Raw genomic sequence first — 115,343 nt, forward strand, 5'->3', positions numbered from 1 at the left:
AAATTCGACAAATGTTTGTTTGAGCTTACTGAAATCATGACCATAAGTAACCATATGATCGGCATCAATATTGGTCACTACTGCCAGAATAGGCTTTAAATAAAGGAAGGAAGCATCAGACTCATCTGCTTCTACTACGATAAATTCACCACTACCGAGTTTGGCATGACTGCCCGCTGCCTCGAGTTTGCCGCCAATCACGAAAGTCGGGTCAAGTCCTGCTTCTGCCAAAATACTTGCAATGAGGCTGGTGGTAGTCGTTTTACCATGGGTACCTGCGACAGCTATGCCTTGTCGCAAGCGTAATAATTCTGCCAGCATCATGGCACGGGGTACTACCGGAATACGACGTTCACGTGCGGCTGTAACCTCAGGATTGTCCTGTTTTACTGCAGTTGAAGTTACCACAACGTCAGCAGATGCCACATTCTCTTTCGCATGGCCGATATGAACTATGGCACCTAATTGCCGCAAACGCTCAGTTGTTAGATTCTTGCTTAGATCAGAGCCGCTTACCCGATAACCCTGGTTAATCATGACTTCAGCGATGCCACTCATCCCTGAACCGCCAATGCCGACAAAATGCACATGCCTAACCTTATGTTTCATCTGGCCCGCGCTCCTATTTCCAGACAGACATCTGCGACTATTCTGGTGGCATCCGGTTTCGCCAGACTGCGCGCGAGTGTTGCCATCTCCAGCAATCTTTCACGTGTAAATCCCTGGATCAAATCTGCCAGAACCTCTGGAGTCAATTGGTCTTGCGGCAATAACAGGGCGGCATTATGTTGGCTTAAGAACTGAGCATTAGCCGTTTGATGATCATCCACTGCAAAAGGGTAGGGAACAAGAATACTAGCCACACCCACCACCGCCAGCTCTGATATCGTCAGCGCACCAGCACGGCAGATGACTAGATCGCATTCCGCATAACTCGCAGCCATATCTTCGATAAACGATACCAGGTCGCCCTCTACCCCACATTCGGAATAATTTTTTTGCAATTCATTCAAATTATTTTTTCCTGCCTGGTGGGTGATCCAAGGGCGCTCATTTGCTGGAATCAGCTTTAATGCCTGGGGTATGGTGGTATTCAGTATGCGTGCCCCCAAACTGCCCCCGATCACTAATACCTTAAGCCTCCCACTCCGCTTAGCAAAACGTTGCTCAGGTACTGGCAAGCGCAAAATGTCATATCGCACTGGATTTCCAGTCACCTGTACTTTGTTGGTCGTCCCTTCTATGGCCGCAGGAAATCCCAGTAAAATTTTGTCAGCGATTTTTGCAAGAACCCGGTTCGTAAGGCCAGGAATTGCATTTTGCTCATGAATTAAGAGAGGTTTATTTAGTAATGAGGCCATGATACCGCCTGGAAAAGCGGGATAGCCGCCCATTCCCAATACCACATCGGGTTGAGTGCGGATAATTATTCTGGCGCTCTGCCAGAAAGCCAGCAGCAAGCGCCATGGCAACCATAACCAATCCAACGCTTTTTTCCCCCTCAAACCGGAGAATTCAATAAGCTCAGTGTGATAGCCATGCTTGGGTACTAATACCGCTTCCATCCCATTATATGTACCCAACCAGACGATATTCCAATCTAATGTTTTCATATGATCAGCCACTGCCAATCCAGGAAAAACATGACCGCCTGTTCCACCAGCCATAATCATGATTGTTCGTGCCACCTTCACATCACTAGAATAGTTATCAAAGTCATCACACGTTTAACCCTTTTATTTTCTGTCTATTTTCCCAATCTATCCGCAATAAGACAGCAAGTGCAATACAGGTAACAACGATACTACTTCCACCAAAACTCATAAGTGGTAGTGTCAATCCTTTGGTCGGCAACACACCCATATTTACCCCCATATTGATAAAAGCCTGGAACCCCAGCCAAACCCCGATTCCTTGTGCTACCAAGGCTGAGAAATAGTTTTCCAGGAGGGCTGCGGTACGGCCGATACTAAATGCGCGCACAAGTATACAAGTAAACATCGCCATCACTGTTGCCACACCTACAAACCCCAATTCTTCAGCAAGCACAGCAAACATAAAATCAGTATGTGCTTCCGGCAAGTAAAACAGTTTTTCTACACTTCCACCCAACCCCACTCCAAACCATTCACCTCGCCCAAATGCAATTAATGCATGGCTTAATTGATAACCCTTGCCATAAGGATCAGCCCATGGATCCAGAAAGCCATCAATACGGCTACTACGATAACTTACTGATATAATTAATAAACTTAAACAAGCAACGAGCAACCCCGTCACGCCAATAAATAGCTTAAGACTCATCCCCCCCATGAACATAATGGCAACCGCAATGCCAGTCACAACGACAAATGCGCCGTAATCAGGTTCGCGCAGTAACAAAAAACCTACTGCGGATATCAAAGCTACGATAGGTAAAACCCCCTTACGCCAGTTATCGAGGTAAGCTAATTTACGAACGACATAATCCGAAGCGTAGATCACCATTAAGAGCTTCATCAGCTCAGATGGTTGAAAATTGACTATTCCCAGAGAAATCCAGCGCTGACTGCCATTAATTTCACGACCAATTCCTGGAATCAATACCAGAATTAATAATATGGTTCCGACCAAAAATAGATAGGGACAATATTCCCGCCATGTGCGCATAGGAAATTGGAAAGCAAAAAATCCAATTACTAGACCTACGAACAAATAAATACTATGGCGTATCAAATAATAGTATGAGCCACTTTCACCATATTCCGACTCGGCGATTGCAATGGATGCAGAATAAACCATGACCAACCCAAGGCTTAACAATACGAGTGCAGACCAAATCAGATAGAAGTCAAAATCGGTTGTTATTTCTTGGCGATTAATAGTGGGCTGGTTAATCATGGATCAATGGCTCTCTTGATCAGAAAAAATAAACTTCTTTTCAATTTCTTTGACAGCAGCAATAAAAACTTCTGCCCGATGGATGTAATTTCTAAACATATCCAGACTGGCACAAGCTGGGGACAACATCACCACATCACCGGGCTGTGCCAATAAAAAACTTATCCGTACAGCCTCGTCCATCGTTGCTGCATAGTGAATTGAAAGCTGGCCATCACTGATCACTTCAGCGATCTTCTTGGCATCACGACCAAGCAATACCACTGCACGTGTACAGTTAGCTACAGCTTGCTTTAAAGGAAAAAAGTCTTGTCCCTTCCCATCTCCCCCTGCAATTAACACCACGTTTTTTTGCATTCCACTCAACGCTGCAATAGCGGATCCTACATTAGTGCTTTTGGAGTCATCATAAAAAGTAACATTATTGATCACCGCTATTTTTTGCATACGATGAGGCAATCCCTGAAACGCACGCAAAGTTTTCAACAAGGGCTCATAGGGCAATGTGACGGCACGACATAACGCTATCGCTGCCAGCGCATTGGCAATATTATGCCTGCCTGGAATCATCATCTCGCTCGCTTTTATTAGGTACATTCCTCCTTGAACCAGCCAAAGATCTGCACCACTTTGCAATAAACCAAAATCCATATTTGAGATGGGTTCATCCAGGCCAAAAGTCATTTGTTTTCTGTCAGGCAATGCCATAGCGCGCACCATTGCATCATCCCGATTTAGAATTTGGACACTTTTATTATCTCCGATAAAGATTCTTGCTTTGGCTACTGCATAGTCATGCATGCCAGCATAGCGATCGAAGTGATCTTCACTTAAATTAAGTACCGCTGCTGCATCAGCAGCAAGATTATGTGTTGTTTCCAGTTGAAAACTGGAAAGCTCCAGTACCCAATATTGCGGCAATTTACCCAAGTCCATGCGGCGCATGAGTGATTCCAATACTGCCGGACCAATGTTGCCTGCCACTTCAACATCCCATCCTGCATTTCTGACCATCTCACCTACCATCGTTGTGACAGTTGTCTTTCCATTCGAACCGGTAATGGCCAGAATTTTGGGCCTTGGTTGCTCAAGCTTTTCTAGTGCCCGGGCAAATAATTCAATATCTCCTACAACGGGGATGTCGCGCTTCACAGCTTGTTGTACGAGCGGCTCAGCTAATGGCACACCCGGGCTGATCGCAATGAGATCAACATCATCAAATACTTCTGCTCTGAACGGCCCACTGTATATTTTTCCAGCAGGAAGCAAATGTTCCAGCACTGCATGATTGGGAGGGGAAGTACGATTATCAGCAACACGCACCTCTGCACCTTGGCGTGCCAACCATTTCACCATCGATAGACCCGTTTCACCCATTCCCAAAACCAGCACTTTTTTATTATGCAGATTCATCGTAACTTTAATGTTGATAATCCCACTAACACTAGAATGATTGTCAGAATCCAGAATCTGACAACCACCTGATTTTCTTTCCATCCTTTCAATTCAAAATGATGATGAAGGGGCGCCATACGGAAGATACGCTTACCAAACAGCTTAAAGGATGTGACTTGTAACATCACAGACAAAGCTTCCATCACAAATACTCCGCCCATAATGACCAACACGATCTCCTGGCGGACAATCACGGTGATCACTCCTAATGCTGCACCCAGTGAAAGCGCACCTACATCGCCCATAAATACTTCTGCCGGATAAGTGTTAAACCATAGAAATGCCAAACCAGCACCCGCAAGCGCACCACAAAAAACCGCCAGTTCACCTGCATTAGGGATATAAGGAATACCCAGATATTTTGCGAAAACAACATGACCGGCTACATAAGCAAAAATCGCCAGCGCACCGCTAATCATAACTGTCGGCATAATGGCAAGACCATCTAATCCATCTGTCAAATTTACTGCATTACTTGTTCCCACGATAACGAGATAAGTCAACAACACAAAACCAGAGATACCCAATGGAATCACCACCTCTTTAAAGAATGGCACAATCATATTAATCTGTTCAGGAAGCTCAGCTATCGAGACGAGATACCATGCCACACAACACGCGATGACTGATTGCCAGAAAAACTTCACTGATGCAGACAGGCCTCTGGAATTACGATGGACTACTTTGCGATAATCATCTATCCAGCCAATGACGCCAAATCCCAAAGTTGTCAATAAAACGATCCAAATGTATTGATTAGTCAGATCCGCCCATAATAGCGTTGTAATAATAATCGAGACGAGTATCAGTGCTCCCCCCATTGTTGGCGTGCCCGCCTTAACAAGATGAGTTTGCGGACCATCATTGCGTACGGATTGGCCAATTTTATACGCCATCAACTTGCGGATCATGGTCGGGCCGACAATAAATGAAATCACCAGGGCGGTAAGTGCAGCCAACATCGTGCGTAAAGTAATATAACTAAACACATTAAATGCACGGATGTCCTGGGAAATCCATTGAGAGATGACTAATAGCATTTTTATCCTTAGAACACTACAAGTTGCTGATATTGCATTAAATAGTTATTGTCATTCATTTTTTATCCGGGAACGAGACAACATCAAGCCTCTAACCGTCTTATCACGCGTTCCATCTGCATAAAACGCGAGCCCTTTACCAGCATATTAACGTTGATGTCCAATAATTTCTCCGCTTCTACAAGCAAGGCCTCCATAGTTGGAAAGTGGCGAGCACCCCTACCAAATCCAACCGCAGCATGCTTGCTTAAACTGCCCAAAGTAAGCAACTGGTCTATCCCGAAATGATTCGCTTCCACACCAATCTGGTGATGAAAATCTGCTGCATTCGGACCTAGTTCTCCCATATCGCCAAGCACCAGCACTTTTTTTCCAGGTTCATTAGCGAGCACAGCGAGTGCCGCTTTCATTGACTCCGGATTAGCGTTATAGGTATCATCAATCAAGGTTGCTTGATGTAAGCCAAGTTTTTTTTGCAGGCGCCCTTGTACGCCACAAAATGCCTGCAATCCTGATACAATCGTATGTTTATCAATGCCAACAGCAACCGCCGTTGCTGCAGCTGCCAAGGCATTATAGATATTATGCTGGCCTGGCACTTGTAACCGTATCTCCTCGCTTCCTTCAGGAAGTTTAAGCATCCATCTATTTCCGGAAGAATCAGATTGGTAACAAGCTGTTACTTGTGCAGGGCTATTCAAACTGAAATCAATGATATGTCTACTTTTTACCAGGCTGCGCCATAATGAAGCGTGATCATCATCGGCATTGATGATGCCCACACCCTTATCACTCAAACCCTCAAAAATTTCACCTTTGGCCCGCGCAATAGCTTCTACCGAACCAAGTCCTTCAATATGAGCTGCACCGGCGTTTGTAATGACGGCTACAGTTGGATGAGTCAAACGGGTTAGATAAGCGATCTCCCCAGCGTGATTCATACCCATCTCGATTACGGCATAAGCATGCTGCTCGCGCAGCCTTAACAACATTTGTGGTACACCAATATCATTATTAAGATTACCGAAAGTTGCCAGTACTCTGTCTGAAGCTAAATCGTTTCCTTCGACATTCGCCATCACTGCTTTACGGAAAATGGAGGCAATCATTTCCTTGACCGTTGTCTTACCATTGCTTCCAGTAACTGCCACAAGTGGTAATGAAAAGCGTGTACGCCAATAAGCTGATAATTGCCCTAGACCTAATCGCGTGTCAGCAACTTCTAGCCAACCAAATTCCGGTAGAGATTGTCCAATATCCATCCTTCTCTCTACTAAGGCAGCAACGGCTCCTTGATCTCTTGCACTGGCAATAAATTGATGGCCATCGAATTGTTTGCCGGATAACGCGACAAATAGCTCGCCATGCTTGATAGTTCGACTATCTGTGCTTACACCTGTAAATAAAACATTCTTACCCCCCCACTTTGCGGATAGGGCATGCGCAGCTTCTTGTATCGACATCATCTCTGCGCCTGCACTTTCAGGTTAGCCAGATCATCTAGTACTTGCTGCGCAATTTCACGGTCATCAAATGGATTTTTTTGTCCATTAATTTCCTGATACGCTTCAGATCCTTTACCAGCGATCAGCACCACATCGCCTTTTCGCGCATTATGGATAGCCTGATAAATCGCTGATGTACGATCTTCTTCAATTGAGTAATTGTGACGCGAGATACCCGTTACTATCTGGTCTATGATGGCACGGGGATCTTCGCTACGGGGATTATCACTAGTAATGATGACTTCGTCGGCAAGTTTTGTAGTTATTTCACCGGCTAAAGGACGTTTTCCTCGATCCCGATCACCCCCGCAGCCAAATACACAGATCAATCTCGGCTTTCTTAAGCTAAATTTATTTCTTGCTTGACTGTTATAAACCGTTTCTCTCAATCCCCTCAACACCTTCTCCAAAGCGTCCGGAGTATGAGCATAATCAATGATAACCACAGGTTGCTCGCCGCCGCCAAATTTCTCCATTCTTCCTGCAATCGGTTTAACCTGTGATAATGCATGAGATGCCTTATGGAAATCGACCCCATTCGCAAGCATAGTAGCCAAGACCGCCAGCAAATTCGAGGCATTAAATCTGCTCGTGACATTAGCTTTCAAACTTTCCCGCTGTCCTTCAAATTCAACATCAAACTCCAGCCCATCGATATTTGCTTTAAGGTTACTTCCTCGCAATATCCTCAAGTTTTGCGAGTATCTCCCCATATTGTCTGGTTGATAGAATCCATATCCAATTACTTGCATATTTTTGTGTACAAGCTGGTGAGACAACTCCATGCCCAACACATCATCTAGATTTAAAACCGCGCACTTAAGTGTGGGCCAGAAAAATAATTTTGCTTTAGCGGCAGCATAGGCATCCATATCGCCATGATAGTCAAGATGATCACGCGATAAATTAGTCAACACTGCCACGGCAAATTCAGCGCCATTAACTCGCCCCTGTACCAGACCGTGAGATGAAACTTCCATTACCACACCTCCTGCCCCATTTTGCAAAATCTTTGCAAATTCTGCCTGAAGTGATACCGCATCCGGTGTGGTATTGACCGACTCATTTAGTGAATCTAAGAATCCATTCCCTAACGTACCAATAACCGCGATTTTTTCCCCCAAGGTTGTCATTGCCTGAGCATACCAATGACTACATGAAGTTTTACCATTAGTGCCCGTAATGCCTACAAGCCCTAATTCACGCGAGGGATATCCATAAACATGACTGGCAATCACACCAGCCTTGGCTTGCAATCCTGATACAGCACAATTCGGTATTTTCCAAAGGGGGTTCCATGTAAATTGATTCTTCTCCCAAATCACAGCATTGGCACCTACTGCAATAGCCTGAGGAATATCTTTGCGTGCATCATATCTTTCACCGGCATAAGCTAGAAAGGTATCGCCTGGCATCAACTTACGGCTATCTGCAGTCAAGCGCGTCACTGGTACTCCCAGTTGACTGAAAAGTCTGATGGCAAAATTTGCATCCGTTTTCCGTATGGCTCCTGGTGTCATCCTTCATTCTCCAACTTAATAGGTAAAGGAGAAGTGACAATATTGCCCAGCGCATCATGTGGCACACGTAATTGGCGCAAGGCACCCGACATCACTTGACTGAATAGAGGAGCTGCCACAGCCCCTCCGTAATATTGTCCTGCTGAAGGCTCATCAATCATCACAGCAACAACTAGACGAGGATTAGATACTGGCGCATAACCGACAAAAGTAGAAATATATCGGTTCTTTGCATAACCTTTCATACCACCTTCCAATGGCTTATGCGCTGTTCCAGTTTTGCCAGCAACTCGATAACCGTTGACTTTAGCTTGCAAGCCGGTACCGCCTGGCTGCACTACTGTCTCCAGCATCCTGCTCATGGCCAGTGCCGTTTCACGTGAAATCACTTGCTGACCAACAGGTGGGGCATCCCGTTTTAATAGCGATACAGGTTTGAGCTCTCCTCCTGCAGCAAAGAGCGTGTACGCACGTGCTAACTGCATTAAATTGACTGATATTCCATGGCCATAGGACATCGTAGCCTGCTCGATCGGTCGCCACTTATGGTAAGGACGCAACCTACCGTTTTCTTCTCCCGGAAAGTTTGCTCCCGTTGGCATACCAAAACCAGAGCGACTCAGCATTTCCCACAATGTTTTAGGGGGTAACATCAAAGCAATTTTTGCTGCCCCCACATTACTCGATTCTTGGATAACTTGAGATACAGAAATTGTTCCTTTATTACGGACGTCCCGTATCGTAGCGTTTCCTATTTTCAGCATACCCGGAGAGGTATGAAACAACGTATTGGGATTAATCTTGCCTATCTCCATCGCGACAGCGACAGCAAATGGCTTGAGTGTCGAGCCCGGTTCAAAAACATCAACTAACGCTCGATTACGTGTGGTTCCAGGCCGTATAGTTGATCGCTGGTTAGGGTTATAGGAGGGATAATTGGCTAATCCCAGCACTTCTCCTGTCGGTACATCCAACACAATCACACTACCCGCCTTAGCCTGATTAGCTTTAACTGCCCGCTTTAATTCTCGATGAGCAAGATATTGGATTTTACTATCAATCGATAACATCAAGTTTTGGCCAGGTTTGGGTGAGCGAATTTTTTCGACACTTTCTATGACACGCCCGATACGATCCTTGATAACGCGCCGGCTACCGTGCTCACCCGTAAGGATATCTTCCCATGCTAGTTCTACACCTTCTTGTCCCTTTCCATCTATATCAGCAAAACCAGTAATGTGGGCAGCCACATCCCCTGTTGGGTAATACCGGTAAAATTCCCGTTTAAGATACACACCGGCTATTTTTAGATTAGCTACACCAGATGCCATTTCCGGTGATAGTTGTCTTCTTAGATAGACAAATCTCTTATCCTGATCAAGAACTCGCTTGCGTAAATCTGTTATATCCATTTCGAGCAATTGAGCTAATGCCTGTAATTGCTCGGGTGTTGCGTTTACTTTTTGTGGATCAGCCCAAACAGATTTTACTGGGGCACTGATCGCCAGTATCTCACCATACCGATCTGTTATTTTTCCCCGTTGCGCATTCAATTCCACGATACGGCTATAGCGTGACTGTCCTTGTTGTTGGAGAAAATCCTTATTCAGTCCTTGCAGATAAATAGCGCGCCCTGCCAGTACGGCCAACCCCAACAGCAATAGCATTATCAGCAATCGTGAACGCCATAGAGGTAAAGCTAAAGACGAGGCAGGATCGCGTCTCATGATCAAGGAAACTCCTTATAGAGCCGGCTTGAGGCATGATCAGGCAAAATAACTTGAATATTTAAGGAGGCTGGTACAGTCATATCAAGCTTTCCTCTGGCAATTTTTTCAACATGTCCATGCATCGCCCATGTTCTCTGCTCAAGTAGCAGTTGATTCCATTCTATTGCCAATTGATCAGCCAGCTCCTGCTCTTTCTCTAACAATATAAAAAGTTTACGTGCCTCATGCTGTGAGGTAACGATGCCTAACCCACAAATAATAAGAATCACAGCCAAATAAATATTCAGTTTAGTCATATAATTACTCACTAATTATGATTCTTTCTGCCACACGCATGACCGCGCTTCTTGCGCGTGGATTAACCGCTATTTCCTGTGCGCCCGGCCGCGTTGCCTTTCCTACCAATCGTAACCGCTGTTTACTCAACGCCTTCACTTCTCTATCACGCAAAGGAAGTTTATGCGGCAGCCTATCTGAGCTTGCTTCCGTGCGCATAAAACGTTTTACTATGCGATCCTCAAGTGAATGAAAACTGATGGCGACCAATCGCCCACCAGGGTTTAATAAATCTACACATTGCGGCAAAGTTAACAACAATTCTTCAAGTTCTTGATTAAGGTATATCCGTATCGCCTGAAAAGTGCGTGTGGCAGGATGATGCTTACCTTCCCGCTGATACCCACGCGCGCGCACGACCGCTGCTACAATCTCGGCAAGTTGAATCGTGCTAGAAATAGGATGCCGTGCTCGTGCCATAACAATCGCTCTCGCAATCTGCTTAGCATTCCGTTCCTCACCATAGTTTCTAATTACTTCTTCTAACTGTGACTCCGTAACAGAATTAAGCCACTCTGCCGCTGTTTGCCCACAGCTAGTATCCATCCGCATGTCAAGCGGGCCTTCTAAGCGAAAGCTAAATCCACGTGTACTTTCATCCAGTTGAGACGAAGACACTCCGAGATCTAACAGCACGCCGTCTACGCGTTCTACTCTTAATGCGAGCAATTCATTTTGTATCTTGACGTAACTGCAGTGCCTTATACTGAATCGCTTATCATCAATCATTGCTGCCGCTTTGATCGCAGCCAAATCTTTATCAAATGCAATCAAACGTCCTTTTTTACCCAATCTGGATAAAATCAAACGACTATGTCCACCATACCCAAATGTACCATCTACATAAACCCCATCTGTTTTGATTGCTAACGCATCGATAGCTTCATTTAGCAGAACGGGTAAATGCACAACCATACCCCAGCATTACAATGAGAACCCTTCCAGCTCGGGGGGCATATTCCCATCTTTATATACAAGCGCCGCCTCAATTTCTTGATTCCACTTTTCAGCATCCCACAACTCAAATTTCTCACCCTGACCAACTAACACAATATCTTTGACCAAACTGGCAAACTGCCGTAAGGGCGCCACGACCAGTACCCGTCCCGCACTGTCCATTTCAACATCACATGCATTACCTACAATAAGACGTTGCAAGCTACGACTTTGTGGATTGAAACTAGAGAGACTATTCAGTTTTTTTTCTATGGGTTCCCAAGAAGGCTGGGGGTAAATCAGCAAGCATCTTGAAGGATCAGCAGTAATTACTAAATTTCCGGCACAGCTGGATAATAATTCTTCGCGGTACTTCGCAGGCACCGCAAACCTGCTCTTACTATCCAGGCAAAGTTGTGTAATCCCGCGAAACATGCCGCTCCTTTATTTTTTATTGGAAGCTCACGCTATATTCCAAATACCCTCCACTCTTCCCCACTTTTTACCACCCTTTGCCACTCTAATCAAAAAAATGAGGGTAGTCAAGCAGAAAAATATACACTTTTCACTTGTGTGACAAAGACTTAAAAGAAATAAGCAAGGCCTTAAAAATAAACAAAATTACTTTAATTTTGAGAATAAATTGCCGATAAATATCGATAAGCTATCGTGTAAAATGAATTTCCAATTGAGCAATTAACAAATAGTTTTTAGCGTAGTAATCCGCTAGAGGCGGCAAGGCGCGCAGAAGAAACAAGCGGCGTCAGAGCTTGAGGAGTAAAGTTGGAATGTCGCGCTGGAGAAGACCGACCCATCACTGGTGCTAATCCGCCCGTTTTTTAGCGTGGTCATGGGTCACGTCGGCGACATTGGTGAGTCCGTGGCAACGGACATCCCGTTTGAAAGAGTGAGTACAACGACGTGCCTGAACCAGCGCGACATTCCAATAGAGATAATGGAGGATGTCATGGCAAAGTTCAAGCAAAGTAAATTGGAGTTAATCCATCCGAATGCAGCGGGGATTGATATTGGCTCTGCGAGCCATTTTGTGGCGGTACCGCCGGATCGAGATAACAAGCCGGTAAGGGAATTCAAGAGTTTCACCGCAGACCTGAATGGTTTAGCGGACTGGTTAGAGGCTGTGAAATTGACACTGTGGCAATGGAATCGACGGGGGTATACTGGATTCCACTGCATGAACTTTTGGAGTCGCGCGGGCTGACTGTGTATCTAGTAAATGCGCGGCACGTTAGAAATGTTTCTGGCCGGAAGTCGGATGTACTGGACTGCCAATGGTTACAGCAACTGATGAGCTTTGGGTTGTTGTCTGGCGCATTCCGTCCGAAAGATGAGATATGTGCACTACGAGCCATATCTCGTCAACGCGATATGCTGATCCGTTATCAGGCGCGACATGTGCAACATATGCAAAAGGCTCTGGCGCAAATGAACATACAATTGGCGAACGTGATTTCGGATATTGTGGGCGAAACCGGTCAAAAGATCGTTCGTGCCATCATTACTGGTGAGAGAGATGGGCACATCCTGGCGAATCTCAAGAGCAATCGCATCCGGGCTGGCAAAGACGAGATTGAGAAATCGTTAATCGGGAATTGGCGGGAAGAACACCTGTTTGCACTCAAGCAAGCGATGTCACTCTATGACGCCTACAGCGAACGACTCACCGAATGTGACCGGCAGCTTGAAACCATGCTGGCGGCACTTCAGGTGCACAAGGTAGAGATCTGCCAGAAGAAGCGCCGCTCCAATGTCAAGAACGCTCCCAAATTTGATTTGCGTGCCCATCTGATTGGCATGTGTGGGGTTGATTTGACGCGAATTGACGGCATCGAAGTGACGACTGCGATGAAAGTCCTGAGTGAAGTGGGCGCTGACATGAGCAGGTTCAAGAGTGCGAAGCAGTTTGCCTCGTGGCTTGGGTTGTGTCCTGGAACAAAGATATCGGGCGGAAAAGTGCTATCGGGGGCAAGCAAGCGCACAGCGAACCGTGCGGCTCAGGCACTGCGCATGGCGGCAGTTTCATTGAAATCCAGCCAGTCTGCACTGGGTGCCTATTACAGAAGATTATGTGGCAGACTCGACAAGGCAAAGGCAATCACAGCGACAGCACACAAACTGGCGCGCTTGATCTACACGATGCTAACGAAAGGAACCGAGTACGTCGATAAAGGGCAGGAGTACTATGAGGAGCGATATCGTCAACGCGTGTTGCATCATCTGACTGTTCGCGCTCGGAAGCTGGGGTTTAATCTTACCCCTGTTCCTGAGGCTACTTAATATTTGCTGTAAAACCATTGTATTACATTTGTTTCTTGAAAGTGACAGAGCAAAAGAGTAAAGGATGATTTTACTTAAAGAAAAACAGCGAAATGCGCCTGTATTCTGGGAACAAGCGAGGAATGATTTAGCAAAACGAGATCCCGTCATGCAACGGCTCGTAAGCCAATTTAACGATTCCGCACTTTATTCGCGCGGAGATGCTTTTACTACACTGGTTCGTGCTATTATTGGCCAGCAAATATCGGTCAAAGCTGCAGCAAGTGTATGGCAAAAACTAGCGACTGTTTTATCGAATATTACACCTGAAAATTTGTATAGCATCGATACAGAGATATTACGAACATGTGGTCTATCTGGAAGAAAAATAAGTTATCTGCAAGATTTATCCGAGCGATTCATACAAGGTGGATACGACGAAATAGCTTGGCAAAAGATGAATGATGAGGCTCTGATTACTCACCTCATACAGATAAAGGGTATTGGTCGCTGGACCGCTGAAATGTTTCTGATCTTTTATATGCAGCGGCCAGATGTTCTCCCCTTAGCCGACATTGGATTGCAACGAGCTGTAAGCATTTACTATAATGGCAATCAACCAATAGAGAAAAATAGATTACAAACACTTGCCACAAACTGGCGGCCTTGGCGTTCGGTAGCCACCTGGTACCTATGGCGCAGTCTTGACCCTATACCCATCGATTATTAGGCAGATAATATCGCAAAAGACATAGACGTAAACATAAGGGCGCCTCTAAAAATTCAGAGTTCTAAACAAGACAAGGCGAGAACAAAAAATGTTGATTCAGCCTATCACTGATAGGTAAGGAGATATTTCTTGTGAATAACGTAGTATTATGACAGGATGGGGTAAGCAGGCAATCCGCGAAGCGGGCGCTCGCAAATATGAATTTTTAGAAGGGCTCTTAAATTCATCCTATATCATTCCAGCCTGATCCTTGGATCTACCAGAGTATAAGATATATCAGTCAATATCAGACCTACGATGTAGAGCAAAGACCCCAGAAACACCATAGCGCGAACTACGGCAAAATCCTGAGAATTGATTGCCTCAATAGTATAACTTCCCAATCCTGGTATACCAAAAAACGACTCAGTAATCAGACTGCCAAGAAACAATAATGGAATAACTACCACTGCACCCGTAAGAATTGGAATCAGAGCATTTTTGAGTACATGCCTGAATAATACAATACTTTCTGGCAAACCTTTGGCGCGTGCAGTCCGAACATACTCCTTATTCATTTCTTCCAGAAAAATTGTGCGATACCACCGTACATTCGCTCCAGCACTACTTATTACCCCGATGATAATGGGTAATAGCAAAAACCTGCCTGCATCTAGTTCACTACCATAACCAGAAATAGGCACTAAATGCCACAACTTACTTACAAGAAATTGGCCGCCAATAATATAAAACAAACTTGAAATCGACATGAGCGCCACACACATTACGACACCCCAGAAATCTATATAAGTCATGCGAAAAAAAACCATAACCAGCGCAAAAGTAATATGAGCTAGCAACCCCAATAAAAATATTGGCAGCGCAATTGCCAGACTCGGCAACATCCGTGATTTGATTTCATGCGCAATATCGCGCCCGTCATCAGCATGACCAAAATCAAATACAAACATTGCGATTGATTTCTCAAAGAATATGGTGCCAGTCAGTTTTGCTAGACCCTCAGCCTCGGGATTATACAGCAAGGGTTTATCATAACCGTGTTCTAGCTTCCACTTCATGATTGCCTCATCCGTCACATGCTTGACCCCTAGATGCATCCGTGCCATATCATCAGGCGTATTAACTACAAAAAACAAGGTGAAAGTGATGAGATTAACCCCCACTAAAATTGGGATTGCATAGAGAATGCGTCTAAAAATGTAATTAAGCATACAACTTAAGAATTATTCCAATTTATGCAACTGATTTCCCGAGTCCGACAGCTCGTTGTCTGCGGCGATAAGCAATTATTCCAGGAACAAGGAATAAGAGAAGCACAGCCACGCCCGCTCCAATTGGCCATATCACTGGCTCATTCCATTCACGCCGCTTTTGCTCCCGTGAAACAAAATCAATACGCGAATATTTAATGTTGTTGAAAGACAATTTATTGAGTTTCACATTTTGGTACCAGGAATGATACAAGGCATAATCTTTCGGATGATACCCCCACAACCAAGGCGCATCCTCACGCAAGATATCAACCATGCGAGCGATGATTTGCTCCCGCTTTGGACTATCCTCCATCTTTTCCATCTGCTCGAACAACCGGTTATACTCGGCATTATCATAATTAGCAGCATTATTTCCGCTATTACTGCCAACCTTACGCTGAGGACCGTACAATAAAAACAGAAAGTTTTCTGGATCAGGATAATCTGCATTCCAACCCCACTCAAAAATTTGAGCATTACCCTTGCGTATTTTGTCCTGAAAACGATTATAGTCAGTACTACGAACCACTAGCTGGACATTGATTTTTCTGAACTGCTTGCGCATCCAGTCAAGTAGCGATTTGTCATCGGCACTACGCGCTGTCACATCAAAGTACAATACAAGCGGCGTACCAATCTTATTATCTATTCCATTAGCATAGCCAGCTTCTGCCAACAACCTGTTTGCTTCTTCAATAGATCTGCGTTGCGCCTTTCCATCCTGCCATTTATAGACAATCGGATTAACTCCTTCCTTGCCTTCTCGATAGCCCGTAATTCCAGGGGGAATAGGGCTTTGCGCCGGAATACCTCGACCATTGGCAAATATCGAGATATATTCTTCATAATCCACTGCAATTGAAATGGCTTGCCGTAATTTACGGGCAGACTCCTTTTCTTGCTCAGTACGACCTCCCACAACCGGATCAAGCATATTGAATCCGATATAATAAGTAGAAGGTGCGACAGCTGTCTCCAATCGCATTCCTTGTGCTTCCATTGCTTCAGTAACTGTTGCCTCGCCTTGCCCAGTCACTTGTACAGCCTGATCAAAACTGTCAGAACTGATGCCTGAAGCATCATAATATCCCTGCAGAAATTTGTTCCAACGCGGAATACTCTCCTTTTCACGACTAAATATAATCCTGTCGATAAATGGAAGCGGTTTACCGGCATCCTTCAGTAATCCCTTTTCTATATCATCAGGCATACCTTCAGAAGGATAAAACTCCCCCTTAAAATTAGGGTTTCGTGCCAGAACCATGATGCGATTAGGATCATTCTCTGTAAGCATATAAGGCCCAGTCCCTATCGGGTACCAATCCAGGGTAATATTTTTTTTTATGAGCTCTGCTTGGGCGTAGAAGCGATCAGCTTCCCAAGGAATGGGTGAAAAAAATGGCATTGCCAACCAATACATGAATTGAGGATATTTACCTTTTATCTTGATACGAAAAGTGTAGTCATCCACCTTCTCAACGCCTGCTAACGGGAAATTGCGTAAATCCACGTACTCATCGTTAGGAGCGACACCAGCCTCCTTCCTCAATATATCGGCATATTCCCTCAAGCCAACGATATAATCAGCCATTAACCCAAATATGGGTGAATGCAATTTTGGATGCGCCAATCGCTTGATTTGATAAATATAATCTTCCGATAACAATTTCCTTGTATTCGTTTGAGTAAAATCAGCAAGCTTGAAAATTTTTTGTAACTCCTCTCGTGTCAGATCATGATAGAGAAACTCTCCCTGATCATTCCGAGCAAATGCTGGGTGAGGTTGATAAAAAATATCTTGCTTGAGAGAAAGCTCATACACGGAATAAGCAACATGATTGCTCTCATTATCTGCTGATAAAAGATTACCGGCCTCGTCAAAATATTGCACGGTCGGCATTTTGTCCACTGTCTGTGGGATAAGTGTAAATGGACGTTTCAAATAATGGTACTGCAAAGGAGGCTGATATATCTGAGCAGTAAATAATATTTCGTTAGAACTATATGACTGAACGGGATCAAGATGTTTGGGACGCTCAGCAAATGCATTGTAAAGAATATTTTTACCTGAATCATCGCTTGGATAGGGATTATTCCATATAGCCTCATTGCAGGCTGTTAGAAACAAAATCAAAATAATGAGTGAACTCATCCTGAGGAATTCTTTTGAAAAAACTAAGATCTGGAATGAGAGAAACATTCAAATTATCTCACTGTAAATGGAATTGATTTCAGCATAAATATAGAGATGGGTTAGTGTATTCATATTATTTATTCCATTTCTAAACCAAAACTGACTTTGTCGGCTTCTCCTTGTCGTATTAGTTATACTGTCTGCGGCTCGTCTTCGCGTCATTTTGATTTAGAAATGGAATGAGCTTATATTTCATGCTCTTTTGCATATGATAGTGTGGAGAATAAGATGAAGATAAAGAAAATTTACAATCAATTTCTTGCAGCAATCTTATTATCTTTGCACCACTCCTCTTTACCATTATCCTTAGGTTATAATTTCAGATTCAATCAGTAGAAGGACATATTATGGGATTTCTAGACAATAAACATATCCTCATCACCGGACTACTCAGTAATCGATCTATTGCTTATGGTATAGCCAAAGCCATGAAGCGTGAAGGCGCACAACTAGCCTTTACTTTCCAAGGAGAAGATATAAGAGATCGTGTTGCAAAACTGATTGGTGATTTTGACAGCCATTTATTGTTTCGTTGCGATGTCAGAAATGATGAAGAAATTAATCAATGTTTTACAGATTTGAATAAAGAGTGGGATGGGTTGGATGGTATTGTACACTCTATCGCATTTGCACCACGCGAAGCATTAGCGGGTGATTATCTTGAAAGCGTTAATCGCGAGGCATTCAATATTGCCCATGAAGTCAGCTCTTATAGCTTTGCAGCATTAGCAAAAGCTGGCTTGCCATTGATGGAGGGAAGAAATGCTGCACTTTTGACGCTCAGTTACCTGGGTGCTGTTCGCGTCATGCCCAGTTACAATGTAATGGGTCTCGCTAAAGCCAGTCTAGAGGCAAATGTACGTTTCATGGCTTCCAGTCTAGGCAAAAAAGGTATACGCGTAAATGCGATCTCGGCCGGACCAATTAAAACACTGGCTGCGGCCGGCATAAGCAATTTTGGCAAACTGCTTGGATATGCTGAGAAAGTCGCGCCATTACGAAGAAATGTAACCACCGAGGAAGTTGGCAATGTTGCTGCTTTTCTTTGTAGTGACTTAGCCAGTGGCATTACGGGCGAAATTACCTATGTTGATGCCGGTTTTAATACCATCGCTTTTGATCTTGATGAATAATAACCAGTCAAATTATCAATAGCTTTCTTCGCGGATTTTTACATCGTATCGCTGCCTGAGGCCAAGCTGATACGATGATAATTCTTCCTGAACAATCATTTGTTTTAGCTGATTACTAAAAACTTGGTATTGGTCTTTGTCCAAAGAAGCCGGTTCAATAATCCGATTGATACGGATCAGGCTAAAACTCCCTTCTGATCCTGTCACCCCGGTATAAGCGGGTAATTTATCACTTTCTGTCTGGGAGATAGCACGCAAAGTATCTAACTCCAATCCTTGGGGTTGCATATAGGATATCTCTTTAGTATCGCCCCATGAAACTGAAACGTTTTCGCCAGCCTGTAATTGAGCCAGCTTGTCCCTGCCTTCTTGCTCAGCCAGTTCAGCGGCGAGCTGTTTCTTAACGCGATCAATGACTTCATCTCTGACCACATCTAATGATTGAATGGCCGCTGATTTGTGCTCCAATACCCTGGCAGAAACAAAAGTATCAGGCATGACTTCTATCGCTTCTGTATTGTGTTTCTCGTTAATAGCATCATCTGAAAAAATTGCCTGCAGCAGTTTTTCGTTAGTGACGATAGCGGGCTCCTTCGATTTTTTATCAATCCACTCACTTTGCTGTATTGCTAAACCGAGTCTTTCTGCGGCTGGTTGCAAACTATCACTTTGCTCGTACACTATATTACTGAAATCTTCTACAATTTCACCAAAATGGCTTGCAGCCTTCTGACGTTTCAGAGTTTGTTCAATCTTGTCTCTTACCTCTTCCAAAGGCGCTGTTTGTGCCGGTTTTATTTCAGACAGTTTAATGATATGAAAACCAAAAGTCGTTTCAACGGGGCCACGAATTTCATTCGGCTGCATTTGAAATAGCTGATCTTCAAATTCCTTAATTAATATGCCCCGTCCTAAGAACCCTAAATCACCTCCTACTTTTGCCGAGCCTTGATCTTCCGAATGCTCGCTCGCCAGTTCAGCAAATTTCTCTGGTTCAGCTTTTAACTGCGCCAGCAAATTCTCCGCTTTCTCACGTGCTGCAGCCTTCTCATCGTCAGAAGCTGTTGCAGGAGCAGCAATTAAAATATGACTGGCTTGTCGCTGTTCTTCTTGACCGAACTCACTTTGATGTTCATCAAAATATTTTTTGATTTCATCTGCCGCAACTTCTTCTTGCTGAGCCAGTTCTTCTAAAGATAACACCACATATTCAATGCGCACACGCTCGGGCAGAAGAAAATCTGCTTGATGATTCTCATAGTAAGACTGTATTGCCGCCTCATCCGGGTTAATCTGCGATATGAAATGTTGCGGTTCAATTTTAACTTGATTTATTTCACGCTTCACTTCGCTTAAATGAGCCACATTCCGGGTTACAGTATCTGGAATCACGGTGCTTTTGGCAACTGCCTCCAATACTTGCTGCTGCATAATCTCAGCGACCATTCGTGACTCAAACATTGCCGGGGTCATTTGCTGACGGCGTAATAGCTCTTCATAACGCTGATATGAAAATTTTTGATCTTCGTGGAAAGCTGAAATATTCTGAATCTCGCGTGCCAATTGTGAATCCAAAACAGTTAAACCGACATTAACCGCTTCGTGCTGTAGCAATTTTTTTTGAATCAGATTTTCTAAAACTGCCAAGCGCATCTGAGGATTATCAAGCAGAGTGCTGTCAAATTTATCCCCTAACATATTACGCATGGTCTCATGTTGATTCCTAAGCGCTTGTTCAAATTCTCTTCGCGTGATTTCTTCACCGTCCACAACTGCGACATAGCTCTCTTTACCATCCGTACGATACGACTCCACGCCCCAAAACATAAACGGCAAAATAGCTAATAACAGGATAACCTGAACAATCGTCTTTTTTCGATGAACAAAATCAAACACAGTTAAAATCCAGTGAAGTAAAAAATGGGAAGAAAGTCTGCATTAATACGCTATTTAATGCTCGCTCTTAATAATGAGTTGGCGGAGTGGACGGGACTCGAACCCGCGACCCCCGGCGTGACAGGCCGGTATTCTAACCAACTGAACTACCACTCCTAACATAAAACAATCTAATTCTTGCTCGCTGATTGGTGGGTGCTGACGGGATCGAACCGCCGACATTCGCCTTGTAAGGGCGACGCTCTACCAGCTGAGCTAAGCACCCCACCTTGCGTAAGGAAGCGATTAGTTTACCGCATCTTTGAGCGCTTTACCAGCAGTGAATTTTGGCACTTTGACTTCTTTGATTTCTATGACTTCTCCAGTACGGGGATTGCGACCAGCACGTGCTGCTCTTTTTCCTACTCTAAAGGTTCCAAAACCAACCAAGGTGACGCTTTCATTATTTTTAAGCGCATCTTTAATCGCTGATAACGCGCCATTCAATGCGTCTCCTGCGCATGCTTTAGAAATTCCAGCAGAATCTGCAATGGCATCGATAAGATCAGATTTGTTCATTTAATTCCCCTTTTGCGTTATTGGGTTATGGATACTTAAATCACAAACAGAAAATCCTGCAGATGCCCTTATATCAAGCCATCTGCGCCTGGTCAAGTTATTGCTTTAAAATTTCTTTTCCTGGATACTTTTACCCAAAAATAGAGAGATAATTTTTTAAAGACAGAACAGAAGACCCAGAGGAGCTAAAACTGGTAAAATCACATTTAAAAATAACGATAATTCCGCCAGAATTTAAATTTTACTCAACGCTTGATAGGAATATCATAAGCGCTATCTATCAAACTCGGTTTTCGGCTCACGCTCGAGGATTTTCTTAACTACTATTTCAGCAGGTACTTCCTCATAAATAATACTACATACCCCTTGTGTCACGGGCATCTCAATCTTAAAATGCCGACTCATTCGTTCCGCCTCTCGTGCAGTATGCACTCCTTCTGCGACATGTCCAATTTTTTGTAAAATATCAGGTAGCAATTGACCAGCCGCCAGCATCATTCCTACTTGGCGGTTACGCGACATATCGCCTGTACAAGTTAAAATCAGATCACCAATCCCAGCTAACCCCATAAATGTCTCTCTGCAGCCACCCAATGCCACACCCAGACGTGTAATTTCTGCTAAACCACGTGTTATCAATGCAGCTCGTGCATTATTGCCCAGCTTTAATCCATCAGAGATGCCAGTAGCTATCGCAATAACATTTTTTATTGCACCACCCGTTTCTACACCAATCACATCGTTACTTGAATAAATCCGTAAGCAAGCGGTGTGGATTGCTCTAATAATATCCCTAAAAAACTTATTGTCATCTGATGCCAAAGTTAGTGCAGTAGGTAATCCTTGCGCCACTTCTTGTGCGAAGCTGGGGCCTGATAAAATTCCACAGGGCGCTGTCTTAGAATAAACCTCGTGTACTATTTGATGGGGTAACAATGATGATTGCGTCTCAAACCCTTTACACCCAAGAATGATGGGTAATGTTTTATCTATTGCGCTAATTTTTTGCAATAACTCACGCAACCCAGAGACAGGAACAGCAATCAAAACAAACTCAGCATTTTTGATAGCCAGATTCAGCTCTGAGGTTAATTTCAAAGAATCAGGCAAAAATAAATCAGGCAGATAGCGTTGATTAACTCGTAGCGCCACAAGTTCAGCCAATTGATTCTGATCTCTCGTCCACAATGTGACTTGATGATTTGTAGAAAGATTGATGGCCAATGCTGTACCCCAAGCACCTGCTCCTAATATGGCAATTTTCATGAACCCCAGACCTGATTAGTTCTAATATAACCACTCTGGCCATTACGATGTCGGACTTTAACCCAGCCGGCAACGTCGGAGTTTAACCATTCTATGACCACATTTTTTTGAGCCTGAAAAAGTAGAGGTGAATGAACATCTGGCGATTGATATACACTGGCTAATGGAGCAGTCACAATAATAAAGCGCTTATCACTTAGAAATTTTCTCTCTATCCACGCAACTGCATCGCTACTATCGCTTACTTTTACCCATCCCTCCACTTTCGCTATCACTTTTAATGGCAAATGAATGCTGACCACATATAACTTTTCAGCATTCAGCGAAGGAGCGTCATACATTATGACTGCATTTTCTGAGACAGAAAAAAATTCTGCTTCTGCAGCCATACCCCAACACGAAAAAAAAAGCGAGAAAAACAGAAAGAAACTTTGGATTAAGTCTCTTCTTGGTAGCAAGTGAACCCCCTATTAATGGACGCTTTCTGTTTCAGATGTTTGTTGAGCTTTCTCTGTTTTTGATTCAGTCGGCTGCTTTTTCTGGTGATAAATGGCTTCAAAATTAACTGGATTAAGAATGACTGGAGGGAATCCTGCGCGCACCACCGTATCCGACACAGTTTCACGCAAATAAGGAAATAAAATATTGGGACATACGATCCCCAGCACAGGATCAATATCATTTCCAGGCACGTTACTTATCCGGAAGATTCCAGCCTGGTGAGCTTCAATCAGAAATACGGTTTTTTCCTTAATTCGCGAAGTAACAGTAATTGTCAGCATAACTTCATAGATATCTCCCTCGATACCTCCGCCTTGGGTACTTAACTGCATATTAATTTCAGGCACTTCCCGATCAAGAAAAATATGCGGGGCATTTGGAATTTCAAGAGAAAGATCCTTGACATAAATTTTCTCAATGGTAAATACAGGCTGTTGCTCACTCATGTTAAATCCCAATTAGAATAATTGATAATAAAGATTATTAAGCGACAATACATCACTAACAATCAGGTTGATAACAGTTTTATGACCTCACCTTGCTGATCAAGCCGCGCAAGATCATCATAACCCCCTATGTGGGTCTCCCCAATATAGATTTGGGGTACGGTTCGCCGCCCAGTTTTCTTGATCATTTCAGTACGTTGATCGGGGTGCAAATCCACTCTGATTTTATCTATTTCCTCCACACCTCTGGATCGCAACAACTTCTCCGCCATCGTGCAATAAGGACAAAAACCCGATACATACATGATCACTTTTGCCATATTCTTTTTTACCTATTTAGCGATCTTTTACTATTGGAAGATTTTCTCGGCGCCATGTATCAATACCACCGTTAAGATTGTAAACTTTCTTGAAGCCATTTTTACGTAAAACTGCACCCGCATGACCTGCACGCAAGCCAGGTTGGAATATCACAACAATAGGTTTATCCTGGAACTTCTCCAGTTCATGCCAGCGCTCCTTTATGTTCTCGACAGAAATATGCTTAGCATTTGGAGGATGACCTTCAGCATATTCACGATCATTCCTCACATCGAGTATTACCGCATTTTCGTAATTAATAAACCTGATTGCTTTCTGAACATCTATTTCTTTAGCAGAATTGCGTGAAAGCATTGGCCATAACAACATACCACCACTCATAACAGCAGCAATAATAAAAAAAACATTTTCCTGTAAAAAGGTTGATTCCATATAAGTAAATGCCTCTTCCAATTCTCTGAGTTTTATTAACCTTTTATTTTAGCAAAGTATTCACAAATCTCCATCTCTAGAAAACAAGAAAGAGACAATAATGAAAAAATAGCGTCATAGGTTATCATGTACAAACAGATAACCCACAGCGTGTCTTACACAATTCAGCTTGCAACATTTTATTAAAAAACTTAATTAAATTGAGCACTGCTTAAGCAGAAACGCACTTTTTTTATCGCCCAATTACAAAAAAACAACGAAGATCACTGCAATATGCTGCGTTCTTTGTCAAAATATAATAAAATTCTAATATCTTAACCACTTTTACAAACTTCGCTTTTATCAACTATTAGCTTCTTCTTTTGAAGGTCAACATGAAAAAACTCGTTCTCCTGCGGCATGGAGAAAGCACTTGGAATAAAGAAAATCGTTTTACTGGCTGGACAGACGTAGATTTAACACCAAAAGGACAGGAAGAAGCCAAATCTGCTGGTCAGCTTCTACGAGATAGTGGATTTACCTTTGATGTTGCTTATACCTCAGTGTTAAAGCGTGCCATTCGCACACTCTGGATCACGCTTGATCAAATGGATCAGATGTGGGTCCCAATTAATCTTAGCTGGCGACTGAATGAACGGCATTACGGCGCATTACAAGGATTGAATAAAGCAGAAACAGCTGCCCACTATGGCGAAAAACAAGTCTTGCTATGGCGACGTGGCTACGATATTCAACCTCCAGCCCTTACAATGGATGACAAGCGCTACCCGGGTTTTGATGTTCGCTATAGCAATATGTCCAAGCAGGATATTCCTCTGACTGAGAGCCTCCAAGATACCACCACTCGATTTTTACCCTACTGGATCCAAACGATTGCGCCACAAGTCAGCGCAGGACAACAGGCAATTATCGTAGCGCATGGTAATTCCCTGCGCGCACTCATTAAATATCTAGATAATATTTCAGATCAGGATATTCTTAACTATAACATTCCTACTGGCATTCCTCTGGTATATGAGCTCGACGATAATTTAAAACCTTTGCGCAATTACTATCTCGGCAACTTAGCTGAAATTGAAAAAGCCATGTCAGATGTAGCAAACCAGGCCAAAGCGAATGCTTAATCTGACCTATCTGCAAAAACGCGCGCCTATAAACCTTGTGCATGATATATCTGAAATAAATCATGTATTCCCGTGGAAATGATACACTGCGCAAAATCATAACGTTTTTTTTAGCTTTCTTTTTATTAGCTCTCATATGTGCTGGCCAGCTTTATGCCAATCCCCCAGCCAGTAAAGACTTAAAACAGTTAAAAAATCGTATTAAAGCGTTACAGAAAGAGCTGGCAAGCAAGGAAACATCTAAAACTGAAGCAGCAGATAGCTTACGCGAATCAGAACGCGCTATTAGCAAAATCAATCGAATATTAATCACACTTGCTCAACAATTGATCGACGCCAATATTAGTCTTGATCAATTATCGGAGCAATCTAAACAAATTCAAAGTAAAATTAAAATGCAGCAAGAGCAGCTTGGTAAGATGCTTTACTATCAATACATAAATGGGCAGCAAGATTACATGCAGTTACTGCTCAAACAGCAAGATCCCAATCAAATAGCTCGCAATCTTCATTATTATGGACACCTCAAGCGAGCACGCTCCGAAAATATCAATACCTTACGTGCCCAGCTTGAACAATTAGACCTGTTAACTCGCGAGAGCCACACAAAAAGAGAGGAAATTGTAAAAATTCAATCTGAGCAAACTAAAAAAAAACAGCAACTTGAACAAGAAAAGCTAAAGCGCGAAGAAATTCTTGCAAATCTTTCTGAAGAAATTATCCAGCAACAGCGAGAAATTACCAAGCTTAAAAGCGATGAGCAGCGACTGTCTAAGCTCGTAGAAGAAATCAATAGACTGCTTAGCCAAAAAAAACCTACACCCAAAAAGCCTGTCCCCCAAAAATCTCCCCCCCCTGCCACAGATAAATTTACTCAACCATCACATCATAACAACTTGCTTCCGGATTCTTCTGCAAGCGGGCGTTCATTTGAATTACTCAAAGGCCAACTGCGATTACCAGTACGAGGGGAACTTGTCAACCGTTTTGACAGTCCACGGCAGGAGGGAGGAATTAAATGGAAAGGATTATTTATTCGCTCTCAAAACGGTAATGAAGTAAAGGCAATAGCAAGCGGACAAGTTGTATTTGCCGATTGGTTGCGTGGATTTGGAAATCTTATGATTTTAGATCATGGCAACAATTATATGAGTCTTTATGGCTACAATGAAGCCATCTACAAACGTGTTGGCGATCGAGTTCGAAGTGGCGATACGATAGCGACTGTAGGAAACAGCGGTGGCCATCGTGAATCAGGTTTATACTTTGAATTGCGACACCAGGGTAAACCATTTGACCCATTAATTTGGATGATAATAGAATGAAATTTATGGTAAAAATAGTAAAGTTGATAGGCGCGGAGAATACGTGATGCATAATTTTATTAAAAAACTCAGTTTAATCCTCTCTGGAGTTGCTGCCGGAGTGATGATCAGTCTCAACTTTTCCGCTGTTGCTGATAAAGCACTCAAAGCGGAATTGCCTCCTCTCCCAATCGAAGAGTTACGAGCCTTTACCCAGGTGTTTGGTCGTATTAAAAGCGACTATGTTGAACCGGTTGATGATAAGAAACTTATTACTGAAGCCATCAACGGCATGCTGGTTGGCTTGGATCCACACTCCGCCTATTTGGATAGTGAAGAATATAAAGAATTGCAAATCGGCACACAAGGCGAATTTGGTGGACTCGGCATCCAAGTGACCATGGAAGATGGGTTGGTTAAAGTCATTTCACCTATTGAGGACACGCCAGCATTTCGGGCAGGTATCAAAACAGGCGATTTGATTATCAAACTGGATGATACCGCAGTAAAAGGCATGACCCTTAATGAGGCCATCAAGCTCATGCGAGGTAAACCTAACACTTCGATTACACTGACTATCGCTCGGGAAGGCGAAGGCGAGCCACTGGAATTTACATTAATGCGTGCTATTATCAAAATCGAAAGTGTCAAAGCCAAATTAGTTGAACCTGGCTATGGCTATTTGCGCGTCACGCAGTTCCAGGAACAGACAGGTGAAAATTTGGCCCAGGCAATTGAAAAGCTATTTAAGGAAAGTAAAACTCCGATGAAAGGGCTGGTACTTGATTTAAGAAACGACCCCGGCGGATTACTCAACAGTGCTGTAGCAGTGTCAGCAGCATTTCTTCCTGCTAATGCACTCATTGTCTATACAGAGGGGCGTACAAGTGATGCAAAAATGCGGCTCATGGCTAATCCTGAATATTATCTGCGTGGACCAGGTAAAGATTTTATAGCAGGATTACCATCGGAAATTAAGACAGTCCCCATGGTTACACTTGTCAACGGGGGCTCAGCTTCCGCCTCTGAAATTGTTGCAGGTGCGCTACAGGATCACAAGCGCTCCATCGTGATGGGCACCCAAACATTTGGCAAAGGCTCAGTGCAAACTATTCTTCCACTTGGCAACAATACTGCGATCAAGTTGACTACAGCCCGCTACTATACACCTAACGGCCAGTCCATTCAGGCTAAGGGCATCACACCGGATATCATCGATGAAACGGATGACGCCTCCCGGCAATTGCGTGAATCAGATCTTAGCCGGCATCTGCGTAGCAACAAAGTGGATGAAGTCTTAAAAATTGATGCTACAGACTCACAAAAAGCGAATGAATCGGATGATAAGCCTAAAAGCAAAAAATCCAGCTCCAAGAGAAAAACTCCTTTAGAGTTTGGTTCTAATGATGATTTGCTGCTTACCAAAGCGATTAAGCATCTGAAAGGAATGGATGCCGATGCAAAAAGAAAATCTACAAAAACAGCGAAAAAAAGTAGCTGATTTCTAAGTACTCAGTAATGCAATAGCTGAAAGATGAGGCGGAAGGATTGTGAATGACAGTCAGCTATTGCGTTATAGCCGCCATATTTTGCTGCCCCAAATTGATGTAAGGGGACAAGAAAAGCTAACGCAATCATGCATACTGATCGTTGGGGCGGGGGGACTCGGTTCCCCCGCTGCGCTTTATCTGGCTGCTAGTGGTATTGGCAAAATCATTATCTGTGATAAAGATAACGTCGACTTAACTAATTTGCAAAGGCAAATTATCCACAATACTGACGCGATTGGTGAACCTAAAACCGCTTCTGCTCGAAGAACGCTTAATCATATCAATCCAGAAGTCGAAATTATGACTTTGCAAGAACCGGCAACAGAAGAAATGCTGGTGCATCTGCTTTCTTCCGCTGATGCAGTAGTTGATGCCAGCGATAATTTTGCTACTCGTCATGCCATCAACCAGGCTTGTATTATTCAGAAAAAACCTCTGATCTCAGGGGCCGTTGTGCGCTTTGATGGACAGGTTTCTGTATTTGATCTGCGTTCTGCCGACAATCCCTGTTACCATTGTCTTTTTCCTCTTTCTGGCGAAGATAATGATCCCAATTGTGCGGTGATGGGAGTATTTGCACCTTTAGCCGGGATCATCGGCTGTACTCAAGCAGCGGAAACGATCAAAGTTTTGCTGGGCATTGGCGAAACACTCAACGGACGTTTACTTTTACTCGATGGGCTGACAATGAAATGGCGAACCATCAATTTAAAAAAAGATCCTGCCTGCGAAGCTTGTAGTTCCAGCTCAGCAAGGGCGAGCAACGACGGTGGATAAACTCTAGCTTACTGTGTATGCTACTATCTTACTCATCCATTAAGTTCGTTCATTAAGTTTCAAACTGCAGCGCTGCCAATCGTGCATAAAGCTCACTGGTCGCCATCAATTCTGCGTGCGTACCGAGTGCTTCTACACGCCCATGATTAAGTACTGCGATCCTATCCGCTGATTTGACTGTACTCAAGCGATGCGCAATCGCTATCGTAGTACGATGTGCCATCAACTGAGATAGCGCTTGCTTTACCCAATATTCGCTTTCTGCATCCAATGCACTGGTCGCTTCGTCCAACAATAAAATCGCTGCATTAGCTAAAATGGCGCGAGCAATCGCAATCCGCTGTTTCTGCCCACCTGACAATCCTAAACCTGCGTCACCCAGATGCGTTTGATAACCTCGCGGCAGATTAACGATAAACTCATGTGCGTAGGCTGCTTTGGCAGCTATTTCTACCTCTGCATCCGTTGCATCCTGGCGGGCATAACGAAGATTATCGCTGATGGTGCCATAAAATAAGATCGGGTTTTGTGACACTAATGCAAAACTTGCTCGTAACGCTGTTATTTCCAATCGCCGGATATCGATCCCTTCCAGCTTGATGCAACCAAATTGCGGATCATAAAAACGTAATAGCAAATCCAGCAAGGTCGATTTTCCAGCACCTGATGGCCCGACCAGCGCCAGCATCTCGCCGGGTTTAATAGTCAATGACAATTTATTGAGGGCAAGCACATCAGGACGCGAGGGATAAGCAAAACACAATTGCTCTATTTCGATATGACCCGATACGTTCAGCAAGGATTTGGGATGAGCAGGCGATACGATCTGGCTGGGAGCAGATAATAACTCAACAGTACGCTCAGCGGCACCTGCAGCACGTTGCAGTTCTCCCAAAACTTCCGAAATCGAACCCACCGCAGAACCTACGATAACACTGTAAAAAACAAATGCTGCCAATTCACCTCCACTAATCTGCCCTGCAATCACATCCATACCTCCCACCCAAAGAACCAGACCCACTGCGCCAAACACCAGGATAATCACCGCGGTGATTAACCATGCGCGTTGAATGGTTCGTTGCTTGGCTATGGCAAAAGCATCCTCCACATGCCGATGAAAATTGATCTTATCGATCTCCTGATGGTTGTAAGCTTGCACAGTCTTTATCTGCCCCAGTATCTCGCCGATATAAGCACCTACTGCTGCTACTTTGTCCTGGCTCTGACGGGACAGACGCCGTACCCTGTGCCCAAACACCAGAATAGGCGCTACCACCAACGGCACGCTGACTAACACCAGTGCTGTCAACTTGGCATTAGTTATAAATAACCAGACCACCCCTCCCAGCAGCATTACCAGATTACGCAAAGCAACTGAAACAGATGAACCAACCACGGTTTGCAGTAACGTCATATCTGCAGTCAAGCGTGATTGAATTTCGAGACTGCGGTTATTTTCAAAAAAACCAGGGTGCAGATGGATTAAATGATCGAATACTTTGCAGCGGATATCCGCTACCACACGCTCGCCCAGCCAAGTCACCCAGTAAAAGCGCGTAAAGGTACCTAGCGCCAACGAGATAATCAGCAATATGAAAATAAGCATATACTGCGTCAGCAGCTCAACTGATTGGGTAGCCAGACCACGATCAATCATCAGGCGGATGCCCTGCCCGATGGAAAGCATGATCGTTGCAGTAAACAGCAGCGCCACGAGGCTGAAAGCGACCTGCTTTTTGTAGGGCGCAACAAACGCTACCACCATTCTGGCCTTCTGCCAGCGATCGTGGAACACACGCAATAAATTATTCATTTGAGGTAATCTGTAACAAAAATGTAGACCTACCGGTTTTGGATAACACAAATAAAATCGTTCTGACGAAAGCACTGAATCAATTTAATTTGTTGCATAACATATCAGCTATCAACTTTAGTAAGCTAATCATTATCCTGAATCATAGAACTATATGTTTCATTCCATACTCGCCATTTGCATCGGTGCATCGTTAGGCGCTCTCCTACGGTGGCTCCTTGGAAGCACGCTCAACGCGCTATTTCCAGCCATTCCGCCAGGAACGCTCATCGCCAATCTCATTGGCAGCTATTTGATAGGTATAGCAATTGCCCTATTTGCCAATCACCCTGAGCTTGCCCCCCAGTGGCGTTTATTTATTATTACTGGCTTCCTCGGTGGACTCACGACTTTCTCTACCTTCTCGGCAGAAATTATCACGCTCATTCAACAAGAACGACTATTTTTAGCAGCCGGTGCTATCAGTCTACATGTGATAGGATCATTGTTGATGACAATGCTCGGGTTAGCAACAATTTCGCTTTTCAGGAGCGCCTAAATTCAAGGAAGAAAGATTATGCATGGTTATCAATTGACTTTTTTTACCCAACAAGCCCGTCAACATGATGGCTTACCCTTGGGTGAATGGTTATTACAAGAATCGCGCAGACTCGGTATCAGAGGTGCCACATTAATGGCTGCAACCCAAGGTTACGGTCATGATGGCAAACTACATGCAGCACATTTTTTCGAGCTGAATGATCAGCCCATAGAAGTAATGATGGCGCTGAGTGAAGCTGACGCCAAACGCATATTTAACCGACTACACGAAGAAGGAATCAATATCTTCTTCATCAAAACACCCATAGAATATGGTATGAGCGAAGAACACTAAACAGCTCATTTTCACTCTGGTGTGACAACTCCACCTGGAAGTAAGTTATTGTGGAGGCATTTCATAATCTGCCGTAAGCAGTTCCAACAGATGTCCATTTGGATCACGGAAATAAACTCCACGCCCTCCATAATTATGATTAATCGTCATATTTTCTGCCTCAGTAGGACCACTGCCATATTTAAGCTTCTCTGCCTGCAAGCGCGCAAAGATTTCGTCAAACTCCTGCTCGGAAACTTTAAATGCATAATGGTGCGATTCAAATTTTTCCTTGTTATCAAAATCCAGGCATAGCGTATCGTTCACCCGCACCACAATAAAGTGGGAGAATTTACCCAAGTATTCAAAACCAAATAATCTGCAATAAAGCTCTGCGGACGCTTGCTTATCAAAGCACGGCACAATCGTATGATTAAGGGTAATGGTCATAATTCGCTCCTTTTGCAAGAGATTTAACCTGAAAATCTTCAAGAGTGGAATTTCTATTTTAGAATATCATCACTATGAATGAACAGTGAAAGAAGCCATTATCACTTGGACAGCAATATCCAATTATTGGTAATTTTTCCTCATAAATTAAAATTCCTGGGCACTAACAAGCGATCTGTAATTTCTTAACAAAAAATGACTACTTTAATTCCCAGCTACTCAATCTGCGTTTCGCGCATGACTGCCGGTGAAAGACGTTTCGCTCAACGCCTGGAAGCAAAACTGGAGGATGATTATTTATGTTGGCATGATGTACCTGTCGGTCAATCGCTGAGGCATCCGGATTTTAGATTGTGCTTGGTAGCACAGAGACTGTTTAGCAATACTGGACTCTGGCATTAACGCAGTACTTTTACAGCATTCCTCTATCTCTCATTGGTCACAAGTAGGAGATGGTAGCGAACGCCATCATTTGCCGCTCAAATCTGCAATCGCTTGTAAAACAACTGTTACTTCCTTAGGGGTATTCATGATGCCAAACGCAATTCGGGCATACGGCTTGGCGTACGGCGTTACGCTTGCAATAATATGTCGTTCAAGCAATTTGTCGACTACTGCTTCCGGTGTCATGCCAGCGACCTCAAAGCAGATAATGCCAGCGGCAAGCTGGTTATCGCGTGGCGTATGCAACGTCACACGCGGGATCTTCGCCAGCCCTTCCCTGCATAAGCTGTTGAGATCAGCAATGCGCGCAGCAATACGTGCACGGCTGATAGTCTTGTGAAATTGGAAGGCATCCGCCATCGCCCACTGATGTTCATAAGCAAAAAATTCACCAGGTGAAACCCAGTCCGCCCGGGTAGGGCCCTTCAGCACCTCACCCTTCAGCCATGCTTCGATGAGCTCGTGGCTGATAAAGCTTGGTATAGTCGGGCGGATTTGGGCCCAAGCGGCATCACGTGCCCAGACGATGCCGGTACCGCGTGGCGCGAATAGCCATTTGTGCGTGCCGGCTGCCAAAAAATCACAGCCCAGCTCCGGCAGGGATTCATCTACCGCGCCATAGCCATGCACGCCATCAACTACTAACAAGATACGGTCACTATTATCACGGTGGCGATTTATTTCTCCAAGCGCATCTGCTATCTTATGCACCGGCAAGCGTATGCCACTGCGGGAATGCACCCAGGTAATGCCAACCACGCGAGTATTGGGTTGAATGGCTTTCACCAGACGTCCGATGATCTCATCCTCCGTTGCGGTAGAGGATTGCCCGTACAATGCAATACGCCGCCAGGAGGTGCCGTTCTTTTCTGCAGCAAAACGGATAGATTCGTGGTGTGCGTAATGGTCATGCACTGTGGTGAGAATTTCCTGTCCACGCTTGAGCAGCAGCCCGTTATAAATCAGCGCAAGACCGGTGGTGGTATTCGGCGTAATAGCATATTCATTCGCCTTGCCGCCCGAGTACGCAGCTGCTGCTTCACAAATCCGTGTGGCTATCTCAAATCTTCCTTGCTTGACAACCAAGTACGGATTTTCGTCTATCGCTTTGCGGTATTTATCGATGGCTTCGCGTACTGGCCGCGGATGCGATGCAATGTAGAAGCTGGCCAGATGAATGTAGTCAGGGGATAAGTTGAATTGCGCACGCACGGAGGCCCAATCAAGAGAATCAAATGCACTGGCCGCGTGGTTATTTCCTGTTGCAGCCAGCGGCAGTGCAGCGCTGGCAACGGCAGTCCATGTGGCACTTAACAAAAATTCACGGCGCGTCACAGACATTATCTTTCCTCCCTATTTACCTATTTACCGCAATCCTGATGCTGGCCTATGTGACCCCATCGAGGGGTGGATGAGAAGCACGGTATCTTGTTGACGGCCTCGACACTTGTTTGGCGACTTCGTACTGGTTGCCACAAAGAGCGGTAGATTTATTGCTACCTTGCAGCCTAGCCGCTCATTTTCCTGATGCGGTGCCATTGCTGATAGTGCTTAGCCATCTCATTTCTATCACAGCAGTAAGGCTATAAAAATCAATCCCGTCACCTATATAATTGCCGTGTGCTGCTATTGGCTGAACCATACTAGTCCAGCTAGTTATTCCTTTTCTAAATCAAAACTGACTTTGTCGGCTTCACCTTGCCGTATTATTTATACTGTCTGCGGCTCACCTTCGCGTCATTTTTGATTTGAAAATGGAATTACACCTTGATGCTAGGGAATAATAAATAGGCGGGCAATAATGCATGTGCATACAATTTTTATCCTTATAAATCAGGCCCACCCATAAATTGCATTTCTCGCGTTCGGCAAAGCAATACGAACAGCGATGTCGGGTGACTCATACGCATAAACCTGCGTCAGAGCAGGTGACAACTTATCGAGAAAGTAGCTTTAACAAATCATTACATTTCTTTCCAGTCTGTAGCTTGTTCGAATGCATAAGCCGCTTGATAAATTGTTACTTCGTCAAAATGTTTTCCAACTAACATCATGCCGATGGGTAGCCCCTCCACTATGCCGCACGGTATGCTCATCGCTGGATGATGGCTAATATTAAAGGGGCAGGTATTGCCGATCTGCTCTATGGCTCTGGCCACATATTCTTCCCTGCTCGCTTCAGCAGTTGGCAGTTTGGTTGCTTTCATGGGCATAGTTGGCATCAGCAGCAAATCATACTCATTCAATACAGCATTATAAGCAGCCGTTAGTCGGCGCGTCAGGTTAATCGCTTTACCATAGTAATACGTGCCATGATATTTCTTAATATAACTACCAAGCACAGTGAATAATTTGGTGGTTTCGGACAATTCGTCAGCGCGTCGCTGCCAACCATGTAATTTACTGATTAAGCTGGTGATGTACAAGTCAGAGCGTGACAGACCATAACCATTGCCAAACATCATAGTCTGCGTAATCCCTTCCACACCAATGGGTGTCCATATTGCGGGTGCAATCAGATGGCAAGGAATCGATACTTCATCTATCTGGGCGCCAAGTTTTTGCAACCATTCAGCAGCTTTTTTCACTTTCGCATCCGATGCTGCTTCTGATTCCGGCCGAGCAAATCCTTCCTTTACCATGGCAATTTTCATGCCTTTGACGCCGCCATCAAGTCTCTGTGAATACTTGACCTTTGCTGCTGTACCAGGCTGGCGGGAGTCGTAACCATCTACACCGGCGATTACCTCCAGCATCAGTGCATTATCCGCCACGTTTGCTGTCATCGGACCGGTATGATCGACGAAAATCTCAATCGGCATGATACCGGTATAAGGCACGAGACCATAGGTTGGTTTCATACCGTAAATGCCTGACCAGGAAGAGGGCATACGGATTGAGCCGCCCTGGTCTCCACCGATTGCCATATCAGCTTCTCCTAGCGCCACGACTACTGCACTGCCGGAAGAAGAACCGCCAGCGGAATACCCCTTCTTATGCGGATTATGGACTGGCCCCTTGGCACACGTATGGCTTCCACCAGAAATGCAGTAAGACTCACAATGCGTTTTACCTATGATCTCAGCACCAGCATCGAGCAATCGGGTAACGACCGTTGCATCAACATCTGGTATATAACCTTCGAGAATGGAACTGCCATTCATCATGGGCACGCCAGCCACCATGACATTATCCTTGATTGCGATTCTTTTACCTTTTAAAGGACCAGTGGATGCACCTTTAATGGAGGTCTTAACATACCAGGCATTATGAGAATTTTCTTCTACTGATGGAGCATGTCCGGAAGTACGAGGGTATTGTATGATTGGTAAATCATCAGGCAGGGCATCAACCAGATTATAAGCGTTAATGTGGGGCGCAATCAGTGCTCTGTAGGACCTAACATCCTCATCTGTCAGAGAAACACCTACTTCTTTTGCAGCCTCACGAATCTGATCTGTAGTGGGTAAGGGAACAGCCATGATTATCTCCTCATTCGCTTTGATGAAGTGACGAGTTCAGTAAACGTTACCGATTGATCAAGAAGCAAAATTGATGGCTCCTCTCTTCTGAGGTAGCCAAATGCCAGAAATTCATTTTTCTGCTCTCCTACTCGATCTATATTAACGTGAGTTCGACATAAGAATCATCAAATCACGACTGGAAGAGCTTGAGGGAGCCTGATATTAAGTGAGGGTTTCTTCTCGCGAAAGGTGTAAGCCACCAATCCGGCTATCAGATTAACAAAAAAGTTAACTGGGCTGCGATGGCGGGAGTGCTCGATTTGCGAGATATTCTTCAATGGGTCATTGACGCTCTCAATGATCGAACGTTTACGTAGCAGCAGCTTGTCAAACAACGGCAACAGCTTGTTTTTCATGTTCTTGCGTACTTTGGTGATGAGCTGCACGCCTTGCTCGCGGAGTTGCTCAAAGAGTGATTGCGAAATGTAGCCCCGGTCACCGAAGAGTTTGCCAAACAAGGAGCGCGTCACCTCTGGTACCGGGTCACGGTCATCCACATTGCCCGCCGTTATTTTTACCCCTGGCAATTCTCCCTGGTCATTAATGACCAGGTGCAGCTTGAATCCATAAAACCAACCCATGCTGGCCTTTCCCCGGGCAGCAAACCCTGCCATTACTTGATGAGACCCAATACGGCGATTATGGCACACACTAATCTTAGTCGAATCAATGAAACTGATCCCACTACATTGCCCAAAGCGACTGGTCAGAAAACAGCACAAAGGCACCAGGCTACCTTGCAACAGCTCCACAAAGCGGTGGTAACTCACCAACCCTGGAAAATAATCGCGCTGATACCTCAACACGTAATTCAGGTAATAGTGTTTAAACGTCCGGTACCCGGATAGATGAAACCCGACCATGATGGTCATGATTTCGCTTAGACACAGCGCTCCTTGCCGCCGACGCTGTTTCAGCGATGACTCTAATAAGTGCTGCTCCCATTGCGGCTCAAACTCTTTACAAAATTCGTCACTCTCACAAAAAATCGTTGTAGTATCCATGGAAATCTGACTCCTCTCATGATGAAATTCTTTTGCAAAACCATTTCATCATAAGGAATTCAGGTTTCTTTTACAGCTTTTCTTATGTCGAACTCACGTTAACATAATGGCTGTCCTGCGATAACATGAATCCAGAAGATGCCGCCTTTCGACAGCAAGACTATTGCTTCAGTTCCTTTTCTAGCTTTTCATCCCAAGCCCATGGTGCAGGGAGAAGCGGTAGGCACTGAGTGCGGGAATGAGTCCCAGCAGCAAGGTGCCCATAACGATGACTCCCAACATACCGAGCATCTGACTATTGATAGCAAAGTGATTGATGAAAATGCCATAATTATCTGCGAGAAACGGCTGAGCAAAGAATATCCCTATCACTAGCGCAAAAATCGCAGCCATTATTCCGGTTAAGGAAATCAGTAGGGCTTCGGTTTGAATGGTTAGAAACACGAAAAAAGGGCTGGCGCCGATAGCGCGCATGATCGCAATCTCGCGCTGTCTTTCGCGAATCGAGGCAAGCAGCATGGTGCTTAAGCCTAATAACGAGGAAAATAAAACCAAGATAGAGATCAATCTGAGGGTGTTTTCCATCACCTGCATCATGTGCCATAGTTCAGTAAGTGCAATGCCAGGTAAGATGGCCAGCAATGGTTCTTTTTGATAGTGATTGACTTGGCGTTGAACATGAAACGTGGCTATTTTTGATTTAAGACCGACCAGGAAAGCTGTAATACTGTGGGTGGTCAAATCGAGTGCAGCTAGCTCATGAGCAGAAGTTTGCTTACCTGGAATTTTTACACCATCTTTCCAGTCCAAGTGGATGACCTCCATTCCTTGCAGGCTAATGTATAGCGCTTGATCAACGGGTGTCCCGGTCGGCCGTAAAATCCCGGTGACGCGAAAAGGTTTGTCATCATGCTTACTGAAACTGGTATGCCCAAGACCATGCGTCAAGACAATACGCTCATTCAGGCGATAACCGAGTTTTCTGGCGACTTCGGCGCCGAGCACCACATCGAATAGCTGCACAAAAGGGCCGCCTTGCGCAAAGGATAACGATGTATTCTGACCAAAACGAAAGTGCGTAAAATAATCTTGTGTCGTGCCCATTACCCGATAGCCGCGATGGGAGTCACCTAATGAAATCGGAATCGTCCAGGCAACTTTGGGGTCGGTGGCAATCTCACGATAACTTTCCCATGAGATATTATTGGTCGCATTGCCCATGCGGAAAACAGAGTACAGCAACAAATTTAACTGCCCGGTACGGGCGCCCACAATCAAATCGACACCCGAGACTGTTTTGCTGAAACTTTCTTTTGCTTCGTGGCGGATGTGCTCTACCCCGAGCAAAACAAAAGTGCTGATGGCTACCGAAATCAAGGTGAGTAACACGGTATATTTGCGATTGAGCAGGCTATGCCAGGCGACCTTAAGAAACATACTGGTTCCCTCCTGCTAGATTGATTTCTGCCAGGTTAACGACATGATGAAAATGAGGTGTCAAGGCTGTGTCATGACTGACAAAAATTAGCGTATTACCTTGTATTTGGCCGATTTCCATCAGGATTTTCATAAAAGCATCCCGTATATCGCTATCCAAAGCGGAAGTCGGTTCATCCACGATCAAAATTTCCGGAGCATTGATCAGCGCGCGCGCAATGGCGACGCGTTGTTGCTGACCTACACTGAGATTGCTTGCTTTTTTTGTGATCAGTGTGTGATCCAGCCCAAGTGCCTCGAACAGCTGCTTCGCCATTAAATCGAGACCCGTTATATGCTTTTTGCCGAAATGGGCCGCTAATCGGATATTATCCAGCACGCTCAAATAAGGAATGAGGTTGAATTGCTGGAACACGATGCCAATATGCGCCGCTCTGAAGCGATCCCGTTTATGAGCGGATAATGCTGCGATGTCCTGACCAAGGATTTCGATACGGCCTTGATTGGCAACCAGGATGCCAGCCAGCAAATTCAGCAGGGTTGATTTTCCTGAACCCGAGGGTCCTTTAAGAAATACCCGGTCGCCTCTCGCTACCTGCCATGCAGGAATATTTAGCACAGTGGGCTGTCTTTTTCCGGGGTAGGAGAAATGCAAATCGCTAATTTTTATTACGAACGATACTGGGTCTGGGACCCGTGCCGTAGAATTTTCCGGAGAGTCTGAGTACAAGAAAGCCTCCTTGACAGTTTTACTCTAGATCAAATGTACTATATTGTAATATGGCTTTAATTTAATGATGTCTATGCTACTTATTATGAAAACCAGTTTCTTGATCAATAAACCAACTAAATTCATCAGCCTCCTGGCTGTATTGCTCATCGCCTGTTCTCAGAGTGAGCCTGATGTGAGCTCAGATGCGGTATCAGGTAATCAAACGCTCGCTCATCAACAGGCAGTTAAAGACGCACCTTATCAAACCATCCAATGGACCGATCTGATGCCGCAGGATGATCTCGATGCCTTGTTGAATCCGCCGGCTTATCTGGATGAGATAGAAGATGGTTCTGAGGAAGATATGTTAAGCAATCAATTCATACTGGCGATGGCTCAAGCCAGTGATGATCGCTACATGCAAGCGCTTTCATCGACACGGATCATGCCGGAATTTGATCATCAACGAATAAGATTACCAGGTTTTATCGTACCGCTGGAGTTCGGTGAAAAACAAACTATTACGCGCTTCTTTCTAGTACCGTTTTTCGGCGCATGCATTCATGTGCCCCCGCCCCCGCCTAATCAAATTATTTATGGGATCTATGATAAAGGGTTAAAGCTTGAGGCTTTGCATGAGCCAGTGTGGGTGACAGGTCTTTTGAAAACAACGCTGACTGAGAACGATGTCGCCACCTCTGCTTATGCGATAGAAGTCGCAGAAGTGGAAACATACGCTGAATAAACTCGGAGTTGTTTAGTTAACGCTTAGCGTGGGGTGGCTTGCTGTCAAGGAAGCAGCACCTTGCTTACCCTGGAAAATCCATTGCGCTTTGATTTCCTGGAGATCCGGAAAAAGCGAAAATAGATTGACCGAAATGGCTGTTAAATCTTTAGCCTGCTCGCACTGGAACACATAGTTAGCATGGAGATCAGCGTGCTCATGATGCATTTCAGGAGGATGCGGATGATTTTTGTCCGCATGGTTTTTGCTATAAGGCATTTCAATTTCCACATTTTCTAATGAGCATTTAGTGGTTACAAAATGAAACAGACGATCTGACGATGCCAATGTTTGCTCTGCTTTTAATAAGGCTGATACTTGTTCCTCATTATTGGGTGCATGTTCGAACCCGACCAAGTTGATTACGGGCGAGTCAAGTTCAATAAATAATGAATTGCCATCAAGCACAATATTCATTACAGCCTCACCATGGACGTGTGCACCATGCGTGAGTGGTGTCCCTGATGAAAAAACAGGGGCACTGTTCCCCAGCAAGATCAATAGCCAGCTGATTAAGCCTTGTTTCATTACCATCACTCTCCTTCTGTAAACTTTTACCAGCATGGAAATTTGCTCATTATTCTAATAGATCGTTTCAGTAAAATATTTCAAATTTACCGTTTACCCGAATATTGCACAAGCATCAAAAATAAGAGCGAATTTGCCAGAAACTCATTTTACAATTGGATAAATCAGATCTCTATTCAAAATTTGTTGTGATGGAATGCGTTTTTCTGAGGATTTTGTCGGAAATTATGACAAAAAAGAGGTTTTTCTTTGTTGACAGGCGTAGCCCATTCACCCCATTGCTATTTTATGCGGTAAATGGCGCTTCATAATCCTGGGAATGACTTACCCAGGAGCAAGTCTGGCTGCGGTTTGGAAGAACAGTTTTTGGTAGGGACAGCTACTTGCCAGTAAAAAGCGAATACGGCGGGTATTACGTAGCATGACGGCACCTATTTTGATCAGTTTGAGGCGTAATGTGCTCACATAGGCCTGAGCCAGTTCTGTACCTTGCAAGGCAAGTCGCCGTATGGTTTCCAGCAAAATGTAAGCCAGCGAGGACAGGAGTAGACGAAATTGATTTGACCACCACCGATGGCAACTGGTGCGATCTGCAAACAGATCGAGCTGTTGTTCCTTGATCCGGTTTTCCATTTCACCGCGTAAACAATAAATCTTATCGTACAGAAGCTGCGGTTTACCGGTCAGATTGGTGACGAGATAACGTGGATGACTGCCTTTGTCAGTGTGTTCGATTTTAACAATGATGCGCCGTGTCCGCTGCCAGCTTTTTGCAGCATATTGAAACTCGTCAAATCGTCGTACTTTCTCACCTGATTCAACATACTGCTTCTCTGCCGCTTGCTGCCATTGCGCAGTGATCTCATTCAGCCGCTTGTTTTGGGCGATACCCACGATATAACCCACCTCATGCCGCTCACACCATGCCAACATTCTGCGGCGGCAAAAACCACTGTCACCTCGAAAAATGATACAAACTGCAGGCCAGCTCTGTCTGAACCGTTTTACCAGCAACGACAGAATGGCCCAGGCATGTCTTGCCCCATCAATATTGCTTGGCCGCAGGTAGCTTACCAGCAGTTGATCCTGGCAGAACACATACAGCGGCAAAAAGCAGTAGTGATCATAATAACCATGAAAGAAGCGGCCTTCCTGTTTGCCATGAACCGCATCATCAGTGGCATCAAAATCCAGCATCAGTTCTTTGGGTGGCTGTTTAAATGAAGCCATAAACCGCTCTACCATTACTTGATGAACATGCCAGGCCGTTTGCCGATTCGCCCGATTCTCCCAACGGCATAAGGTAGAGCTGCTCGCCAATACCTCTTCGCGTTCAACCGCTGATTGAATCGCCAAATCATGACGTAATTGCTGATGATCATTGAGGTCTTCATAGCCACATGCCAACGCATAAATCCGTTGGCGCAATAGCGTCAAACTATCATGCCTGCAACTTGCCTGCCGACGATTATCGTCCAGTACTTGAGCAACCGCTTTGCTCAACCCAATGCGTTTATCCACCTGGCGCAATAACATGACGCCACCATCTGAAGTAATATCGCCACCCTGGAAATTCACTTCAACAGTACGCTTTTTTACCTCTGGAAAATTAAACGATTCCTGGGTACACTTTGTCACTGGCAATTCCTTTTCTTTATTCAGCATAGGTAACTGAATTATAAAGATTTAATGGGGAATTGCCACTTCCCTTCGTGCAATATTCGGGTTTAGCCTGAGTCTGCCGAAAGCCAGTGCAAACAGCGGTTTGCGGCTCGACTCAACTGGGTGCAACACGATCAATATTATGCCTCCAATACAGCTGATAGTGTTTCGATAGCAGCGTATTTAGCCGTGTTAAACTAGTAACAGGCTTTATTTTACCAAGACAATTCACCATGACACTTACGTCTCCCACCCCTTCGCTGATTCCTGTGACATTGCTGACCGGTTACTTAGGAAGCGGCAAGACTACGATACTCAACCACATCATGCAACAAGCCGCGATGGCGGATACTTTGGTGATCATCAATGAATTCGGAGAAATTGCATTAGACCACTTGATGGTCGTACATAGCACTGATAACGTGGTGATGGAGATGGGCAGTGGCTGCCTGTGTTGCACGATCCGCAGCGATCTTGTTAAAACGCTGCAAGATCTCACCTGGCGATTCGCCCGTAATGGAAAACGGCAGTTCCATCGCACTCTGATCGAAACGACTGGCCTGGCTGACCCTGCTCCCATTATTCATACTTTAATGGCTGATCCAAAGATCACTAACCACTACCGGCTTGATGGGATCGTGGCAACCATCGATATGGCCACGGGAAACCATACTCTGAGCACGTATCAGGAAGCGATCAAACAAGCTGCGATTGCAGACTGTCTGTTGCTGACCAAGACTGATCTGGCCACATCCCAACACAAGGCCGGCTTGCTGCAGCGACTGAACGTCATCAACCCTGCCGCAACACGCTGGCAGGTGGTACATGGTCAGATTGAAGCAGAAAAATTGTTGGATTTGAGGCTGTTCTCAACTCAGGAAAAAACACCCGATGTGGAGCACTGGCTTCGGGAAGAAGCTTATTTGGCAGACGCTACCCATAAGCCGGGCCATGATGCACAAGGTCATACTGAGGATCACCATTCCCACGAAAGCCATAATGACCATCTGCATGACATCAATCGTCATGATGATCATATCCGCGCATACTGTTTCACCACGGAGCAGCCGGTTAGCAAACACATCTACCCGATCTTGCTCGATCTGCTGTTTTACATGGGCAGCAATATCCTGCGTATCAAAGGCATCGTAAATATCGAAGGCAACGATGGTCCGATGGCGCTGCATGGGGTACAGCACATCCTCCACCCGCTGATACCCTTACCCGCTTGGACAAGTGAAGACCGGCGCTCGAAAATTGTCTTCATCACCCGAGACGTCGAACGGGAAACAGTCGAAAAAATTTTTAAATCCATCACGCCTGTTGCTAATCGCAACTAAACAAAGTTTGCGCATCAGCGCGCGTATTCTACTGCATAATGGCGCTACCCTACTTTCGCAGTAATGGCTTAACCCCAACACATCACTTAACGAAGGAAAACAATGATCACTGGTGAAGTCAAATCCAAAGTCGACTGCATCTGGAACACGATGTGGTCCGGCGGGATTTCCAACCCGTTGTCGGTTATCGAGCAGTTGACCTATCTGCTGTTCATCAAACGATTGGATGAGCTGCATACCTTGCAGGAGCGCAAGTCAGCGCGACTCGGCAAACCGATCGAAGAGCCCATCTTCACCCCCGAACAGGACAAGCTGCGCTGGTCACGCTTCAAGAATACTGCGCCTGAGCAGATGTTCATCACCGTGCGTGACGAGGTTTTTCCGTTCATCAAGACTTTGGGGCAAAAGGGCGAGGCCGACGGCGAAGGCGACAGTACCTATACCCACCACATGAAAGATGCCCTGTTCATGATGCCTACTCCACGGGTGCTGGCCAACGTAGTTGATCAGCTCGACGCCATCGACATGACTGACCAGGATACCAAGGGTGATCTGTACGAATATATGCTCAGTAAGATCGCCAGCGCTGGCCAGAACGGCCAGTTCCGCACGCCACGCCACATCATCAAGCTGATGGTGGACATGACAGCACCGACGCCGCAGGATATTATCTGCGATCCGGCCTGCGGCTCGGCAGGCTTCCTGATCGCCGCCTCAGAATACCTGATCACGCATCATAGCAACGCTATTTATCAGGACGAAACAGCCCGCCGCCGCTTCAATGACCATACTTTCCACGGCTATGACTTCGACAGCACCATGCTGCGCATCGGCAGCATGAACATGTTGCTGCATGGCGTAGAAAACCCGGATATTCGCTACCGCGACTCTTTGGCCGAGGCCAACATGCAAGATGCCGAGAAATATACCCTGATCCTCGCCAACCCACCCTTTGCCGGCAGCCTCGATTTTGCATCCACCGCCAAGGATTTGCAGCAAATCGTCAAAACCAAAAAAACCGAATTGCTGTTTCTCGCGCTCTTTTTGCGTCTGCTGCAAAGCGGCGGCCGCGCGGCTGTCATCGTGCCCGACGGCGTACTGTTCGGCTCCAGCACCGCACATAAAACCCTGCGCAAACTACTGGTGGAAGAACAGAAACTCGATGCTATCATCTCTATGCCCTCAGGCGTATTCAAACCCTATGCTGGTGTCAGTACCGCTATCCTGTTATTCACCAAAACCAACTCCGGCGGCACCGAGCATGTCTGGTTTTACGATATGCAAGCCGACGGTTATTCGCTCGACGACAAGCGCACACCCCAGCCGGACAAGAACGACCTGCCCGACATCCTCGCCCGCTGGCAAAACCGTGCAGCCGAAAGCGAACGCAAGCGTATCGACTCAAGTTTCCTCGTGCCCAAAGCTGAAATTGCCGCCAATGACTACGACCTGTCCATTAACCGCTACAAGGAAGTGGCCTACGAAGCGGTGGAGCATGAACCGCCTCAGGTTATTCTCGAACGGCTGGCGAGATTAGAAACGGAAATTGCTGAGGGACGGAAGGAATTGGAGGAATTGTTGGCTTCGGATTCGGCTGCAACTTCGGCTTCGGCGTCGGCTTCGACTTCGCTCAGCCCACGCCAACGCCAATTCTCCGCACCCTGAGCGGAGTCGAAGGGAGCGGCTTGCCCTGAGCGTAGCCGAAGGAAGCAGAAGGGAATTGAAGGGAAGTGAATAAGGAAAAATACTCATGCCATACATGTATATTCTAAAATGCGCTGACGGCAGCTACTACACAGGCAGTACCTGGAACCTGGAAAAAAGGCTTGCTGAACACCAAAGCGGTCTAGGAGCCAAACACACGATCAAACGATTGCCTGTTGAACTCGTTTATTGTGAAGAATGTGAACGAATAGAAGATGCTTCCCGCCATGAAAAACAGGTGCAGGGCTGGAGTAGAAAAAAGAAAGAGGACTTAATCATGGGAGATACCAACGCATTACATCGGCTGGCTGAGTGTCGGAATGATACGCATTGTCCTGGTTTTGGTTTTGATATCGGCTTCGATTCCCTTCGACTCCGCTCAGGGCAGGCCGCTCCCTTCGACTATGGTGTCGGCTTCGACTCCGCTCAGCCAACGCCAACGTCTACGCCTATGCCTATGCCTATGCCTTCGCCAGCGTCAACGCAAACCCCAACCCCAACCCCAACCGAAAACTCAACACCCACTCCACTCTCCCGCGCCCTGAGCGGAGTCGAAGGGAGCGGAGCCGAGGAGGTTAATATGGATGGATTGCTGAGATGACCTGGGGTTCAATAACTCTTGGCGATATTGCCGTCCATGGCGGAGGCTCAGTTGACCCAAAGAAATTTCCATCAGAAGTCTTCGAGCTTTACAGCATTCCTTCATTCGATCAAGGCACTCCTGAAACTGTTCCTGGGTCAGAAATCGGATCAGCTAAAAACTGGTACAACCTGACGATGTTATGGTTTCACGAATAGTCCCGCATATTCGAAGGGCATGGGTCGTCGGGCCTAAGAATGGCTATCGTCAAATTGCATCGGGAGAATGGATAATCTTCCGGAGCGAGAAGGTATGGCCCCAGTATCTTCGTTGGATTCTGGTAGGGGATATGTTTCATGCCGCCTTTATGCAAACTGTTTCTGGGGTTGGCGGATCCCTATTAAGAGCACGGCCTGCTGAAGTCTTTAAAATTAAAATTCCTATTCCGCCCCTCACCGAACAAAAACGCATCGCAGCGATTCTGGATGCAGCGGATGCCTTGCGAACCAAGCGCAGAGAATCCCTTGCTCAGCTCGATACCCTGCTGCAATCTACCTTTCTGGAAATGTTCGGTGATCCAGTTACCAATTCTATGAAATGGAAAAAATTTTCTCTTGATGATGTCTGTGAGAAAATTATTGACTGCCCTCATTCCACACCAAAGTGGGCTGATTATGGAGTTATTTGTTTGCGTACTTCTAACCTGGGAAAAGGCGAGTGGATTTGGGATGAAATACGATATGTTTCTGAGGAAGATTATGCAGAGCGAACCAAACGAGGTGAGATTTCTAAAGACGACATAATTTTGAGTAGAGAAGGTACAGTTGGCGTACTGGCCTTGGTTGATGATGGTGTGCGTCTATGTATGGGACAGAGATTAGTCCAATTACGTACTAATCAGTCGATTTTAAGCCCAAAGTTTGTGCTGTACATTTTGCTTCATGATTTGGCTCCAGAAAGATTGGCTCGTCTAATGGCAGGCTCAACTTCGAAGCACATCAATGTCAAAGAGCTTCGTAGTCTTCCTATCATAATGCCACCCCTCGACCTCCAACACCGCTTCGCCGCCATCGTCGAATCCGTCGGAAAACAAAAATCCCGCCTACGCACCCACCTGACCGAGCTGGATGCGTTATTCGCTTCCCTGCAAGCCCGCGCTTTCAACGGCGAGCTGTAACCATGAGCAATTTCGCCTTCCTGCCCGCCGAATTCCATGACATCGCCGCATCTGCAAGCTGGGCGGAAGGCCACATCCAAGGTGATCCACGCGCGGCCTGCTCCCATGCCCGCTTCACGCTGGAGGTAGTTGTACACTGGCTCTACCGTTTTGAGCCCAGCCTGCGCCTACCCTACGACAATAGCCTGGGAGCTTTGCTGCATGAGCCGAGTTTTCAGAATCTATTGCCGCAGGCAGTATTCCAGAAGGTCCGGGTGATCCAGAAGATGGGCAATCAGGCGGTACACAGCACTCGCCCGGTACGTGAGCTGGATGCCCTGCTGGTGGTGAAGGAATTGCATCATATTTGTTACTGGCTGGTGCGCACCTATGCGCCCGATGGCTTGCCAGCTAATGTGACATGGCAAGATAATAGAGTGCCGAAGCCACTGAACGATGCCGAGGTGGTGCCGCGTAAGGAGCTGGAGGCGCTGGCGCACAAGCTGGCCGAGCAGCATCAGGCGGTATGGAAGCAACAGCAGGAACGCGACGCGCTTGATGCTGAACTGCAAGCGCTGCGTGCGCAATTGGCCGAGATTCGCGCCAAGAGCGAAGCTGTGCCCGATACCCATGACTATTCGGAAAGCGAGACCCGCCACTACCTGATCGATGTCGATTTGCAGCGCGCGGGTTGGCTACTTGAGCAAGCGCGTGACCGTGAATACAAGGTTAGCAGCATGCCCAATGACCAAGGTGTAGGTTATGTGGATTACGTGCTATGGGGTGAGGATGGTAAACCGCTGGCGCTGGTAGAGGCCAAGAAGACGACCGTCGATCCGGCCGCTGGCAAGCAACAGGCCAAACTCTACGCAGATTGTTTAGCGGCCATGCACGGCCAGAGGCCGGTGATCTTCACCACCAACGGTTACGAAACCTGGCTGTGGGATGACGTTCTTTATCCACCCCGTCGCGTGGTCGGCTTTTATCAGCAGGACGAATTGGCGCGGCTGGTGCTGCGCCGCACTCAGCGGCAGGCGCTGGATGTTGCCGCGGTCAAGGACAGCATTGCCGGACGCTATTACCAGAAGCGTGCTATTGGCAGCATTTTTGCGCAGTTCACGCAGGCGCGGCGCAAAGCGCTGCTGGTGATGGCGACCGGCACGGGTAAAACCCGCACGGCGATTGCGCTGGTGGATGTGCTGCAACGCGCAGGCTGGGTGAAGCGAGTATTGTTTCTGGCCGACCGCGTATCGCTGGTGAAGCAAACCGTCAATGCTTTCAAGACGCATCTGCCCGAGTCCAGTCCGGTGAATCTGGTCACCGAGAAAGAAACCGAAGGGCGGGTGTATGTCTGCACTTATCCCACCATGATGGGGTTGATCGATCAAAACAATAGCGGCGTCGTCCGTTTCAGCGTGGGCCATTTCGACTTGGTAATTATCGACGAGGCGCACCGCTCGGTGTACCAGAAATATGGCGCGATCTTCCGTTACTTCGATGCGCTGCTGGTGGGGCTGACCGCCACGCCACGTGAAGAGGTGGACAAGAACACCTATGATCTGTTCGAACTGGAGCCCGGCGTGCCAACCGATGCGTATGAGCTGGAAACCGCGGTCGCTGATGGATTTCTCGTTGCGCCGCGCGTGCAGCAGGTGGAACTCAAATTTCCGCGCGAGGGTATCGATTACCACGCGCTGAGTGAGCAGGAAAAGGCCCAATGGGAAAGCCTGGACTGGGGCGATGAGGTCAATGAGCAAGGACTGCCCGAACGGGTGAATGCCGCCGCCATCAACAGCTGGCTGTTTAACCACGATACGGTGGACAAAGTGCTCCAACATCTGATGAAACACGGCCATAAGGTCGAGGGCGGCGACCGGCTCGCCAAGACCATCATCTTTGCCCGTAATCACGCACATGCTCAGTTCATCGAAGCGCGCTTCAATCATCACTATCCACAGCATGCGGGGCACTTCGCGCGCGTCATCGACAACTACGCCAAATATGCGCAAAGCTTGGTCGACGATTTTTCGCTCAAGGACAAAGCGCCCCATATCGCGATCTCGGTGGATATGCTCGACACCGGCATAGATGTGCCCGAGGTGGCGAATCTGATTTTCTTCAAGCCGGTGTATTCCAAGATCAAATTCTGGCAGATGATCGGCCGCGGCACGCGGCTGTGCCCAGGGTTGTTCGCTCCGGACGAAGATAAGCAGGATTTCCGCGTGTTCGATTTTTGCTTTAACTTCGACTTTTTCCATGAACATCCGCAAGGTATTGAAACCAGCAGCAGCGCTCCGCTAAGCACCCGGTTGTTTCGTGCGCGCGTGCAATTACTCGGCCACCTGCAGCCATCTTCCGAACTGGACCCGGATGCCAGGCTCAGCCATGCACTTATTGCTGGGCTTTACAGCGAGGTTGCTGCGATGAACCGCGAGAATTTCATCGTGCGCATGCATCTGGAAGCGGTGGAGCGCTTCCAGCAGCGCGTCGCATGGAACACACTGAGCGATGCCGATCGCGCAACCCTACAGCGCGAGATCGCAGGACTGCCAAGCATGCTCGAAACTGATGACATCGAATCACGTCTGTTCGACCTTACTGTGCTGCAAATGCAGTTGACCCTGGCAGAAGCGGATGCTAGCACGTTCGAGCGCCATCGCCAGCGGGTAGTGGAAATCGCTATGCTGCTGGAAGAAAAAGCCGCTATCCCGGCAGTACAGGCTCAGTTGGTGTATCTCGCCGCGATGCAGGAAGCCACTTTCTGGGAAGGTATCCATCTGGATCACCTCGTGATTCATCGGCTACGCAGCAATCAGCCATTAACAGAGACTGATTTGCAAGGTTTGGAGCAGGCCCTGACCGAAATTGGCGAGGAAGATGGGCAAACGCTGCTCGATGGCTTACTGGCGCGCAGCGGTGCCCCCTTGTTAACCTGGTTTGTTCGCAGCCTGGTCGGTATGGACCGCACCGCCGCACAAAGTGCATTCACCCGCTTTCTGTCGGATCGCAGCCTCACCCCATACCAAATCCGCTTCGTCGAAATGGTGATTGACCAGCTCACGGCACGCGGTGTAATGGCCGCGTCTGCCCTATATGAACCCCCATTCAGCAATCTGCATGCCGGCGGCCCTGATGCGCTGTTTGATGGCAAGGAGAAGGTGATCGAGGACATCTTTAATACCCTGAATTTAGTCCACTCCAGCCTGAGTTCGCGAACAGTTTGATTAGGCCGCCAACGAAACTTGATGCAGCGAAAAACGATAGAGATCAAAATAGAGATCAATCCAGGAAAATGGAGGTCAGCAAGCACAGCGAAATACAATTTTGAGAGTGAATCCTATGAATAACAACGCATTATCCACCATTATCGCCTATCACGAAGCGAGTAAGCACCGTTTAGATGGCTATGCCCCGGGACCCGGCAACCTGGACTGGGTCAATCAACCTGATCCGTTCCGCCGTTATGCGGGAACGCAACTCTGTAAGCTATCTTTACGCGCTGCTCCGTTACAGACTCCATTTAGCGAGGTGCGCAGTGGTCGGCGGCAAACACTGGCGGCGATTAATCTGGCCAATTTGGCCACGCTGCTGGAACTGAGTCTTGGTTTGTCTGCATGGAAAGAATACGGGGGCTCACGCTGGGCATTGCGCTGTAATCCTTCCAGCGGAAATTTGCATCCCACTGAGTGCTATGTGCTTGCCGCTGCACGCGATGGCCTTGCAAGCGGTGTGCATCACTATGTCAGCTACGACCATGCCTTGGAGCGGCGCGCTGAGGCAGATTCCGATTGGGGTAGTGAGTTTGCTGACGGCTTTGTGCTGGTGCTTACTTCTATTCATTGGCGCGAAGCCTGGAAGTACGGCCTGCGCGCCTACCGCTATTGTCAACACGACTGCGGTCATGCCCTGGCAGCAGTCAGCTATGCTGCTGCCACACTTGGCTGGCGTGCCCAGGTATTGGAGAACTGGCATGATGTGGTGCTTGCTGCGTTAACGGGTGTCGCGCGCACAGGAGAGTTTGCAGAGCATGAAAGCGAAGCGGTAGATGTCGCACTCTGGATTGGCTGTGGAAATGCGCCCAAATTATTGTATACGGCTCAGACAGCTGCAGCCCTGGCCAGTGGATTGAATTTTGTCGGGCAGGCCAACCATCTCAGCGCTAGACATGTCCATTGGGCAGGCATCGATGCGGTGCATCTGGCTGCTGAACGGCCTGTTCCTCATTCTTCATCGTTGACTTTGTCAACGCAGTGGCCACCCCTGGCAGTGATCGATTGTTTGCAGAATGCAGATGCCTTGATTCGTCAGCGCCGAAGCGCTATGGGTTTCGATGGTGTCAGTGCCATGCCGGCAGAACGCTGGTTCACAATACTCGATGCCCTGCTGCCTCGTCCTGGGCTACCTCCGTGGGAGATCTGGCAGCGGCTACCGCGAGTACATCTGATCCTGTTTGTACATCGTGTAATAGGTGTGACGCCCGGTGTCTACCTGCTTCTGCGAGATAAATCTGTCATGTCCGCGTTACGCCAAGCGATACGCGAAGATGCCGACTGGGCCGAAGTGCCCGGCGCACCTCGGCATCTTGGCTTGTTTCGATTATTCGCTGGTGATGTCCGAGACACAGCGCGCCTGATCAGTTGTCACCAGGACATCGCTGCTGATAGCTGCTTTTCGCTGGGCATGCTGGCTGAATTCGAAACTGCGTTAAACGAAGGAGCCTGGCATTACCGCGAACTGTTTCATGAAGCCGGTATGATCGGCCAGGTGCTCTACCTGGAAGCGGAAGCCGCAGGCCTGCGAGGCACGGGCATTGGCTGCTATTTCGATGACGCGCTGCATTCCATGCTTGGCTTATCAGGCCATGCATGGCAATCGCTCTATCACTTCACCGTCGGCGGTGCGCTAGACGACTCACGCCTACGGACGCTACCGCCTTATGCACATCTTAGCGGCAGGAAGAATTATTAAGAAAATGAGCCATTATCCGGAAGCAGTTAAAGCAAAATAAAAATTGATCCCTATAACTGTCTGAACTAGCAACTGTTCATGTATCTGCACATCACTACGCCATTGGCACAGCTTCATCAGCTTATGTGTCGCCTTGTTGAGATGTTGGCGCAGGGAATGTCTCAAATACTGAAATGGAATAATCCAGGAAAAGCTCAATTTTTTGCACCAGATCGACGGACATTGTAATCCGCCTGGAACGGAGATCATCCGGATTGATATGTTCAACGAGTAAGCCGTGATCGATTGCAATCTGAACATATTTGATAGCGGTACGCTGGCTGACGTTTGGCATCAACTGATACAGCTCAGATTTATGAAAAGTATCATCGAGTCTTAGCCACATTTGTGTAAAAAGGTCATAGTAGTTTAAATCGTGGAAGAGCTTGTCCCCGAGGGCATCCATCCAATATTGATCCGTACTGTTAAGTAGTTGAATGACTTGGCGTCGTCTTGCGTTCGTCTGCTTCTCAGGTTTGACCATTTATTTTCATACCTTTCCTCTGGCGTTTGCAGAATTTACATTTGGATTGTTGGAAATATTATACAGCTTTATTACATGTAAATTTGCATGTATAATTGCCACATTCATGTCGGATAAAAAGCAGCTGCAAAAGGAGAACTAAGCCATGATTAATACATTCGAAAAAAACTGGTTTCGCTATAAGGGCGGCCTACGGGCAACTATCTTAGCATTGCTTTATTGCCAGCTAACTTATTTTGGCGGGATCGCATTAATCTTGTCCCTGAATCCGACGCTCATGATAACCGGCACGCTCGCAATGGCTCATGGCATGGTCATAGCCGCCTATATGATTCACGAATGTGGGCACAACGCCGTATTCAAATCACCGCATCACAATGCATGGTTGGGAAGCGCATTAAATTGGCTTACCGGCGGCTGCTATGGAACCTATGATGATTTGCGTGCGAATCACATGAAACATCACGTAGACAATGTTGATGCCGTGACCTTCGACTACCGAAGCTATCTTGCACGCCATCCGACCCAATTTAAAATTGTGAAGGCATTGGAATGGTTATACATACCGGCTGTAGAGCTCCTCATGCACACTGTGCTCATGTTCGCTCCATTCCTCTTTAAGGAAAAAGAAGATCAACAGCTGCGGGTAATGGGCATCATTGTGGTCCGATTTGGTCTGCTACTGGGAGTATTCCTATACTCACCTTTTGCTTATGCCTGTTATCTCCTGGCCTATGCCATCTTTTTGACGGTTTTGCGCTTCATGGATGCGCTTCAGCATAATTATGAATACATTGTGGCAGTGGATAGCAACTTCCATCTGATAGAGCACAAAGGCGACCGGAACTATGAGCAGTCTCACACTTTTAGCAATCCGATTTCCATTAATCACCCCTGGCTAAATCTTGTTACACTTAACTTTGGTTATCACAATGCCCATCACGCGAAGCCTACGACTCCTTGGCACGAATTGCCAAAATTGCATAAGTCGCTGTATGCCAACGAAGCAACTTCTATTATTCCGTTTCGCCAGCAACTATTGAGCTTCCATAAGAACAGGGTAGCGCGCGTGATAGGTGATGATAGCGAAACGCGAAGTAACGAGTTTGCACAACGCCTTCAGAATGGCTCTGCGGTAGGCGCGAATGGCGTATCTTTCCTGACCTCCTTCTAAACCAAATAATGCCAGCGTTGCCTGCCCAGGTATCATGCAAGAAAATTCAGAGGCAAGTTGACATATTTCAACCAATAGATTCTCATGTAAGGTATCGCAATGCAGCCCTTACTTATTTTATCCACGAGGACAGCTACGCATGTTAATGTTTATAAATAAATCGTGAAGCTTGATGAGTTTTTGATTGCTTTTTGGTTATTAACCCTTTATTTTTTCAAGTTTTACCCCATTACATCAAATCATGACACAACGTGTTGCATTGGTCACTGGCGCATCCAGCGGTATTGGCAGAGCGACGGCTGAGCTTCTTGCCAAAAATGATTATTACGTATTCGCTATGGCGCGGCGCAGTTACAGGCTGGAACAGATCCGTTCGGATAACATCGAACCCATCTGTCTGGATGTGACCGATGCCGAAGCTATCCAAGAAGCAGTCAACCATGCGCTGGCAAGCAAAGGCAGGATTGATTTGCTCGTGAATAATGCGGGCTATGGCCAGTTGGGTGCGATCGAATGCGTTTCCATGGAAGCGGCCCATCAGCAATTTGAAGTCAATGTTTTCGGTTATGCCCGTTTTATCCAGGCAGTCGTGCCCCATATGCGCGCGCAGAAGTCCGGCTGTATCATCAATATCACTTCCATCCTGGGCAAAATCTCCATTCCAGGTTTCGGCTGGTATGCTGCTTCCAAACATGCTGTGGAAGCATTATCGGAAACTTTGCGTGGCGAAGTCATGAAATTTGGTATCAAGGTGGTGCTCATTGCGCCCGGCCTGATCAAAACCGAATTTGCTGCCAAGGAGCTTAAATTGCTCAAAACGGTTGCCCATCCGCCTGCTTATCTAAAATTGCTTACTGCGCTTCCGCGGCTTCTGGCTGGCGAACCTCAAGCCCCAGGGCCGGAAATTATCGCAAAAGCAGTCCTCGATGCAGCGACCGCATCGTTTCCTCCTATACGGCATGCGCTCCCTGCAGAATCCAAAACTGCGGTGGTATCGAGATGGCTGCTGGGTGGTCGTATTTTTGACTGGGCAGTCCGCCTGAAGATGAGAATCTGAGGATCGATGCGGTAATATTCAAGCTTTGTTAGCGTGAAAGAGCAGGATGAATCTGATCAGATTCAGTCAGATCTTCATGCTCGGTAACGGGAAAATGATAATAAACTGCGTTCAGGTAATGAGTGACCTCTTTGATCTCATCCTCATTCCAGCCAAGATGCATGTTGCTCTGCCAGCGCGCCACCTCTGCCTTCAAGGCACGCCAGTCTGTCGCTATTTTCTTCTCACGCCAATGAATTTTGGTATTGTGGCAATTAATACAGTGTGTAAAATAAAGCAGTTCGCCGCGGGTTTCGCTTGATCCTGCTTGTGCATAAGCCTGGGGGCACACTGCCAATCCTAGCAGATATGTCAATACAAACCAAATTTTCTTTTCTATTGCCATAGCAAGCTCGTAACCGTTTTGCCCATAATTTCCTGGTTAAACACCACTTCGGCTATTGGCGTGCCGACACAAGCGACCCCGTAGCAAACATGTAACGGCACTAGATGATCTTCTATTGGATGGCAAAATCGAGCAGACGGCGCTTTTTCCTACTCAATTAGTTGCTGTTCGCGTTTTTTAGGTGAAAGAGCCTGACTGGTACATGTTTCAATTAACCAGCTATCAAATTCATTGTTTTCTTTGTTGCTATCAATTTCTCGCGAGAAAAATACTTTTAAATTATGAAATGACATACCTGAGCCGATAATCAAGATGTTTTTCTTCCGTAAAGGAGTGATGGCTTTTCCTAGAGCAATATGCTTGCGAGGGTCCAAATTCTTGAGTAGCGATAACTGGATGCAGGGTATCTGCGCCTCCGGATACATCAGCTTGAGCAGCACAAATAAACCATGATCAAACCCCCGCTGTTCATCAAGTCTTGCTGGAATGCCATTTGCTGTTATCAGTTCAAACACTTCTTTGGCTAGCTGTGGATGGCCAGGTGCAGCATATTTAATTTGATAAGCTTCAGCAGGAAACCCCCGTAGTAATCGTAGATTATTCTAGGATGACTGCCACTTGTTATGGTCGCTATCTCTTCTTCCCAGTGGGCGCTAATAAACAGAATCGCTGACGGCGTGCCCAGTCTGCTGGTAATCTCTTTCAGAAAAGAAACCATCTTTTCATGTGCTTTATCACCTAGAATGGGCAAGGGTCCACCTCCATGTGGTAAATACAAAACCGGTGAAAGTGTTTCGGATGCTGGGCTAGCCATATAAAATTCCTGGTGGTAAAGATGCTCACGCAAGGCTGACTAATGCGTTGCAGTAGCATATTTTTTCATCAGCAACGGATCAAACCAATTTACTTTTATTGCGAGGTAATGTTAACGGACGCTAACTAAGCGGGCAATAATGCCTTTGCATACAATTTTTATCCGCTCGCATATAAAACAGGGGCTATTGCTGAAAGAGTTAACTGGAATGGGTAATTTATTTCCAAAGCTTATAAGATTATTGCTGAGAAAGGGTAAAGTTGAGAATATTTGTGGATCTGATTACGGTAACGGCATCAAATCCTGGCCTCAATCAAGACACCAATAACAAAAAACCGCCCTAAGAGGGCGGTTAAAGTATTTTAATCATCATATTTGCGTCATATTGGAGTGGATAGGTTTAGCGCTAACCTTTGGATCGTTTCTCATCGCCTTTGTCCGGCATAGAATCACGTTCCATCAGTGCGCTTGGTGGATACTGACCTGGTTTGGGTTCCATACAAGCGGTTAAAGAAGATGCGGCTAAGAGTACAGCTAATATGAGTGAGAGTTTCATTTTTGTAGTCTCCTATAATTATAGAAAAAATATAAAATTAAATAGATCTTCTAAAATATATAACACCACATACTTTTTCATTATCGAAAAAGTTATAATATAATTAACATAGTGAGAATATATTGTCAAGCAGAAAAATAACCTTGTAGAGAACAAATAACCTATTCCACTGAATTTCTTACGTTCGATTGATTCAATATTTTAAATGGGATATCCAATTGAAAATATTGGGAAATTGATTCTACTCAATCTCAGTCTAATGTTTCCACTTTCCTAAAACAGTGGCAACAGTGGTGAGTTTTTGGCTAAATCTGAGTTCGGTTCAGATCAAATATATTGCCTAAATTGAGCATCGTTTCATGTACCATCGATTCTCATCCTATTTCCGAATTAAAACTACCTCTGTCGGCTTCACCTTGCCGTATTATGGATACTATCTGCGGCTCGCCGTCGAGTCATATTTGATTAGGACAGGGAATGAAGCTTAAATAAAGCGCAGAATACTCTCCGGGTACCGCCATTTCAAAGCTCGATAAGCACAGCAAATGGGATAAAGTAACCCCAGAGTCAGGGCAGCAGCAAGAAAGGCTTGTCCAAGTCCAGCACGCTCCAGAAGCAGGGTCAATAGCGCCAACACGGCAAAATGCGCCAGGTAGAAAAAAAGGGCCGTTTGGCCAAATACTAGAATAGGGCCATATTGGCCAATGCTTATTTTCGGCTGTAACCATAGCAAGGTGGCCAGTATGATCATCATTAACCCTAGCTCGAGCGAAATATAGCTGATGCTCGGCGGATATTTGCTGACATGCAACCATTGAATAACCGAATTGTCTTCACGGTACAGCAACATATTGCCGTAGCCATTGACACCCCGCACCAGCAAAAAGCAGATTAACGCTAGCAGACCAACTGTCAGCAACACACGCGCCACTGGCCAACTGCTTTGCTGACGAGTTGTCAGCCAGTCGCCGAATACCCATCCCAGCATCATGATAGCAAGCCATGGCATCGCCGGGTAAAGTACGGTGAATGATGCGCTGAACCAAGGAGCAAAGGTCAGTGCGAGCCACAGCGGCACCTGCTCATGCGGCTGCCAGAACAGGAGAGTGAACGCTTCCCCGCCTATGAGCAGCATCAGCGCGCTGATCAATAAAACGCGCCTACCCAGACGATAGAGCAGCGCCATTAACATCATGCTGACGCCGATCGCATACAGTACTTGCAGATACAACTTTCCACTGAGGAATGAGAACACGATGATATCCAACAGCGCAATCAATGCGCCGCGAATGAGCAGATCACGATCAATAGCCTTGCTGTCCAAACCTTTTTCACGCCGCTGCACGATACTCAGTGCTATCGCTGTTCCCGTCAGAAACACAAAGGTGGGTGCGCTCAGATGCGTTATCCAGCGAGTAAAAAATTGCTCGACAACGAAACTTGATCCAACCACATGCTTTATGATGGTATCGTTTGCAATACGTCCTTGATTAAAAAATGCTGATGCATGATCTAGTGTCATCAATACCATGACAAAGCCGCGCATCCAGTCGATTGCTGCAATACGATTCATGTGGTTCTACCAAACTGGCTGGACTCGCTTTTCAGCTTTCAGGTTGCCGCCCAAAACGAGAAGCATTGAGCGTCATATCAGCGCGTTGCCATGCCTTCTTGAAGCGAGCTTCGATGAGTGCTGCCTGATCATTTTTCTGCTGAGCGCGCAATGCTTGCAACAAACCGTACAATGCCCAGCCGTTGTTGCGATTGCGCCGCAAGTCTTCCCAATAGACCGTTTCTGCTTCGTGTGCATGTCCTGCTTCGAGCAGAATGGCCCCCAGCGCCAGTCGTGGCGGAAAATGCCATTCGGCAGGTTCAGTATAAACCAGGCCATCTTCCAGGCGGACCGCGTGGTCGAGAAGCACAATCGCTTCGTCAAATTTTCCTTGAGCGGCGGCGATCTCGCCGGCCAATACCTTAGGTGCGATTGCGAGTACGCTACGCGCAGTATTCTGTGAGAATAACGGCGTATCCCAGCCTGTTTCCTGCATGATCTTGTCAAGTGATGCGAGCTCCTGCTCCGCTTGCTGCAGTTGGCCCGTTGCCACATGTGCGAGACCACGCACATAATGCCAGCTACCGGTCAGGAAAGCATTGGTTGCAGTGGGGGCTGGTTCTTTTAGTACCTCTTGCCAGCGGCCAAATCGTGCCAGCGACCAGTACGGAATAACACGGAATATCACTGTGATGGGTAATTCATTCAATGTGTTATCGCTGATTTGGTCTGCAGCTTTGCGGGCTGCGTCGAGCGCGATCTTGCTTTGCCCATCCATTGTGGCTGCGAACCAGAGAAAGTGAATGTTGTGCGGATAATACCCAATCGGATAGATTCCTTGCGCCTGGGATTGTGCAAGATAGGCTTCATCCGCGGCAATGGCGAGCTGATTGCTTTTCATCGAGTCTGCATAGCGCCCGACCCGCTGATAAATATGCGAAGCCATATGGACTGTATGGCCTGCATCTGGCATCAGCGTCAATAAGGTATCTGCTGCTTTTTCCGCGCGCTCGGGGGTACAGGTGGATTCCATGAGATGAATGTACATGTGCAAAGCGCCGGGATGCTTCGGATCTTTACGCATGACTTCTTCTGTGATCGCGACAATTTCGGTGGTGCCTTCATAGGGCTGTCCGTCTGGCATCCAGTAGCCCCACGGCCGAACATCCATCATCGATTCGACATAAAGGATGGCGATATCGAGATCATCCGGAAAACGTTGGTGTGCTGAGCGCATGGCTGCTGCATAAGCCCGATTATTCGCGCTGCGATCTTCTGCATTACCCGTGTAACGTTTTTCCAGTGCACGAATCAGTGCCTGCTCTCTCGGTGTTGTGGTTGCCATCAGCGAGACCGCCTTTTGAACAAGCTCATATGCCTCTTGCTCTGTTTGAGGTTCCATCATCGCATTAATATTAGGTCCTAGCACGAGCGCCTGACCCCAATACGCCATTGCCAAATTAGGATCGAGGCGTGCCGCTTCGCTGAAGGCATGGCCTGCTTCGGCATGATTGAACCCATAAGCCAGATTCAACCCCTGATTCATGAATAATTGCGCCTGCGGTTTGTCGGTGCTTACGGGAAAAGTATGGGCGCCAAGATTCAGCAGCTTGGGCACGAGCTGACCAGCTGGCCCGGGATGATGGGCTGGCTGCCTGTGTTCATGCTTATGAACCGAGGTGGGTTGATCTGCCGCCTGTGCTAAATTTATCTGAGCCTGTGAGCTTAACGAGATGGTAACGGTAATCAGGAAACGAAGGAACTGGTCTATCATAATTGCCCTCTTTGTCTATACAACAGGTAATCCTACTTTATCATTAAGATTGATTTTGTAATAGAACTAGGTAGAGTGGGATGATGGAATCTGGTCTGACTGATCATTGCCAGACCAGAAGGAACTCGCTCTTACAGCTTTTTCAATAGGATAAGGGACTAGGCTGTCCTTCTAAAACCAGTCTGCCATTTTCATCGACTCTCATGTCAAAAGTACGCCAGTCCCGTGTTTTAACATGAACATCATAAGTAGTGGCTGAATTCATTATTTCCTTTTCAATTTTCTGAGCCTCCCCGCCTTGTAAGTTGGCAATGATCGTTTGTTGAACAGGTTCTGGAAGCTGGTATAGCTTGACCTCTGCTTCATATTTATGAGCGAAGATGGGTGTAACAAAAGCGGTAAGGGCAATCGCGGGGATAAGGGTACGTGCTTTAATATTCATCTTAATTCTCCTGTGAATGTTGTTAATACAAACAGTTACATAGAGTTTCTGATAAAGACTGTCAACACGAGTGGCTGTTAGTGAGCGGATAGCAACTTAAGAGTTAATTTGCTCAGAGGCACTCACGGTCAATCCTACGTAAAGTAGTAAGAGAAAGCAATGAGAAGATGATGACAAGGCAGTCAATAGCCAGAAAAAAAAAAAGCCCATCAGTCAAGCTGATGGGCTTTTTTCATAACAATAATTATTACATTGCACAGCAAAATACTACAGCAAAGGAATAATCAGCAATGCTACGATATTGATAATTTTGATGAGTGGATTAATAGCTGGGCCAGCCGTATCTTTGTACGGATCGCCAACAGTATCACCGGTAACTGCTGATTTGTGCGCTTCACTTCCTTTACCACCATAGTTACCATCTTCAATATATTTTTTCGCATTATCCCATGCACCACCACCCGTTGTCATGGAAATAGCCACGAACAGACCGGTAATGATAGAGCCCATCAATACACCACCGAGTGCTTGTGGGCCTAGGATGATGCCCACCAACAGAGGAATCAGAACTGGCAGCAACGAGGGTGCGATCATTTCTTTAATGGCTGCTTTGGTCAGCATGTCCACCGCACGTGAATAATCCGGTTTACCTGTGCCTTCCATGATACCCGGAATTTCACTGAATTGACGGCGCACTTCAATGACGACAGAACCTGCGGCACGCCCAACGGCTTCCATTGACATGGCACCAAACAGGTAAGGCACCATACCACCAATGAACAGACCGATAATGACCAGGTGGTTAGACAAATCAAAAGTGAGCAACTTATTAGCATGCTCCAGACCATAGGTATAATCAGCAAACAGCACGAGTGCAGCTAACCCTGCGGAACCAATGGCATAACCTTTGGTAACGGCTTTGGTGGTGTTACCGACGGCATCGAGTGGATCAGTAATCGCACGCACGGACTCGGGCATGCCGGACATTTCAGCAATACCACCTGCATTGTCCGTAATGGGGCCATAGGCATCCAGTGCCACAATAATACCGGTCATGGACAGCATGGCGGTAGCGGCAATGGCAATCCCATACAGACCTGCCAGCGAATAGGCAATCAGGATACTTGCACACACGGCCAGAACAGGTGCAGCCGTAGCGCGCATGGACACGCCCAGACCTGCGATAATATTGGTACCATGCCCTGTCGTTGATGCGTTAGCGATGTGCTGAACAGGTGGATATTCGGTCGAGGTGTAATACTCGGTGATGATGACCATCAATCCAGTCAGGATCAACCCGATCGCCGCGCAAATAAACAAGCGCATAACCAGTTCGCCGCCAGCGATATCAACCCCATCCAGGTTTAATGACAGACCACCCATAAACCAGACAGTGACGGGCAGATAGGCGAAGAACGCAATGCCACCTGCAACAGCCAGGCCGCGGTAAAGCGCATTCATGATTTTGCCGCCTTCACGCATCTTGACATAATAGCAACCGATGATAGAAGCGACGATCGAGACCGCACCGAGCATCAATGGATAAACAACAGCGTTGGCAGCGTCTGACGTGAACAACAAAGAACCCAGTATCATGGTCGCGATGATGGTAACGGCATAGGTTTCAAACAAATCGGCTGCCATCCCGGCACAATCACCCACATTATCCCCTACGTTATCCGCAATGACTGCCGGATTGCGTGGATCGTCTTCAGGAATGCCCGCTTCGACCTTGCCTACCAAGTCTGCGCCAACGTCTGCACCTTTTGTGAAAATACCTCCACCCAGACGTGCGAAAATGGAAATCAGCGAACCACCAAAGGCAAAACCAACCAGTGGATGAATGATGTCGCTCATAGCCTGGTCAGCAGTTGAATCGCTGTATAACATTGCGCAATACCCTGCTACCCCCAATAATCCAAGTCCTACCACCAGCATGCCAGTCACGGCACCGCCGCGGAAGGCAATCTCCAATGCTTGATTCAGACCGGAACGTGCCGCTTCGGCCGTGCGTACATTAGATTGTACCGATACGGTCATACCCATGAAACCAGCGACACCAGAAAGCACTGCACCTAAGGCAAAGCCAAAGGCTGTGCTCCATGAAAGGGCCGCGCCTATGGCCAGAAATAAAAGCAAACCAACCATACCGATGGTCATGTATTGGCGCTTGAGATAAGCCGACGCACCTTCTTGTATAGCAGCAGCGATTTCCTGCATACGTGCATTGCCGGGAGACTGCGCATAGATACGCCGGATCCAGATGCCACTGAAAACCAGGGCAAGAATCGCGCTGATAATTGCGATCGTTAAACCGTTTGCCATAAAGAACTCCAATTAAAGCCAGACCACCTGAAAAACATGCGAAATTTGGTCTGGAAATTTCGCATCAATCATCTAATTTGAACCAGAAACAGCAAGAGCGCCTATTTTATACGTCTTGCTGTCAGAATGTAACTATATGAGACTAAAGCTTGAATTCACCCAATTTCTTACTGACTCCGGTGTTCTGCAACCGGACATAATCGGGCAATCCATTCTTATAAGGAGGGTAATCTTCTCCTTCTATTAATGGCGAGAGATACTGACGACATTTTTCTGTAATGCCAAAACCATCCTCAGTAATAAAGTCGGCCGGCATCATTTTCTCTACATTTGCCACTTTTGATAATTCAGCCATACCGACTTTCCAGCTATAAGGGGTGTTGGAGACACGCTCAATGGTTGGCATGACTGAGTTATGCCCAGCGATCGCATATTCGACAGCGGCTTTACCCATCGCATAGGCTTGCTCCACATCAGTTTTGGAGGCAATATGTCGTGCTGCACGCTGGAGATAATCAGCCACCCCCCAGTGGTATTTTAGACCAAGACCATCTTTGATAATATTGGCCACTACCGGCGCGACGCCGCCTAGCTGCGCATGACCAAACGCATCGCGTAATCCCTGGTCAGAAAGGAACTTGTCATCCGAGCCCTTGACCCCTTCTGACACCACTACTGAGCAATAACCAAATTGCTTGACATAGCTATCGATTTTAGCGAGAAATTTTTCTTTTTCAAAAGTGATTTCTGGAAACAGGATCACGATAGGTATTTCACAGTCTTTACTGGAAGCTAATCCGCCCGCTGCCGCAATCCATCCTGCGTGACGGCCCATGACTTCGAGCACGAACACTTTGGTAGAGGTTTTAGCCATGCTGGCTACGTCAAAACTGGCTTCGCGTGTCGATACTGCAATATATTTTGCGACCGAGCCAAACCCGGGGCAACAATCGGTAATGGGCAAATCATTATCGACTGTCTTCGGCACATGAATGGCTTGGATAGGATAACCGAGTGTATCTGAGAGCTGTGATACTTTCAGGCAGGTATCTGCTGAATCTCCACCGCCATTATAAAAAAAATAACCAATATCGTGTGCCTTGAACACTTCAATCAGACGCTCATATTCGCGCCGGTTCTGTTCCAGGCTTTTCAGTTTATAACGGCAGGAACCAAAGGCACCCGAAGGGGTATGACGTAATGCTCTGATTGCTTCGGCGGATTCTGCGCTGGTATCAATCAAATCCTCCGTCAGTGCGCCAATGATACCATTTCGACCAGCGAACACCTTACCGATTTTGTCGCTATGCGCACGGGCTGTTTCCAGAACGCCCGCCGCAGAGGCATTAATAACGGCAGTTACACCGCCGGATTGCGCATAAAATGCATTTTTTATTGCCATATGATTTTTTTTCTCCCGAGTGATTAAAACGTTAGCACATCTTTTTTATTTGTTTTCAGAAATAGCTCAATCGCTTATTAATTATCAAAAAACTTTTAGGAATTTTTAGAATTATTCATTTGTGAGCGAGGTGAGGATACTGTGGCGAATGGCTTCCACATCCCCCATACCAGCGATCTTGATATAACGTGGTGCGCCGGGTTTTCCACTGGCTGACCAGTCCGAGTAATATTGGATGAGCGGTTTGGTTTGATCATGGTAGACCTGCAAACGCTTCCTTACTGTTTCTTCTCGGTCATCGTCCCGCTGGATCAATGGCTCACCTGTTACATCATCTTTGCCGTCGACTTTGGGTGGGTTGAATTCGATATGATAGGTACGGCCCGAAGCTGGGTGTACCCTGCGACCGGACATACGTTTGATAATTTCGGTATCCACCACATCGATTTCGACGACATAATCAATCTGTATATTGGCTGTTTTTAGTGCTTCTGCTTGAGGAATCGTGCGGGGAAAGCCATCAAACAGAAAACCATTGGCGCAATCAGGTTCAGCAATACGCTCTTTGACGAGATTGATAATGATGTCATCTGACACCAGAGCACCTGACTCCATGATTTTTTTTGCCATGATGCCGAGTTCTGTCCCGGCCTTGACAGCATTGCGCAGCATGTCTCCAGTCGAGATTTGTGGGATACCGAAATGTTCTTTGATATAGTTGGCCTGGGTGCCTTTACCTGCTCCTGGGGCACCTAACAAAATGATTCTAATCTTTTTTCTCCTTATTATCGCCAAGAATACAATAAAAGAATGAGCTTAATGTCAGTAAATTCAAATTATATCGCAGGCTAGGCATATACTTGAAGTTTTTGCTGATTTTTCGTAAGGCTTCCTATACATCATGCAATAAGCTACTGCAAGTTTGTTTTTTCCGGTATTGAATATGCGATAATTCTATGAATTGTTAACAGGAAAAAAAGATGGACGAAAATAGAAATAAAGCGCTGGCTGCTGCGCTTTCCCAGATTGAAAAGCAGTTTGGTAAAGGTTCCATCATGCGGATGGATGCTAGCGATGTGGCTAGCGATATTCAAGTGGTTTCTACCGGGTCCTTGGGGTTGGATATTGCATTAGGTGTCGGTGGATTACCACGCGGCCGGATCATTGAAATTTATGGCCCTGAATCATCCGGTAAAACTACGCTGACTTTGCAGGTGATTGCCGAGATGCAAAAAATGGGCGGGACGGCTGCCTTTATCGATGCCGAGCACGCACTGGATCCGCAATATGCTCAGAAAATAGGGGTCAATATTCAGGAGCTGCTGATTTCTCAGCCCGATAATGGCGAGCAGGCACTTGAAATAACCGATATGCTGGTTCGTTCCGGCTCGGTCGATATCGTCGTGGTCGACTCAGTGGCCGCATTGACTCCACGCGCGGAGATTGAAGGTGAGATGGGTGAACCGCAGATGGGGTTACAAGCAAGACTGATGTCGCAGGCGTTGCGTAAATTGACGGCCAATATCAAGCGCAGCAACACCATGGTCATCTTCATCAATCAGATCCGCATGAAGATCGGCGTGATCTTTGGCAATCCCGAAACGACGACTGGCGGCAACGCCTTAAAGTTTTATGCCTCGGTCCGATTGGATATCCGCCGCACTGGCTCGATCAAAAAGGGCGAAGAAGTGATCGGCAATGAAACGCGGGTGAAAGTTGTCAAGAACAAGGTAGCGCCACCATTCAAGGAAGCTGAGTTCGATATTCTTTATGGGGAAGGCATCTCGCGGGAAAGTGAAATCATTGAATTGGGGGTATTGTATAAATTAATCGAGAAAGCAGGTGCCTGGTATTCTTACAATGGTGAAAAGATCGGTCAAGGTAGGGACAATGTGCGCGATTATCTGAAAGAGCATAAGGAAATGGCCAAAGAAATCGAGCAAAAAATCCGAGCTGTCGCGGGTCTGACTGAACTGCCTAAAGCCGTTCAGTCAGAAGAGAAAACCGGTGATTGATGAATGTCAAGCAAAGTTTACAAACCCGCGCCCTGCACCTGTTAGCCAGACGCGAATATTCCCGGCTTGAACTGGAAAAGAAGCTGGCTGGGCACGCTGAGACACCCGAGGCGCTATCAGAAGTACTGGATACACTGGAACATCGAGGGTTGCTCTCGGCAGAACGGTTAGTCGAACAAGTAGTGCATGGTCGCCGGCACAAATATGGTGCGCAGCGCATTCGCCATGAGTTAAAAGAAAAAGGCATTGCTGATCATTTGATCGATACGGCAATGTCTGAGTTAAAAGAAACCGAATTACAGACTGCGCGTGAAATATGGCGCAAGAAATTCGGTGTAATGCCTGAAAGTTTGAAAGAACGCAGTAAACAGGCGCGCTTTCTGGCAACAAGAGGGTTTTCAGCAGCAACTATTCGCCAGATTCTGGCTTGCCCGGATGAAGAGGGATAAAGCCTTGCCCTCATTGATACGTGTATGAGAAATGGAACCAACATGAAAAGCAGTGAAATAAGACAAAACTTCCTGGAATTCTTCGAGTCGCATGGCCACACCATCGTCGCGTCCAGTTCACTTGTTCCAGGCAATGACCCCACCTTGCTGTTCACGAACGCCGGCATGGTGCAATTCAAAGATGTATTTCTGGGCTTGGACAAACGGCCTTATACGCGGGCGGCGAGTTCACAGCGCTGTGTACGCGCGGGCGGCAAACACAATGACCTGGAGAATGTCGGCTATACCGCGCGGCATCATACATTTTTTGAAATGCTGGGTAATTTCAGTTTTGGTGATTACTTCAAGCGTAATGCCATCCAGTACGCATGGGAATTTCTGACCAAAGTGCTGTCCATTCCTCAGGAAAAGCTCTGGGTGACCGTTTATGCCGAAGATGATGAGGCCGCTGACATCTGGTTGAATGAGGTCGGGGTTGAGCCTGCGCGCTTTGTACGCATTGCCACCATGGATAATTTCTGGCAGATGGGCGATACCGGTCCGTGCGGGCCGTGTTCCGAGATTTTTTATGATCATGGCCCCGAAGTAGCTGGCGGGCCGCCCGGCTCAGCCGATGCCGACGGGGATCGGTATATCGAAATCTGGAATCTGGTCTTCATGCAATACAATCGCGATACCAGCGGTACCTTGCACCCTTTGCCCAAACCCTCGGTCGATACCGGTATGGGGCTGGAGCGGATTTCAGCGGTGATGCAGGAAGTACACAGCAACTATGACATCGATCTGTTCCAGGACTTGATCAAAGCGGCGGCACGTGAGACACAAACGCATGATTTTTCCAATAACTCGCTCAAAGTGATCGCTGACCATATTCGCGCCTGTGCCTTTCTGATCACCGATGGCGTCATTCCCGGCAATGAAGGACGGGGTTATGTATTACGCCGCATTATTCGGCGTGCGATTCGGCATGGCTACCGGCTGGAACAGAAAACGCCTTTCTTCCATCGGCTGGTGGATGATCTCGCTAAAGTGATGGGGCAGGCTTATCCTGAACTCGTGGCCGCCAAAACTCGCGTAGCGAGTGTACTCAAGCAGGAAGAGGAGCGTTTTGCAGAAACTTTGGAAAACGGAATGCAGGTGCTGGAAGCCGCTTTACGCGAACAAAGCGGCATTCTGCCCGGTGAAACGGTTTTCCGGCTGTATGATACCTTTGGTTTTCCGGTTGACCTGACAGCGGATATTGCGCGCGAACGCGGTATTAATATCGATCATGCCGGCTTCGAGGAAGCCATGGCAGACCAGCGCGAGCGTGCGCGCGCTGCTGGCAAATTCACCATGCAAGGTGGCATCGAATATCATGGCATTCCGACCGAATTTTATGGCTATGACAGCCTGCAGCAGGAGGGAACCGTGCTTGCCATCTACAAGCAAGGCAGTCAGGTTGATTTTATCGAAGCTGCGGACGAAGCGGTGATCGTGCTCGACCGTACTCCTTTTTATGCAGAGTCGGGCGGCCAAGTCGGTGATTGCGGTGAACTGCTGGTGGCCAACGGTACGTTTGTGGTGTCTGATACACAGAAAATTCAGGCCAACGTGTATGGTCACAAGGGTTTTTTAAGCAGCGGCCGGCTGGTCGTTGGCGATTCAGTCCTGGCAAAAGTCAATGCAGTCGCGCGTGCCAATACGGCCAATAATCATTCAGCCACCCATTTGCTGCATGCGGCCTTACGCCAAGTACTGGGTCCCCATGTGACGCAGAAAGGTTCACTGGTGGATGCATATCGACTGCGTTTTGATTTTTCTCATCATGCGCCGATGCAGCCTGATGAGCTACGTACCGTCGAGCATCTGGTCAATGAGCAGATACGCCATAATCATGACGTAGCCACGCAGCAGATGGGATACGACGATGCGATCAAACGCGGCGCCATGGCGCTGTTTGGTGAAAAGTATGGGGCTGATGTGCGCGTAGTCGCAATGGGTGATTTTTCGACAGAGCTGTGTGGAGGCACCCATGTAGCCCATAGCGGCGATATCGGCTTCTTCAAGATTATCAGTGAATCAGGTGTGGCCGCCGGCATTCGGCGTATTGAAGCCGTTACCGGGCAGGCTGCCGTAGAATATGCGCAGCAGCGTGAACTGCAATTACTCGCAATTAGCGATACCCTGAAAGCCGCTCCCCAGGAAGTCAGCCAGAAAATTACTCAACTGCTCGATCATGCCCGGCAGTTGGAACGAGAGCTCACTTCAATGAAATCTAAGCTGGCTACGCTGCAAAGTGGTGAGCTGAGTAAGCAAGTCAATGAAATCAAAGGAGTGAAAATACTGGCGGCTCGCCTGGAAGGCGTGAATGCCAAAATCCTGCGTGAAACTCTCGATAATTTTAAGCATCAATTAAAATCATGCATCGTCGTACTGGCAACGGCAGAAGCCGGGAAAGTGACGCTTATTGCTGGGATCACCGATGATTTGACCGCAAAAGTCAAAGCGGGAGAGTTGATCAATTATGTTGCCCAGCAGGTAGGGGGTAAAGGAGGCGGACGGGCGGATATGGCGCAGGCGGGCGGTACCTTGCCGGATAAACTGCCTGATGCATTACAGAGTGTGGCCGGTTGGGTAGAGAAAAGATTATAGCAGTAGTATTCAGTCACTCGACTCAAGCAGTTTAACCGGTTAATAGTAAATTAATCTGGTATGAGGAGAGCAAGATGAAAAAACTATCCAGAAGAAAGTTTATTAAGTTGGGGATAACAGGTGGAGTCGTCGGCGCCTTAACACCAAAAAGAGGGGCGGCCAAAACGCTGCTGGCACCTACCCCTCCTGAAACAGAAGGTCCGTTTTATCCCGTGACCCCGCAGGACGATAAAGATTTTGATTTGACGCGTATACAAGGCCGTGATGGCGTGGCGCAAGGTAAACACATGATCGTTACCGGAAGTGTGCTGGATAATCATGGTCAGCCAGTGCCCCAGGCTACGGTCGAAATCTGGCAGGCTAATGCAAAGGGGCGCTACCGTCACCCGCAGGATGCTAATCCTGCACCCCTGGATCCGAATTTTCAGGGCTGGGCAATCGTATCGACAGATGAGAATGGCGAATTTCGTTTTAAAACCGTCATGCCGGGCTCGTATCCCGCATCATCCACCTGGGTACGGCCACCTCATATCCATTTCAAGATATCTAAAAAGGGCTACGAGGAATTGACCACCCAAATGTATTTTCCTGGGGAAGCACTGAATGAAACCGATTTATTGCTCAACCAGAAAAGCCCCTCGGAGCGTTTGTTGATGATCGCCAGAAAAAGAGGCCCATCAGAAACAGAAGCGCTGGAGGTTTACGAGTATGCTATCGTGCTCAATCAAAAATCTTAAATTATATTTTTATTAAAACAAAAACATGACCACCAAACATTACCAATTGCTCATTCTTGGTTCTGGACCTGCAGGCTATACGGCCGCAATCTATGCAGCGCGCGCCAACCTCAATCCTGTCGTTATCACTGGACTGGCTCAGGGGGGGCAGCTCATGACGACGACTGATGTCGATAATTGGCCGGCTGATGTACAAGGTGTACAAGGGCCCGAATTGATGGAACGTTTCCAGAAACACGCCGAGCGTTTCCAAACTGAAATCATCTTCGATCATATCCATACGGCCAAGCTGACGGAGAAGCCCTTCACCCTGATAGGCGATCAAGGTACTTACACCTGTGATGCATTGATTATCGCCACGGGCGCATCAGCCAAATACCTGGGATTGCCTTCAGAAGAGGCCTATATGGGCAAAGGTGTCTCGGCGTGTGCCACCTGCGACGGTTTTTTCTATAAAGGCCAGGATGTCGCCGTGATCGGGGGCGGCAATACTGCGGTGGAGGAAGCCTTGTATCTTTCTCATATTGCGCGCAACGTGACCGTGGTACACCGGCGCGATAAATTCCGTTCGGAAAAAATTCTGATTGATAAACTGATGAACAAGACGCAAGAGGGCAACGTCACGTTAGCACTCAATCATGTGCTGGATGAAATACTCGGTGATGAATCCGGCGTAACCGGCATGCGCATCAAGAATGTGCATGATGGCGCCACCCGTACGCTGGAGTTAAAGGGGGTCTTTATTGCCATTGGGCATCAGCCCAATACCGATCTTTTTCAGGGGCAACTGCACATGAGAAATGGCTATATCATTACGCGCGGCGGCAATGAAGGTAATGCCACCGCCACTAATATTGAGGGGGTATTTGCTGCGGGCGATGTGCAGGATCATATTTATCGCCAGGCTGTGACCAGTGCGGGCACCGGCTGTATGGCTGCACTGGATGCGGAGAAATATCTTGATGGGTTAAAGTGAAACCAGACAAAAAAGGATTAACTTCCGACCAGACAATTAACGAGGAAGAGGCGGCCTTGTTTCGTGAGGCGATGCGGGATGTCATCCCACTGACGCCATCCCGGCAAGTCGTTCATCGACCCAAGCCGCCGCGGCCGATACCTCGGCCTGCGGTGCAGACCGCTACCACCGCGGCGAGCCAGGATACGCTGTCAGATCATGTCTCACTGGAAATCCCCGATGGGGATGAGTGGGCTTACCTGCGCCCCGGCTTACCGCGTCAGACGTTGCGCAGATTACGGCGCGGTCACTGGAAAATTCAGGCTGAGCTGGATATGCACGGCATGACACAAAACCAGGCACGGTATGCGCTGGTTGCCTTTCTGGATGAATGTAGCCGGTATGGTGCCCGCTGTGTATGTGTCATCCATGGACGAGGATTAGGCTCGAAAAACCATGAGCCCGTGCTGAAATTGAAGGTGGGCAACTGGCTCGCACAACGTCATGATGTGTTGGCATTTTGCCAGGCAACTCCTGAGTACGGCGGCAGGGGTGCTGTGCTGGTACTGCTTAAATCAACGGTTTAATGCAACGGGGTTTCTCTGGCAGGCCAGGCCCATAGCCGCAATAATATGGCTGCCAAGGCAGCGACCCCGCCTGCCACAAAAAATGCCAGCGGTGCGCTGTGTAATTGCCATAAGGTGCCGAACAGTACCCCCGCAGGAATAGCAGCCAGTCCCACTGCCAGATGATACCAGCCAAAAGCAGTGCCTCGTTCCAGAGGAGGAGCGTAATCACTGATCAGAGCCCGTTCAGCACCTTCGCTGAGGCCAACAAACAGGCCATAAAAAATACTGACTATCCACAACCCACTACTGCTGGTTACCAGACCAAACAGCAGGAACGATACCGCAAACGCAACCCAGCTAATCAGCATCAAACTGCCGCGTCCATAGCGATCAGCCAGTTGCCCGCCGACAGTCGAGGTTACGGCTTTAGCCAGACTGATAGCAGACCAGATCAGTAGCAGCTCTACTACGCCCACACCCAGTTGATACCCCAGTAGCAAAATAAAGGTTTCAGAAGCGCGTGCTAAAGTAAAAAGTGTCAGTACCAGCAGATAGCGCCGGGTTGATCTGGATAATAATGACCAGCGCAAAGGAGGTAAGGATGGCATGGCTTCGGAAGGCGTCTCTTTCTTATTTCCAATGTTCTCTTCCTTGATCCCCATGCTCAGCAGCAGGATGGCTACCATGCCCGGTAGTGCAGACCATAAAATTACCTCGATCAAATCCAGCCCCGTCCAGGCAAGTATGGCTGCGGCAGCGAGACTCCCAGCTACTGCTCCGCCATTATCCAGCGCGCGATGAAAGCCGTAGGCGTAGCCACGCATATGCGAGGGAGTCGCATCTGCTACCAGCGCATCACGCGGTGCCGTGCGAATGCCCTTACCCACACGGTCAATGCTGCGCAGCAGCAGCACGACTGGCCAGGAAACCGCCAGCCCCAGTAGAGGGCGGGCCGTGTTTGATAACAGATAGCCTGCTAATGTCAGTTTCTTGCGACGTCCCCCTATCAGATCAGAATGACGCCCCGACCAGAGTTTCAGCAGACTGGCGATCGCATCGGCTATACCTTCCACCAAACCTAATGCCACGGGTCCGGCAGCCAGCACGGAAGCCAGCAAAATTGGAATAAGCGGTGCGACGATATCAGATGCAAAATCATTGAAAAAACTGACCAGGCCAAGCACGACTACGGTACGTGGTAATTTTTTCTGCGCTGCATTATGCTCAAGAGACGGTTTATATTTATCCATCCCTACATAATAGCGTAAAATGTAGGCTTAGCCCTGGTAGCTCAGTGGATAGAGCGACCCCCTCCTAAGGGGTAGGTCGGACGTTCGATTCGTCTCTAGGGCGCCAATAAAATCAAATAGTTACATATATGTTTATGTGCAGACTTTTCCCAAATTTTCTTATCTGTAACCGTTTTGTAACCGAGTTTTCTAAATATTAGATCGTAGCGCTCAACAAATAAAGCTATCTAATTAAACGTACTTGCAAATTTTTCCCATTTTTTTAATCGGACCCAGGAAATATTGGGCACGCTGATTTGCTTGTAATTTAATGTTTCGCCAGATATGGAAGCTAATTACAAAAGCGATGTCAGTAGAAATACTTTTAGGTTATAAACTAGGCATAGCTTAATGAGGTACTACAAAAAGCATGCTTTTTTCTGATTAGACCTACCCCAAGGGGGATTAACTCAGCAGGGTAACCCCATTCAATATATCTATTGCTCTCACTGGATGGCTGAAATTTTGAATGTCTCTACCTAAATCATTGATTCACTGAACTAGCAGAGTATCCTGATTAGGCGCCCGCATGTATGCTTTAGAGCAGCGGCGAGTATGGGTCCGGGAGTCTTGCCGCGCTTTACTCAGCTATGCACTTATTTCTTTCTTCTGGCTTTTGTATAACCCAAAGCATCACTTCTTACTTTACTTTGGAGATTTCATCCAAATAATTCTAATGAATTTGATTCTGCAGCTTCATCTTCAATTAATTTTAACGTTTTTTTGGCATGTTCATGATCGATATACCATTCATAAGGAAAATTCAAATTGAATAGCAAATTATTTATTATGCCGAAGTTATCCTTTTGATTGACCGGACTATTTGGATCATCATTAATTATTATAAACTCTTCCTGTGGAAGGTTAAGCTTAGAGATTTGAGATTCTCCCTGATATATATAATACTCATAATTTTCCATTTCCTTAGCAAAAGGAATTAAAGTTCTAAATTCCATGTCATTGAGAAGTATATAAGGTCTACGAATATACAATCCCAAAAAAATATTATCGTCAATAAATGCTAAACGAATAATTGTTGATGTTGTTTCATGAACTGAAGTAAGAAAATCGGAAGCTCTATTAACTGCTAAAAATTTACGTTCATGCACAGGATCATCACCGTCATGAAAAAATTTACTTTTGCAAATCACAAAAAATTTTCCCGCAGTAAGCTTCTTCCTTTCATTAATTAGCTCCTTAGGAATGTTAGTTAATTTTATGTAGGATTCATTAAATTCGGTTAGAAGGTTTGTGGCGAGATCTTTAACCACTGTTTTACGGAATTGGAGTGGATCTATATCTGCACAAAGCATTGTTAAATTTCGATGCTTTTCATTTGTATACATAGTTAAAAAATGCTGATGCTGTTTCTCTTTGCTGTCTCGACATATACAAACCGCAGCAAAATACTCTTGCATTGATCTATGCACCCATCTTATGTAATTTCCTTCTTCGGTCATTAATGGAACGCCATGTGTTAAATCATGAGCAATATGAGAGGACGGTACGCTTGAATTGGCCGTTAATATTTTTGCTTTATCAATATATTCAAGTAGTTCTGTTTTTAAATATTCTACCTTTTGTTTGCCATAGGTTATCAAGCTAAAATGCCTTATTAACTCATCAAATTGATCGATGTCGAGATTGCAAGATTTTTTACGCTGAAACCCCTCTTTTAAAAGATCTTGTTTTTCAAATAAAGCTTCAAATACTTGTCTATAAAAAATGTGTATACGATTAGGTATTATATTTGAGAATTTAAAAGATATATAAAGAAGAGAAGTTAACAAAGGGTTAGTAAGGAAATCAAAAACATTACGATTTTCTGTATTATTTAATTTTGAGATTAAAATGTTAGCATTAGTTTCTTTGTTATCTTGATCATAAAGTCTTAGCAATTTGTACGCTTCATCTTTATATAAAGGCTTTATAGCGAATCTTTGAAAATAAGGAAATGCGAATAAAGCGTCTTCATTACGTGAGGTCATAACATACCAATTATTTGGTGCTGTTGTTATGAATTTATTGATGCTACTTATTATGCCTGCTTGTTCATCTTTATCTATCTCATCAAAACCATCAAGCAAAAATAGAAAACGGCCAGTGCTGATTAAATCTCTAATAAAAATTTTTGGCACTTCATCATTTATTGTCTTGGTGCTTTCAACTATAAAGTCTAATATATTCTTCTTTCTTGATAGTTTCCTTAGTTCAATAAATATGGGAATAGCTTGTTTTTCTCTTATGCAAGAGAGAAGTATGCGTTTTAAAATTGTTGATTTTCCCATACCTCCATGATCGACTATTAAAATTTTTTTGTATTTCAATATTAAATCATAAGGAAATTTGTCAATTAAGTAAGATTCTCTATTATCATTTAACTCTGACTCGCTATTTTCCTGTTTTAATAAAGTTAATGGAAGATAGTAATTATCTACTAATTTTTGTTCATTCCTGAATACTAGGGAGTTGAAGTATAAGTGGCGATTATATGAATTATTAATGTATTGGCTTAAAGCTCCAATGCTAAATTCGTATTTAACATGCTCTTTAATTAATCTCCCATTTTTCTTTATTTTTTTAGCTAGCGGCTCTAATAACGTATTGACCAATTCAATTACTGGTTCAGGTATATCTATATCTTCGAGCTTTGGTATATTCATTATTGCTAATAAAGAAATTGATTTTAATATTTTTATAATATACCTAGCATATTTAAAACTCTATAATCTTTACTAGCATATTCGCCACTATCGTAAATCTCCTGACTTAATTCAGGCGTTGATCACGAAGAATTGAGGCTTTTATGTAAAACATCTGGCAAAATACTGTAATAAAAAGAGTAGGTTTAAAGGTGAGTACCCGTCGCGGATTCGATTGCTATAACTTAAAAATATTTATTTTCGCTTATACCTTATTTAAAAAAACTGATCATTCAAAATATTACTTTTACAGTATGAATTTATATATGCTTTATTAGTGGTTCCTGATAAATACTAATAAGTATGAGTGATTATTTAATATTCTTTAGCAATTTATAGTTGGTTGTAAAGATTAGTCGATCTTAGCTGCTTAATTCATTTAATAATACTATTTACAGCAGCGATGACTTATATCGTTAGTTCTGGACAGCAGCGTAAATATATCATTCAAGTATAACCCTAGGTACAAATTTGCCTTGATTTCTAGTGCTTAGATTTACTTATTATGTAGTTCAATCTGGTTTTTTAATAATCTGATTCCACTCTAGGCTTGCAACAAGCTGACGCCTCCAGAACTTTGTTGTAATTTCCCGAGATATAAAACCTCGCCACTATTCTGGAAAAAAAAGCATATTACTTATTTAAACTTTGCAAATTCGATTTTTACTTAACAGCAGGGTATATCTAATTTCGGATATCCCACCCCTGTGTAGACCAATTACGTCTACTTTGCCAGCCTAACTCATTAAACCACTCATAATTGAAAGCATGCTTTTTCCAGTTTAGGCCTAGCCCGAGGGGATGGAAGCAGAGGGTGGGAATGCTATTACAATATAATATTTATATTCATACGGAATAAAAATACGAAGTATCATAGTTACACTATTTCACTCTATAAATTATCCATAAGAAATTTTAAATGATAGTCAATCAGAAACTAAGGTGATCTAAGCCTTAACTGTTTTCCTTCTTCTACCCGACCGACCAGTTTTAATAATGGATAATGAATTGTTTTATTTTCTATAGTGTGATTTCTCAGCCTATAGATGAAAATTAATTAAAATGACATACACCAGCCTATCCCAACCGTATGATCAATAAAAAAACCCTTTCCGAACGCGATATCTGTACAAAATACATTACTCCAGCTATTGTCAGGGCCGGGTGGGATCTGCAAACCATTGGGGTCAGGCCTTACAGCTGACATCACTGCCTTAATATTTTAACTTTCAACAAGCTTAAATTTAATAGTGTGCACAGATTGGCAAGACCTTTACGTATTGAATTTGCCGGGGCGCTGTATCATGTAACAGCGCGCGGCAACGCACGGGAAGATATCTATCATGATGATATTGATCGTTAACAGTTTTTGCTATTGCTACAGAACACAGTCAATCGTTATGACTGGTATTGCCATGCTTATGGTTTAATGAACAATCACTACCATTTATTGATTGAAACCAATTCTCCCACCCTATCCAAGGGAAAAAAGTATTTCACGGCACTTACACGCAATATTTCAATTGGCAGCATCAGCGTGTTGGCCACGTATTTCAAGGTCGTTTCAAAGCCATCCTAGTGCAGAAAGATACCTATCTGCTGGAACTGGCGCGTTAAATTGCCTTGAATCCGGTGTGGGCACAGGTGGTGCGAAGCGCCAAAGCGTGGCGCTGGAGCAGTTATCGCGCAACGGCTGGATAGGAAGAAAACGCTGCCTGTTCAACCACTGAATGCATCTTCGCTGGATTTGACAGAATAGAGAGCATCGCACAGCAACACTATCTGGATTTTGTTAGAAAACCATTGGGGTCAGGCCTTGCAATTGACATCACTATCTTAATATTTTAATCTTCAACAGGCTTAAATTTAATAGTGCGCACAGATTGGCAAGACCTTTACGTATTGAATTTGCCGGGGTACTGTATCATGTAACAGCACGCAGCAACGCACGGGAAGATATCATCATGATGATATCTATCATAATGATATTGATCGTCAACAGTTTTTGCTGTTGCTACAGAACATGGTCAATCGTTATGACTGATATTGTCATGCTTATTGTCTCATGGACAATCACTACCATTTATTGATTGAAACCAATTCTCCCACCCTGTCCAAGGGAATGAAATATCTCAACGGCACTTACACGCCATATTTCAATCGGCAGCATCAGCGTGTTGGCCATGTGTTTCAAGGTCGTTTCAAAGCCATCCTGGTGCAGAAAGATGCTTATCTGCTTAAATTGGCGCGTTACATTGCCTTGAATCCGGTGCGGGCACAGATGGTGCGAAGCGCCAAAGCGCGGCGCTGGAGCAGTTATCGCGCAACAGCTGGATAGGAAGAAAACGCTGCCTGTCTAACGACTGAAGGGATCCTCGCTGGATTTGACAAAATAAAGAGTGTCGCGCAGCAACGCTATCAAGATTTTGTTAGGGCCGGCAAAGAGCAACCCTCCCCTTGGCAATGGTTGAAAAACCAGATTTATTTGGGTAATGATGACTTTGTCAATGATATGCAACGCAAGCTAAAATCTGAACAATCAGTCAAAGGTATACCTGGAAAGCAAAAACAAGCCCTCGTCAAACTATTAAGCTTCTTTGCTGATCTCTATAAGATACATGATGACGACATGGTTCAGTCGTATTTAAGCGGACACTATACGTTCGCTCAAGTAAGTGAGCATTTCGGTGTGAGCTATGCTACCGCGAGCCGGGCTGTGAAGCAGGCAGAAAAAAGAAAGTGGGAATGTCAAATGTAAGGCCTGACCCTAACGGCAGCTTCCTATGCTCGGGAGGATAATATTTCTGCATAGATACCTTAAAGATTAACGTAAAGTACGAAAAAAAAGCCTAAATATTCTTAATTGACTATTATTCTGAATTAACTTCAGAATAAGAAATCATTGATTAAAAAGTATAAATGTATCAGTTGGATTTCCTCGGTCAAATAACACGGGAGGGAGACTGTAAATACATACCATCAACAATTAGCTCGCGCCAATATAGTGATTCTTGAATCAGACAGCAAGTTGGGTATGGCAGAGCTGGGGGCTGGCGCGGTGATGTGGAAGATAATTGGAAATGCATTCGTAAACTCTTGGATGTAAACAATTATGATATATGAGAGTTTTCACTCCATTGATTTCGCAGTAATACATTTCTAATTGTTAACCGAAGGGTTTTTAGTATCACATAGACCGTACATGGATAGTATATTTGCGCTTACGTTGCCAACCTAACTCATTAAAACTATACATAATTGAAAGCAAGCTTTTTTCAGTTTAGACATACCCCGACAGAGTGGAAACGAAGGGTGGAGAGATTATTACAATAGAATATTTATATTAACATGGTATAAAAATACGAATTATCATTGTTACATTATTTCACTGTATAAATTATCCATAAAAAATTTTATTTGATAGTCAATCAGAAATAAGGTGACCTAAGCCTTATCTGTTTTCCTTCTTCTAACTCACCGTATAGATGAAATTTATTTATAGTGATTAAAGATGGGTTAATTACGGTATATCTCTAGAGAAACATTAATTATCAATTGGTTTAGTGATTTTTCTGTCATGTATAAATCAAGAATTTTACTGGGATAATTTGTGGATAATATTGAAGGATTAATATTAGTTCAAGTTATCCAAAAACAATTCAGATTTTACGCACAAGATATCAGTATCAATCTCGAAGGATGTGTCTAGCTGCAATTAAAGGTTTATAGACGTGCGAGATTGCTAGCTGCCGAGGAAAATCGTATTACGACTTTGACGATGATGCATTAACAGCCGCCTATTCCAAGAAAAACTCTGCCCCTGCCCTGATGTACCATTGATTCTTATTGCCTTGTCCGTTCACTTACTTAGACCCCGATTAACCCAGTAATTATGACAAAACAAACTTACGACGAATCCTCAATTAGAGTCCTGCGCAAACTGGAACCTATCCAGCTGCGACCGGGCATGTACACTCGAACTACAGACCCAACACACATGGTGGTAGAGGCCATCGACAATGCTGTTGATGAGGCAATGGCTGGGCATGCGAGGAGTATCGAAGTAACCCTTTACCGGGACAGATCTGTTGCTGTTGCAGATGACGGGCGCGGCATTCCAGTCGGTCTGCATCCGGAAGAAAAAGTCCCGACTATACAAGTCGTGTTCCAGGTTATTCATTCCGGCGGTAAGTTTGCCAAAGGCGATGCAGACAGCAGTTATAAATTCACCGGCGGTTTGCACGGTGTTGGCGTTTCAGTAACTAATGCGCTCTCCTCTCGTCTGGAAGTTGAAGTCAAACGTGAAAGGAAGCAGTACCGCATCGTCTTTGCCGAGGGTGAAGTCATCGAACCGTTAACCGTGATCGGCAATTGTAGTGCACGTAACACCGGCACCATACTCCGCATCTGGCCCAATGCAAAGTATTTCGATTCCCCCTTACTCCATCGGGGGGAGCTGGAGCACCTCTTACCTGCCAAGGCAATGCTTCTACCAGGCGTTAAAGTGCTACTCAACATTGAAACGGCCACCGGTTTCGATGTTAAAGAATGGCATTTTAGTGGAGGAATTGCGCAGTACCTTGATCAGATGGTTGCCGAGGATGAACCGATTGCGATTGCCTTTTGCGGTGAAAAGTATCTGGCTGCCAATGAAACCTTTTCTGATGGTGAGGGAGTGCAATGGGCGCTGGCATGGGTTGCAGGCTCAGGTGGAGGAGAATCCTATGTCAACCTGATCCCGACGATGGGAGGCGGGACGCATGAGGCAGGCTTGCGCGATGTGGTATTCAATAGCGTGCGCACTTTCGCAGAACAGCATGGGCTGATGCAGCGCAACGTAAAGCTGGCGGCCGATGATGTATGGGCAAAGCTGCGCTTCGTCCTAGCAGTGCGGATGGTTGACCCGAGTTTCTCTGGTCAGACCAAGGAAAAGCTGTCCTCGCGCGAGGCAGTCAAATTGGTAGGAGTAGCCATGAAGGACGCGCTGGATATATGGCTCAACGAACATGTGGCAGAAGCGTCGAAGATTGCCGAGCAGGCTATCAAGAACGCCATCGACCGCGGCAAGACCACCAAAACAGTCGAGCGCAGAAAAGGTTCCGGCGTAGCGGTCATGCCAGGCAAACTGACCGATTCCGAACTGACCGGCCCCAACGCCGAACTGTTCCTAGTGGAAGGGGATTCCGCTGGTGGCTCAGCCAAGGCAGGGCGCGACAAAGAGACCCAGGCTATCCTGCCGTTGCGCGGCAAAGGTATGAATAGCTGGGAAGTAGACCAATCGCAGATACTTGCTAACCAGGAAATCCACAATATTGCTATGTCGTTGGCTATTGATCCACACAAGCTTGATAGCGATATGGATATGAGCACCTTGCGCTATGGCAAGATTATTATCTTGTCCGACGCCGATGATGACGGCAGCCATATTCAAGCGTTGCTGCTTACCTTGTTCTTCCGGCATTTCCCTAAGCTCATTCAGCAGGGACATGTTTATATCGCCAAACCACCGTTGTTCCGGGTGGATGTGCCGGCACAGGGCAAAAGCAAACCGCCACGCAAGCTGTACGCCTTAGACCAGGTTGAGCTGGACATACTCGAAGCACGCCTGCGCCAGGAAGGGATTAAAGAAGGCAGCTGGACCATTTCCCGATTCAAGGGCTTGGGGGAAATGGATGCTGTTCAGCTTTGGGAAACCACATTATGCTCCGATACACGTCGCTTGGTGAGGATGAGCATAGGTGATGTGGCAGAGGCTGTTGAGACCTTCGATACCCTGATGGGTAGGTCACATGCCAGCGATCGTAAGGAGTTGATTACTATTCATGGTGATAAAGTGGAAGCGGATATTTAACAGAAATGAAGAACCTGGATTTATTTGATGCTCTGGACGCCCCCTTGTCATCACAAGTGATACCGCAGGAATCGGAGTTGCCGCCCCCTCTACCGCCTGCGTCTTCTCAAGGTGGCAATGATAGCGACGATGGTAGCTTCGACCTTGCCGAATACACACATCAGGTTTATCTGCGCTACGCCATCAGCGTAGTCAAGGGACGGGCGCTGCCCTCTGTGTCAGATGGCGAAAAGCCGGTACAGCGCCGCATTCTCTACGCTATGCACCGCTTGGGCCTGATCCAAGGGTCAAAGCCGGTTAAATCAGCTCGAGTGGTCGGGGATGTGATTGGCAAATACCATCCCCATGGTGATTCTGCTTCCTATGAGGCGATGGTGCGTATGGCACAGGACTTTGTATTGCGCTATCCCTTGGTCGATGGCCAGGGTAATTTCGGTTCACGTGACGGCGACTCCCCCGCAGCCATGCGGTATACCGAAGTCAGGCTCACTAGATATGCGGAACTATTACTGTCCGAAGTGGACGCAGGAACAGTGGAGTTCCGTCCCAATTACGACGGATCGGAGCAGGAGCCAGTGGACCTGCCAGCACGTCTCCCATTCCTGTTGTTGAATGGCGCATCCGGCATCGCGGTCGGCATGGCCACGGAATGCCTGCCGCACAATATGCGTGAGGTGGGCAATGCTGTCATTGCGCTGATGCGTGACCCATCGATGAATATCGATGAAATATTGCAACACATCCATGGACCGGATTTTCCAGGCGGCGGCCAACTGGTTTCTAGTAGCAGAGAGATACGGGAAGCCTACGTGACGGGCCGGGGTATCTTCCGTGTGCGGGCACGCTGGACCATAGAGCAGCAAGCGCGCGGACAGTGGCGTATGGTAGTGCATGAATTGCCACCGGGGGTCTCAGTCAAGAAAGTATTGGAAGAGATCGGCGAATATGCCGATCCACAGGTCAAACCAGGTAAAAAAGATTTGTCGATAGAGCAGAAGCAGATGAAGCAAGTGTTCCTCGAAGCACTGGAAACCGTGCGCGACGAATCCGGCAAAGATGCTTCGGTGCGCATCGTTCTGGAGCCGCGTTCTTCGCGTATGCCGCAGGAGCAGTTCATCGCCCTGCTGCTCGCGCATACCAGCCTGGAATCCACCGTACCAGCCAATATGGTCGCCATCGGACTGGATGGCAAGCCGAATCAGAAGAACATCCAGGAATTACTTGCCGAATGGGTGCAGTTTCGCATCACTACTGTTACGCGTCGCAGTCATACGAGGCTTGATCAGGTGCAAAAGCGCCTGCACATCCTTGAAGGCCGCAGGGCGGTATTGCTGAATATTGAGGAAGTCATCAGAGTCATTCGCAAAGCGGATGATCCCAAGGCCAACCTGATGACGCAGTTCGGGATTTCCGCCATTCAAGCAGATGATATTCTGGAAATTCGATTGCGTCAGTTGGCTCGCCTGGAGGCTATCCGCATCGAAAATGAAATGAATGAGCTGAAAACAGAAGAAGAAGGCTTGAGGATCGTTCTGGATAATGAAACTGCCATGCACAATCTAATCATCAGTGAGATCAAGGCTGACGTGAAGAAATTTGGCGACGATCGTCGCACAATGATTCAGGCTGCAGAGCGTGTGGCTGCCAAGCCGGTGTCTGTGACGGATGAGCCCTGCACTGTCATTTTGTCGAAAAACGGTTGGGTCCGTCAGCGTACAGGCCATGAAGTGGACATGAATACGCTCTCGTTTAAGGATGGCGACCAGTTATTAGCGATAGGACAAACGCGCACGACGTACCCGGTTGTCATGCTGGACAGCGTGGGGCGTGCCTACAGTCTGTCCACGACGGACATTCCTGGAGGGCGTAGCGACGGTGTACCGTTGGCTTCATTGCTGGATATGCCCCCCAAGGTGAAACCAGCAACGATGTGCGCCGCATCGCCTGAGACGAAATATTTGTTTAGCTCATCAAGTGGTTATGGCTTTATTGCTATGCTCAAAGCCCTGGTATCCCGCCAGAAAGCTGGCAAGGCCTTCATGACGCTGAGCAAAGAGGATAGCGTGCTGCAACCGGCAGAGATCGCTAGTGGTGATCTGATCGTGGCACTTGGCAGCAATGGCAAGCTGCTGTTATTCCCGATCAGTGAAATGAAGGAGTTGTCGGGCGGCAAGGGCGTTATTATTCTCGGGCTGAATGAAGGTGAGACACTGATTGCCACGGCGGTACTCCCAGAAGGTTCATCACTCCTGATCAGGGGAACGGGCCGGGGTGGCAAACCGTCGCAATCGGTACTGAAATGGGAAGAACTACAACCGTTCGTGTCATACCGGGCACGCAAGGGCATGCTCGCGCCAGTCAAATTCAAGTCGGAGAAGATTGAAGTATTCAGAGCCAAATCTGAGAACTGATTAGGTGGATGAGCCGCTCTAAATTTTCAAGGACCCCTCAATTAAGGAGAATGGCACCAGTGAAATCTATTAAGGATTGCTTACGGCACGGCTTATAATCAATTCATCAGGATTTTAGTTAAGGTGGCAGCACTATTTCAGGTACTATCTGACTTCGCCCATTCAAGAGAAGCTGTCTCGTAATGCCAATAGAAGTCAGAGAAAAATCCAGGTACGCCGTCGTGGCAGCCGTTCAACTGCCGAGCGTGAGCGACATCGAATTCGAGGCATCACTGAGCGAGCTACGCGAGCTTGCAAAAACACTGGGATATGAAATCATCAACACGTTCGTGCAGAAGCGCGCTAGTTTCGACACGACGGCTTACCTTGGCTTCGGCAAGCGGCAGGAAATACGCCGCTTTGTCAACAGCGAAACCGAATCCGCCGAGTTCGAGGAAATAGCCGCCAACCCTAAGAGCCGGGACATCGATGCTATTCTAGTCGACCACGAGATCTCACCCTCACAGGCGCGTAATCTTGAAAAGGAGGTCGGCTGCGAGGTGATGGACCGCACTATGGTCATTCTCGAAATTTTTCACCGCAACGCCCGCTCTCGCGCTGCGCGCGCCCAAGTGGAAATCGCGCGCCTCGGCTACATGGCGCCGCGCCTGCGCGAGGCTGCGAAGCTTGCAGGTCCGCAAGGGCGGCAGCGCAGCGGCGTCGGCGGACGAGGGGGCGGCGAGTCGCACACTGAGTTGGACCGACGCAAGATCCGTGACCGTATCGCCGAACTTCAACAGGAAATTATCGCGATGGATGCCGAGCGCAAGACACAGCGCGCACGACGGCAAACGCGCCAGAAACTTGCTAGCGTGGCACTCGTCGGTTATACGAATGCCGGCAAATCCACCTTGATGCGGGGGCTTACGGGCAGCGAGGTGCTGGTCGCGAATAAACTCTTTGCTACGCTTGATACCACGGTACGAGCCCTCTACCCGGAGAGCATGCCGCGCGTGCTCGTCAGCGATACCGTCGGTTTTATCAAAAATCTGCCGCACGGGCTCGTCGCCTCGTTCAAGTCAACACTAGACGAAGCGCTTGATGCATCCTTGCTGCTCCACGTCATTGATGCTAGCGATCCAGGGTTTGAGCGCCAGCTCGAGGTCACCGATCAAGTACTTGAGGAGATAGGTGCGGATGTCGTGCCACGTATGCGGGTTTTTAACAAGATCGACCACGTTGGCGATGCAACGGCGCAGGCTAAATGTGAAGCGGTCTTACGGACACAGTATCCGGATTGCGTCGTGATGAGTGCACGCCGACCTGATGAGGTCGCGAAGCTACGCCAGAAGATCGTCGCGTTTTTTCAGCAGGATCTGGTTGAGGCCGAGCTTTTCCTTCCTTGGTCGGCGCAGCAACTGCGCGGGGAAATCTACGCGAGCTGTCAGGTGCTGGAGGAGCGCTCAAACTATGAGGGTGTCTTCTTTCGCGTCCGCGGCGAGCCCGACTCTGTCAAAAACCTGTGCGAACAGTTCAGCCAGGCGTGATGAATTCAGAGCTTTTGGTCTCTTCATGCTAGTTAGCCGATGGTGATCTTCTGCGGTGCACCACACAGTTCGATGGCCTTGTGAAAGAAACGGGTAGCCGCTTTGTCGAAGGCTCAATACAGATATTTCCACTGGCCCTTGATGCTGATGAACGTCTCGTCCATATGCCAGCTCGCGCTCATTGGATGCTTGTGGTGCAGGATGGCATCGCAGTCACACCTTTAAGCTCCCACATAATCTACACTTACTCATGCTGCTGCCCTAGTCACCGGAACTAAATCCCGTTGAGAATCTTTGGGATGAGCTATGGGAAAAATCACTCTATAATCGTGTATTCAAAAGCTTAAACACACTTGAAAACCACCTAAATAAAAAGTAATCCTTCTGCTATATTCCAACTGCATGAATGCATGCTCGTGCGTATTTGACACCTTATTTACTTTGCAGTAAATTCATCACTAACGGAAAAGAGCAATTGTTTTTCCTATATCAGCCAGCAGAGCAGTACGCTGCAGCACATTACACATCTCTTCTCTGCGGGAGAAGGCCACTAGCATTGTGGAGGATGGAAATGAAAAGGTTCTGGTTATCTACATTTCTTCTGTTGGTGCTATGCGTGTGGTTTCTCCCCCCAACAGCGGCAGAGAGTCAGCACATCACTTCAATCATCGTCGAGATTACTACGGGCGATATTCGTTTTGCAGGTACTGATGACAAGATAGTCTTCCAGATTGGTGGCAAGACTTTCACACTCGATAATCCCGACCACGATGATTTCGAACGCGGCAATGTTGACCGGTTCCAACTCTTGGTCGAAGACGACATTTTTAGCATGGACATGATCCGCGGCGTTGGGACGATATCTCTCACCAAAATGGAGGATAGTTTCCTCGGTGGTGGCTGGCGTTTAGGCGGAATTACGATCTGGGTTGAATCGGACTCAACAACGCCCATCTATCAGAACGCCCATGTAGACCGCTGGCTCGACGGCGATGATCTCTCTGATCGGCAATGGATCACAACGCTCGGTGAAGAAGGCTGGAATTTGCCTGAGGAGCCGCCTTTCCCGCCATGCGGCGGGCCGATTATCACCCTCACCAAACCTAGCCTGGCTCCACTTGATGGTGAGAGTACGCTAGATTCCGACTGCGACGGTATCCCCGACAGTGAGGACGGCTCATTCGATACACCACCGGATTCGGATGGCGATGGTCTGCCTGATCTCTATGAAACCCAGACCGGTAGCTTGCCGACTAATCCTGATAGCGATGGGGATGGTTGGAACGACGGCACCAACCGTCGCAGCTTCCTCCTTCTTACTCGCATCCAGTGCCGCGACGAGGACGAGGATATCGGCCATGATGAGCTCTATCTCGTGGCCGAGGATGTACGGTTCCCTGAGCAGGATGATCTTCGCGGTTATTGGGAAATGAATGACGACACGGAGGTATCGCCCTTTGTGATCATTGATTCACGGGCAACCGCACCGGAAACACCACCTGTTTTCAAAACCCGGCTGCGATTGCGCGAAGCGGATTTCGAGTTCTTCGAAAGTCCCACAGACGATACGCTGCAAACAGCAGTACTCGACTGGAATGATAGCGGCGAGACCACAATCACGTTCAATCAGGGTGACTTCGAGTATCTCCTTACTTTCCGCTGGTTCACGGTTAATTTCCACGATCCGAACACGCTGCTTGGCACGGCTGACCTCGAGCAGGACGGACTCACCGAGGCGCTCGAAGCCCGTATCAGCCGACAGGATCCGAGCCTGCGGCCAGCGGACAAGGATCGAATCGAAGGCTATGACGGTCTCGCAGATCCGGGAAGCCGCCAGCTCTTCATAGAAGTTGATGCAGCAGGTGCAGATTATCATATCCCAGAGGATGCCAAGCAGCTGGTTGCTAGCCGTTTCCATTACCGTGACATTGCTCCGCGGATCGACGATGGTTATCTGGGTGGTGGCGAAGACCTCGATTATGAGAACATCGTCTCCTTCAATAAGATGAAAACTGTCTATCAGCCAGCCCACTTCTGGAGCGAGCGGCGCTTCTTCTTTCGCTACGCGTTATTTGTTGATCAGATGGAGGAGGAAATTCTAGGTATCGGAGCCAACGGACGATCCGATCGGACTGTGCCCGGCGTTTCTCGCTCGCGGGAGCCGGACCTCATCATATCTCGTACTTCGATGCTGGGTCATTTCAGCCCGATCGTATTCATTCATGAGCTCGGCCATACGCTGGGGCTTTGCCACCCGATTGGTACGAGCGAGCCACCTATTCCTTCACCCACGTGTCCGACTCCCAGTGACTGGATAGCCGATAGCGAGCATTGCGTGCATTATTGCGGAGTCGGCGAGGACGATATTACTGCGATGGGCGATGATATCGATTTACTTAATACCGGCATCATATCGGGCGCTGCGACGGGAATCGGCGCGGGCGTCCTGATCGGTGCTGGAATTGGGGCTCTATTTGGAGGAGGGGGAGCTTTTGTGGGGGCTATCGTTGGAGGTATTGTCGGCGGAATTGTAGGAGGGGTGCTTGGCAGCATCGTAGGGTCTGACGCTTACGCCCGCGTTGTTGATTACCACCCCAATGAGTGGGCTGCTTTGTTGTTCTCGGTCTTTCCTCAGCCTTAAGTGAGCTTCTGTGTTCTCGCCTTTTCGGATGAGGTCACAGGCTTTGAAGGATCGTGGATGAGCTCGTCGGATCCCTGCTGGAGCACCTTCACTTGACGACTAGTGGGATAGAGCTGTTAGTCGTCATAAGCGGAACTCGTGCCCGCTTCTACTGACATCATTTTATTAAAATGGTATCACATCACTTATACTGTCATGATGGGGGAAGTTATAAAACCGCTAGGTAGCATTGGATTCCTCTTGCTAAGGTTCAATTGGTGGCTGGCTACATTCTCCGACCTCCACCCCACTAGTTCCTACCTCCAACTCTTCCTTCAGATGGACCATATAAGGAAAGCGGTGATGTATTAGGCCTGCCTGTGCGATTCTCTCTTCGCAGTCTTTATTATATTACTAGAGGGCGCCTCTAAAAATTCAAGCTATAAAATGAGGCGCGTTAGGAGAAAGTAGTATTTTCTTGATTTGTCCAGGATAACACGTTGTTTCAAATGTATAATAATGAGATTATGCTCCCCGATATGAGTCCTCACCATGCAACTCGGTTTTTTTGACCTTGACAATCGATATGCTCAGCTAAGTAAGTTAAATGATCCGCTTGAAGAGCTGAATCGCATAATCGATTGGAATCTATTCGCTGATCTTCTTGCAGAGACAACGACGAAGCCCCGGAAAAGTGAAGCAGGCCGCAAACCCTTTGATCGGGTGATGCTATTCAAAATGCTGGTATTACAAAGAATGAATAATCTGTCAGATGATCGGCTGGAGTATCAAGTCCGGGACCGGTTGAGTTTCATGCGGTTTTTGGGACTTGGTCTGGCAGGGGTAGTGCCTGACGCAAAGACCATGTGGTCGTTCCGGGAAGAGTTGAAAGAGAACCATCTGATGGATCGTCTGTTTGCAAGATTCGATGAATGTTTACGAGAGTTGGAGGTAGAACTGAAGTCAGGTCAGATCATTGATGCGACCTTTGTGAGTGTGCCTAAACAACGCAATACACGTGAAGAAAACAAGATGATTAAAGAAGATGCCGTTCCGATTGAATGGGGACAGAATCCCCACAAACTGGCGCAAAAAGACATTGATGCGCGTTGGACGAAGAAGAACAGCGAATCGTTTTATGGTTACAAAGATCACGTCAATATGGATCGCGATACCAAGCTGATAACCACATGGGAAGTTACTTCAGCGCAAATTCATGACAGTCAGGTTTTGGAAGAAGTGCTGCAATCCCCTGAAGTGGGAGGCGCAGATATTTATGCGGACTCAGCATACCGCAGCAATGCACAGGAAGAAAGTCTGGTCACCTCAAAATACACGAGTCAGATTCATGAAAAAGGCGCTCGCAATCATCCCCTCACGCAAGCACAAAAATCCAGTAACAAAGAGAAATCACGGGTGCGTGCACGAGTAGAGCATGTGTTTGGTTCGATGACGAATGAACTGGGCGGAATCACGATTCGTACCATAGGTTATGGGAGAGCAAAAGTACAAATAGGCTTACTCAACCTCGTCTATAACATCAAGCGTGTAGCGACGCTGATTCGAAAAGGGTATTTCAGTTTCGATAGGGTTAGTGCGCCCGAAATGGCTTAAAGGGAGCAAAAACGAGAAGATAACAACCCGAATCACCTTGAATTTAGAAAAATTTAATTATTGGACAGAAAAACTTTGAGAATCAAGTGAAATTGCCCTCCTGGTTGAATTGATTTGCTTTTTTTAGGTATTTTTAGAGGTGCCCTAGAGTTTAGAGTTTCACCCTTAAAAGAAAAAATTACCCAAAGATAAAAGAGTAGCAAAAAAACTTGACAAAGCAACGAAAAAATCGTTATCGCCTTTCTAAATATAGCCTATCCTATATAAAATGATTTAAATTTCATAAGCGGCAAAGAGCTGCTCGATGGAACAACCTTCCTTTTTTCTGATGGCTTTGGCCTGATCCCATTTGGGTTCAATGTCATTTAAGTCAGGGGAATAAGGCGGCAGGTATTCAAGTGTATGCCCGGCATTGGCAATGGCGGTTTGGATATCCTGCCGTTTATGAAAGGTTGCGTTGTCCATGACAATCACGCAAGCGGGCAGAAGTTTAGGCAAAAGGTCCTGCGTTATCCACGCATAGAAAATGTCAGCGGTGATATTGGCGATGAACAGACTTATGGTCAGCAGCGTCTTTCCGATGAGAGCGCCAATCACATTGGTTCGACCTCGTGCATGCCAGTCTTTTACGCCATGGACGCGCTCACCCACTGGCGCATAGCCATGCGTGCGTGGCATGTCGTGCGCAAAGCCGCTTTCATCAAGGTAGACGATAACGCGGCCTGCTCGCTCATAGTCTTCAATTTTTTGCTGGAAGATACGCCGCTCTTTTTCGCTGGCTTTGGGGTGACACAGGCTTTTTTTTATAAGTCACGCCCAGACGCTTTAAAGCATGGTTAATGCCTTGCTTGCTGACTCCCAGACGCCTGGTACGCTCGAACGCGCTCGTACTGATATGCGTCCGGATAATTCTTGACGTCCTGCGCCAATATCTCCAGGTTAATCTTGGTGGCAGGCTTGTTGCGGGTGGTCTTGGGATCGGGAGTCTTGATCCAGCGCGTCACACTGGCGACACCTACGCAAAAACGCTGCGCCACTTGCGCGATTGAGAGGTTCTCCTTCTCCCGAACGGATAATACTTTACGGCGAAATGATATCGGATAGGTCATCTGTAAATTATAATCAATTTATAGGGGACATGCTATACTTCTGGAAGGTTGTTGCTGTTCGGGAAAGATGGGAAAATATACTCATCGCGGCCGCGGTGTGCAACTATCTGTTTCCCGCCATCAGCTATTGAAAAAATCGAGATGCGGGTATTCATATCGTCAACCGGGCGCGAGGTAGAGTCTAGCCCACCTCGGGGAAAATTCTGTACGATAAGATTGTGCCTCGACGCCTCAACTGACATCGTCTTTCAGCGGTCCAGCCCCCCGGGGCGCACCCACTGCTCGGCGATGGCCAGCAGTGCATCTATTCCAAGCGCCAGCAGCGCCGCGGGGATGGCGCCCGACAGGATCATCTGCGTGTCGCTGAGCGCGAGTCCCGCCACGATCGGGTCACCCAGCCCACCCGCGCCAATGAATGCCGCCAGCGTAGCTGTCCCCACCGCGATCACGGCGGAGGTCCGCACGCCAGCCATAATCGCTGGCGCAGCCAGCGGCAACCGCACGTGCCGCAGCACCTGTGAATCGCTCATACCCAACGCCCGAGCGGCCTCCACAGCTTCTGGGCTGGCGTCACGCACGCCTGTGTAGGTGTTTCGAACGATGGGATACAGCGAGTACAGGAAGAGTGCCACCAGCGCCGGCATCATCCCAATCCCTAGTAGCGGGATCATGAACGCCAGCAGTGCGATGCTGGGAATGGTCTGCAGTAGGCCGACGGCGCGCACCGTTCCCTCTGCTGCGCCGGCGTGCGCCCGCCCCAGAACGACGCCCAACGGTACTGCGACTGCCACCGCGGCCAGGAGGGAAAGCGTCACGAGCAGCAGGTGGCGGCCAGCCAGCTTCGACAGAGCAGCGCGGCGTTCCCAAAAATATGCCGTGAGCGATCCGCTGTGCACTGCTGGGACCGCATTCACCTCTCCCACCGCTCTGCCCAGTCCTAGTTGGTTCAGTGCGTCCGCCGCCACGAGCTCCACTGGTTCATCATCAACCTCCACACGGCGGTTGAACGCACGCATGGTACGCGCGTCCAGCCGTCCACTGAGCACCGTCAGCGCCGCGATGACATCCGGCCGGTCCTGCTGCAGCTGCGCACTGACCAGAGCGGCGGCTTGGTATGGCGGAAAGAAGCCTCGGTCATCCTCCAGCACTACCAGCCCATTGCGGTCGATCAGGCCGTCCGTGGAATAGCCGTCGATCAAGTCTACCGCGCCTTCCGCCAGCGCACGATACTTTACTGCCTGCATTAGCGGCCGGACGGAGACTGGACGCAGCCCGTATGCCGTGCGCAGTCCCTCCAGCCCGTCCTCGCGTCCGATAAAATCAGGCGTGAATCCCGCCCGCAGTCGCGGCGACGCGCGCGCCAAGTCCGAGAGTGTCCGTAGCTCGTACTCGTCCGCTGTCTGTTTGCGCATGGCGATGACGTAAGTATTCTCAAAGCCCAGCGGCGGTAGCCAGCGCACAGCCCAGCGCGCAGCGAACTCGCGCGACACCCTGCCGAATACGGCTCCAGCATCGGACTGGGGCGGCTCGCCTAGGATAGCCAGCATCGCGGTGCCTGTGTACTCGGGATAGACGTCGATAGCGCCAGTTCGCAGCGCGCCGAACGTGATCTCTGTCCCACCCAGCCCAGGCCGCCGGTCAACACGGATCCCCTCCGCTTCCAGCACCTGCGCGAACAGTTCTGCCAAGAGGTACGACTCTGCAAACGGTTTGGACGCGATCACCACCGGCCGCGAATCCACTACCTGTCCGTTCAGCGAATGGAAGGGGATGAGGATACCGAGCAATGCCGCAACGATAAGTATCTGCCGTATCATCTCATCCCCAGCCGCGAGCGCGTCACAAGCCCTGCCACGTACTCCGTCTCCGGCGCGCGGATGAGCGTTTCTGAGGATGCGGCCTGCTCAATACGTCCGCCTCGTAATACGGCAATGCGGTCAGCCAACAGTGCAGCCTCGTGTAGGTCGTGCGTAACAAGGATGGCTGTAATCTCCAGTTCGCGCCGCAGTTTGCCGAACGCATCCTGCAGATCCGCGCGGGTGATAGCATCCAGTGCGCCGAAGGGCTCGTCCAGCAGCACGATCTTTGGCCGCGCCGCCAGCGCCCGCGCGATGGCAACGCGCTGCCGCTGCCCCCCGGACAGTTCACGCGGCCAGCGCCCGCCGAACCGCGCCGCATCTAACCCAACCCACTCCAGCGCGACGGCACCCTTCGCTTCTGCGTTCGCATCGCCAAGCAGCCACGGCACCAGCGATGCATTGCGCAACACCGTCCAGTGCGGCAGCAGGCCGCCCTCCTGCTGCGCGTAGCCGATCCGCCGCCGCAGCCGCACCGCATCCAGCGAGGCCACGTTCTCACCCTGGACCATTACGCGCCCGCCGTCCGGTTCCGTCATACGGTTGAAGCACCGCAGCAGCGTCGACTTACCCGACCCGCTCTCTCCCACAAGCGCCACGCACTCACCCGCCACGACCGCAAGCGATACGCCATCCAGTGCAATGCCATCGCCGTAGCGTTTCACCACATCATCCGCTAAGAGCGCCGGACCTGGAACCATCAGAGGATTAGAAGTCATTCGATATTAGTGATGATGTGGAAGTACTGGACTTTGCTCGGGTGGCGCCAGCTGTATCAGTGACGGGGCCGAATTGCAACGATGTAGCCCGTACGGAATGCATCGAACTCCTCACGAGGTCCGCGCCAGCAGCCTCTTTTTTCGCTCTAGGAGAGATGGGATGTACTGACGGATCTGAATCAGCAACCTCTCGAGTCCGTTCTAGGAGCGATCGAAATTGCTGCTGGAAATTTGCGAAATACACATTCGCGGGCTCTTGTCCAAAGTAAAACAATAGCTTGGTATGGCGCTCAACTGACAATGAGGATAATTCATAGCTGATGACTATGACTAGTTTGGCAGCACAGAACAGAGACACAGGCTTGATGGCTTGTAACTGCTGCCTACTGTGCTGATTGAGTTGCCACTTATAATCTTGTCGTAGCATATAACTCATGCGATAAGGTATTTTTCTTTGCACTAACTGGATAAAGAACTCTTGCTCTTCTAAACTCTGAGCAAGCACTGCCACGTCTAAAGTAAGATGATCCGCATCTCCCGACATGAGATAAAATAAACTTCAGAAGATCCTCAGTTAATAACAAACTACTGTCTGCCTTTCCCAAGCCAATAAGACGCGCGATTGAAGTCCTTTAACTTTTCCCACAGATTTATGCTCATGATAGGTTTACCAAAATCTCTCATTTGGCATTTTAAAAACCAGTAAATGTTTGGGCATACCTTGTAATAAATGATGCACTGATTCCACTGGCTGGATCTGTCCTCTCTCATTCATTATATTCATGATCTTCAGCCATCGTTCTAACTCTGGAGGAACGCGCTTTAGCTCTTTGTAGTTTTAACGAGTTAGATTGAGCTAGAGGCTTGATACTAGGCTTAATCTGAATTAGATCAATATTTATACTTTTTGGATTAAAATTGAAATAAGTAAAAACCTTAATTTGATCTAAAGAAAGTGTTTAAAAAAACAAGAGCATGAAGCTTCGGAAAATGATTGGCTAGCGGACTTTTCATTATTTTATACATGAGTTTTTATCCGACGTGCATGGAAGAGGCCAGCGTAACGAACTATATTTGATCTCAAATAAGATTATTTGCCGCGCATAAGAGGTAAAGAGCAGCCCAATGGGGCAATCTTCTTTTTTGATGATGGCTTTGGCCTGAGCCCATTTTGGCTCAATATCATTCAAGTCTGGAGAATAAGACGGAGGATATTCAAGCGTATGCCCGGCATTGATAAAGGTGGCTTTGATATCCTGCCGTTAGTGGAAAGTCGCGTTGTCCATGACAACCACGCAAACAGGCCCACGGTCAGGAGCGTTTGTTTGATCAGAGCATCCCGAATTTGGAAGCACGGCAATCTCTAGGGATTCACCCCGCACACGCTATTCTTCCCGCCCGGTATCTACAGGTTCGGAATTGATATCTTGTTCTTCAACAGACGCGCCATAGATTCTGCATTTTTAATCGCATTACCGTCAAAATCATTGTTGAAATAAATCCAAACTGTCTTGGCGTTGACCTGCTGAATTCGCCTGGCCCATTCCTTCAATTCGTCATCGCTGTAGTCATGGCGATACCATGCCTTTTTGCCATGAAAGCGAATGTAAATGTCCTCCGCTGTCTTGATCAACTCGTCCGGCAGCCGAGGTGCACTGCACGAACAGAATATGAGATTGGCCTCTTTTAGGGCCGTATAGACCTTCTCATTCCACCAACTCACATGGCGGAATTCGACTACGTTCCTTTGCCCAGTTTGAAGCTGGCTCACAATCGCTTTAAGTCTTGCTGGGCTATAACGGTAACTTGGCGGTACCTGATACAGAAAGCATCCCATCCGGTCGCCAAGGATCGTAGCGATGTGCCCGAAATCCTTTACCAGTTCCTCCGTGCCTTTGAATTTTTTCGTATGAGTAATCAGCTCGCACGCCTTAACCGAATAAACGAACCTTCTCAGGCCAGCCTGTTTGATCCAGCTTCTCACTGTGGCTTCTGTTGGCCATGAGTAGAATGACGCATTGATTTCAACCGTCTTAAAAATCTTGGCGTAATGGGCAAACCAGTCCTTTGTTGCCAGACCTTCGGGGTAAAATACATTGCGCCAGTGCCAGTAAAACCATCCAGAACAGCCTATATGATAGATCATTCCCTCGAAAGCAGGCGGCCTTACTGGAGAATGAATGTTAGAAGCAAGCCTAAGTTTATGCATTTTAGATGCTCTAAGAACATTATTCTCCCGCTGCTTTTGGCGTTTAATTTCGCGTATCTCGCGCCGTTGCTCTCGGGTCAGAGTAGACTTTTCCATCAAAAATCTATGTTAAGAAAGATGTTGAGGTATACCAACGGAAGACTGCCGATTAATTTCCAGCTAGAGCGCCGACTATAACTGAAATCTAAGAAGATAAATACCTTTCACCAATAGTCTCCATTTTGACAGCAAACTTCAGATTTGGTTATTATCGTTTTTGTGGCTAAAACCTGTGACTTAGAATTAATCTACCGGATACAGGGTGTGGGATACTGTTCTGTCAGTGCCATGTGCCCTGTATCTCAGAAGCTTAAACTCTAATTCCGAAAGGAAATTAATATGATAAAAAAACACGTGGCTGGCAAGACCATCGTTATGGTCAGCGCTTCCAATAGATATGTAGAGATAATTGAATTAGCCGCCTTTAGAATCAATGTGCTAGAGGCAGTTTCAGCAGAAATTCCAACAGCAACTAAATTCGAGAAAGAATGAAAGCTGAAGACGAAACAAGAAAAGCATCATGAAACTTGTTCAGCTCCTACTTCCGCTAAACGATAATTTGGGAAAGAAATTTCCGAAAAAACTCTTCAGGGATATCAAGGAAGAGCTGACCAAGAAATTCAACGGTGTTACCGCATTTTCGCAATCGCCAGCGGAAGGAGTCTGGAAGGATAAGGGATATGTTCAGAAAGACCAAATTATTATTTATGAAGTGATGACCGCCGAGTTTGACTACAATTGGTGGCATGATTTTATCCACAAGCTTGAGGCAAAACTCAACCAAGAAAAGATTGTGCTTTGCTGGTTTGATGTTTCAATGCTTTAAGCAGCCATATCACTGCCTACGCGCTTCTTCTTGGTGAGATGTAATAACTCAGACAGAAGTCGCTATCTATATTTTCTAATATTGATTGAAACCAATTCTCCAACCCTGTCCAAAGGAATGAAGTATCTCAACGGCACTTACACGCAATATTTCAACCGGCAGCATCAGCGTGTTGGCCATGTGTTTCAAGGTCGTTTCAAAGGTATCCTGGTGCAGAAAGATGCCTATCTGCTGGAACTGCTGGCGCTTTACATTGCGCTTTGAATCCGGTGCGGGCACAGATGGTGCGAAGCGCCAAAGCGTGGCGCTGGAGTAGTTACCGCGCAACGGCTGAATATGAAGAAAATGATGCCTGTTTAACGACTGAAGGGATCCTTGCTGGATTTGACATCACAAAGCGCGTCGCGCAGCAATGCTTATCGGGCTTTTGTTAACGCCGGCAAAGAACAATCCTCCCCCCGGCAATTATTGAAGAACCATATTTATTGGGGTGATGATGACTTTGTCAATAATATGCAACGCAAGCTTAATTCTGAACAATCACTCAAAGATATCTCCAGAAAGCAAAAACAAGGCCCCGTCAAACCATTGAGCTATTTTGTTGATTGTTATAAAAATCATAATGAAGATATGGCTCAGGCGTAGTTAAGCGGACACTATAGGCTCACTCAAGTAGGTGAGTATTTTGGCATGAGCTATGCTACCGTGAGTCGGGCTGTGAAGCAGGCGGAAAAAAGAAAGCGGAAATGTCAAATGTAAGGTCTGACCCTAAAATATGCTATTTGTATAGACTCATAGCTCATTGAAAGCAATAGCTGTTCTTAATTTATGCCAAATAAATTCTAAGGTTATTAACTTTATTGCCGATATAGACTGATTATTTTCAGACAAAGGGGAATCTGGAGATAATTTTTATTGCTTTCAAAAATCTTAAATGTTTGTGTTACATATCGGAGAGTTTAATGAAAAAAAATATACTTCCAATCTTATGTGGAATATCACTAGTAGCCTTAGGTATACAATCACAATCAACGTTTGCAGAAAGTGTAGCAGTGGTAAATAATTCTGTATTTATTGTTGATAATTCTGTAGCAGGCGCTCAAATACTCGTAAAAAATTTCACTGATGGCACTCCGAATTCTTGCCTTGCTAATGCAGGTTTAAATGTACTTGGACTAGAGCAAGGCACAATTGCAACAGATATCCTGGTTAATAACGGTACAGCAGTTGTTACTACTTTTAATAATCAAATTTCTGCAACCGATGTTAAGTTTGTAGATGTTTCAAGTTGCTTAAAAGACCAAATCTTAAATGTAGGCCAATGCATTGCCACATTTGAGAATGGCGTATTGTCTGTACCTTGTGTTGAATATCAGAATGAGATTTACTCAGCTGTTCTTGAACAACGTGGGAACTCTATGAACTGGGAATTAAAATCTTCACCATTTCTGAACGATAGAGCTAAAGGTCTTAAACACGAGGATTAATCCAGATAAGCTATTCAATTATTTTGTAGACTCTAATTGAATTCTATCTAAAAATAATGGATAGAAACTCTGAAAAGGTAGTCAGGATTCAGTGTAAAGTAGCATATCATTGATGTATCTACCTTTTTTGTGCCTTAAATAATACAGTAATAAAATTAGGCTCGATTAGATTTGCATATTTTAAACAAAGGTGAGGCAGTCAACATACTTCTCTCATGTTTGGTTGAGCATTATCTCATCCTGCAATTCTTAAAGCGATTGTTGAGGCACCTTACTGATAATTCTGAAGTGAATAAGGCTGAAATGCTCCGCTGGCTTTAGCTTACTGGGCGGACTCATCTCTATATTGGTATAAAAGATTTTTTTAAGCTAATTCAATTGATATTGAAATAGTTTAAAACACTATATTTTCTTAAAGAAAATTTCGGTGCCGAATGAAGAATAGGCTAAGTAGCTCTAACCCCCATCTACCCCTCCTAAGTAAGACTTATAGCAGAGGTAGTTATTCATGCATGCCAGCTTGTTTCAAGTTTAAAAAGCCGGAAAACAGATTTAACAGAGTAATGAGGAAATTGAAGCAGTAAAAATTAGGGCAAATTTTTATAGGCAGCAGGTAATTCTGAAAGCCGTTCTGGGAGGATGTTACAAAATAGTTTCTATTAAACTATTGGGCACCTCTAAAAATACCTAAAAAAAGCAAATCAATTCAACCAGGAGGGCAATTTCACTTGATTCTCAAAGTTTTTCTGTCCAATAATTAAATTTTTCTAAATTCAAGGTGATTCGGGTTGTTATCTTCTCGTTTTTGCTCCCTTTAAGCCATTTCGGGCGCACTAACCCTATCGAAACTGAAATACCCTTTTCGAATCAGCGTCGCTACACGCTTGATGTTATAGACGAGGTTGAGTAAGCCTATTTGTACTTTTGCTCTCCCATAACCTATGGTACGAATCGTGATTCCGCCCAGTTCATTCGTCATCGAACCAAACACATGCTCGACTCGTGCACGCACCCGTGATTTCTCTTTGTTACTGGATTTTTGTGCTTGCGTGAGGGGATGATTGCGAGCGCCTTTTTCGTGAATCTGACTCGTGTATTTTGAGGTGACCAGACTTTCTTCCTGTGCATTGCTGCGGTATGCTGAGTCCGCATAAATATCTGCGCCTCCCACTTCAGGGGATTGCAGCACTTCTTCCAAAACCTGACTGTCATGAATTTGCGCTGAAGTAACTTCCCATGTGGTTATCAGCTTGGTATCGCGATCCATATTGACGTGATCTTTGTAACCATAAAATGATTCGCTGTTCTTCTTCGTCCAACGCGCATCAATGTCTTTTTGCGCCAGTTTGTGGGGATTCTGTCCCCATTCAATCGGAACGGCATCTTCTTTAATCATCTTGTTTTCTTCACGTGTATTGCGTTGTTTAGGCACACTCACAAAGGTCGCATCAATGATCTGACCTGACTTCAGTTCTACCTCCAACTCTCGTAAACATTCATCGAATCTTGCAAACAGACGATCCATCAGATGGTTCTCTTTCAACTCTTCCCGGAACGACCACATGGTCTTTGCGTCAGGCACTACCCCTGCCAGACCAAGTCCCAAAAACCGCATGAAACTCAACCGGTCCCGGACTTGATACTCCAGCCGATCATCCGACAGATTATTCATTCTTTGTAATACCAGCATTTTGAATAGCATCACCCGATCAAAGGGTTTGCGGCCTGCTTCACTTTTCCGGGGCTTCGTCGTTGTCTCTGCAAGAAGATCAGCGAATAGATTCCAATCGATTATGCGATTCAGCTCTTCAAGCGGATCATTTAACTTACTTAGCTGAGCATATCGATTGTCAAGGTCAAAAAAACCGAGTTGCATGGTGAGGACTCATATCGGGGAGCATAATCTCATTATTATACATTTTAAACAACGTGTTATCCTGGACAAATCAAGAAAATACTACTTTCTCCTAACGCGCCTCATTTTATAGCTTGAATTTTTAGAGGTGCCCTATTGATCAGAGCGCTGTCGTTATTTTACGACACTCATAATTTTTCCTACATTTTTTTGTTGAATTATAGAAAAAAATACTTATCCTAAGTATAACGCACTTATATTCAAAATTTTCATTTGATAGTTAATAGATAAATCTTATCTAAGATGAAAAAAAGGAGAATAAATGGCTTGGTTAAATGCTGTCATTGTGGGTTGCTGTGGTATTGTTGCGGCAGGTGTTGCCAGTATAGCTTATCGCAACAGTAAGAATAACAATCATCTTTACTATATTATTTTCATAGTAACGATGATCTTATCTTTCGGAGCATCACAGGCATTCATTCTTCCAATTATTAAAGCCGAATCCTCCACAACAACTACCTCTAATGAGAAGCTTCTAGACCATTCTGCGCTTAAATTAATAAAATGGTACGACACAGAAAGCTATAACAGAATAAAAAATGAATTCTATCAAGTAATAAAAGAAGGTCAGAGCAAAGAGGAGGCTATGGCAGCCCTCCATAACATGATTCCAACATTTGTTCAAAAACATTTGCCAAATGCGTCTGACGAAGCAGCGATAAAATATGCAGAAGCCAAAGTACGTGAACTGACAGAATTAATGCAGAATGGAGAAGATTTATGTTACCCATTTCTCTTTCCACAGATGGGGCAAACATTAAACTCAACCAAATATATCTCTGATACTACTAGGGAAGTTAGTCTTGCAGCCTTGAGTAATATTGTTAGAACTTCATTTGTGTCATCTCAAGATATTCCGAGTGTGGAGGAAGTATCTAGTATTCTTGAGCCCGTTATCTACACAGAATTAAATAAATATGGACAAGATCTCGCTTTGATACAAGAACCAGTCATGAATAAAACCGATAAAATTAAAGTATGCGAAATCACAATAAAAATGTACAAAAGCTTCCTCCAATTACCATCAGTGGAGGGAAGTAAGGTTATACGATATTTAGCGGCACAGAAATGACCAAAACTATAAAAGTGGAAAATGCTATTAACACTAAAAAGTTTATTTTCGATGTGAGGCTCACTACAATTCGGTTCGGTCAATGACTGGCACTCGCCGCCCCCCTCATCCCTTCTTATTCATATTGAATATTTCTCGGTACAATTTCGGTACAGTTGGCAATAACTCTTAGGGTCAGGCCTTACAATTGGCATCACAACCCTAATGCTTTAATCTTCAACAAGTTTAAATCTAAATAAGATGCGCAGATAGCAAGATTGCTACGCATTGAGTTTGCCGGGGCACTGTATTATAGAACATGTAACAGCACGCGGAAACGCACGGGAAGATATCTATCATGATGATATTGATCATCAACAGTTTTTGCTGTTGCTACAGAACACAGTCATCGTTATGACTGGTATTGTCATGCCTATTGTCTCATGGACAATCACTATCATTTATTGGTTGAAACCAATTCTCCCATCCTATCCAAGGGAACGAAGTATCTCAACGGCACTTATACGCAATATTTCAATCGGCAGCATCAGCGTGATGGCCACACGTATTTCAAGGCCGTTTCAAAGCCATATTAGTGCAGAAAGATACCTATCTGCTGGAATTGGCGCGTTACATTGCCTTGAATCCGGTGCGGGCACAGATGGTGCGAAGTGCCAAAGCGTGGCGCTGGGGCAGCTATCGCGCAACCGCTGGATATGAAGAAAACGCTGCCTGTTTAACGACTGAAAGGATCCTCGCTGGATTTGACAAAACAAAGCCAAAGCGCATCGCGCAGCAACACTATCGGGATTTTGTTAAGGCCGGTAAAGAGCAACCCTCCCCTGGCAATGATTGAAGAACCAGATTTATTTGGATGATGACTTTGTCAATGATATTCAGCGTAAACTCGGCCCTGAACAATCACTCAAAGACATACCCAGAAAGCAAAAACAAGCTCCCATTAAACCATTAAGCTACTTTGCTGATCACTATAAAAGCCGTGACGAAAGTATGGCTCAGGCGTTTTCAAGCGGCCACTATCCGCTCGCTCAAGTAAGAGAGTATTTTGGTATAAGTTATGCTATCGTGAGTCGGGCTGTGAAGCAGGCGAAAAAAACAGGGATGTCAAATGCAAGCTCTGACCCTAAGATATTACACAAACTCTTCCAATCGTGATGTGATGATTCTTATGTCGAACTCACGTTAAGATAAGATTTTGTCCTGCCAACTCTATTGTGAAATATCGTTTGCTGGCCGCTCGGTAGTAATTTTGGTCGCTCAGCAGGTGTTAGTTGAAAGTGATTTGCAAGCGAATCAATAGCCTTACGCATTAAATACTCTTTTCCGTCTTCTATATATTTCAGGAGTGGTAGCATGCAGGTTTGATAATCAGGGATCGTCATGAATGATTGCTGGCTGCAAATTAATAATTCTACATCCTGAATTTCTTGAATAAGGTAATAGATAACTCCTTTATCTTAAGAATGAGTAATGGTTATCCGGTGTGTACTATTATTAAAAATATATAAGAGGAAAAAGGAAATTTAAATGCCAGGTTTTAAGGAAACGTCCAATGGATCTGATAAAAGATGTTATGCAAGTTCCAGGATCTCGATTGAGCACGCGACGGAACATGTGCGGCGTCTTGACGATACACCGAGCGCATCAATGGTATAAGTATCGCATGGATATTTTGCATGCATTTGCGTAAGGGGTCATTGCACGATGCCGCGCGCATCGCCGCGCTGGTAAATTCTGCTTACCGCGGGGATAGCAGCCGTCACGGCTGGACGACTGAAGCAGACTTTATTGACGGCCAGCGCACAGACACATCCGAGATTGAGGAAATCTTGTCCGCTGATAATCAATGCATTCTCCTCGCCGAGCGCAATGAGGAAATCATTGGCTGCGTCCATCTAGAAAAACGCGATGCCAATGTCTGCTATTTCGGTATGTTTGTCGTGAAACCGGAGTTGCAGGCGCAGGGCCTCGGGAAACGCCTCATTATGGAAGCTGAGCGATTCGCATCACACCGGCTCGCCTGTACCATTATGCAAATGCACGTCATCTCAATTCGAAACGAGCTAATCGCTTGGTACGAGCGCCGTGGATATCGTCGAACCGACGAACGTCGTCCGTTCCCATATGGCAACGAACGCTTCGGTATTCCGCTTCGAGATGATCTCGAATTCATCGTCTTTGTGAAAGAATTAAAGGTTAATTAGCCCATGCATAAATAATAAGGGGCGGAGCATCCAACTGGAGTGGAATGTTAAAGTGCGCGGTTGTAGCCACAATAGGAAATCTGCAAAGGATATTGTATCGCAAGACTTGACCCCTTTTTGCACTCAATGGACTGCATCCATCTGCATAGCTTAAAGATACGCTAATTATACTCCCCCCTGGCCCAATAATTGTATCGTGAATTACTGCCGTTAACACAAAAACTCATTAAATCACTAAGCCAGAGAGAATGACATGTGGTGTTGTTGAGCGCTTACACATAATCGCCGTTCGGCCTGAGCTTGTTGAAGGCCGATGTCAGTTTCTTAGCAGCCCGACAAGCTCACCGTGAACAGGAAAGAGTTTGGTGTAATCATTACTCGGTTTAATTAAAATTTTCCAAAAGACCGCGGAAGAAACGACTAGCTCTAAATACCGTACAAGATAGTTCAGGCTGTAGACTGTCAATAACAAAAGGGTAGATCAATTTGTTATGCAAAAGCTGTCGAAAAAGAGTTGTTTGCTCGAACTATTAATCTATTTTGTGGACAAGATAAGATAACACTTTGACAGGAAATATTGCCTTAGCTTCTGCAATTTTAGAGCGGATTTTGCATGCTTATCAGCCAGATCAAAGATAAGCAGCTATAAATTAAATCAAAAAAATTCAGCTGGTTTTTTCAAATCTGTTACAACAGAAAATATTTAAATGGATGGATTAAATTTAACATGTAGATATTAGCTCAATTGAGCCATCCTTTAGGCTGCTGTTGGCAAGCGGTTGTACTACACAAGATAAAGGAATACATAAAGAACATGGGTGCACGTTTAGTAAATTTTCTAGAGTGGCTAGAAAATTGGCTTTTACGGTTTCCTAAGACACTGATTTTTCTTATGCTTATGCTATGTGTGGTCAGTGTCTACTATGCTGTGCACAATTTAAGAATCGATACAGATACGACTAAGATCCTGTCTAATAAATTACCTTTCCTTCAAGATCGAGAGCGCTTTCTTAAAGCTTTTCCGCAGGATAACGAAGCTATTTTGGTTGTCATAGATGCGCCGATACCTGAAAGAACGAGCGAGGCGCTCAACTACCTCAAAAATAAATTCTCTCAAGACACACAAAACATCCAGTCAATTTTCATTCCTGGAGAAGGGAAATTTTTCGAACGTCATGGTCTGCTTTACCTCGATCTCGAAAAACTTCATGAATTGGTCAATACCTTGGCAGAAGCCCAGCCCTTTATTGGTGTTCTGGCTGATGACAATAGTCTGAGCAGCCTATTTTCTATTATAGAGCGAGCTATCACAACAACCACCGAAGATCAGAAGTTACCAGTGGATCTGAATCCGCTGCTCGAAAAAATCAGCAATGGGATACAAGCAGTTATTAAAGATGAAAATTATCAGCTTTCCTGGCAGCAATTGATATTTGGAGAGAATGAAGCGTTGCTGAGCACGCAGTGTTATATGCTACTCAAACCGAAATTAGATTTCACCGCTGTACAACCTTCAGAAGTGGCGCTGAATAGTATCCGCACCATCGTCAAAACAGCAAAAACACAATTTCCCGATGTACGGGTCAGGCTTACCGGGGAAGTGGTGCTAGAAAATGATGAGCTGGAAAGTATAGAGCAGAGTACGCTGATTGCCTCGTCGATTTCTTTGCTCCTGGTCTGCCTTTTATTATTGATTGGCCTTAAGTCTGTGAGGCTGGTGTTGATAACTTTCACGTTGCTGGTCATCGGTCTGGCGCTCACCGCAGGCTTCGCTACACTTGCTGTGGGTCATCTCAACCTGATTTCTATTTCTTTTGCTGTTTTGTACATTGGTATCAGCGACGATTTCACCGTTCAGATTTTGTTACGCTATCGGGAATTGCAACAGCAGAATCTTACCCAAGCCCAGGCACTAGCAGAAGCCATTCGTAAAGTTGGGCCCTCGATCACACTTTGTGCCATTACCACGACAACGGGCTTCTTTTCTTTTATACCCACTGCTTACGTCGGTGTTTCCGAGCTTGGTGTAATTGCTGGGGGAGGAATAGTTATTGCCTTAATCGTTTCTTTGATAATGTTGCCGGCATTACTCATACTGTTTCCGCTAAATCCAGCCAAGGTACAAGCAGAGCAAAATATCTTTCCTCAATGGGTCTATCATTTTCCGATTCAACATCGGATAGCTATCAAGTGGAGTGCATTAGTACTCACCTTGGCCGGTGCTATGTTATTGACTCAAGTACGGTTCGATTTTAATCCCCTTAATCTACGAGATCCCGAAAGCGAATCCCTCTCTACTTTTAGGGAGTTGCTGGAAACAAAAAACTCATCTCCTTTAACACTGACAACTCTGGCTAACAGCAAGCAGGAAGTTCTTAATACCGTACAGAAGTTGGAGACACTAGATTCCGTCGAAAGTGTTGTTACCATATTCAATTTTTTGCCAAATAATCAGGAAGAAAAACTGATAATCATGCAGGATCTCTCTTTAATATTGGGCCTGTATATAACCTCTTTCCCTCCATTGATAGAAGATAGCTTAGAAAGAAATGAACAGTCATTGAGGAATTTTCTTGCCAGTACTGACAGAAGCTTGGCTGCAAATCCATCAAAACCACGAGCAGAAAATTTGCATCGGCTTCATGGTGACTTGCAACGTTTGATGGAGGTTTTAGGAAAACTGCCTTTAGAGGAGCGGGCGGCAAGATTAACGCAGTTACAATGGAATTTATTGGGTACTTTGAATGAATCTATGAACAGGCTATTGATGGGTCTTCAAGCAGACATCGTCACACTGAATAAATTACCCGGGGATTTGGCAGAACGCTGGCTGAACCCTGAGGGAATTTACCGAATCCAAATATTTCCCAAGAAAAACCTCAACGATCAAGAAAATCTCAAAGACTTCATCGCCGATGTAAGAACGGTGGCACCTCATGCCACGGATTTGCCCGTAATTTACCTGGAATCTGGTAATGCCGTAGTATCAGCCTTTCAGGATGCGCTAATGTATGCACTGACCACCATTTTTCTGGCTGTATTGGTCATGCATCGTAGCCTCAAAGATACGGTTCTTATTCTGCTGCCGTTGCTGATAATGGCGATACTTATAGGCGCATCAACAGTCCTGCTGGATATTGCGTTCAATTTTGCCAATATTATCGTCATTCCCTTGTTATTGGGGTTGGGTGTGAACAGCGGTATTTACATTATGCATCGACTTCATTCCATGCCAAATAAGGAACAGGATGTATTAAAAACGAGTACGGCAAGAGGTGTGATTTTAGGCAATTTGACTACACTTTGCAGTTTTGTCAGCATGGCATTCTCACCTCATTTAGGATTGGCCAGCATGGGGTTGCTATTGTCCATCGGGCTTACTTTGATCATCTTGATTTCCTTGTTAGTGCTTCCAGCCTTCGCCTGCAAATCAGCAAACTATTAGGGTCAGGCCTTACAATTATCATCAGTATCCTGATATTTTAATCTTCAACAAGCTTAAAGTTACATAGAATGCGCAGATGGTGCTAAGTGCTAAAGCGTGGCGCTGGAGCAGTTATCGCGCAACGGCTGGATATGAGAAAAATGATCCTATTTTCCTCAGTTGAACCTATAAAAACAACCGAAAACGTAGTACTGTCAAGGCTTTATGGCTGAATAAAGGAGTCACCCAATGGGTGAAAAGGATTTTGAGGAAAAAGGAGCGGCAAAGGCGGTAAGTAACGCCGTGCAGGAGATGGAGCAATCTGCAGAGGAGATGTGTTTGTCGACTCCTGGTGGTCGATTTCACGTGCGCTGGGATGAAAACGGAAGTGCCACAGCCATGGGTCAGTTGGCATTTTTTTCTGAATTCCTGGAAGTTACCGGCTTATTTGCCCGTTGGGTAGAAGGATGCCCGCTTTCTTACACGAGTCCTAATGCGCCTGCTGTGGTTGATTTACTGGGTACCTGGTTGCTCTCCATTCTTGATGGGCAGCGACGCTATGCCCACATCGCCGGGCTACCAGGAGACGAAGTGGCTCCTGAGATACTTGGCATGGGCAAGATTGTCAGCGATGAGAGCTTGCGTCGCGCGCTGAGTGCGCTTGCGCCAGGTTTACCCAAACGTTGCGATGAATCGCAACGTGCTGTCTGCCTGGCTCAACTGATGAAGAGTACGATCTGGATGGATACAGCGCTCAGCGAGAGTACTCGTGAGGCCTTGAATACTGCCTGGATTCTTGACGCTGATAGCAGCGTCAAGCTGTTATATGGCCGTCAAACAGGTGCTGAGATCGGCTACAATCCTAGCAAGCCGGGACGGCCAAGCCACACCTTGCATACGTATTGGATTAGCAATGTTCGTCTGGTGCTTGATGTTGAAGTGCAAAGCGGTAAATCTCATGCTGCCAAACATAGCCTACCCCGTCTGCGGCAGTTAATCGAAGACTTGGCTCTTGAAAAGCGTCCTGCGTTGGTGCGTGGCGACAGTGCTTTTGGCAATGAAGGCGTGATGGCTGGAATGGAACAGATTAATCAGCGTTATCTGTTCAAACTGCGCCAGACTGCTGGAATTAAACGTTTGATCGAGCGGAAATGGCAGCAAAACCAGTGGCAGCCTGTGGGGCAAGGCTTTAACGCAGTAGAGGATCAAATCCAATTGGCAGGCTGGAGTCGCGCGCGGCGGATAGTGGTGCTGCGGCGTCAAGTCAAAAACAATCTGGCAGTCGAAATGAATGCTGATACTCAACAGGGAACCCTGCACTTCGTTGACCATCTAGATAAGATCAAAGTATGGGAATAGGCTGTTTTAGTGACCAGTGCTGATTATTCATTGGAAGCCTTTGGTCAATGGTATCGGGATCGGGCAGATTGCGAGAATGGCTTTGATGAGTTGAAAAACCAATGGGGTTGGGGTGGCTATACCACTCATGACCTGGAGCGCTGTAACCTCTCAGCACGAGCAGTCGCGCTCATTTATAACTGGTGGAGCGGGTATGTTCGCCTGGCACACCCCAAAACACATCTGGAAGCAATTACCAGTCGCCCTTTACTACTAAATGGGGTTGCTCGTCTGACTCGACATGCAGGTCAATCTCGACTATTGCTTACATTAACTCATGAGGCGGGTGATCAAATCAAAACAATGATCAGCAGTATCCGTAAGGGTTTTGATTTCATTCTAGCAAATGCGCCTCAGTTGCCAAAAGTGGAACGTTGGCCTACCTTGGTACGCTACATTATCGACAAAATCTTTGCAGCCGGACCAAAAAATCCACCAGTTCTCGATTTGCCAACCTTTCATTTGGCTTCCAATTCGGGTTAAAAGAGGAATTTAGGATGATGCCTGTTTAACTACTGAATGGATCCTCGCTGGATTTGACAAAATAAAGCGCGTCGCGCCACAACACTATCGAGCTTTTGTTAAAGCCGGTAAAGAACAACCCTCCCCCTTGGCAATGGTTGAAGAACCAGATTTATTTGGCTGATGATGATTTTGTCAATGACATGTAGCATAAACTCAGTCCTGAACAATCACTCAAAGGACATATCCGGAAAGCAAAAACAAGCTCCCGTCAAACCACTGAGCTACTTTGTTGATCGCTATAAAAATCGTGATGAAGGTATGACTCAGGCGTATTTAAGCGGACACTGTACGCTTGCTCAAGTAAGTGAGCATTTTGGTGTGAGCTATGCTACCGTGAGTTGAGCTGTGAAACAGGCGGAAAAGAGAAAACGAGAACGTCAAATATACGTTCTGACCCTAAGATATTTTCAATAATTTGCTGGGTTAATTAAAAGTCATTATATGTTGAGCAAAGAAATTTTAGTATATGTATCTGTGACTCCACGTGTTGCTTGGACGAGCGATAAAAATTAATGTATTAAAAAAATGGAATGAGTGTTTTGGTTAAGCAGATCTCATCTCTCTAGAAAATCAGGCAAATTTCTTGAATACCGAGGAAGCCACTATTAATTAAATCTGCTCAGCTTGATTCTTACTTATCCTGCTACTCATCGATCAATAGCTTCAAAAACTTTAGTCCCAGGGTAATATGTTTTACCCCATTGAACTAAAGCTTGAAGTACAGGTTTAAGATCCTTTCCTTTTTTTGTCAAAACATATTCATATCGAATTGGTTTCTGTTGATATGCTTGTTGAATGGCAAGCCCGGCAGTTTCTATCTTCTTTAATCTGTCTGACAATATATTAGTAGCAATGCGTTCTGGAGATTCCAGAAATTCTTGATAGCGTTTTTTACCTAATAGCAGATCACGAATAATCAGTAAAGTCCATTTATCGCCCAGAAGATCGAGTGAGCACGTAATTGGGCAATATGACCGCTCAAAAATCGATTTATCCATTTCATCATTCATAAATTAGTTTTCCTGAAAATAAAAGGAAAGCTTTATATCTTGTAGTTAGCAAACTTATAAGTTATATTAACTTGCATTATGCAAGTAACTCGTAATATTAATATTAATTGTGGCAAGGATCAATCGCATGATAAAACTTTATCAATTTGAACGCACCTGGGGAATTCCAAACTTAAGCCCATTTTGCTGCAAAATCGAAACGTATCTACGCATGGCTGGTATTGAATATGAAATCAAACCGGCACTACCTTTTAGTACTCCCAAAGGTAAATTGCCCTACATTCAGGATAACAATGAAGCAATAGGCGATTCTCGTTTTATCATTAATTACCTTAAATCAATTTACAAAGATTTGGACGAAGGACGAAGTGCGGCGGAATTGGCAGGAGCCATAGCGATGCAACGTTTGCTTGATGAACATTTGTTCTGGATTTTGCTTTATTCGCGTTGGCAATATACAGATGAAAATTGGCAAATTAACAAGAAAGCAATTTTTGGTGGGCTACCTCCCATTATTCGGGATATTGTTGCAAATAGATGGCGTCCAAAAATCAAACGACAAATTTATGGTCATGGTACTGGCAGGCATCAAGCAGAAGAAATTTTTACATTAGGTAAACTAGATATTGATGCGTTATCAGCAAGTCTGGGGAGTAAGCGGTATTTTCTAGGGCATCAACCTACTACATTGGATGCTTGTGCCTTCGGTCACTTAATTAATATTATCGGCTGTCCAATTGAATCCCCCCTTAAGGAACATGGTTTGTCAAAAAACAACTTAATTGATTATGTTGAACGAATTCAAGGTGAATTCTATCAAGATCTGAAAAATAGTAATCCTTCCTTAACTCCTCAAGTTGAAATACCGTGAGTAAGTAAGCTGAAGCTTTCTACATAAAAATAAATCATATTGATAAAGTTGTTAATATTCCGGTAGCCTCTGGCGCGCTGTTTGGTAAGCTGTATCTTGTTATTGATGTTCTCAAGAATGCCATTGGTCAGACAGGATTCAACAAGGTGAATAATCCCATTCCAATGAGGGGTGACCGTGTGAGCGAAAGCCTGAAAAGCTGGAATACCGGCTTGGTTAACCTCATTGCATACAAAGATGTCAAATCTTGCAATGCAATATTTTTTTGTATTTGACAATGCAAGATTTGCACCTTTATAAGAGGTACTTAATGGGCAGGCCTAGTCTAAAGAATTTGCATTCTAGCTTAGCTTTCATTCCTCTATTTTTTTCTTTATTCGCACCTGACCCGGAAATGTACAACCTCCTCGGGTAAGTCAAGCAGGGGCAACCTGCATTCGGCATAGTATATATTCTACCGCCATGCGCATACTGGTCCCAGTAGAATGCTCTTATCAGAAATTGGAGTACTCGCTATCGTCGTGGCAATCCGTCCTTTTTTGTTTCCTTGAGAATAACTCGTCCTGCATTCAAGCTTTAATTTTAGGCGTATGTACGCTTGCGCACAGAGAAAGCTCGCTGCGAAGCGTACGCTAAAGATGTTCCTGGTTTTATCAAACCGGAGATAAAGAATCCAAACACATCATAAGTGTTTTTTGAAATGACTAAATAGGAGAGCAATTATGCCTACGAATAAAGGAAAGGATGAGGACAATAAGGGCACCAGCCAGCGTGGTTTTGCTTCTATGGACGAAGAAAAACAGCGTGAAATTGCGAGCAAGGGCGGCCGTGCAGCTCACGAGAAGGGCACTGCGCATGAGTTCACTTCAGAAGAAGCACGCGAGGCGGGCCGTGCGGCTCACGAGAAGGGTACCGCTCATGAGTTTACTTCTGAAGAGGCGCGTGAAGCGGGCAGGAAAGGAGGGCATGCTGCTCATGAAAAAGGTACAGCCCATGAGTTTAGCTCGGAAGAGGCACGTGAGGCAGGTCGTAAAGGTGGACAGTCAGGTGGCAAAGGCCGCTCTGAGGATGAAGATGAATCATCTTCCTCTACCCGTGGCGGGACATCTGAGCAGCATGCTAAAGCAGGCAGCCAAAGCCATAAAAATCGCTAACCAGCAATAACAACGACGAGCAGATTCATCTGCTCGTTATTTTTTGTGCCAACACAAATAATGATGTGTTGGTTAATCCTGGCATTACTCTTCATTCACTACTAAGCCTAAAAGGAAATTACTATGAGTACTCATACACAAAGAAACGTAGTGCTATCTTCACAAACAGATTGGTGGACCATTAATTGGGGCGCTGTTTTTGCGAGCCTGGTTTTTATTTATGCCTTAAGCTGGTTAATATTCACTCTCAGCGCGGCGATTGGCTTCAGTATTGTCGAGGTTCCAGAAATCAAGCATATCGATACCAAATCAGAAACACTAACCGTTAGTATTGCATTATATGGATGGTATATTTTGACTGCCTGGGTAGTGTATCTTTTAGGCGGCATCCTGGCTGGTAAACTTTCGGGTCATATTGATCAGCGTGCAGCTACCTTGCATGGCGTAGTGGTGTGGTCTATTACCATTGTTATTGCCGTTATATTGGCCTCCATGGGCGTTAACAGTTTGTTGAGTTCTGCAGCCGGGGCAATAAAAACCACAGCTACAGCTGGTACGAATATAACGAAAGCATTTTCATCCGATAAAGAAGGAGCAATATCACAATTACCTTCTTCTTTACAGCCTTTAATCGCCTCAATAAAACAAGGGATTAGGAAAGGAGCCTCTCAAGATGAAAAAAAATTAGAGAAAGCTGCCGAACAAATTGATCCACAAGCTTTAGGTTTAATCGCGACTGCACTCATACGAGGTGATGAGCAGGAGGCGAAAGAGATTATTGCAAGTAATACTGATTTAGATGAAAAAGAAATCGACGAACTGGTCAGTTCAGTAAAAACCAAAGCAGATAAAATTGGTAAAGACATCCAGAGAAAAGCTGATGAAGCCAGAGGGTACGCAGCTGGAATTCTCTGGTTAATGTTTTTAAGCTATATTGTAGCCTTAATCGCAATCATTTTTGGCGCCAGATATGGCGCTAAGAAATTAGCTTCTTCTATTCAGCAAGCTTAACTTATACAAAACAAATATAGCCGGATCTCTGCAGCGTTCGTTGCGGAGATCTTCATTAAATTATACTGTTCGTCATATTATTAGCGTATTTAAGGGATCCTGCTTAAAGAGCAGGTTTAGAATAAAAAATTGGTATTCTAGCTTTAGTATCTCTATTTTTTTCTTTATTCGCGACCCGAGCCAACCTGAAGATGTAAGTGAAGAAAATTTTGGTTTTCTCAGTTGAAAAAAATAATAAGTTGTAAATTGATTGAACTCTCTATTGCGAGCACTCTCAATGGTAATCAGGCTTATTTCTTATACTGAAAAAGTTAACGGATCAGTGAAAGTTATTTATGAACATTTTTCAGAAAATAATAATAACTGCAATGGTGGCGATCTTCTTTCAGGTATCGGCTTTATCCAAGAACGCCTTATCAGCAGAACTTCTGCAAAAGCCACTTATTACGGGGGCAAGCGTAAGTGCAGATTGGGGAACATTAAGCCCTGGTAAGACTCTTGCTTTACGGTATACTGAAAAATCGAATATTAAAACCATCGCTTTCGGCGGCCAGCCTGGTCGAGAAGTAATCAAAAAAATTCAGCCTAATGATTTCAAGGATCGAAGCATTATTATTGCTGTTGATTTCTTTTTCTGGGATTCAACTTTGCCCGAAATCAGCAATAGTATTCAAGCATTGGAAAGTATGATGAGTCAGGCATCAAATCTGAATGTGCCTATTGTATTAGGCGAAATTCCCGAACTCCTGCCAGGAAAACAAATTAACCGTACCCGGTTAAATCAGGAAATTGTGGCAAAATGCGCTTCTTATAAGCAATGTTTTCTCATGCCGTTTGATCAACTGCACCGCCAAGTACTCAGAGAGGGTTTCCTTGAAATTAAAGGGCGCAGATATTCAATGGGAGAGCTTGTACCGGATGGTTTACACTTAAGTCAACCAACGACCGAATATCTTGCCGATATCATGTTTGCTATTTTAAATAATAAAAATATTCAGAATGATGGCAGGATTCAATTGCTTTAAACTCAGTGCGCGCATTTAAAGAATAGAAGGGAAAGTTAGGGTTTCTTCTTTAAAACTGTAATCTGCCCGTCAGATTCCATGTATGCCTTTTCAATTTCTTTTAGATCGGTAATTTCATGCTCACGCAATTTAGAAAGTAACTCTGATTCTGTCATATATTCTTTTTGCATGTTGCGCCAAAGAATCTGGCCTTTATTTATAAGTAAGAGAGGGGCCGGTTCTAACACTGATTTAAGTTGTGGCACATGAAAAGAAAGCCAATCGAGAAACTGATTCCAGCAAATAATAGTGCCGATAAGGATAAATGCTTCACTTACTGAGCGATAATCACCAGCCATACCATTTTGAGCCGCATCTGCAACAATGACAAGTATAAGGATATCAGCCATTCCGATTGAACCGACTCGCCGTTTAATCAACACCCGGAAAATAACAAAAAGGAAAAAGTAGATGGCAGTACCACGTACCACAAGCTCTAACGGAGAAACGGTAATGCCAAAAATTTCGTTCCAGTTAATATTCATATTGAAGAGACTTATATCATCCTATTAATGTTAAACAGTATCTGGATAAATTAATTTTTAGGTAAATAAGTAAATGAGTAAGTCTCTTTTAGTGAAGGCACTATGACGGATAACTAAAATTTACGTGCACTACATCGGGGAATCAAGGAAAAGTACCACGGTTACCCTTTCGCATTTTCTCGGTGCGATGGTCTTCTCCTACTTTTAAATCTTCGCGATTACGTTTTTGTTGCTTTGGATCTCCCCTAGCATCGCCTGGCTTTTTTCCTGTTTGCGGTGTATCTACTGATAGATTTTTAGAAGGATCTTCTTTATCGATTTTTGTCTCGTCGTTAGCATTTGGCATACATCCTCCTTTGATAAACAATCGATTAAGTTATATTTTATTGAGGATGTAGCCTTATGAAAGTTCAAACAGTTTGAGGAAAACATAGCGATATGTGTACCTAAAAACAGGCCTAGAAGAAAGAATTTATATTCTAGATCTGTCCCTTGAGTACTTACACAGCCAGCGAGGAAGCGGAAAATTTTACCGATTGCACCTAACGATGATTAGAGCTATTGCTCGCAAGAACAGGAATTTTTGATTTGCGGCCTGGCCTCTACCCTTCTCTTCTTAATTATCGAGACTGTCAACGATTAATTGAAAATATCCCGCAAATTGAGCAATCCCGCCATCGCAGCCCATTTAATTTCTTTGTTAAATAATAGCTGGGCTAGTGGCTTACACCTTCCGAGAGAAGAAACCATCTCTTAGTATTAGATTTTCTAATATCCTTCCAGCCGTAGTGTGATGATTCTTATGTCGAACTCACGTTACATTAACGTGAGTTCGACATAAGAAAAGCTGTAAAAGAAACCTGAATTCCTTATGATGAAATGGTTTTGCAAAAGAATTTCATCATGAGAGGAGTCAGATTTCCATGGATACTACAACGATTTTTTGTGAGAGTGACGAATTTTGTAAAGAGTTTGAGCCGCAATGGGAGCAGCACTTATTAGAGTCATCGCTGAAACAGCGTCGGCGGCAAGGAGCGCTGTGTCTAAGCGAAATCATGACCATCATGGTCGGGTTTCATCTATCCGGGTACCGGACGTTTAAACACTATTACCTGAATTACGTGTTGAGGTATCAGCGTGATTATTTTCCAGGGTTGGTGAGTTACCACCGCTTTGTGGAGCTGTTGCAAGGTAGCCTGGTGCCTTTGTGCTGTTTTCTGACCAGTCGCTTTGGGCAATGTAGTGGGATCAGTTTCATTGATTCGACTAAGATTAGTGTGTGCCATAATCGCCGTATTGGGTCTCATCAAGTAATGGCAGGGTTTGCTGCCCGGGGAAAGACCAGCATGGGTTGGTTTTATGGATTCAAGCTGCACCTGGTCATTAATGACCAGGGAGAATTGCCAGGGGTAAAAATAACGGCGGGCAATGTGGATGACCGTGACCCGGTACCAGAGGTGACCCGC

At 46.0% G+C, this 115,343-nt stretch carries 107 protein-coding genes, 3 tRNA genes and 4 pseudogenes (2 of these 114 cut by a window edge); 56 read left to right on the forward strand and 58 right to left on the reverse strand.

The genetic code is table 11. The annotated features are described in order from the left end of the window. From murC to mraZ, 11 genes are all read right to left on the reverse strand, one after another. Positions 1-609: the 5' end (the start) of a UDP-N-acetylmuramate--L-alanine ligase gene (gene murC, locus AAW31_RS07395; protein ID WP_046849742.1), read on the reverse strand. The gene continues 810 nt to the left of window position 1, outside the view; only the first 609 of its 1,419 coding nucleotides appear in the window; the start codon lies at positions 607-609; the stop codon falls past the left edge of the window. Then, positions 606-1,673, reverse strand: a complete 1,068-nt coding sequence (murG, locus tag AAW31_RS07400) for an undecaprenyldiphospho-muramoylpentapeptide beta-N-acetylglucosaminyltransferase (RefSeq protein ID WP_046849743.1) — start codon at positions 1,671-1,673, stop codon at positions 606-608. Before murG ends, murC begins: the two co-directional genes overlap by 4 nt. A gap of 46 nt (positions 1,674-1,719) precedes the next feature. Then, entirely contained in the window at positions 1,720-2,880 is a 1,161-nt protein-coding gene (ftsW, locus tag AAW31_RS07405) for a putative lipid II flippase FtsW (protein ID WP_046849744.1), read from the reverse strand. Between the two features lie 3 nt (positions 2,881-2,883). Continuing rightward, positions 2,884-4,293, reverse strand: a complete 1,410-nt coding sequence (gene murD, locus AAW31_RS07410; protein WP_046849745.1) for a UDP-N-acetylmuramoyl-L-alanine--D-glutamate ligase — start codon at positions 4,291-4,293, stop codon at positions 2,884-2,886. Then, positions 4,290-5,375, reverse strand: coding sequence for a phospho-N-acetylmuramoyl-pentapeptide-transferase (mraY, locus tag AAW31_RS07415; RefSeq protein ID WP_046849746.1), 1,086 nt, complete (start codon positions 5,373-5,375; stop codon positions 4,290-4,292). The genes murD and mraY overlap by 4 nt, the downstream gene beginning before the upstream one ends. Before the next feature lie 83 nt (positions 5,376-5,458). Then, positions 5,459-6,841 carry a UDP-N-acetylmuramoyl-tripeptide--D-alanyl-D-alanine ligase gene (locus AAW31_RS07420; protein ID WP_046849747.1) on the reverse strand — a complete coding sequence of 461 codons (1,383 nt, stop codon included), beginning with the start codon at positions 6,839-6,841 and terminating at the stop codon, positions 5,459-5,461. Beyond that, a complete protein-coding gene (locus tag AAW31_RS07425) occupies positions 6,838-8,400 on the reverse strand; it encodes a UDP-N-acetylmuramoyl-L-alanyl-D-glutamate--2,6-diaminopimelate ligase (RefSeq protein WP_046849748.1) in 1,563 nt (520 codons plus the stop codon). The genes AAW31_RS07420 and AAW31_RS07425 overlap by 4 nt, the downstream gene beginning before the upstream one ends. Beyond that, entirely contained in the window at positions 8,397-10,127 is a 1,731-nt protein-coding gene (locus AAW31_RS07430; RefSeq protein WP_046849749.1) for a peptidoglycan D,D-transpeptidase FtsI family protein, read from the reverse strand. Before AAW31_RS07430 ends, AAW31_RS07425 begins: the two co-directional genes overlap by 4 nt. 2 nt (positions 10,128-10,129) lie before the next feature. After that, entirely contained in the window at positions 10,130-10,426 is a 297-nt protein-coding gene (gene ftsL / locus AAW31_RS07435; RefSeq protein WP_046849750.1) for a cell division protein FtsL, read from the reverse strand. A 4-nt stretch (positions 10,427-10,430) separates the two neighbouring features. Then, positions 10,431-11,381 (reverse strand): 16S rRNA (cytosine(1402)-N(4))-methyltransferase RsmH, encoded by a 951-nt coding sequence (gene rsmH, locus AAW31_RS07440; RefSeq protein WP_046849751.1) that lies wholly within the window; start codon positions 11,379-11,381, stop codon positions 10,431-10,433. A gap of 9 nt (positions 11,382-11,390) precedes the next feature. After that, positions 11,391-11,837, reverse strand: coding sequence for a division/cell wall cluster transcriptional repressor MraZ (mraZ, locus tag AAW31_RS07445; protein WP_046849752.1), 447 nt, complete (start codon positions 11,835-11,837; stop codon positions 11,391-11,393). Positions 11,838-12,369: 532 nt separating this feature from the next. Here mraZ and AAW31_RS07450 point away from each other — a divergent pair. Together AAW31_RS07450 and AAW31_RS07455 are read left to right on the forward strand one after the other, a co-directional pair. Beyond that, positions 12,370-13,700, forward strand: a pseudogene (locus AAW31_RS07450) (IS110 family RNA-guided transposase). A 64-nt stretch (positions 13,701-13,764) separates the two neighbouring features. Beyond that, complete coding sequence (locus AAW31_RS07455; RefSeq protein ID WP_046849753.1) at positions 13,765-14,409, forward strand: DNA-3-methyladenine glycosylase family protein; 645 nt, start codon at positions 13,765-13,767, stop codon at positions 14,407-14,409. A gap of 233 nt (positions 14,410-14,642) precedes the next feature. On the opposite strand, the gene AAW31_RS07460 is transcribed toward AAW31_RS07455, so the two are convergent. Together AAW31_RS07460 and AAW31_RS07465 are read right to left on the reverse strand one after the other, a co-directional pair. Then, complete coding sequence (locus AAW31_RS07460) at positions 14,643-15,620, reverse strand: ABC transporter permease (protein WP_046849754.1); 978 nt, start codon at positions 15,618-15,620, stop codon at positions 14,643-14,645. 22 nt (positions 15,621-15,642) lie between these two features. Then, complete coding sequence (locus tag AAW31_RS07465; protein ID WP_082110556.1) at positions 15,643-17,814, reverse strand: ABC transporter substrate-binding protein; 2,172 nt, start codon at positions 17,812-17,814, stop codon at positions 15,643-15,645. 389 nt (positions 17,815-18,203) lie between these two features. On the opposite strand from AAW31_RS07465, the gene AAW31_RS07470 reads away from it, so the two are divergent. Continuing rightward, positions 18,204-18,989 carry an enoyl-ACP reductase FabI gene (locus tag AAW31_RS07470; protein WP_046849756.1) on the forward strand — a complete coding sequence of 262 codons (786 nt, stop codon included), beginning with the start codon at positions 18,204-18,206 and terminating at the stop codon, positions 18,987-18,989. A gap of 15 nt (positions 18,990-19,004) precedes the next feature. Here AAW31_RS07470 and AAW31_RS07475 read toward each other — a convergent pair whose 3' ends face one another. The 9 genes from AAW31_RS07475 to AAW31_RS07515 form a co-directional block, all read right to left on the reverse strand. Next, entirely contained in the window at positions 19,005-20,885 is a 1,881-nt protein-coding gene (locus tag AAW31_RS07475) for a SurA N-terminal domain-containing protein (protein ID WP_046849757.1), read from the reverse strand. 79 nt (positions 20,886-20,964) lie between these two features. Next, positions 20,965-21,041 (reverse strand) — tRNA-Asp (locus AAW31_RS07480). A gap of 33 nt (positions 21,042-21,074) precedes the next feature. Next, a tRNA-Val gene (locus AAW31_RS07485) sits at positions 21,075-21,150 on the reverse strand. A 20-nt stretch (positions 21,151-21,170) separates the two neighbouring features. Beyond that, complete coding sequence (locus tag AAW31_RS07490) at positions 21,171-21,443, reverse strand: HU family DNA-binding protein (protein WP_046849758.1); 273 nt, start codon at positions 21,441-21,443, stop codon at positions 21,171-21,173. A gap of 273 nt (positions 21,444-21,716) precedes the next feature. After that, on the reverse strand, positions 21,717-22,709 hold the full coding sequence (locus AAW31_RS07495; RefSeq protein WP_046849759.1) for an NAD(P)H-dependent glycerol-3-phosphate dehydrogenase: 993 nt from the start codon (positions 22,707-22,709) through the stop codon (positions 21,717-21,719). Beyond that, entirely contained in the window at positions 22,706-23,098 is a 393-nt protein-coding gene (locus AAW31_RS07500) for an SH3 domain-containing protein (protein WP_082110371.1), read from the reverse strand. Before AAW31_RS07500 ends, AAW31_RS07495 begins: the two co-directional genes overlap by 4 nt. Before the next feature lie 81 nt (positions 23,099-23,179). Next, the gene (gene secB, locus AAW31_RS07505; protein ID WP_046849760.1) at positions 23,180-23,656 is read right to left on the reverse strand and encodes a protein-export chaperone SecB; all 477 of its coding nucleotides are present in this window, start codon (positions 23,654-23,656) and stop codon (positions 23,180-23,182) included. A gap of 62 nt (positions 23,657-23,718) precedes the next feature. Continuing rightward, entirely contained in the window at positions 23,719-23,976 is a 258-nt protein-coding gene (gene grxC, locus AAW31_RS07510) for a glutaredoxin 3 (RefSeq protein ID WP_046849761.1), read from the reverse strand. A 16-nt stretch (positions 23,977-23,992) separates the two neighbouring features. Then, entirely contained in the window at positions 23,993-24,430 is a 438-nt protein-coding gene (locus tag AAW31_RS07515) for a rhodanese-like domain-containing protein (RefSeq protein ID WP_235264525.1), read from the reverse strand. Between the two features lie 353 nt (positions 24,431-24,783). Here AAW31_RS07515 and gpmA point away from each other — a divergent pair, with 353 nt between their 5' ends. The 4 genes from gpmA to AAW31_RS07535 all read left to right on the forward strand — a co-directional run bounded on the left by gpmA (position 24,784) and on the right by AAW31_RS07535 (position 29,164). Continuing rightward, positions 24,784-25,533 carry a 2,3-diphosphoglycerate-dependent phosphoglycerate mutase gene (gpmA, locus tag AAW31_RS07520; protein ID WP_046849763.1) on the forward strand — a complete coding sequence of 250 codons (750 nt, stop codon included), beginning with the start codon at positions 24,784-24,786 and terminating at the stop codon, positions 25,531-25,533. 62 nt (positions 25,534-25,595) lie between these two features. Further along, positions 25,596-26,858, forward strand: coding sequence for a murein hydrolase activator EnvC family protein (locus AAW31_RS07525; protein ID WP_046849764.1), 1,263 nt, complete (start codon positions 25,596-25,598; stop codon positions 26,856-26,858). A gap of 46 nt (positions 26,859-26,904) precedes the next feature. Beyond that, positions 26,905-28,338, forward strand: coding sequence for a S41 family peptidase (locus AAW31_RS07530; RefSeq protein WP_046849765.1), 1,434 nt, complete (start codon positions 26,905-26,907; stop codon positions 28,336-28,338). A gap of 49 nt (positions 28,339-28,387) precedes the next feature. After that, positions 28,388-29,164, forward strand: coding sequence for a HesA/MoeB/ThiF family protein (locus tag AAW31_RS07535; protein ID WP_046849766.1), 777 nt, complete (start codon positions 28,388-28,390; stop codon positions 29,162-29,164). Between the two features lie 52 nt (positions 29,165-29,216). Here the strand turns inward: AAW31_RS07535 and AAW31_RS07540 are convergent, their stop codons facing one another. Next, positions 29,217-30,977 carry an ABC transporter transmembrane domain-containing protein gene (locus AAW31_RS07540; RefSeq protein WP_046849767.1) on the reverse strand — a complete coding sequence of 587 codons (1,761 nt, stop codon included), beginning with the start codon at positions 30,975-30,977 and terminating at the stop codon, positions 29,217-29,219. Between the two features lie 154 nt (positions 30,978-31,131). On the opposite strand from AAW31_RS07540, the gene crcB reads away from it, so the two are divergent. Then, positions 31,132-31,515 (forward strand): fluoride efflux transporter CrcB, encoded by a 384-nt coding sequence (gene crcB, locus AAW31_RS07545; RefSeq protein WP_046849768.1) that lies wholly within the window; start codon positions 31,132-31,134, stop codon positions 31,513-31,515. An 18-nt stretch (positions 31,516-31,533) separates the two neighbouring features. Further along, positions 31,534-31,851 (forward strand): DUF190 domain-containing protein, encoded by a 318-nt coding sequence (locus tag AAW31_RS07550; protein ID WP_046849769.1) that lies wholly within the window; start codon positions 31,534-31,536, stop codon positions 31,849-31,851. A 45-nt stretch (positions 31,852-31,896) separates the two neighbouring features. Here the strand turns inward: AAW31_RS07550 and AAW31_RS07555 are convergent, their stop codons facing one another. Continuing rightward, on the reverse strand, positions 31,897-32,280 hold the full coding sequence (locus AAW31_RS07555) for a VOC family protein (RefSeq protein ID WP_046849770.1): 384 nt from the start codon (positions 32,278-32,280) through the stop codon (positions 31,897-31,899). A 195-nt stretch (positions 32,281-32,475) separates the two neighbouring features. Here AAW31_RS07555 and AAW31_RS21880 point away from each other — a divergent pair, with 195 nt between their 5' ends. Next, positions 32,476-32,682, forward strand: coding sequence for a hypothetical protein (locus tag AAW31_RS21880; RefSeq protein WP_082110372.1), 207 nt, complete (start codon positions 32,476-32,478; stop codon positions 32,680-32,682). 66 nt (positions 32,683-32,748) lie between these two features. Here the strand turns inward: AAW31_RS21880 and AAW31_RS07560 are convergent, their stop codons facing one another. From AAW31_RS07560 to AAW31_RS07580, 5 genes are all read right to left on the reverse strand, one after another. Then, entirely contained in the window at positions 32,749-34,065 is a 1,317-nt protein-coding gene (locus tag AAW31_RS07560) for an aminotransferase class V-fold PLP-dependent enzyme (protein WP_046849771.1), read from the reverse strand. 623 nt (positions 34,066-34,688) lie between these two features. After that, on the reverse strand, positions 34,689-36,206 hold the full coding sequence (locus tag AAW31_RS07565; RefSeq protein ID WP_046849772.1) for an amidase: 1,518 nt from the start codon (positions 36,204-36,206) through the stop codon (positions 34,689-34,691). A 167-nt stretch (positions 36,207-36,373) separates the two neighbouring features. Then, the gene (locus AAW31_RS07570) at positions 36,374-37,252 is read right to left on the reverse strand and encodes an IS982 family transposase (RefSeq protein WP_046848682.1); all 879 of its coding nucleotides are present in this window, start codon (positions 37,250-37,252) and stop codon (positions 36,374-36,376) included. A gap of 180 nt (positions 37,253-37,432) precedes the next feature. After that, positions 37,433-38,689, reverse strand: a complete 1,257-nt coding sequence (locus AAW31_RS07575; protein WP_046849773.1) for an ABC transporter permease — start codon at positions 38,687-38,689, stop codon at positions 37,433-37,435. Next, complete coding sequence (locus AAW31_RS07580; RefSeq protein WP_046849774.1) at positions 38,679-39,419, reverse strand: ABC transporter ATP-binding protein; 741 nt, start codon at positions 39,417-39,419, stop codon at positions 38,679-38,681. The genes AAW31_RS07575 and AAW31_RS07580 overlap by 11 nt, the downstream gene beginning before the upstream one ends. 85 nt (positions 39,420-39,504) lie before the next feature. Here AAW31_RS07580 and AAW31_RS07585 point away from each other — a divergent pair, with 85 nt between their 5' ends. Then, entirely contained in the window at positions 39,505-40,146 is a 642-nt protein-coding gene (locus tag AAW31_RS07585; RefSeq protein ID WP_052752375.1) for a DUF3299 domain-containing protein, read from the forward strand. A gap of 12 nt (positions 40,147-40,158) precedes the next feature. Here AAW31_RS07585 and AAW31_RS07590 read toward each other — a convergent pair whose 3' ends face one another. Both AAW31_RS07590 and AAW31_RS07595 read right to left on the reverse strand, forming a co-directional pair. After that, complete coding sequence (locus tag AAW31_RS07590) at positions 40,159-40,713, reverse strand: DUF2796 domain-containing protein (RefSeq protein WP_052752139.1); 555 nt, start codon at positions 40,711-40,713, stop codon at positions 40,159-40,161. 324 nt (positions 40,714-41,037) lie between these two features. Continuing rightward, a complete protein-coding gene (locus AAW31_RS07595) occupies positions 41,038-42,351 on the reverse strand; it encodes an IS1380 family transposase (RefSeq protein WP_046851600.1) in 1,314 nt (437 codons plus the stop codon). Between the two features lie 257 nt (positions 42,352-42,608). Between AAW31_RS07595 and AAW31_RS07600 the strand changes: the two genes are divergently transcribed. The 7 genes from AAW31_RS07600 to AAW31_RS07630 all read left to right on the forward strand — a co-directional run bounded on the left by AAW31_RS07600 (position 42,609) and on the right by AAW31_RS07630 (position 52,123). Beyond that, entirely contained in the window at positions 42,609-43,715 is a 1,107-nt protein-coding gene (locus AAW31_RS07600; protein ID WP_046849775.1) for a CobW family GTP-binding protein, read from the forward strand. Between the two features lie 102 nt (positions 43,716-43,817). Beyond that, positions 43,818-45,380: a type I restriction-modification system subunit M gene (locus AAW31_RS07605; protein WP_082110376.1), complete on the forward strand. Its 1,563-nt coding sequence runs from the start codon at positions 43,818-43,820 to the stop codon at positions 45,378-45,380. Between the two features lie 85 nt (positions 45,381-45,465). Further along, positions 45,466-46,020 (forward strand): GIY-YIG nuclease family protein, encoded by a 555-nt coding sequence (locus AAW31_RS21885; protein WP_200899748.1) that lies wholly within the window; start codon positions 45,466-45,468, stop codon positions 46,018-46,020. Then, a complete protein-coding gene (locus tag AAW31_RS07615) occupies positions 46,017-46,217 on the forward strand; it encodes a hypothetical protein (RefSeq protein ID WP_046849776.1) in 201 nt (66 codons plus the stop codon). The genes AAW31_RS21885 and AAW31_RS07615 overlap by 4 nt, the downstream gene beginning before the upstream one ends. After that, positions 46,202-47,176 (forward strand): restriction endonuclease subunit S, encoded by a 975-nt coding sequence (locus tag AAW31_RS07620; RefSeq protein WP_082110377.1) that lies wholly within the window; start codon positions 46,202-46,204, stop codon positions 47,174-47,176. Before AAW31_RS07615 ends, AAW31_RS07620 begins: the two co-directional genes overlap by 16 nt. A gap of 2 nt (positions 47,177-47,178) precedes the next feature. Continuing rightward, entirely contained in the window at positions 47,179-50,379 is a 3,201-nt protein-coding gene (locus AAW31_RS07625; RefSeq protein WP_046849777.1) for a DEAD/DEAH box helicase family protein, read from the forward strand. A gap of 115 nt (positions 50,380-50,494) precedes the next feature. Then, positions 50,495-52,123, forward strand: a complete 1,629-nt coding sequence (locus AAW31_RS07630) for a SagB/ThcOx family dehydrogenase (RefSeq protein ID WP_046849778.1) — start codon at positions 50,495-50,497, stop codon at positions 52,121-52,123. A 121-nt stretch (positions 52,124-52,244) separates the two neighbouring features. On the opposite strand, the gene AAW31_RS07635 is transcribed toward AAW31_RS07630, so the two are convergent. Further along, positions 52,245-52,646, reverse strand: a complete 402-nt coding sequence (locus tag AAW31_RS07635) for a MarR family transcriptional regulator (protein WP_235264526.1) — start codon at positions 52,644-52,646, stop codon at positions 52,245-52,247. A 145-nt stretch (positions 52,647-52,791) separates the two neighbouring features. Between AAW31_RS07635 and AAW31_RS07640 the strand changes: the two genes are divergently transcribed. Beyond that, on the forward strand, positions 52,792-53,820 hold the full coding sequence (locus AAW31_RS07640) for a fatty acid desaturase (RefSeq protein WP_046849779.1): 1,029 nt from the start codon (positions 52,792-52,794) through the stop codon (positions 53,818-53,820). A gap of 241 nt (positions 53,821-54,061) precedes the next feature. Further along, on the forward strand, positions 54,062-54,877 hold the full coding sequence (locus tag AAW31_RS07645; RefSeq protein ID WP_046849780.1) for an SDR family NAD(P)-dependent oxidoreductase: 816 nt from the start codon (positions 54,062-54,064) through the stop codon (positions 54,875-54,877). A 28-nt stretch (positions 54,878-54,905) separates the two neighbouring features. Here AAW31_RS07645 and AAW31_RS07650 read toward each other — a convergent pair whose 3' ends face one another. The 10 genes from AAW31_RS07650 to adk all read right to left on the reverse strand — a co-directional run bounded on the left by AAW31_RS07650 (position 54,906) and on the right by adk (position 64,898). After that, entirely contained in the window at positions 54,906-55,262 is a 357-nt protein-coding gene (locus AAW31_RS07650) for a hypothetical protein (protein ID WP_046849781.1), read from the reverse strand. Between the two features lie 149 nt (positions 55,263-55,411). Then, complete coding sequence (locus AAW31_RS22670) at positions 55,412-55,777, reverse strand: DODA-type extradiol aromatic ring-opening family dioxygenase (RefSeq protein ID WP_235264527.1); 366 nt, start codon at positions 55,775-55,777, stop codon at positions 55,412-55,414. A gap of 8 nt (positions 55,778-55,785) precedes the next feature. Beyond that, the gene (locus tag AAW31_RS22675; RefSeq protein ID WP_235264528.1) at positions 55,786-56,076 is read right to left on the reverse strand and encodes a class III extradiol ring-cleavage dioxygenase family protein; all 291 of its coding nucleotides are present in this window, start codon (positions 56,074-56,076) and stop codon (positions 55,786-55,788) included. Positions 56,077-56,482: 406 nt separating this feature from the next. Further along, positions 56,483-56,632, reverse strand: a complete 150-nt coding sequence (locus AAW31_RS21890) for a hypothetical protein (protein ID WP_170828975.1) — start codon at positions 56,630-56,632, stop codon at positions 56,483-56,485. Between the two features lie 484 nt (positions 56,633-57,116). Beyond that, entirely contained in the window at positions 57,117-58,205 is a 1,089-nt protein-coding gene (locus AAW31_RS07660; protein WP_052752141.1) for a DUF1624 domain-containing protein, read from the reverse strand. 31 nt (positions 58,206-58,236) lie between these two features. Further along, positions 58,237-59,958: a tetratricopeptide repeat protein gene (locus tag AAW31_RS07665; RefSeq protein ID WP_046849782.1), complete on the reverse strand. Its 1,722-nt coding sequence runs from the start codon at positions 59,956-59,958 to the stop codon at positions 58,237-58,239. Positions 59,959-60,100: 142 nt separating this feature from the next. Beyond that, positions 60,101-60,400 carry a hypothetical protein gene (locus AAW31_RS07670; protein WP_046849783.1) on the reverse strand — a complete coding sequence of 100 codons (300 nt, stop codon included), beginning with the start codon at positions 60,398-60,400 and terminating at the stop codon, positions 60,101-60,103. Between the two features lie 267 nt (positions 60,401-60,667). Further along, a complete protein-coding gene (locus AAW31_RS07675; RefSeq protein ID WP_046849784.1) occupies positions 60,668-62,725 on the reverse strand; it encodes a sodium-translocating pyrophosphatase in 2,058 nt (685 codons plus the stop codon). Positions 62,726-62,867: 142 nt separating this feature from the next. Continuing rightward, the gene (locus tag AAW31_RS07680; protein ID WP_046849785.1) at positions 62,868-64,127 is read right to left on the reverse strand and encodes a 6-phosphofructokinase; all 1,260 of its coding nucleotides are present in this window, start codon (positions 64,125-64,127) and stop codon (positions 62,868-62,870) included. A 111-nt stretch (positions 64,128-64,238) separates the two neighbouring features. Continuing rightward, a complete protein-coding gene (gene adk / locus AAW31_RS07685; protein WP_046851606.1) occupies positions 64,239-64,898 on the reverse strand; it encodes an adenylate kinase in 660 nt (219 codons plus the stop codon). 209 nt (positions 64,899-65,107) lie between these two features. Here adk and recA point away from each other — a divergent pair, with 209 nt between their 5' ends. The 6 genes from recA to AAW31_RS07715 all read left to right on the forward strand — a co-directional run bounded on the left by recA (position 65,108) and on the right by AAW31_RS07715 (position 71,504). Beyond that, positions 65,108-66,142 carry a recombinase RecA gene (gene recA / locus AAW31_RS07690; protein WP_046849786.1) on the forward strand — a complete coding sequence of 345 codons (1,035 nt, stop codon included), beginning with the start codon at positions 65,108-65,110 and terminating at the stop codon, positions 66,140-66,142. Then, positions 66,142-66,591 carry a recombination regulator RecX gene (gene recX / locus AAW31_RS07695; protein ID WP_046849787.1) on the forward strand — a complete coding sequence of 150 codons (450 nt, stop codon included), beginning with the start codon at positions 66,142-66,144 and terminating at the stop codon, positions 66,589-66,591. Before recA ends, recX begins: the two co-directional genes overlap by 1 nt. Positions 66,592-66,633: 42 nt before the next feature. Beyond that, positions 66,634-69,225 carry an alanine--tRNA ligase gene (gene alaS / locus AAW31_RS07700; RefSeq protein WP_046849788.1) on the forward strand — a complete coding sequence of 864 codons (2,592 nt, stop codon included), beginning with the start codon at positions 66,634-66,636 and terminating at the stop codon, positions 69,223-69,225. 74 nt (positions 69,226-69,299) lie between these two features. Further along, on the forward strand, positions 69,300-69,962 hold the full coding sequence (locus AAW31_RS07705) for a dioxygenase family protein (protein WP_046849789.1): 663 nt from the start codon (positions 69,300-69,302) through the stop codon (positions 69,960-69,962). Between the two features lie 25 nt (positions 69,963-69,987). Continuing rightward, positions 69,988-70,938 (forward strand): thioredoxin-disulfide reductase, encoded by a 951-nt coding sequence (gene trxB, locus AAW31_RS07710; protein WP_046849790.1) that lies wholly within the window; start codon positions 69,988-69,990, stop codon positions 70,936-70,938. Next, a complete protein-coding gene (locus AAW31_RS07715; RefSeq protein ID WP_235264529.1) occupies positions 70,935-71,504 on the forward strand; it encodes a Smr/MutS family protein in 570 nt (189 codons plus the stop codon). The genes trxB and AAW31_RS07715 overlap by 4 nt, the downstream gene beginning before the upstream one ends. On the opposite strand, the gene AAW31_RS07720 is transcribed toward AAW31_RS07715, so the two are convergent. After that, positions 71,501-72,736 (reverse strand): MFS transporter, encoded by a 1,236-nt coding sequence (locus tag AAW31_RS07720; protein ID WP_046849791.1) that lies wholly within the window; start codon positions 72,734-72,736, stop codon positions 71,501-71,503. The two genes, AAW31_RS07715 and AAW31_RS07720, sit on opposite strands and share 4 nt — an antisense overlap. 30 nt (positions 72,737-72,766) lie before the next feature. Here AAW31_RS07720 and AAW31_RS07725 point away from each other — a divergent pair. Further along, positions 72,767-72,842 (forward strand) — tRNA-Arg (locus AAW31_RS07725). Positions 72,843-73,434: 592 nt separating this feature from the next. Here AAW31_RS07725 and AAW31_RS07730 read toward each other — a convergent pair. Further along, positions 73,435-75,438 (reverse strand): NACHT domain-containing protein, encoded by a 2,004-nt coding sequence (locus AAW31_RS07730; RefSeq protein WP_046849792.1) that lies wholly within the window; start codon positions 75,436-75,438, stop codon positions 73,435-73,437. Between the two features lie 1,493 nt (positions 75,439-76,931). Between AAW31_RS07730 and AAW31_RS21895 the strand changes: the two genes are divergently transcribed. The 6 genes from AAW31_RS21895 (at position 76,932) to hflX (ending at position 85,265) form a co-directional block, all read left to right on the forward strand. After that, positions 76,932-77,207, forward strand: a complete 276-nt coding sequence (locus tag AAW31_RS21895; protein ID WP_200899750.1) for a hypothetical protein — start codon at positions 76,932-76,934, stop codon at positions 77,205-77,207. Between the two features lie 335 nt (positions 77,208-77,542). Continuing rightward, complete coding sequence (locus tag AAW31_RS22680; protein ID WP_235264530.1) at positions 77,543-77,815, forward strand: transposase; 273 nt, start codon at positions 77,543-77,545, stop codon at positions 77,813-77,815. Between the two features lie 174 nt (positions 77,816-77,989). Next, positions 77,990-78,235, forward strand: coding sequence for a hypothetical protein (locus AAW31_RS22685; RefSeq protein WP_235264531.1), 246 nt, complete (start codon positions 77,990-77,992; stop codon positions 78,233-78,235). 1,134 nt (positions 78,236-79,369) lie between these two features. Continuing rightward, positions 79,370-81,328 carry a DNA topoisomerase IV subunit B gene (locus AAW31_RS07740; protein ID WP_046849793.1) on the forward strand — a complete coding sequence of 653 codons (1,959 nt, stop codon included), beginning with the start codon at positions 79,370-79,372 and terminating at the stop codon, positions 81,326-81,328. 5 nt (positions 81,329-81,333) lie between these two features. Continuing rightward, the gene (gene parC / locus AAW31_RS07745; RefSeq protein ID WP_052752142.1) at positions 81,334-83,739 is read left to right on the forward strand and encodes a DNA topoisomerase IV subunit A; all 2,406 of its coding nucleotides are present in this window, start codon (positions 81,334-81,336) and stop codon (positions 83,737-83,739) included. A gap of 182 nt (positions 83,740-83,921) precedes the next feature. Then, a complete protein-coding gene (gene hflX / locus AAW31_RS07750; RefSeq protein WP_046849794.1) occupies positions 83,922-85,265 on the forward strand; it encodes a GTPase HflX in 1,344 nt (447 codons plus the stop codon). 113 nt (positions 85,266-85,378) lie between these two features. Here hflX and AAW31_RS23545 read toward each other — a convergent pair whose 3' ends face one another. Continuing rightward, positions 85,379-85,447 (reverse strand): DDE-type integrase/transposase/recombinase, encoded by a 69-nt coding sequence (locus AAW31_RS23545; RefSeq protein WP_144413048.1) that lies wholly within the window; start codon positions 85,445-85,447, stop codon positions 85,379-85,381. Positions 85,448-85,836: 389 nt separating this feature from the next. Between AAW31_RS23545 and AAW31_RS18880 the strand changes: the two genes are divergently transcribed. Then, complete coding sequence (locus AAW31_RS18880; protein ID WP_052752143.1) at positions 85,837-87,906, forward strand: PLAT/LH2 domain-containing protein; 2,070 nt, start codon at positions 85,837-85,839, stop codon at positions 87,904-87,906. 531 nt (positions 87,907-88,437) lie between these two features. Beyond that, positions 88,438-89,499, forward strand: a complete 1,062-nt coding sequence (locus tag AAW31_RS07760) for an IS5 family transposase (RefSeq protein WP_046848937.1) — start codon at positions 88,438-88,440, stop codon at positions 89,497-89,499. Between the two features lie 273 nt (positions 89,500-89,772). Here the strand turns inward: AAW31_RS07760 and AAW31_RS07765 are convergent, their stop codons facing one another. Beyond that, positions 89,773-90,243 (reverse strand): transposase, encoded by a 471-nt coding sequence (locus AAW31_RS07765; protein ID WP_144412879.1) that lies wholly within the window; start codon positions 90,241-90,243, stop codon positions 89,773-89,775. On the opposite strand from AAW31_RS07765, the gene AAW31_RS22695 reads away from it, so the two are divergent. Then, positions 90,163-90,339, forward strand: coding sequence for a hypothetical protein (locus AAW31_RS22695; RefSeq protein WP_235264532.1), 177 nt, complete (start codon positions 90,163-90,165; stop codon positions 90,337-90,339). The genes AAW31_RS07765 and AAW31_RS22695 overlap by 81 nt on opposite strands. On the opposite strand, the gene AAW31_RS07770 is transcribed toward AAW31_RS22695, so the two are convergent. The 6 genes from AAW31_RS07770 to AAW31_RS07790 all read right to left on the reverse strand — a co-directional run bounded on the left by AAW31_RS07770 (position 90,336) and on the right by AAW31_RS07790 (position 95,488). After that, positions 90,336-90,608: an IS630 transposase-related protein gene (locus tag AAW31_RS07770; RefSeq protein ID WP_200899752.1), complete on the reverse strand. Its 273-nt coding sequence runs from the start codon at positions 90,606-90,608 to the stop codon at positions 90,336-90,338. The genes AAW31_RS22695 and AAW31_RS07770 overlap by 4 nt on opposite strands. Positions 90,609-90,856: 248 nt before the next feature. Beyond that, positions 90,857-92,425 carry a glycine betaine ABC transporter substrate-binding protein gene (locus AAW31_RS07775; RefSeq protein WP_046849796.1) on the reverse strand — a complete coding sequence of 523 codons (1,569 nt, stop codon included), beginning with the start codon at positions 92,423-92,425 and terminating at the stop codon, positions 90,857-90,859. Further along, the gene (locus tag AAW31_RS07780) at positions 92,422-93,129 is read right to left on the reverse strand and encodes an ATP-binding cassette domain-containing protein (RefSeq protein ID WP_158441435.1); all 708 of its coding nucleotides are present in this window, start codon (positions 93,127-93,129) and stop codon (positions 92,422-92,424) included. Before AAW31_RS07780 ends, AAW31_RS07775 begins: the two co-directional genes overlap by 4 nt. Positions 93,130-93,172: 43 nt before the next feature. Then, on the reverse strand, positions 93,173-93,727 hold the full coding sequence (locus tag AAW31_RS07785; protein ID WP_046849797.1) for a hypothetical protein: 555 nt from the start codon (positions 93,725-93,727) through the stop codon (positions 93,173-93,175). Positions 93,728-94,196: 469 nt separating this feature from the next. Next, positions 94,197-94,436 (reverse strand): hypothetical protein, encoded by a 240-nt coding sequence (locus AAW31_RS23550; protein ID WP_407667750.1) that lies wholly within the window; start codon positions 94,434-94,436, stop codon positions 94,197-94,199. A 152-nt stretch (positions 94,437-94,588) separates the two neighbouring features. After that, a complete protein-coding gene (locus tag AAW31_RS07790) occupies positions 94,589-95,488 on the reverse strand; it encodes a DUF72 domain-containing protein (RefSeq protein WP_187426932.1) in 900 nt (299 codons plus the stop codon). Between the two features lie 282 nt (positions 95,489-95,770). Here AAW31_RS07790 and AAW31_RS21245 point away from each other — a divergent pair, with 282 nt between their 5' ends. The 5 genes from AAW31_RS21245 to AAW31_RS07805 all read left to right on the forward strand — a co-directional run bounded on the left by AAW31_RS21245 (position 95,771) and on the right by AAW31_RS07805 (position 97,744). Next, the gene (locus tag AAW31_RS21245; protein WP_158441437.1) at positions 95,771-95,923 is read left to right on the forward strand and encodes a hypothetical protein; all 153 of its coding nucleotides are present in this window, start codon (positions 95,771-95,773) and stop codon (positions 95,921-95,923) included. A gap of 28 nt (positions 95,924-95,951) precedes the next feature. Continuing rightward, positions 95,952-96,257 (forward strand): hypothetical protein, encoded by a 306-nt coding sequence (locus AAW31_RS07795; protein WP_046849799.1) that lies wholly within the window; start codon positions 95,952-95,954, stop codon positions 96,255-96,257. Between the two features lie 81 nt (positions 96,258-96,338). Beyond that, positions 96,339-96,521, forward strand: coding sequence for a hypothetical protein (locus AAW31_RS20540; RefSeq protein ID WP_144412881.1), 183 nt, complete (start codon positions 96,339-96,341; stop codon positions 96,519-96,521). 120 nt (positions 96,522-96,641) lie between these two features. Then, positions 96,642-96,902: a hypothetical protein gene (locus AAW31_RS18885; RefSeq protein WP_144412882.1), complete on the forward strand. Its 261-nt coding sequence runs from the start codon at positions 96,642-96,644 to the stop codon at positions 96,900-96,902. Between the two features lie 317 nt (positions 96,903-97,219). Continuing rightward, positions 97,220-97,744: a hypothetical protein gene (locus tag AAW31_RS07805; protein ID WP_046849800.1), complete on the forward strand. Its 525-nt coding sequence runs from the start codon at positions 97,220-97,222 to the stop codon at positions 97,742-97,744. Positions 97,745-98,558: 814 nt separating this feature from the next. On the opposite strand, the gene AAW31_RS07810 is transcribed toward AAW31_RS07805, so the two are convergent. Continuing rightward, the gene (locus AAW31_RS07810; RefSeq protein WP_046848937.1) at positions 98,559-99,620 is read right to left on the reverse strand and encodes an IS5 family transposase; all 1,062 of its coding nucleotides are present in this window, start codon (positions 99,618-99,620) and stop codon (positions 98,559-98,561) included. 301 nt (positions 99,621-99,921) lie between these two features. Between AAW31_RS07810 and AAW31_RS07815 the strand changes: the two genes are divergently transcribed. The 4 genes and pseudogenes from AAW31_RS07815 (at position 99,922) to AAW31_RS20550 (ending at position 101,886) form a co-directional block, all read left to right on the forward strand. Next, positions 99,922-100,731, forward strand: a complete 810-nt coding sequence (locus tag AAW31_RS07815; protein WP_046849801.1) for a hypothetical protein — start codon at positions 99,922-99,924, stop codon at positions 100,729-100,731. A gap of 377 nt (positions 100,732-101,108) precedes the next feature. Further along, positions 101,109-101,306, forward strand: a pseudogene (locus AAW31_RS23555) (transposase); the annotation flags it as partial. Then, on the forward strand, positions 101,306-101,566 hold the full coding sequence (locus AAW31_RS21905; RefSeq protein ID WP_200899754.1) for a hypothetical protein: 261 nt from the start codon (positions 101,306-101,308) through the stop codon (positions 101,564-101,566). The pseudogene AAW31_RS23555 and the gene AAW31_RS21905, both read left to right, overlap by 1 nt. Before the next feature lie 14 nt (positions 101,567-101,580). After that, positions 101,581-101,886, forward strand: a complete 306-nt coding sequence (locus AAW31_RS20550; RefSeq protein WP_144412883.1) for a hypothetical protein — start codon at positions 101,581-101,583, stop codon at positions 101,884-101,886. A gap of 11 nt (positions 101,887-101,897) precedes the next feature. Here AAW31_RS20550 and AAW31_RS23560 read toward each other — a convergent pair whose 3' ends face one another. Then, a complete protein-coding gene (locus AAW31_RS23560; RefSeq protein WP_046849802.1) occupies positions 101,898-102,113 on the reverse strand; it encodes a winged helix-turn-helix domain-containing protein in 216 nt (71 codons plus the stop codon). Positions 102,114-102,407: 294 nt separating this feature from the next. On the opposite strand from AAW31_RS23560, the gene AAW31_RS07830 reads away from it, so the two are divergent. From AAW31_RS07830 to AAW31_RS20555, 5 genes are all read left to right on the forward strand, one after another. Beyond that, complete coding sequence (locus AAW31_RS07830) at positions 102,408-102,935, forward strand: GNAT family N-acetyltransferase (protein ID WP_046849803.1); 528 nt, start codon at positions 102,408-102,410, stop codon at positions 102,933-102,935. Between the two features lie 814 nt (positions 102,936-103,749). Next, positions 103,750-106,380 (forward strand): MMPL family transporter, encoded by a 2,631-nt coding sequence (locus AAW31_RS07835; protein ID WP_046849804.1) that lies wholly within the window; start codon positions 103,750-103,752, stop codon positions 106,378-106,380. 228 nt (positions 106,381-106,608) lie between these two features. Then, a complete protein-coding gene (locus AAW31_RS19750) occupies positions 106,609-107,718 on the forward strand; it encodes a transposase (RefSeq protein ID WP_235264506.1) in 1,110 nt (369 codons plus the stop codon). Positions 107,719-107,727: 9 nt separating this feature from the next. Further along, positions 107,728-108,240, forward strand: a complete 513-nt coding sequence (locus AAW31_RS22700; RefSeq protein WP_235264496.1) for a hypothetical protein — start codon at positions 107,728-107,730, stop codon at positions 108,238-108,240. Between the two features lie 177 nt (positions 108,241-108,417). Further along, positions 108,418-108,624, forward strand: a complete 207-nt coding sequence (locus AAW31_RS20555; protein WP_144412884.1) for a hypothetical protein — start codon at positions 108,418-108,420, stop codon at positions 108,622-108,624. 305 nt (positions 108,625-108,929) lie between these two features. Here the strand turns inward: AAW31_RS20555 and AAW31_RS07850 are convergent, their stop codons facing one another. Beyond that, positions 108,930-109,292, reverse strand: coding sequence for a winged helix-turn-helix transcriptional regulator (locus tag AAW31_RS07850; protein WP_046849805.1), 363 nt, complete (start codon positions 109,290-109,292; stop codon positions 108,930-108,932). Positions 109,293-109,419: 127 nt separating this feature from the next. Between AAW31_RS07850 and AAW31_RS07855 the strand changes: the two genes are divergently transcribed. After that, the gene (locus tag AAW31_RS07855; protein ID WP_046849806.1) at positions 109,420-110,163 is read left to right on the forward strand and encodes a glutathione S-transferase family protein; all 744 of its coding nucleotides are present in this window, start codon (positions 109,420-109,422) and stop codon (positions 110,161-110,163) included. On the opposite strand, the pseudogene AAW31_RS07860 reads toward AAW31_RS07855, so the two are convergent. Then, positions 110,137-110,393 (reverse strand): annotated as a pseudogene (locus tag AAW31_RS07860) (transposase); the annotation flags it as partial. The gene AAW31_RS07855 and the pseudogene AAW31_RS07860 overlap by 27 nt on opposite strands. A 492-nt stretch (positions 110,394-110,885) precedes the next feature. On the opposite strand from AAW31_RS07860, the gene AAW31_RS07865 reads away from it, so the two are divergent. The 3 genes from AAW31_RS07865 (at position 110,886) to AAW31_RS07875 (ending at position 113,353) form a co-directional block, all read left to right on the forward strand. After that, positions 110,886-111,317 carry a KGG domain-containing protein gene (locus AAW31_RS07865; RefSeq protein ID WP_046849808.1) on the forward strand — a complete coding sequence of 144 codons (432 nt, stop codon included), beginning with the start codon at positions 110,886-110,888 and terminating at the stop codon, positions 111,315-111,317. Between the two features lie 150 nt (positions 111,318-111,467). Further along, the gene (locus AAW31_RS07870; RefSeq protein ID WP_158441439.1) at positions 111,468-112,328 is read left to right on the forward strand and encodes a hypothetical protein; all 861 of its coding nucleotides are present in this window, start codon (positions 111,468-111,470) and stop codon (positions 112,326-112,328) included. Positions 112,329-112,696: 368 nt separating this feature from the next. Further along, positions 112,697-113,353, forward strand: coding sequence for a hypothetical protein (locus AAW31_RS07875; RefSeq protein ID WP_144412886.1), 657 nt, complete (start codon positions 112,697-112,699; stop codon positions 113,351-113,353). Between the two features lie 35 nt (positions 113,354-113,388). Here the strand turns inward: AAW31_RS07875 and AAW31_RS07880 are convergent, their stop codons facing one another. Together AAW31_RS07880 and AAW31_RS07885 are read right to left on the reverse strand one after the other, a co-directional pair. Further along, positions 113,389-113,877: a DUF421 domain-containing protein gene (locus AAW31_RS07880; RefSeq protein ID WP_046849811.1), complete on the reverse strand. Its 489-nt coding sequence runs from the start codon at positions 113,875-113,877 to the stop codon at positions 113,389-113,391. A 142-nt stretch (positions 113,878-114,019) separates the two neighbouring features. Continuing rightward, positions 114,020-114,223, reverse strand: coding sequence for a hypothetical protein (locus AAW31_RS07885; protein ID WP_046849812.1), 204 nt, complete (start codon positions 114,221-114,223; stop codon positions 114,020-114,022). A 273-nt stretch (positions 114,224-114,496) separates the two neighbouring features. On the opposite strand from AAW31_RS07885, the pseudogene AAW31_RS23885 reads away from it, so the two are divergent. Continuing rightward, positions 114,497-114,671: pseudogene (locus AAW31_RS23885) on the forward strand (IS982 family transposase); the annotation flags it as partial. Positions 114,672-114,800: 129 nt separating this feature from the next. Beyond that, positions 114,801-115,343, forward strand: partial view of an IS982 family transposase gene (locus tag AAW31_RS07890; RefSeq protein WP_046849813.1) — the 5' portion only. The gene runs 336 nt beyond the window's last position; only the first 543 of its 879 coding nucleotides appear in the window; its start codon is at positions 114,801-114,803; its stop codon lies beyond the right edge, outside the window.

The organism is Nitrosomonas communis (genome assembly GCF_001007935.1).
In the GTDB taxonomy this organism is placed as follows: domain Bacteria; phylum Pseudomonadota; class Gammaproteobacteria; order Burkholderiales; family Nitrosomonadaceae; genus Nitrosomonas; species Nitrosomonas communis.

Bases quoted from the DNA above. Each gene is read 5' to 3' on its own strand.
- murG (WP_046849743.1), bottom strand. From the start codon at position 1,673: ATGATTATGGCTGGTGGAACAGGCGGTCATGTTTTTCCTGGATTGGCA.
- ftsW (WP_046849744.1), bottom strand. From the start codon at position 2,880: ATGATTAACCAGCCCACTATTAATCGCCAAGAAATAACAACCGATTTT.
- murD (WP_046849745.1), bottom strand. From the start codon at position 4,293: ATGAATCTGCATAATAAAAAAGTGCTGGTTTTGGGAATGGGTGAAACG.
- mraY (WP_046849746.1), bottom strand. From the start codon at position 5,375: ATGCTATTAGTCATCTCTCAATGGATTTCCCAGGACATCCGTGCATTT.
- AAW31_RS07420 (WP_046849747.1), bottom strand. From the start codon at position 6,841: ATGATGTCGATACAAGAAGCTGCGCATGCCCTATCCGCAAAGTGGGGG.
- AAW31_RS07425 (WP_046849748.1), bottom strand. From the start codon at position 8,400: ATGACACCAGGAGCCATACGGAAAACGGATGCAAATTTTGCCATCAGA.
- AAW31_RS07430 (WP_046849749.1), bottom strand. From the start codon at position 10,127: ATGAGACGCGATCCTGCCTCGTCTTTAGCTTTACCTCTATGGCGTTCA.
- ftsL (WP_046849750.1), bottom strand. From the start codon at position 10,426: ATGACTAAACTGAATATTTATTTGGCTGTGATTCTTATTATTTGTGGG.
- rsmH (WP_046849751.1), bottom strand. From the start codon at position 11,381: ATGGTTGTGCATTTACCCGTTCTGCTAAATGAAGCTATCGATGCGTTA.
- mraZ (WP_046849752.1), bottom strand. From the start codon at position 11,837: ATGTTTCGCGGGATTACACAACTTTGCCTGGATAGTAAGAGCAGGTTT.
- AAW31_RS07455 (WP_046849753.1), top strand. From the start codon at position 13,765: ATGATTTTACTTAAAGAAAAACAGCGAAATGCGCCTGTATTCTGGGAA.
- AAW31_RS07460 (WP_046849754.1), bottom strand. From the start codon at position 15,620: ATGCTTAATTACATTTTTAGACGCATTCTCTATGCAATCCCAATTTTA.
- AAW31_RS07465 (WP_082110556.1), bottom strand. From the start codon at position 17,814: ATGAGTTCACTCATTATTTTGATTTTGTTTCTAACAGCCTGCAATGAG.
- AAW31_RS07470 (WP_046849756.1), top strand. From the start codon at position 18,204: ATGGGATTTCTAGACAATAAACATATCCTCATCACCGGACTACTCAGT.
- AAW31_RS07490 (WP_046849758.1), bottom strand. From the start codon at position 21,443: ATGAACAAATCTGATCTTATCGATGCCATTGCAGATTCTGCTGGAATT.
- AAW31_RS07495 (WP_046849759.1), bottom strand. From the start codon at position 22,709: ATGAAAATTGCCATATTAGGAGCAGGTGCTTGGGGTACAGCATTGGCC.
- AAW31_RS07500 (WP_082110371.1), bottom strand. From the start codon at position 23,098: ATGGCTGCAGAAGCAGAATTTTTTTCTGTCTCAGAAAATGCAGTCATA.
- secB (WP_046849760.1), bottom strand. From the start codon at position 23,656: ATGAGTGAGCAACAGCCTGTATTTACCATTGAGAAAATTTATGTCAAG.
- grxC (WP_046849761.1), bottom strand. From the start codon at position 23,976: ATGGCAAAAGTGATCATGTATGTATCGGGTTTTTGTCCTTATTGCACG.
- gpmA (WP_046849763.1), top strand. From the start codon at position 24,784: ATGAAAAAACTCGTTCTCCTGCGGCATGGAGAAAGCACTTGGAATAAA.
- AAW31_RS07525 (WP_046849764.1), top strand. From the start codon at position 25,596: ATGTATTCCCGTGGAAATGATACACTGCGCAAAATCATAACGTTTTTT.
- AAW31_RS07530 (WP_046849765.1), top strand. From the start codon at position 26,905: ATGCATAATTTTATTAAAAAACTCAGTTTAATCCTCTCTGGAGTTGCT.
- AAW31_RS07540 (WP_046849767.1), bottom strand. From the start codon at position 30,977: ATGAATAATTTATTGCGTGTGTTCCACGATCGCTGGCAGAAGGCCAGA.
- crcB (WP_046849768.1), top strand. From the start codon at position 31,132: ATGTTTCATTCCATACTCGCCATTTGCATCGGTGCATCGTTAGGCGCT.
- AAW31_RS07550 (WP_046849769.1), top strand. From the start codon at position 31,534: ATGCATGGTTATCAATTGACTTTTTTTACCCAACAAGCCCGTCAACAT.
- AAW31_RS07555 (WP_046849770.1), bottom strand. From the start codon at position 32,280: ATGACCATTACCCTTAATCATACGATTGTGCCGTGCTTTGATAAGCAA.
- AAW31_RS21880 (WP_082110372.1), top strand. From the start codon at position 32,476: ATGACTACTTTAATTCCCAGCTACTCAATCTGCGTTTCGCGCATGACT.
- AAW31_RS07560 (WP_046849771.1), bottom strand. From the start codon at position 34,065: ATGTCTGTGACGCGCCGTGAATTTTTGTTAAGTGCCACATGGACTGCC.
- AAW31_RS07565 (WP_046849772.1), bottom strand. From the start codon at position 36,206: ATGGCTGTTCCCTTACCCACTACAGATCAGATTCGTGAGGCTGCAAAA.
- AAW31_RS07570 (WP_046848682.1), bottom strand. From the start codon at position 37,252: ATGGATACTACAACGATTTTTTGTGAGAGTGACGAATTTTGTAAAGAG.
- AAW31_RS07575 (WP_046849773.1), bottom strand. From the start codon at position 38,689: ATGTTTCTTAAGGTCGCCTGGCATAGCCTGCTCAATCGCAAATATACC.
- AAW31_RS07585 (WP_052752375.1), top strand. From the start codon at position 39,505: ATGAAAACCAGTTTCTTGATCAATAAACCAACTAAATTCATCAGCCTC.
- AAW31_RS07590 (WP_052752139.1), bottom strand. From the start codon at position 40,713: ATGAAACAAGGCTTAATCAGCTGGCTATTGATCTTGCTGGGGAACAGT.
- AAW31_RS07600 (WP_046849775.1), top strand. From the start codon at position 42,609: ATGACACTTACGTCTCCCACCCCTTCGCTGATTCCTGTGACATTGCTG.
- AAW31_RS07605 (WP_082110376.1), top strand. From the start codon at position 43,818: ATGATCACTGGTGAAGTCAAATCCAAAGTCGACTGCATCTGGAACACG.
- AAW31_RS21885 (WP_200899748.1), top strand. From the start codon at position 45,466: ATGCCATACATGTATATTCTAAAATGCGCTGACGGCAGCTACTACACA.
- AAW31_RS07615 (WP_046849776.1), top strand. From the start codon at position 46,017: ATGACCTGGGGTTCAATAACTCTTGGCGATATTGCCGTCCATGGCGGA.
- AAW31_RS07620 (WP_082110377.1), top strand. From the start codon at position 46,202: ATGGTTTCACGAATAGTCCCGCATATTCGAAGGGCATGGGTCGTCGGG.
- AAW31_RS07625 (WP_046849777.1), top strand. From the start codon at position 47,179: ATGAGCAATTTCGCCTTCCTGCCCGCCGAATTCCATGACATCGCCGCA.
- AAW31_RS07630 (WP_046849778.1), top strand. From the start codon at position 50,495: ATGAATAACAACGCATTATCCACCATTATCGCCTATCACGAAGCGAGT.
- AAW31_RS07635 (WP_235264526.1), bottom strand. From the start codon at position 52,646: ATGGTCAAACCTGAGAAGCAGACGAACGCAAGACGACGCCAAGTCATT.
- AAW31_RS07640 (WP_046849779.1), top strand. From the start codon at position 52,792: ATGATTAATACATTCGAAAAAAACTGGTTTCGCTATAAGGGCGGCCTA.
- AAW31_RS07645 (WP_046849780.1), top strand. From the start codon at position 54,062: ATGACACAACGTGTTGCATTGGTCACTGGCGCATCCAGCGGTATTGGC.
- AAW31_RS07650 (WP_046849781.1), bottom strand. From the start codon at position 55,262: ATGGCAATAGAAAAGAAAATTTGGTTTGTATTGACATATCTGCTAGGA.
- AAW31_RS22675 (WP_235264528.1), bottom strand. From the start codon at position 56,076: ATGGCTAGCCCAGCATCCGAAACACTTTCACCGGTTTTGTATTTACCA.
- AAW31_RS21890 (WP_170828975.1), bottom strand. From the start codon at position 56,632: ATGAAACTCTCACTCATATTAGCTGTACTCTTAGCCGCATCTTCTTTA.
- AAW31_RS07660 (WP_052752141.1), bottom strand. From the start codon at position 58,205: ATGAATCGTATTGCAGCAATCGACTGGATGCGCGGCTTTGTCATGGTA.
- AAW31_RS07665 (WP_046849782.1), bottom strand. From the start codon at position 59,958: ATGATAGACCAGTTCCTTCGTTTCCTGATTACCGTTACCATCTCGTTA.
- AAW31_RS07670 (WP_046849783.1), bottom strand. From the start codon at position 60,400: ATGAATATTAAAGCACGTACCCTTATCCCCGCGATTGCCCTTACCGCT.
- AAW31_RS07675 (WP_046849784.1), bottom strand. From the start codon at position 62,725: ATGGCAAACGGTTTAACGATCGCAATTATCAGCGCGATTCTTGCCCTG.
- AAW31_RS07680 (WP_046849785.1), bottom strand. From the start codon at position 64,127: ATGGCAATAAAAAATGCATTTTATGCGCAATCCGGCGGTGTAACTGCC.
- recA (WP_046849786.1), top strand. From the start codon at position 65,108: ATGGACGAAAATAGAAATAAAGCGCTGGCTGCTGCGCTTTCCCAGATT.
- recX (WP_046849787.1), top strand. From the start codon at position 66,142: ATGAATGTCAAGCAAAGTTTACAAACCCGCGCCCTGCACCTGTTAGCC.
- alaS (WP_046849788.1), top strand. From the start codon at position 66,634: ATGAAAAGCAGTGAAATAAGACAAAACTTCCTGGAATTCTTCGAGTCG.
- AAW31_RS07705 (WP_046849789.1), top strand. From the start codon at position 69,300: ATGAAAAAACTATCCAGAAGAAAGTTTATTAAGTTGGGGATAACAGGT.
- trxB (WP_046849790.1), top strand. From the start codon at position 69,988: ATGACCACCAAACATTACCAATTGCTCATTCTTGGTTCTGGACCTGCA.
- AAW31_RS07720 (WP_046849791.1), bottom strand. From the start codon at position 72,736: ATGGATAAATATAAACCGTCTCTTGAGCATAATGCAGCGCAGAAAAAA.
- AAW31_RS07730 (WP_046849792.1), bottom strand. From the start codon at position 75,438: ATGAATATACCAAAGCTCGAAGATATAGATATACCTGAACCAGTAATT.
- AAW31_RS22680 (WP_235264530.1), top strand. From the start codon at position 77,543: ATGGACAATCACTACCATTTATTGATTGAAACCAATTCTCCCACCCTG.
- AAW31_RS22685 (WP_235264531.1), top strand. From the start codon at position 77,990: ATGCAACGCAAGCTAAAATCTGAACAATCAGTCAAAGGTATACCTGGA.
- AAW31_RS07740 (WP_046849793.1), top strand. From the start codon at position 79,370: ATGACAAAACAAACTTACGACGAATCCTCAATTAGAGTCCTGCGCAAA.
- parC (WP_052752142.1), top strand. From the start codon at position 81,334: ATGAAGAACCTGGATTTATTTGATGCTCTGGACGCCCCCTTGTCATCA.
- hflX (WP_046849794.1), top strand. From the start codon at position 83,922: ATGCCAATAGAAGTCAGAGAAAAATCCAGGTACGCCGTCGTGGCAGCC.
- AAW31_RS18880 (WP_052752143.1), top strand. From the start codon at position 85,837: ATGAAAAGGTTCTGGTTATCTACATTTCTTCTGTTGGTGCTATGCGTG.
- AAW31_RS07760 (WP_046848937.1), top strand. From the start codon at position 88,438: ATGCAACTCGGTTTTTTTGACCTTGACAATCGATATGCTCAGCTAAGT.
- AAW31_RS22695 (WP_235264532.1), top strand. From the start codon at position 90,163: ATGCGTGCGTGGCATGTCGTGCGCAAAGCCGCTTTCATCAAGGTAGAC.
- AAW31_RS07770 (WP_200899752.1), bottom strand. From the start codon at position 90,608: ATGACCTATCCGATATCATTTCGCCGTAAAGTATTATCCGTTCGGGAG.
- AAW31_RS07775 (WP_046849796.1), bottom strand. From the start codon at position 92,425: ATGATACGGCAGATACTTATCGTTGCGGCATTGCTCGGTATCCTCATC.
- AAW31_RS07785 (WP_046849797.1), bottom strand. From the start codon at position 93,727: ATGTCGGGAGATGCGGATCATCTTACTTTAGACGTGGCAGTGCTTGCT.
- AAW31_RS07790 (WP_187426932.1), bottom strand. From the start codon at position 95,488: ATGGAAAAGTCTACTCTGACCCGAGAGCAACGGCGCGAGATACGCGAA.
- AAW31_RS21245 (WP_158441437.1), top strand. From the start codon at position 95,771: ATGATAAAAAAACACGTGGCTGGCAAGACCATCGTTATGGTCAGCGCT.
- AAW31_RS07795 (WP_046849799.1), top strand. From the start codon at position 95,952: ATGAAACTTGTTCAGCTCCTACTTCCGCTAAACGATAATTTGGGAAAG.
- AAW31_RS07805 (WP_046849800.1), top strand. From the start codon at position 97,220: ATGAAAAAAAATATACTTCCAATCTTATGTGGAATATCACTAGTAGCC.
- AAW31_RS07810 (WP_046848937.1), bottom strand. From the start codon at position 99,620: ATGCAACTCGGTTTTTTTGACCTTGACAATCGATATGCTCAGCTAAGT.
- AAW31_RS07815 (WP_046849801.1), top strand. From the start codon at position 99,922: ATGGCTTGGTTAAATGCTGTCATTGTGGGTTGCTGTGGTATTGTTGCG.
- AAW31_RS23560 (WP_046849802.1), bottom strand. From the start codon at position 102,113: ATGACGATCCCTGATTATCAAACCTGCATGCTACCACTCCTGAAATAT.
- AAW31_RS07830 (WP_046849803.1), top strand. From the start codon at position 102,408: ATGCATTTGCGTAAGGGGTCATTGCACGATGCCGCGCGCATCGCCGCG.
- AAW31_RS07835 (WP_046849804.1), top strand. From the start codon at position 103,750: ATGGGTGCACGTTTAGTAAATTTTCTAGAGTGGCTAGAAAATTGGCTT.
- AAW31_RS19750 (WP_235264506.1), top strand. From the start codon at position 106,609: ATGGGTGAAAAGGATTTTGAGGAAAAAGGAGCGGCAAAGGCGGTAAGT.
- AAW31_RS20555 (WP_144412884.1), top strand. From the start codon at position 108,418: ATGACATGTAGCATAAACTCAGTCCTGAACAATCACTCAAAGGACATA.
- AAW31_RS07850 (WP_046849805.1), bottom strand. From the start codon at position 109,292: ATGAATGATGAAATGGATAAATCGATTTTTGAGCGGTCATATTGCCCA.
- AAW31_RS07855 (WP_046849806.1), top strand. From the start codon at position 109,420: ATGATAAAACTTTATCAATTTGAACGCACCTGGGGAATTCCAAACTTA.
- AAW31_RS07865 (WP_046849808.1), top strand. From the start codon at position 110,886: ATGCCTACGAATAAAGGAAAGGATGAGGACAATAAGGGCACCAGCCAG.
- AAW31_RS07875 (WP_144412886.1), top strand. From the start codon at position 112,697: ATGGTGGCGATCTTCTTTCAGGTATCGGCTTTATCCAAGAACGCCTTA.
- AAW31_RS07880 (WP_046849811.1), bottom strand. From the start codon at position 113,877: ATGAATATTAACTGGAACGAAATTTTTGGCATTACCGTTTCTCCGTTA.
- AAW31_RS07885 (WP_046849812.1), bottom strand. From the start codon at position 114,223: ATGCCAAATGCTAACGACGAGACAAAAATCGATAAAGAAGATCCTTCT.